Raw genomic sequence first — 115343 nt, 5'->3', positions numbered from 1 at the left:
TTCGGGCAAAGCTATCAGGCGCTGAACGGCGGTCCCCAATTCACCTTCGACGAGGCGATATCGCTCTCCGTCGGGTGCGCGGACCAGGCGGAACTGGATCGTTATTATGACGCGCTGACGGGCGATGGCGGCAAGCCGGGGCCGTGCGGCTGGGTGACGGACAAATATGGCCTGTCCTGGCAACTGGTCACCAACGCGATCATGGCCAATTATCATAGCGACGACAAGGCGGCGATCGCCCGGATGATGGCCGCGATGATGACGATGCAGAAGCTGGACACCGCCGCGATGCAGGCGGCCTTCGATGGAGAGGCGGCATGAGCGGCGCCGAGCATGAACTGACCGTCACCTGCCATATCGCCGCGCCGCGCGCGATCTGCTGGAAGGTGTGGACCGACCTGAAGGACGAATGGTTCTGCCCCAAGCCCTGGCGCGCCGAGGTGATCGAGGAGGATCTGCGTCCCGGCGGGCGCAGCGCGGTGCAGATGTTCGGGCCGGATGGCGAGGAGACCGGGCCGATGGAAGGCGTCTTCCTTGAGGTGGTGGCGGGCGAGCGGGTGGTGACGACCGATGCCTATGCCGCGGGCTGGGTGCCGCAGACGCCCTTCATGACGGCGCTATGGCAATTTGCCGACGAGGATGTGGACGGCGATGGCGGCACGCGCTTCACCGCGACCGCGCGCCATTGGGATGCCGAGGCGAAGGCGCGGCATGAGGAGATGGGCTTCCATCCCGGCTGGGACATGATGGTGGAGCAATTTAAAGCGCTGTGCGAGACGTCGGCGGCGAGCGCTTGATCCATTGAGGGCCTGAACGGTTCATCATCGAGCCTTCGCTACTTCCACCGCGTAGATGGCGGGCTTGCCCTCCACATTCGCGCGATAGACCAGCCATTTTCCGTCGGGGGTGAAATGCTGGTTGGGTTCCAGCGTATAATCCTGTTTCGACAGGTCGGCGAGGCGTTCGGTTTGCAGGTCGCCGGCCGCGATCAGCGTCTCCCCGTCCAGCGTGTCGCGGGCGCGCGGGTTGGTGTCAGGACGGGGATGGAACAGGCTGATATATTTGCCCTCATCATTGCCGTCGCCCGCGAAGGTCCGGCTGTCAGGCGATGAACTGTAGTGATAGCTGCCCTGGCCCGGTCGTAGCGCATACCAGCGCCGCGCGCCGCTCACTACGTCGAAGCTGGCCAGCCAGCGCACGCCCATCGGCTGGATCAGGTCGTACCAGATGGTGCGGCCGTCGGGCGCCCAATATTCATGGCCGGCGATCTCACCCTGGAATGTGCGCTGGTGGACTTTCGTTTTCCGGCTGCCGTCGGTGCGGATGGTCCAGATGCGGTCGACCTTCTGCCACGGCCCTTCATGGCAATAGGAGAGCAGGGTTGGGTCGGCGGGCGAGAAGAGGACATGGTTGAGCCAGTCGTTCGACCGGGTGACGGTTTTCCGGGCGCCGGTGCGGAGGTCGATGGTGAAGATTTCCATCGGCACCCCGGCGGCGAGGCGCTTGGCCATCCATTGCTCCTTGGCGACGGCGAAGGGCAGCGGCTTTCCGTCCGGGCCGTTGGCGGCATAGGTGGGGGAGCCGGTCTTGGGATCGCGATTGCCCTGCGCGGCGATGGCGGCAGGCGGCGGGGCAAGTTCGCGATGGCCGGCGAGCAGCGTGTCGTCGGCATTGATCGAGGCGATGCGGCCGCCGGGCAGGTCGGCGATGCGGCGGCGCTCGCCGCTGTCCAGATCGACCGACCAGACAGTCGAGGCGGCTTCGTTGCCGATCGGGCTGGTGCTGTAATAGGCGATCGGAGCGCGATTGCCGACGAAGAGCAGGCGGTCGATCTTTTCCTTCAGGACCAGCTTGGTCGTCCAGTTGCTTGTGTCGGCGACGCGGATGCCCTCGGGCGTCAGATAGATCATCCGCTTCCCGTCCGGGGTGAACGGGTTGTAGTTGAAATAGAGGCCATAATTGCCGGGGCGGTCATCGACGCGGACGATGCGGTGGCCGGTGGTGGGGTCAGTCCATGACGCGGGTTCGGGAGCCGGTGCGGCTGCGATCAGCAGCGGCAGCGCCCATGTCATTAGCAGCCCTTTTCCACGCATCCTCGTCTCCAGATGTCCATTTGGTGGAACATGGTAACGCATGGAGGGATTTGATGCAAATCAGGGCGCCTTTTTCCAGTCGGCGACCCTGGCCTTCGTATCGGCCAGCATCGCGTCGAGCGCGGCGCGGTCGTAGCTTTTGCCGCGCATGACGACGGTGGCGATGGCGCGGGTGGCGTTGATATCCTGCAACGGATTGCGGTCGAGCAGGACGAGGTCGGCGGCCTTGCCGGCCTCCACGCTGCCATAGCGGTCGAGCTGGCCGAACCAGGCGGGGCCGGCGCGGGTCGCGGCGGACAGGGCCTGGGTTGGCGTGAGGCCCTCTTTCACGAACAGGGACAGTTCGTCATGCAGGCCGATGCCGGGATAGTTGAAGCTGTTGAGGAAGCCCGCATCGGTGCCGGCGATGATCGCGACGCCGGCCTTTTGCAGCAGCGGCAAGATGGCGGCCATGCGTTCGAAATGATCGTGGCGGGCGGCGGTGGCGGCAGGGTCTGCCCCTGCCGCGCGCTGGATGCGCCAGTCATAGGTCTTGCGCAGTTTCGGCCCGATATAGGCGAGATAGGGATCGGTCGCGTGGCTATCGCGGTCGAGATAGGCGAGGATGCGGCTGCCGTTGAGGGTCGGGGTGACGAACACGCCCTTCGCGGCGAAATGGCGATAGGCGGCCATGGCGGTGTCGGTGTCGAAACCGGCGTCGAGGCGGCGATTGGCTTCCGCCCGGTCGATGCGGCCGGCGGCGAAATCGGCGGCGATGGCGGCTTCGTCCTTCACGCCCGCCTTATAGGCATAGTCGAGATGCTCGATCGAACTGATGCCGGCGTCCACCGCCTGTCCGACGGTCAGCGCCATCGGGATATGGCCCGAACTGCGCAGGCCGTGGGCCTTCGCCTGCGCTACGGCGTAGAGGAACAGGTCGGGCTTCAGCGTGCTGTCGGTGATCTTCACGAAATCGACGTGGTCGCGTTGCTGGAGTCGGGTGATGGCGGCGTCGACATCGGCTCTGCTGCCGACTTCGATCGTGCCCTTCCAGACCGGCGCGATCCCCTCGATCTTCGCGCCGGAAGTGAGGAGGCGCGGGCCGAACAGGCTGCCGCTCGCGATATCGTGGCGCCATGTCAGCACGCTGTCGGGCAGGTCACCGGAACAGTCGCGGATGGTGGTGATGCCATGGGCCACATAAAGGGGAAGGAGCGCCTTATTCTCTTCGATCAGGTCCGGGCCGCCGCCGAAATGGACATGCATGTCCCAGAGCGCGGGAATGAGGAAGCGGCCCTTGCCTTCGATCGCGCTGGGCGTGCGCCATGCCTTGCTGATCGCGCGGTCCGGGCCGACGGCGACGATGTCCGCGCCGCGCAGGACGACGGCCTGATCGGCATTGGCGCGACCATGCTCGACGTCGATCACGGAAACGTGGCGGATCATCATGTCGCCCCGTTGCGGGGCGGCCAGTGCAGGCGATGCGAACAGCGCGATCAGGGGCAGGGCGGTGGCCAGCAGGGTCTTCATCGTCGGTCTGCGCTCCGGTGGGGGAGGGGCGATTTTAGCGGCGTCGCCATCATGCGCAAATTAGATGTTGGAATGGATAGTATGCATAGTGATAATGACCTCTATGTTCGATCCCCGCCTGCTGCGCAGCCTTGTCGCCATTGCCGATAGCGGCAATTTCACCCATGCGGCCGAGCGGCTGAACATGACCCAGTCGACCATCAGCCAGCAGATCGGCCGGCTGGAGGCGATGGCGGGGCACCGGCTGGTCGACCGGTCGGCGCGGCCGGTATGCCTGACCGCGATGGGCGAGCGGCTGATCGGTCATGCCCGGCGGATATTGCTGCTGAATGAGGATGCCGCGTTGCTGCTGCGCGATCCGGCGGGGACGGCGGCGATCTCCATAGGCCTGCCGGAGGATCTGGCGACGGGGGCGATGGCGCAAGCCTTTGCCGGCTTTGCGCGGGCGCACCGGCATATCCGGCTGGACGCGACGACTGGGCTGAGCCGCGATCTGGCGCAGCGATACCGGCAGGGAGAGTTCGATATCGTCATCGTCAAGGAAGCGGTGGCCGGGCCGGATTGCCGCGCGAGTTTTGCGGAGCCTTTGGGCTGGTTCACGGCGGCGGAGGGTGGCGCGATGGAGGAGGAGGCGTTGCCGCTGGTCTGCTTTCCGGCGGGTGGCCTGTATCGCGAGGCGATGTTCGCGCAGCTGGAGCGGGAGGGGCGACGCTGGTTCGTCGCCTTTTCGGGAAGCAGCCTGCAAAGCGTCGTGGCGGCGGTGGCGGCCGGGGTGGGCGTGTCGCTGCTGCCGCTGGCCGGCGTGGGCGGAGCGGCGGTGGCGCGGCGGCACGATCTGGGCGGGGTCGAGCCGATGCTCGTGTCGCTCTACGCGCGCGAGGGCGACGGGCCGCTGGCGAACCTCGGGCGGGAGATGATCGCGGTGCTGGCGGCGCGGGCGGGATGAGGGTGAACATGCGCAGGTTCCCCCTCCCGGTTACGGGAGGGGCATACATCATTCTCACCTTCATTCACCATCACCAAAAAAGGCGCCCGGTTGCCCGGACGCCTTTCTGCGTGCCGATGGGAGGCTCAGCCCTTTAGGCCTTGTAGACCTTGTCCACGGCGGCGCGGAACTTGGCCATGTCGTCGGCGGAACCGACGGTCACGCGCGAGACGTTGGGCCAGATCGGCCAGCTGCGGCCGATCTGCACCTTTTCAGGGGAGGCGATCAGCGCGGCCTGCATCTCCTTGGCGGGCTTCTTCCAATCGACCATGAACATGTTCGCCTGACTGCCGGGCTGTACCTCGATGCCCTTCTTGGTCAGCCATGCGATCGTCTCGTCGCGGTTGGCGATCATTTCGTTGCGGCGCGCCTTGATGAGGGCGGCTTCCTTGTAGACCGCATTGCCGCAGTGCATGGCGGTGATCGCCAGGCCGCCGGCCGAGGGACCGAACAGCGAAATGCGCTTCTGCACTTCGGGATCGGCGAAGGTCAGGCCAAGGCGCACGCCGGCCATGCCGAACAGCTTCGAGAAGGTCCGCATGACGATGATGTCCTTGCGGGTACCGATCAGCGAAGCGGCGCTGGGGGCTTCGGAGAAGTGGATATAAGCTTCGTCGACCAGCAGCATGGCATCGGCCGGCTTGTTGTCCAGCAGCCACTTGATGTCGGCCAGCGGGGTGATGGTGCCGGTCGGGTTGTTGGGCGTGCAGATATAATAGAGGCCCGCGTTCGGATTGGCGGCCAGCATCGCCTTGACGTCATGACCCTTGCCGATCGCTTGGGGTGCCTTGGCGATGGGCGCCTTCATGTAATCGGCGGTGCGCCAGGCGGATTCGAAGGTCGGGTCGGCGGTGACCAGGCCCTTGGTCGGCGAGCAATAGGCCGCGACGATGCTGACCAGCGGACCGCCCGAACCGGGCCAGGGCATGACCTGCGCTTCGGGAATACCTTCGACGCCGGCGACGGTCTTGATGAGGTCGCCCTTATAATTGTCGGGGTCGTACCAGTTGCCGAACGAGGCGGCTTCGGCGGCGGCCTGAACGCCCGAGGGGAAGGGCCCGGTCCAGCATTCGTTGGAGCCGATGCGTACTGCGCCCTTGACGCCGCGCGCGGCCTGCTGCTGCGCCATGGCGCTGCCGCCCAGCAGCGAACTGGCGGCGACGCCGGCACCGAGCAGCGCGGCAACCTCACCCAACTGGCGGCGCGAATAGCCGCGCTCGATCATGTCATCCTTGGCGTCTTTGGTCAGCATCATGGTCATGTCGTCCGTCCCCGTGTGATTTCGGTTTCAAATCTCATGGGGGGAAACGAAAGGGCGGCGCATTTCCACAATGCGCCGCCCTGAGATTTCGTAATTTTTATGCGTTTTTCGGGTCTGCTGCGACTATGCCTTCCAGACCTTGTCGACCGCGGCGTTGAACGCTTCCATTTCCTCCATCGAGCCGACCGACACGCGCGACACGGTGGGCCAGATCGGCCAGTTGCGACCAATCTGCACATTGGCGGCGAGCAGGGCGGCCTGCATCTCCTTGGCGGTCTTCTTGCCCCAGTCGATCATGAACATGTTCGCCTGGCTGCCGGGGATGACCTTGATCCCCTTGGCCTTCAAATGGCTGACCGACTTTTCGCGGGCGGCGACCATTTCGGCGCGGCGAGCCTTGATGAGGGCGGCCTCACCGACCGAGGCGGTACCGCAGGCGACGGCGGTCATCGGCAACATGCCGGTCACCTGGCCGCCATCATAGCGCATCATCTTTTCCATCAGCGCGGGGCTGGCGAAGGTGAGGCCGAGGCGCATCCCCGCCATGCCGAACAGCTTCGAGAAGGTCCGCAGGATCAGCACGTCGTCGCGCGTGGCGGCGAGCTTGGCGGCATTGGGGCCATCGACCCAGTGGATATAGGCTTCGTCGACGACGAGGATCGCATCCTTGGGCTTGTTGTTCGCCAGCCATTCGATGTCGGCGATCGGCGTGATGGTGCCGGTCGGGTTGTTAGGCGAGCAGATATAATAGACGCCCGCATTGGGATCGGCCGCCAGCATTGCCTTCACGTCATGGGCGTAATCCTTGGTCAGCGGCACTTTCGTCACCTTGGCGCCGAGCCAGTCGCCGGTGCGCCAGATCGCTTCATAGGTGGGGTCGGCGGTGACGATGCCGCGCGTGGGCGAGGCATAGGCGACGGCGACGCGGCTCAGCGGGTCGGACGAGCCGGGCCAGGCGGTGACGCGGTCGGCGGGAATGCCCTCCACCGCGGCGACGGCGTCGAACAATTTCTGATGTTCATTGTCCGGCTCGTAGCGATTGCCTTCCTGCACCAGCTTGAAGGCGGCCTGCGCGGCCACCGGGAAAGGGCCGGTCCAGCATTCATTGGCGCCGATGCGCACGGCTCCGGCCACCGCCTTGGCCGCCTGCTGCGCGCCCGCGCCGGTCACGCGGATCGCGGCGGCCCCCGCGCCGAGCAGGGCGGCGACCTTCGCCAACTGGCGGCGCGAATAGCCGCGATCGATCAGATCCTGTTCCATTGCCGGTTCGAGTTGCGTCGCCATGATCCCTGTTCCTCCCTGCACGCCCGTAACGGGCTTCCAGCTTGCTGGACGATTGTACAGAATGTTTCCGCCATGCAAATAAGGTCTGCTCAACAATATTGGCGCGGCGATCATAGGAAACGCCTTGGAAAGCGGGGCTTCAATCTGTTAGCGCTGCTATCATGCCCAGCACACCCGCCGCCGCCGCCCGACAGATTCTCGTCCGCCTGCAGGAGGTGATGGCTGCGCGCAACAGCGCGCAGACCAAGCTGAACAAGGTCGTGGAGATTATCGGCGAGTCGCTGTCGAGCGAGGTCTGCTCCATCTATCTGGTGCGCGAGGGCGTGCTGGAGCTGTTCGCGACCCGCGGCCTGAAGCAGGAGGCGGTCCATGTCACCCGCATGGCGATGGGCGAGGGCCTGGTCGGCCTGATCGCCACCAATGTCGAGACGCTGAACCTGGACGAGGCGGCGTCGCATCCCGATTTCTCCTATCGTCCCGAAACCGGCGAAGAACTGTTCCATAGTTTCGCAGGCGTGCCGATCGTACGGCGCGAGCGCGCGATCGGCGTCCTGTGCGTGCAACATGCCGATCCGCGCAAATATGAAGAGGTGGAGATCGAGGCGCTCCAGACCGTGGCCATGGTGATGTCGGAGCTGATCGCGAACGCCGAACTGGCCGATGACGGCCCGGCCGACCAGCGGGTGACAGACACCGGCACGACCATGTTGCACGGGTTGCAACTGGTGATGGGCATGGCGCGCGGCCATGTCGTCTTTCACCAGCCGCGCGTCCATATCGAACATACCGTCGCGGAGGATACCGAGGCGGAGCGGCAGCGCGTGATTTCCGCCTTCACCAAGATGCGCGAGCAGATCGACCGGATGACCGGCGCGGCCGAGTTCGGCATGGAGGGCGAGCATCAGGAGGTGCTCGAAACCTACAAGATGTTCGCCTATGACGAGGGCTGGACGCGGCGCATCAACGAGGCGATCGACAGCGGCCTGACCGCCGAGGCGGCGATCGAGCGGGTGCAGCAGCGCACCCGGATGCGGATGCGGCAGATCGACGATCCGCTGCTGTCCGACCGGATGCACGATCTGGAGGATCTGGCCAACCGCCTGCTGCGGATCGTTTCGGGGCAGTTGGGTACGGCGGCGCAGATGGGGCTGCGGCAGGACGCGATCCTGATCGCGCGCAATCTGGGGCCGGCGGAGCTGCTGGAATATGACCGCCGGCGGCTGAAGGGCGTGATCCTGGAGGAAGGGTCGCTGACCGCGCATGTCACCATCGTCGCGCGCGCCATGGGCGTGCCGGTGCTGGGCCGGGTGCGCGACATCCGCCATCTGGTGAATGAAGGCGACCTGATCCTGATGGACGTCGGGGCCAACACGCTGCTGATTCGCCCGACCGCCGACATGGAGGAGGCGTTCGAAAGCAAGCTGCACGTCACGCAGAAGCGCCGCGCCGAGTTCGTCGCCATGCGCGACCTGCCGTCGGTGACGGCGGACGGGCAGCGGGTCGAGCTGATGGTCAATGCCGGGTTGCGCGAGGATGCGCAGGCGCTGGACATGGTGGGCGCGGACGGGATCGGCCTGTTCCGCACCGAATTCCAGTTCCTGGTGTCGGCCACGCTACCGCAGCGCGAGAAGCAGCAGCGGCTCTACAAGGACGTGCTGGACGCGGCGGGAGACAGGCCCGTCATCTTCCGCACCGTCGATATCGGCGGGGACAAGGCGCTGCCCTATATGCAGCGCGACGATGACGAGCATGAGGATAATCCGGCGATGGGCTGGCGCGCGCTGCGGCTGGCGCTGGATCGAGACGCCCTGATGAAGGCGCAGGCGCGCGCGTTGCTGGAGGCGAGTGCGGGCAAGGTGCTGCACGTCATGTTCCCGATGGTGTCGGAACCATGGGAATATGAAGAGGCGCGCGCGCTGGTCGAGCATCAGCGTGAATGGCTGCAGGGGCAGAAGAAGAAGCTGCCGATCGCGGTGCGCTATGGCGCGATGCTGGAGGTGCCGGCGCTGGCCGAGGTGCTGGATATCCTGCTGCCCAAGCTGGATTTCCTGTCGATCGGCACCAACGACCTGACCCAGTTCCTGTTCGCGGCCGACCGGGCGCACCCCAAGCTGGCCGAGCGCTACGACTGGCTGAGCATCGCGATCCTGCGCTTCCTGGACCGGGTGGTGCGGACATGCCACGACTATCAGGTGCCGGTCGGCGTGTGCGGCGAAATGGGCGGGCGCACGCTGGAGGCGCTGGCGCTGATCGGGCTGGGGGTGCGACGGCTGTCGATCACCCCTGCGTCGGTCGGGCCGGTGAAGGCGATGATCCGCGCGATCGATGCGGAGGAATTGCGCGTGCTGATGCGCGAGTTGCTGGACGCCGGGGTCATCGACATTCGCGGGCGACTGACGCAATGGGCGGTCGAACGGAACATCGAACTGAACTGAATGGGCGGACGCGGCGTTGACAACGCCCGTCCCGCAATGAGACAAGGCCGGCCATCACAGGTCGCGGAGCAGCATGGTAGACGAACCAGAACTCGAAACCGGGGCGGAAAGCGCACCGGAAGCGCAGCCTTCGACCCCCGGCGCCAAGCTACGTGCTGCGCGGGAGGCGCAGGGTCTTTCGATCCAGGACGTCGCGACCCGCACGCGCATCGCCCAGCGCCAGCTTGAAGCGGTCGAGCGCGACGATTATGCGGCCCTGCCGGGCATCCCCTATGCCGTCGGTTTCGCTCGCGCCTATGCTCGCGCGGTCGATCTGGACGAGGTGGCGATCGCGGCCGAGGTGCGCCATGGCGTGCATAATAGCGACATGGGCGCGCGGTACGAGGCGTTCGAGCCGGTCGATCCCGCACGGGTTCCGCCGCGGCGGCTGGCATGGGTGGTGCTGGCGATCGTGATCGTGCTGATCGCGGGCTATACCATCTGGCGGACCCAGTTGATGACGCCGCCGACCGGCGAGGAAATCGCGCAGGAGCAGGCCCAGCCCGCGGCTGAACGTACCCCCGGCGTCGCGCCGGTCGCGCCCGCCGCCCAGCCGGTGGTGTTCACCGCCGTCGACGACGTGTGGCTGCGCATCTATGACGAGGCGGGCGAGCGGTTGAAGGACGGCTTGCTCAAGAAGGGCGAGAGCTTCACGCTGCCGCCGGCCGCCAAGGGACCGATGATCCTGACCGGACGCCCCCAGGCGCTGAGCGTGACCGTAGGGGGCAAGCCGATCGCGCCGCTCGGCGCGGCCGATCGCACCATCGCGGACGTGCCGGTCAGCGCCGAAGCGCTGCTGGCGCGCGGCGCTGCGCCCGTGGCCGGCCCGGCCGTGGCGCCGGCCCGTCCGGCGCCACGCCGGACAGGCGCGGGGCAGGGCGGAACCGGGCGGAGCGAGGCGAGCAGCCCAGCCGTTCCGACGCCCGCGCCGGTTGCACCCGTCGGCGACGGGACCGCTGCACCGCAACCCTGACGGGGGTGGTCGGGCGGACAGGCGACGTCGCGCTTTACCGCGCGAAATATCGCCTTATGGTTAAGCTAGGAATATCAGTCGGGGATCATCATGCGTAACGCCCTTCTTGCGACAACGGCGGCTTTGCTGGCCGTTGCCATGCCTGTCATGGTCCAGCCCGCCGCTGCGCAGAACGCGCCGGTGGAGGTGCGGGTCGACCGGCTGGAAAAGGAAATGCGCGCGGTGCAGCGCAAGGTGTTTCCGGCCGGTACCCCGATCGAGGCGGAGATCAGCCGCCCGGCCACGCCCACGATCGCGCCCGGATCGCCCGCGTCCACCCCGATCGCCGACCTGACCGCGCGGGTCGGCGCGCTGGAATCGCAGCTCGCCTCTATCACGGGCCAGGTGGAGGAGAATAGCTACAAGCTCCGCCAGCTGGAGGAGGCGTTCAACAAATATAAGGCGGAGAATGACGCGCGCATGGCCGAGCCGGCGCCCGTCGCCGTGTCCACGCCCCGGCCGTCCGCGTCCGTACCGGCAGAGGCCGCGCCGATCGCGGCCCAGCCACGGCCCGCCGCCGCCAAGCCGGCCCCTGCTGTTGCGCCGCCGGTCGCGAGCGACGCACGCAAGGCCGCCGTCGCGGCGGTGGAGCGGCCCGACACCGGCGATGCCGCCAGCGACGCCTATAATTATGGCTATCGTCTGTGGGACGCCAAATTCTATCCCGAGGCGCAGGGCCAGCTAAAGGCGACGGTCGAGAAATATGGCGCCAGCCCGGTCGCCAGCAAGGCGCAGAACCTGCTTGGCCGCGCCTATCTGGACGATGGCAAGCCGGCGCTCGCGTCGGTCGCCTTCTATGAAAATTACCAGAAGCGCCCGCGCGGCGACCGTGCGGCGGACAGCCTCGCCTATCTGGGCGATGCGCTGATCCAGCTCAAGAAGCCGGCCGATGCGTGCAAGGTCTATCAGGAGCTGGAGCAGGTCTATGGCGGCAGCCTCTCTTCCACCCTGCGCGGCATGATGACTGCAGGCCGCGCCAAGGCGAAGTGCAGCTAAGCAGCGATGCGACCGCGCTGGTAGCGCGGCTGGACGCGGCGACGCGTGCGCTGGTCGGGGACGACCGGGCGGCGCGTTTCGGCGTGGCGGTGTCGGGCGGGCCGGACAGCATGGCTTTGCTGTGGCTGGCCGTGCGCGCCTTTCCGGATCGCGTGGCGGCGGTAACGGTCGATCATCAACTGCGCGCAGAATCGGCAGATGAAGCGGCGATGGTCGCGCGCTGGTGCGCGGATCGGGGTATCGCCCATGCGACGTTGACGCCCGACCGGCCGGTGGCGGGCAATGTTCAGGCCTGGGCGCGGGCGCTGCGCTATCGGTTGATCGAGGCATGGCGGGCCGGGCAAGGGATCGACTGGGTCATGACCGCCCATCATGCCGACGACCAACTGGAAACGATGCTGATGCGCCTTAACCGCGGGTCGGGCGTCGGCGGACTGGCCGGGGTGCGCGCGCGATCGGCATCGGGTGCGGGCCGGGTGATCCGCCCGCTGCTGGGGGTGCGCAAGGCGACGTTGCAGGCGCTGGCCGACGGGGAGGGCCTGCCCCATGTCCATGATCCGTCCAATGCCGATCCGCGCTTCGACCGGGCGGCGCTGCGGACGGCGCTGAGCCAGGCGCCCTGGCTGGATGTCGAGGCGGCGGCGCGCAGCGCGGCGGCGCTGGCGGAGGCGGACATGGCGATCGGGTGGAGCGTGGCGGCATTGGCCGCAGAGCATGTGCGCGCCGACGGGGCGGGGTGGCAGCTGGAACGCACCGACCTGCCGCGCGAATATTTGCGGCGGCTCTTGCTGCTCATGCTGGAGCGGGGCGAGGCGCAGCCGCCGCGCGGCGACAGCCTGGATCGCGCCATGGCGGCCGCAATGGCCGGCGGGCAGGCGAGTATGGGCGACTGGCTATTAAAGGGTGGGACGCAATGGACGCTGCATCCTGCGCCGCCGCGGCGCACGCCGCAATAATCGTTACGGAAAGGTTCCACGGATTGTCGCGCAAGCCCCACGCTTCGCCGATTTGATGCGGTGCAATGACCTTTCTTTAACGGCCGCCATGGCTATCCTGCGGCCTTTATAGCGGGGAATCTGGCGCATGGTGGAATTTGCGGCACTGACCTATGGCCTGTTGGCCAGTGTCATTCTTTCGGCGGCGCAGCGTAATCGCAAGCGCGGGCGGCCGCATTCGCCGTTGCTGCTCTATGTCGGCTATCTGTTGTGCGGGCTGTCGGGCGGGGTGGCGCTGGCGCTGGCCTATGTCGCGCTGACGCTGCTGGGCGTCGCCTGAACCCTGGCGCGCGGCGCGTGAAATAGCGGTCGGGACGGGACTGCGTGCGCTTGCGCTTTTGCCGGCGCGCCCTATCTTGGCCGGTGAAAGCGAGTGATGATGAACGACGAGAAAGACCCGCAGGGCAACCCCTGGATCAAGAGCGCCATGATTTGGGCGGGCGTGATCGTCGCCCTGCTGATGTTCGTGTCGCTGTTCGACAGCCGGACCGCGTCCAGCGCGGGGACCGGCATCGCCTATTCGGAATTCCGGTCCAAGGTGCAGGAAGGCCAGGTCAAGGACGTCGCCATCGCACCGGACAAGATCAGCGGTACATTGTCGGGCGGACAGAAGTTCACCACCATTCCCGTCGCCGATCCGGGCCTGACCAGCCTGCTGGACGATAATGGCGTCAAATATTCGGGCCAGGCGCAGGACCAGCCCAGCTTCTGGCAGATCCTCATCTACCAGTCGCTGCCGTTCCTGCTGATCCTGGGCATCGCCTTCTTCGTGCTGCGCCAGATGCAGAAGGGCGGCGGCGCGGGCGGCGCGATGGGCTTTGGCAAGTCCAAGGCCAAACTGCTGACCGAAAAGCATGGCAAGGTGACGTTTGACGACGTCGCCGGCATCGATGAGGCGCGCGAAGAGCTTCAGGAAATCGTCGAGTTCCTGAAAGACCCGACCAAGTTCGCGCGTCTGGGTGGCAAGATTCCCAAGGGCGCGCTGCTGGTCGGTTCGCCCGGCACTGGCAAGACGCTGCTGGCCCGCGCGATCGCGGGGGAGGCGGGTGTGCCCTTCTTCACCATTTCGGGCTCCGACTTTGTCGAGATGTTCGTGGGCGTCGGCGCGAGCCGTGTGCGCGACATGTTCGAACAGGCCAAGAAGAATGCGCCCTGCATCGTCTTCATCGATGAAATCGACGCGGTCGGCCGTCATCGTGGCGCGGGCCTGGGCAATGGCAATGACGAGCGCGAGCAGACGCTGAACCAGTTGCTGGTCGAGATGGACGGCTTCGAAGCCAATGAGGGCATCATCATCGTCGCGGCGACCAACCGCCCCGACGTGCTGGACCCTGCGCTGCTGCGGCCCGGCCGTTTCGATCGGCAGGTCGTGGTGCCTCGTCCCGACATCGACGGGCGCGAGAAGATTCTGGCGGTCCATATGAAGAAGGTTCCGCTGGCGCCCGACGTCGATCCCCGCGTCATTGCGCGCGGCACGCCGGGCTTCTCCGGCGCGGACCTCGCCAATCTCGTCAACGAAGCGGCGCTGACCGCGGCGCGGCGGGGCAAGCGGCTGGTCGCGATGGACGAATTCGAATCCGCCAAGGACAAGGTCATGATGGGTGCGGAGCGCCGTTCCATGGTCATGACCGACGATGAGAAGAAGATGACCGCCTATCATGAGGCCGGCCATGCCATCGTGTCGGTCCACGAAGCCGCGTCCGACCCGATCCACAAGGCGACGATCATCCCGCGCGGCCGCGCGCTGGGCATGGTGATGCGCCTGCCGGAGCGGGACAGCTACAGCTATCATCGCGACAAGATGCACGCGAACATGGCCGTCGCCATGGGCGGACGCGTCGCCGAGGAGATCATCTTCGGTTACGACAAGGTGTCGAGCGGGGCGTCGGGCGACATCCAGTACGCCACCAAGCTGGCGCGCGACATGGTCACCCAATGGGGCATGTCCGACAAGCTGGGGCCGCTGCAATATGAAGAGCAGCAGGGCGAGACCTTCCTGGGCTATTCGCAGAGCCAGCGCGTCCATATGTCCGACGAGACCGCCAAGCTGATCGACGCGGAAATCCGCGGGCTGGTGGAACAGGGCTATGCCCGCGCGCAGGAACTGCTCAAGGGCCATGAGGACCAGTTGCACCTGCTCGCCAACGCGATGCTGGAATATGAGACGCTGAGCGGCGAGGAAATCCGGGCGCTGCTGGAAAAGGGCGAGATCACCCGCGACGACGGCACGACGATCAAGCCGTCGGTGATCCCGGCGGCGGGCTCCTCCATCCCGCGCATCCGCAAGCGCAAGGGCCCGTTCGGCGAGGCGAGTCCTGCAGGGGCGTAAGGGCTGATCGCAGCGATGTTATAATGAGGGCGCAGTCGGTGGTTGCGCCCTTTTTTGTTGGGCGGTTCAGTGTCCGCAGGCGACAAGAAGCCGATTGTTCCTCCTCCCGCCTAGCGGGCGGGGCATAAGACGCCGCCAGTCCACTATCCACCCACAGCTGACATCTTGCGAGGCTCATCACGGTTCGCCCTTTTCCCCGCAATAAAATCCCCCAAGGGGTCTGGCCGTCCGCGCCCATAGTGGTTACATGGGCCGCCACAAATCCCCCGGAAGCGCTGCCTTTTTCGGCGTCGGTTCCGCAGCAGAAAGTGGCTTTTTCCATGGATATCCGCCTCGGTCTCACCTTTGACGACGTGCTGTTGCAGCCCGGCGAATCCGATGTGCTGCCCAGCCAGGCGGACACGTCGACCTATGTCACGCGCGAGATCAAGCTGAACATCCCGATCCTGTCGTCGGCGATGGACACGGTGACCGAGGCGGACATGGCGATCGTCATGGCGCAACTGGGCGGCATCGGCGTGCTGCACCGGAACATGACCGTCGAGGAACAGGCCGACGCGGTGCGTGCGGTCAAGCGGTTCGAAAGCGGCATGGTCGTCAACCCGATCACCATCCTGCCGACCGCGACCTTGGCCGATGCGCAGATGCTGATGCAACGGCACAGGATCAGCGGCATTCCGGTCGTAGAACAGAGCGGCAAGCTGGTCGGCATCCTGACGCATCGCGACACGCGCTTCGCGGAAAATCCCAAGCAGCCGGTCAGCGAACTGATGACCAAGGATAATTTGGCCACGGTAAAGGTCGGCGTGGGGCAGGAAGAGGCGCAGCGCCTGTTGCACCAGCGCCGGATCGAAAAGCTGCTGGTGGTGGACGAGGGCTATCATTGCGTCGGCCTCATCACCGTCAAGGATATCGAGAAGGCGGTCACCTATCCGCAGGCGACCAAGGACGGCACTGGCCGCCTGCGCGTCGCCGCCGCGACGACGGTGGGCGACAAGGGGCTGGAGCGCAGCCGTGCGCTGATCGACGCGGAATGCGACCTGATCGTCATCGACACCGCCCATGGCCATAGCAAGCAGGTGTCCGCTGCCGTCGAAGCGGTAAAAAAGCTGTCCAACCATGTGCAGGTGGTCGCGGGTAACGTCGCCACCGCCGAAGCGACCAAGGCGCTGATCGGCGCGGGCGCGGATTGCGTGAAGGTCGGCATCGGGCCGGGATCGATTTGCACCACGCGCGTGGTCGCGGGCGTGGGCGTGCCGCAACTGACGGCCGTGATGGATTCGGCCGAGGAAGCCGCCAAGCAGGGCGTGCCGGTGATCGCCGATGGCGGGCTGCGCACGTCGGGCGATCTGGCCAAGGCGCTGGCGGCGGGCGCGGGGTGCGTCATGGTCGGGTCGCTGCTGGCGGGCACCGCCGAGGCGCCGGGCGAAACGTTCCTCTATCAGGGCCGCGCCTACAAGAGCTATCGCGGCATGGGCAGCGTCGGCGCGATGGCGCGCGGGTCCGCTGATCGTTATTTCCAGGCGGATATCAAGGACCAGATGAAACTGGTGCCCGAAGGCATTGAGGGCCAGGTGCCGTTCAAGGGCCCGGCCAAGGATGTCATCCACCAGCTGGTCGGCGGCGTGAAGGCGGCGATGGGCTATACCGGCAGCGCCACGATCAAGGATTTGCAGGAACGCGCGCGTTTCGTGCAGATCACCAATGCGGGCCTGTCGGAAAGCCATGTCCATGACGTGACGATTACGCGGGAAGCGCCCAATTATCCGACGCGGTAGGTACTTTCTTAATCCCCCTCCCTTTTAAGGGAGGGGCTAGGGGTGGGTGGCGAGCGTAGCGAGCTTCAACCGCCTCAAGGTTGCAAGCGCCGCTTGCGCGGCGCACCCACCCACGTCCCCTCCCTTGAAAGGGAGGGGGGAAGAATGGCATGACCCCCTCCGCCAGAATTCAGGCCGCGATTGATCTGCTCGACGCCATCATCGCATCCGCGCGCGATGGCGGGCCGGCGGCCGATACGCTGATCGCGCGCTATTTCAAGGAACGGCGCTATGCCGGGTCGCGGGATCGGCGGGCGGTGCGCGACCATGTCTATGATGCCATCCGCCGGGCGGCCGAGCGGCCGGAGACGGGACGCGAGGCGATGATCGGGCTGGCGCTGGAGCGGCCGGAGGTCGCTGCGCTGTTCGACGGATCGACCCATGCGCCGCTGCCGATAGAGCCGGGCGAGATGGGCGCGGAAGCCGGTGCGGTGCCGCGCTGGCTGCAACCGTTGCTGGCGGACAAGGTGGAACAGGACGCGCTGCTAGGCCGTGCGCCGGTGGATGTGCGCGTGAACCGGCTGAAAGCGACGCCGCCGGATGTCGCGCCTTTGCTGCCCGACGCGACGCCGATCGCTGGCCTGCCCGACGGACTGCGCCTGCCCGAAGGCTTTCCGGTCGAGCAGCAGGCGGCATGGAAGGATGGGCTGGTCGAGGTGCAGGACGCCGGCAGTCAGTGGATCGCGGCAGCGTGTGCCGTGCAACCGGGCATGACGGTGATCGATCTATGTGCGGGGGCCGGCGGCAAGACGCTGGCGCTGGCGGCAGCGATGGGCGGGCGGGGTAATTTGATCGCCGCCGATACGATCCGGTCACGGCTGGCGCGGCTGGAACCGCGCGCGGCGCGGGCGGGGGCGACCTTCATCGAGACGCTGCTGCTGGACCAGAGCCATGAGGCGCGCGGGCTGGAGAGCCTGAACGGACAGGTGGACGTCGTACTGGTCGATGCGCCCTGTTCGGGTACCGGCACCTGGCGGCGCAACCCGGAGGCGCGCTGGCGGCTGACGCAGCCACGGCTGGACCGGCTGGTCGCGGAACAGGCCCGCATCCTCGATTTCGCAGCGTCGTTGCTGGCGCCGGGCGGGGCGCTGGTCTATGCCACCTGCGCACTGACCGAGCGGGAAGGGCGCGGCCAGGTCGATGCCTTTCTGGCGCGCCATGCCGGATGGACGGCGGAACCGATCGCCCTGCCCGTCGGCCGGGCGCATGGCGCCGGGTTGCTGCTGACGCCGGGGCATGACGGCAGCGACGGCTTCTTCTTTGCGCGGCTGCGCCGGGAGGCGTGAAACAGGCCATGGACAAGCGCCCGCAAAATCGCGACACTTGGGGCGTGGGCTATGGGCCGAAATCAACGCCTGAAACATGGCTGGAGACATTAATGCGTTTTACCCCCGCCTCGATCGCGCTCGCCGTCGTCCTGACCACCGTGTCGAGCGTCGGGCTGAGCCAGAAGCCGGACAGCCAGATCAGCCCGCAGTCGATCGAATGGCAGAAGGCGGGCGAGGCCGCGCACAAGGCCGGCAATCTGGAAGGCGCGACCGATGCGCTGGAAAGCGCGCTGGCGATCGATCCGCGCAACCGCGCCGCCTTCATCGAACTGGCGGAGGTCGCGCGCGCGCAGGGGCTGCAGGGCAAGGCGATCCGCCTCTACAAGGAAGCGCTGCTGCTCGATCCCACCGACGTCGCCGCACTGGCCGGGCAGGGCGAAGCGATGGTGGAAAAAGGGGCGATCGCCAAGGCGAAGGATGTGCTCGCGCAGGCGCAGGCCCTGTGCAAGGGCGACTGCGCGCCGGTCGGCAAGCTGGCCGCGGCGATCCAGAAAGGGCCGCCCGCCGTCGCGATGACGACCAAGGAAGCGGTGACCGTGCCCAAGGAAGCGCCGACCGAAACGCCGTGAATATGATAGCTATTCGCCGCGTGCTTTGACTTCGTCGGCATCGCACGGCAAGGCCGGTGGGCGGGCGCATGAGGCGGATCGCTGAAAAGCGGGCAGCCCATGCACTTCACAGATTTCGACGCCGACCTGTTCCTGCGCGACTATTGGCAGAAGCAGCCGCTGCTGATCCGCAATCCGTGGGCGGGATGGGCCAATCCGCTCGATCCGGACGAGCTGGCGGGTTTGGCCTGCGAGGAAGGCGTCGAGTCGCGGCTGATCGGCCAGGGCGACGGGCGCTGGATGGTCGAACATGGGCCGCTGCCCGAAGACCGGTTCGGCGCGATGGGCCGCAGCCCCTGGACGTTGCTGGTGCAGGCGGTGGACATGCATGTGCCGGCAGTCGCCGCGCTGGTGGCGCCGTTCCGCTTCATCCCCAACTGGCGGATCGACGACGTGATGGTCAGCTACGCCACCGATGGCGGCGGCGTGGGCGCGCATTACGACCAATATGACGTGTTCCTGATCCAGGGGCTGGGCCGGCGGCGCTGGCAGGTGGGCGGGCGGTGCGACGCCGATACGCCGCTGATGCTGCATGAGGATCTGCGCCTGCTGGCCGATTTCCAGCCCGAAGCCGAATGGGTGCTGGAGCCGGGCGATATCCTCTATGTGCCGCCGGGCGTCGCGCATAATGGCGTGGCCGTGGGCGACGATTGCATGACCTATTCGGTCGGCTTCCGCGCGCCGTCGCGCAGCGAGCTGGTCGAGCAATTTTGCGCCCATGTCGTCGGCGGCATGGAGGATGACGACCGCTATGCTGACCCGGACCTGACGATGCAGAGCAATCCGGGCGAGATCGGCGCGGCGGCGCTGGCGCGGTTGCAGGCGATGGTGGCGGAGGCTTTGAACGACCGCGCCGCCTTTGCGCGGTGGTTCGGGGAGTATAATAGCGAGCGTAAATATCCCGAACTGGACTTCCGGCCCGACGAGCCGATCGCGGTCGAGGATGTGCGCGAACTGGTGGAGGAGGGCGTCGCGCTGTGCCGCAATCCGGCGAGCCGCTTCGCCTTCGTGGCGCAGGAGGAGGGTTCGATGACACTGTTCGTGGATGGCGAGAGCCATGATTGCAGCGGCGATGTTGCGGCGCTGGCCCGGCAGATTTGCGCGACGGACAGCGTCGTGATCGATCCGGGGCTGATCGGGTCCGACGCAGCGATGGAACTGGTGGTGACGCTCTACAATGAGGGCAGCGTCAGCTTCCTGCCCGAGGACTGAGCGATCCGTACGCGCCTGAGCATCTGTGCGCGCAAGAGGCGGTTCGGCTCGCAGGAGGCGGCCCTGGCGGCGGCGTTGGAGGGGAGCGTGCCGCTGCGTTTCTATCGCTGCGACCGGTGCGGCCAATATCATCTGACCAGCCGGACCAAGGGCAAGCGGGTGTTGCTAACCCCCGGTGAGGACGATCAGCCGACCTGAACCTCGCGCCATTCGCCCGGTTGCAAGCCATCGAGCGTCCAGTCACCGACGCGCCAGCGGACGAGGCGCAGAGTGGGATGGCCGACCGCCGCGGTCATGCGGCGGACCTGGCGGTTGCGGCCTTCGCGGATGGTAAGGCTGATCCAGCAGTCGGGAATGGCCTTGCGCACCCGGATCGGCGGATTGCGGGACCATAGGCCCGGATCGTCGATCCGTTCGACATCGGCCGGACGGGTGAGGCCGTCCTTGAGGTCCACGCCGCGGCGAAGCGTGGCCAGCGCGGCATCTGTGACGTCGCCCTCGACCTGCGCCAGATAGGTTTTCGCGGTCTTATATTTGGGGTCGGCGATGCGCGATTGCAGCCGGCCGTCATCGGTCAGCAGCAAAAGCCCCTCGCTATCGCGGTCCAGCCGACCGGCGGGGTAGACGCCCGGCACGGCGATGCAATCGGACAGGGTTGCGCGCGCCGTATCTGTGCCGCGATCCGTGAACTGGGACAGCATGTCATAGGGCTTGTTGAACAGGATGAGGCGGGACATCGGGTTTCCAGACCAGAAGATAGCCGTTCGTTTCGAGCATAGTCGAGAAACGCTGGCACGGCGCTATCGGCTTCTCGACTATGTTCGAAGCGAACGAATGAGGGCTATTATTTAACGGCTCAATATCCGGGCGATTGCCACGAATTCCTCTACGCCAACGGTTTCGGCGCGACGTTGCGGATCGATGCCGAGGCTGCCCAGCGCTTCGAGCGCACCGGGCAGACCTTTCAGGCTCTGGCGCAGCATCTTGCGGCGCTGGCCGAAGGCGGCGGCGGTGAGGCGTTCGAGATATTTGAGCTGCACCCCTTCGGGCGCCGGCTTGGGGGTGATGTGGACCACCGCCGACATCACCTTGGGCGGGGGGGTGAAGGCGCTGCGATGCACTTTCATCGCGATCTTCGCGTCGCTGCGCCACTGGGACAGGACGGCAAGGCGGCCATAATGATCGGAGCCGGTCTTGGCGACGATGCGCTCGGCGACTTCCATCTGGAACATCAGCGTCAGGCTGGACCACCAGGGCAGTGGCGCCCATTGCGCCGACAGCCAGCCGACGAGCAAAGGCGTGCCGACATTATAGGGGAGATTGGCGATGATATGGGCGCCGTCACCCGCCTCGGCATGGGCGTCGGTCGCCATCGCGTCGCCGGAAATGACGCGGAGCTGGCCGGGAAAGGCCTCCTCCAGTTCGGCGAGCGCGGGCAGGCAGCGTCGGTCGCGCTCGACCGCGACCAGTTTTGCCCCCGCGCGCAGGATGGCGCGGGTGAGGCCGCCGGGACCGGGGCCGACTTCGAACGCGGGCGCGTCCCGGAGCGGGCCGGGGATGGCGGCGATCCGGTCGAGCAGTTGCTCGTCGAGCAGGAAATTCTGGCCCAGCGCCTTGCTGGCGGCGAGGCCATGGCGCGCGATCACGTCACGAAGAGGCGGCAATGCGGGGCGCGTGTCAGCCATGGGCGAGGCGGGCGCGGGCGGCTTCGGCCGCCATCTTGAGCGCGGCCATCATCGCGCCGGGATTGGCGCTGTCGGTGCCGGCGATGCCGAAGGCGGTGCCATGGTCGGGCGATGTGCGCACGATCGGCAGGCCCAGCGTGATGTTGACGCCTTCGTCGAAATAGAGCGTCTTGATCGGGATCAGCGCCTGGTCGTGATACATGCAGAGCGCGGCGTCATAGGCTTCGCGGGCGCGGGCGTGGAACATGCCATCGGCGGCGAGCGGGCCGACGATGTCTAGGCCGTCTTCGCGGAGCAGTTCGATCGCGGGACGGATCACGTCGATCTCTTCCCGGCCCAGCGCGCCATTTTCGCCGGCATGGGGGTTGAGCCCCGCCACGGCGAGGCGCGGGCGAGCGATGCCGAAATTGCGCTGCAATCCCTTGGCCGTGGTCAGCGCGCGGGCGCGGATCAGGTCGATGGTCAGCACCGACGGCACATCGGCCAGCGGAATATGGATGGTAATCGGCACGACCTTCAATGACGGCCCGGCCAGCATCATCACCGCGTTGTGGGGGGACACGCCGCAGCGTTCGGCGACGAATTCGGTCTGGCCCGGATGGGTGAAGCCGACGCCGTAGAGCTGTTCCTTGCCCACCGGCGCGGTCACGATTCCGGCGGCCGATCCCTGTCTGGCCAGCCCGACCGCCACTTCGAGCGCCTGGAAGGCGGTGCGGGCGCCGTCGATGCTGGGGCTGCCCGGCACGATTTCGCCCGCGTCGGCGACCTGAAGGCAGGGCAAGGCCGTGCCGAACGCGCCGGCAGCCTCTTCAGGCGCGCCGATGATCGCGATCGGTCCCAGCCATACTGCGCGGAGCGACGCGGCGTCGCCCACCGCGAAGAAGGGCGGCAGGCCGCGCGCTTCGCGCATCACCCAGCTTTTCGCGACGATCTCCGGCCCGATCCCGGCGGGATCGCCGAGCGACACCGCAAAGGGTGCGAGAGGCGCGGCGTCAATTATATTCGATGACCGCATCGCGACGAAGGTCACGCAGATAGATGCGCGCGCGCTTGTTGACCCGTTCTTCCTCAAGCTGGGCCTGGATCTGTTCGGCATTGGGGGTATTGGCCGACGCCGGATCGTCGCGGCCGCAGACCACCAGCACGCGGACGCCGTCGGTGATCGAACCGAAGGGCGGGGTCGATTCGCCCACTTGCAGGTTCATGAGGATGTCCTGCAACTGCGGCGGCAGGTCGCGCACCTTCACATTATCGTTATCGACGACGTCGGCGCCGATCTTTCCGCCGATCTCATTGGCTTGGCCGCAGCCCTTGATCTCCTTGACGGCGGCGGCGAATGTGGCGGCTTTGGCGCTGGCCTGATCCTTCGTCGTACCCTGGGGGAAGAGCACGGAGAGCTGTTTCAGGCTGAGCAGCGAATCGCGCGGATCGGCGGTCAGCACCTTGCGCTTGTCCATGACATAAACGAGCGACAGGCCGCCCGCGACGTCGATCGGGCCGGCGATCTGGCCGACCTGCATCTCCGCTGCGGCCTGCGCCAGTTCGGGCGGCAACTGGGCGGGGCGAACCCAGCCCAGATCGCCGCCGACCGCCGCGGTCGACGCTTCGGAAAATTGCCGGGCATAGGCCGGGAAGCTGCCGCCCTTTTGTATCTGTTCGATGATGTTGCGCGCGTTGGCGACGATCTGGGCGTGATTTTCCGGTGTCGCCGACAGATAGATTTCGCCGATGCGATATTCGTCGCTGCCCTTGGCGGCGTTGAGGCGATCGACCACCGACTTCACTTCGTCTTCCGACACGTTGACGAAGGGCTGGATGTTGCGGCGGAGCAGGCGGCTCCAGGCGAGTTCGCCCTCGATCTGGCGCTTGATGCTGGCCGGGGCGCTGCCTTTTTCGCGCAGATAGCCGTCGAACTGGGTCGGCGACTGGCGGAAATTGGCCGCGACGCGCTCATAGCTCTGCTGCACTTCGGCCGGATCGACCTTGATGTCGTTGGCGGCGGCTTCCTGGATCTGGAGCGTTTCGTCGATCAGGTTGCGCAGCACCTGTACGCGCAGACGCTCCTTTTCCGCCTCTTCCACCTTGCCGCCGTTGGCGGTGATGATGAGGGCGAGGCGCTGGTCGATGTCCGTCCCGGTGATGATCCGGCCGTTGACGATCGCCGTCGCCTTGCGGACATTGGGGTCGCTCTTGCCGAAGAGCGTGACGTCCTTGGGCAGGTTGAGCTGCTGCGTCGCGACGTCGCTGCCGTCATCGACCGTCTGGGCGAGAAGGGGCTGGACGCCGGTGCCGAGCAGCGCCGAAGACAGGAGCAGGGTGCGAAGACCCGAACGGACGCCATGCATCATGCGGTTGGGAAACATGCGGTTGGGCGAGGAAGCGACAGGCAGCATCGTCGGCAAAAATCTCCAATACGAACCGGCGCGTGATGCGCTGGTCCGCCTTAACCAGTCCTGACGGTAGGCGGGAGCCTGTTCCTTATATGCCAATATTGCGGAAAGCTAGCCGTAGCTGGAAGCCATTGCCCTTTCGCGCGTCGCCATTGGCCTGATAGTCGCGGCGCCAGGTGAGGCCGAGCGTCAGGCAGTCGTCCTCATAAGCGATGCCGAGGCGGTGACGGACCGGCTCATAGCCGTCCGAGACGCTGAGCGGATCTTCCTTCGCATCGGTCAGGTCGATGACGGTCGAGCCGAACACCGACCAGAAACGTGCGAACTGAACCCGGCCGCCCAGGCGCAGTTCCTCGCGATCCTGCAAATCCTCCAGCCCCGACGCCACGTCGCGGTTGAGCCGCAGATAGCCGACCATCGCATAGGTCTTCTTACTGCCAACGGTCGCGTCGATCTCGTTGCGGCGAACGGAAAGATTGTCCTTGTCCACGCGGAAGCGGTGGGTGAGGGCGACGAAATCCTTGTAGCGGACGGTGGTGCGGCCGACGATGTCCGACGTGCGGTCGGACAGGCCAGTGCCGTCGGGCAGGATCGCGGGGCGATTGTCGATCCGGTAGCTCTGGCCGACGATGCTTTCGAGCGAGAAGTCCGGCAGCGCCAGGCTATATTCCAGGCCATAGGTGATGCGAGTCGAATCCTCGAACCGATCATAGCCCGCGAAGCGATTGAGTGCGAAGAGGTTGCTATCCTCCAGATCGACGGCGCGTGCGTCTTCATTGGGCAGCGACAGGTTGGCCAGATGCGGCGCGGCGACGATCTGCACCCGCGGGGCGATGCGCTGGACGCCGCCAAAGGCTTCGCCGACGAAGGGCCAGCGCATGTCCACCGCAGCGGCGGCGATGCCGCGCGCCTGCCAGCCGGGATCGCCGGCATAGCTCACGACCGAGGTCAGGGCGTTGTCGCTGCTGTGATAGACGTCGCCGCGCAGATAGCCGGTGAAGGTGACTTCCTGCCCCAGCCCGGTCAGCGTGCGCAGGTTCCATTCCGCCGCGGCGAAGGCGCGCTGCGTGTCCTGGCCGCTGGTGCGGGTGATGGCGAGCGTGTTGGCCTGCAACTGGAGCACGCCGCCCAGCAGCGGGTCTTTCAGCCGCAGGCGATAGTCGATGACCGGCAGCGCGATCGGCGTCTGCCCTTGCGAATCGCCTTGGCGCAGGGTCTGCACCGCCCAGCCGCGAATCGAGAAATAGCTGTTTTCGCCGATCCGCTGCGCGCCGAGCGTCGAACGCAGACGGTCGTCGCGGCTGATATCGTAGCGACGCAGGAAGGTGCGATCGGTGGCGAAGCGGAGCGACCCGTCGAGGCTCCATTCGGGCGACAGCTGCATCTTGCCGCTGGCGTCGAGATAGCCGCGAATATCCTTTTCGGCTGTCGCCGGGGTCGTCCCCGTGCTGCTGTCGCTGGTCGCGACGCGGCTGCCATGGGTGATGTAGCCGGTGACCTGATAGGCGCCGCGATCGTAGAGGTGGCGGTAATTGGCCTCCAGCATCGGCAACGTATCGGTATAGACATGCGGCGTGATGGTAATGTCGCGATTGGGCGCCAGCTTGAAATAATAGGGCAGCGCCACTTCGAAGCCGTTATTGCGGTCATAGCGCAGATTGGGCATCAACAGGCCGCTGCTGCCGCCATCGCCGACCGGATGCGACAGGCCGGGCAACGGGATCAGCGGCAGGCCGAACAGCTCGATATTGGCGTTCTTGTAGGTGACGCGCTGGCGCGTCGGGTCGTAGATGACCCGGATGGCGTTGATCTGCCAGGTAGGTTCCTTGGGACAGCCATGGCTGTCCTCCACCGCGCAGCCGGTATAGGTGGCGCGATTGAGCGTGTAGACCCCGTTGGCGCGCGTGCCCTTCACCGACGCCAGGCGGCCGCCCGACTGGAGCACCAGCAGCATATTGTCGACCGCGCCGTCCTTGAGCGTATCGGTGACGTCGAAGCGGTCACCATAGGCGATATTGCCTTCGGGATCGATGACCGAGACATTGCCGATCGCCTCCACCTTGCCGCTGTTGCGGTCCCATATGACCTTGTCGGCGCGCAGGCGGTTGCCGTCGCGCAGCAACTGGACATTGCCGTTGGCGGTCACGACTTCGCTGTTGCTGTCATATTGCAGCGCGTCGGCGGCAAAGCCGATCTGGTCGTCATTCTCCGGCATCGGCGCGTCGGGCGCGCTGATGGGCGTAGCGGGCTCGTTGAGCTGCTGCGCCAGTGCCGCGGGCGCCAGCAGGAAAGCGGGCAGCGTCGCGCCAGCCAGCAGGGCATTGCGAACGGACGAAGGGAACAGGACGGTTTGCAAGCGGTGGGGCCTCATCAACGGGGCGCATCTTGCCGTCCCGCCTATCGCACTGATTGCCCGTCCGCAATCGCCCGTCGCGCATCTTTGCCCGGAAATCGGTCGAACGGCTTTGCCAGACGGAGAAAGCCGCACTATCTGGCAGATAAGAGAGCGGCCGGCTTGGCCCCCCCGCCCCGAACGAACAAGAGGACAAGAACCCCGATGGATATCCAGTTCAGCCCGACCCGTCCCGATGCCGACACGCTGGTGTTCGCCGTGCCCAAGGGCGGTTTCGACGCGCTGCCCCTGTCGGCCGCGCCCATTTTGGCGGCGGGCGCCGCCGCATCGCGCTTCACCGGCGAGACGGGGACGAGCTTCGAAAGCTTCGTGTCCGAAGGCGGCAAGACGCTGCGCGTGCTGTTGCTGGGCATCGGCGCAGGTAGCGAACAGGACGTGGAAAAGGCCGGCGCGGCGCTGACCGCAAAGCTGTCGACCAGCGGCGCGATCCATGCTGCGGTGGAATTTTTCGGCGGCGCGAGCGGCGAACTGGCGGCGCATCTGGCGTTCGGCGCATTGCTGCGCGGCTGGCGGATCGACACCTATCGCACCCGTCAGCCCGAAAAGGCCAAGCCGACGCTGAAGACGATCACGCTGGTTGCGGCTGGCGCGGACGCGGCGTGGGACCGGCTGGCTGCGGTCGCCGCAGGCGTCGCCTTCACCCGCGAACTGGTGTCGGAGCCGGCGAACATCCTCTATCCCGAAAGCTTCGTCGAGCGTTGCCAGCATATGGCCGAACTGGGCGTGAAGATCACCGTGCTCGACAAGGCGGCGATGGAAAAACTGGGCATGGGCGCGCTGCTGGGCGTGGCGCAGGGGTCCGTGCGCGAGGCGCGGCTGCTGGCGCTGGAATGGGACGGCACCAATGGCGCTGTCGAAAAGCCGGTCGTCTTCGTCGGCAAGGGCGTGACCTTCGACACCGGCGGCATCTCCATCAAGCCGGCGGCCGGCATGGAAGACATGAAGTGGGACATGGGCGGCGCGGGCGCGGTCGCCGGCGCGATCAAGGCGCTGGCCGGGCGCAAGGCAAAGGCGCGCGTGGTCGGCATTTGCGGTCTGGTCGAAAATATGCCGGACGCCAATGCGCAGCGCCCCGGCGACATCGTGACGTCGATGTCCGGACAGACGATCGAGGTGCTGAATACTGACGCCGAGGGGCGGCTAGTGCTATGTGATGCCATCACATGGGCGCAGAAGACTTACGCGCCCGAAGTCATGATCGACCTCGCCACACTGACCGGCGCGATGATTGTCGCGCTGGGCGATCAATATGGCGGCCTGTTCGCCAATGACGACGGACTGGCCAAAGACCTGGCCGCAGCGGGCAAGGCGAGCGGCGACCAGTTGTGGCGCTTCCCGCTGTCGGACGCCTATAACAAAATGATCGACAGCCCGATCGCCGACATGAAGAATATCGGCGGGCGTTACGCTGGATCGATCACCGCGGCGCAGTTCATCAAGCGCTTCGTGGACGATGGCGTGAAGTGGGCGCATCTCGACATCGCCGGCATGGTCTGGTCCGACAAGCCGGGCGCGACCTGGGACAAGGGCGCCACCGGCTATGGCGTGCGCCTGATCGACCGGCTCGTTGCGGACAAGTTCGAGCATTGACCCCAATTTGCTAGAGGAAAGCCGTGCAGGTTGATTTCTACCAGCTCAGCCGCGATCCGGTGGACCAGGTGTTGCCCGCGATTGCGGTGCGCATCCTGGACCTGGGCGCGCGGCTGCTGGTGGTGGCGCAGGAACCGGAGCGGCTGGAGCGGATTTCGGCGGGGCTTTGGGCCGGTCCGCCTGAAAGCTTCCTGGCGCATGGCCGGGCGGGCGATGGCGGCGAGGCGCAGCAGCCGATCCTGCTGAGCGAGGCTTGCGAGGCGCTGAACGGCGCGGCGCATATCGCGCTGGCGGACGGTATCTGGCGCGACGCGGCGCTGGGGTTCGAGCGGGCCTTCTACTTTTTCGACGAGGATACGGTCGACGGCGCGCGCGCCAGTTGGCGGGTGCTGTCGAAGCGCGAGGAGACGATTTCGCGCTACTTCAAGCAGGACGGGCGCAAATGGGTGCAAATGGCCTGATGTTCGGTCAGGGTTAAGCCCCTTGCGGCCCGGCCCGGCCGCGTCTAAAGGCGCGCCCAGCATTCCCAACAATCTGGAGTTTCGAGGGCCATGGCCGTCACGCGCACCTTTTCGATCATCAAGCCCGACGCGACCCGTCGCAACCTGACCGGCGCCGTCACCAAGCTGCTGGAAGAAGCCGGGCTGCGCGTCGTCGCATCCAAGCGCATCCGCATGAGCCGCGAGCAGGCCGAAGGCTTCTACGGCGTTCACAAGGAACGGCCTTTCTTCGCCGACCTGGTCGCCTTCATGATTTCCGGCCCGGTCGTCGTCCAGGTGCTGGAAGGCGAGAATGCCGTGCAGCGCAACCGCGACATCATGGGCGCCACCAACCCCGCCAATGCCGACGCCGGCACGATCCGCAAGGAACTGGCCGAATCGATCGAAGCCAATTCGGTCCATGGTTCGGACAGCGAAGAAAATGCCGCGATCGAGATCGCCTATTTCTTCAAGCCGGAAGAAATCGTCGGCTAAAGCCGCGATCCTTCGATCTGAAAAGCCCGGTCCTCGTCCGCGAGGGCCGGGCTTTTTGATGTCAGTGCGATTTGGCCAGAGCGGGCGCCTCGACCTTCACCGGGTCGGGCGTGCGGGCCTTGACGAACAATTGCCAGGAGGACAGCGCCAGCACCGCGGCGAGCAGGGGTTGCAGCACCTTGTCGGGGGCATGGGACGACAGATAGCTGCCAACGATCACGCCGGGTATCGACCCGATCAACAGGTTCATCAGCAGTACGCCGTTGACGTCGCCCATCAGCCAGTGGCCCGTCCCGGCGATCAGCGCCAGCGGCACGGCATGGGCGATGTCCGACCCCACGATGCGGGCAACCGGCAGGCGGGGATAGAGGATGAGCAGCACCGTCACGCCGATCGCGCCCGCGCCGACCGAGGAGAGCGTAACCGCCGCCCCGATCAGCGCCCCGAGCGCCGTGGTGCCATAGAAGGTGGCGTCGGCCGAGTGGCCCGATCCCAGCTCGTCCCGATGGCGAAACAGCCATTTGCGGCCGATGACCGCGATCGACGTCAGCGCCAGCAGCGAGGCGAGCGACAGCAGGATGATATGTTCGGTCGTTTTGCCGACGTCGCCGATCCAGCCGAGCACCAGCAGCGTGACGAGCGCGGACGGCACGCTGCCCGCCGCCATGCGCCGCACGATCGGCCATTCGATCGTGTCGCGTTTGCCATGGACCGCCGATCCGACGATCTTGGTCAGGGCGGCGAAGAGCAGGTCGGTGCCCACCGCGGTCTTGGCGCTGACGCCGAACATCAGCACCAGCAGCGGCGTCATCAGCGAACCGCCGCCAACGCCGGTCACACCCACCAGCACGCCGACCAGCAGGCCGGCAATGGCGTGGAAGAGGTCGATCGATCCCATCAGGCTCATGGCGCCCGTCTTGTCCTTATCGTCATATTGCGCAACCCTGCGCGCGCCTTGCACCCGTTTCATCGCCGCAAGACAAGCGGCTTTCCTGTTTCAGGCGGAAAAGCAGGGCTTGGGCTATTTTTGACTGAGGCGCGCCCACCGGGCGTCGACCCTCATCTGGGCGCTGTCGGCCTTGACCGTTTCGACCCGCGACAGGCCGCGTAGCGCCAGACTGTGCCCGGCGATCCAGCGGCCCGCAATGCCATAGCCTATGTCGTAGAGCGCTACATTCTCATGCGCATCGCCACCCACCATAAAACGAGTGGTGATGACCACCGGCAACCGCTCGTCGCCCACGCTGTCGTCGGGCAGCTTCGCCCTGGCCCGCGCCTTCTTGAGCGCGCTGTCGAACCAGCCGGCCTCGATCCGCGGATCGCCGGTGGTATTGACCGCCGCGATGCCGAGCGCGCGGGGGAAGAGGATGGTCTGGCTCTGGATGATCTGGTCGGGATCGGCGGTCCTGAGCGCGATCCGGTCGTCCTTCACCGAATCGGCATTGAGCACCAGTACGGCGGCGCGGCTGGACGCCTTGCGGCTTTCCGCCGCCTTTTCGGCGCGTTCGTCCTTCTTGTCGGCCCAGTTGAGATAGAGGGTGAGCGCGGAGATACCCACCGCCAGCACCGCCAGCACTTCGCCCAGGGTGATCCAGCGACGACGAATCGCGGCGGCTTCCGCTGCCCGCTCTTCTTTGGCTGCCTCTCTGGGCGTTTCGGGCGTGTCGCTCATGGCCTCACACCGACTGTGGCGGAACTTCGAATCGGTCGATTACCCAGTCCTCCGCCTGCGCGCCGCCGATCCATTCCTGCATCCAGGGATGGGCGATGATGGCTTGCATATAGGCTTGCGCAAAGCGGGCGACCGGCAGTTGATAGGTGATGAAGCGAGTGACGACGGGCGCGAACATGACATCCACCGCCCCGAAGGCACCGAACAGGAAGTCGCCTTCGCCGCCATGGCGGGCGCGGGCCTGCGCCCAGAGCTGCATGATTCGGGCGATATCCTGCGCCACTGGCTCGGATGGCGGCACGGCGGGATAGATCTGCCGGATGTTCATGCTGTGCTCGCGGCGGAGCGCGGCGAAGCTGCTGTGCATTTCCGCCGCCATCGACCGGGCCATGGCGCGCGCGGCGGGATCGACCGGCCAGAACAGGTCGCCACTGGTCTTTTCGTTCAGATATTCGACGATGGCCAGGCTGTCCCACACGACGACGTCGTCACCGTCCCACAGGATCGGCACCTTGCCGGAGGAGGGAGCGAACTCGTCGCCCTCACGCCGTTTCTCCCAGGCTTCGTCATAGAGGGGGACGACCACCTCCTCGAACGGGAGGGCGGACAATTTGCACGCCAGCCAGCCGCGCAGCGACCAGCTCGAATAGGCCTTGTTGCCCATGAACAGCTTCATCATAGCGTCTTCTTAGACGGGAGCGACGGAACAAGTCGAGCGGGAAGACGTGTCGGAATCCCATTAAAGATGATCCCTTCCTCCTTCGGAATACTGTACTTTTTGCCGTTCGGATCATTTCCGCTTTTCCCCTGAAAACGGATGCAAATTCGAACATGGCGGTTGAGTTCATCGCCGGGCGGCCCGGCGCCCGGGACGCTTTGGCCGCAGGCTGCGATAGTTCATCTCCCGGCATGGCGCGGTCGGTGCTCTTGGCGGGCAGATCCTCGCTCTGCTGGCGCGGCATGACATGGACCGATTGCGCCATGTCGACCAGGGGAAGGTCAGCGCGCCAGACGCACCTCAACGCCAAAGCCGGGCGCGGGCAGGATCGACGCCGATCCGCCGTGTATCCTTGCGACAGCCGCGACGAGGGCGAGCCCCAGGCCGTGGCCGTCGGTGGACCGGCTGGCTTCGGAGCGGCTGAACCGGTCGAACAGGCGGGGGATATCCGCTTCGGGGACGCCCGGACCATCGTCGCGCACGCATAGCAGGAGGCAAGCGTCCTGCGAGGAAAGCGTCACCGAAACGCGAGTGCCGGGCGGAGTATGACGCAGGACGTTGTCGAGCAGATTGGCGACCAGTTGGCGCAACAGGCGGCGGTCGCCATGAAGATGTGGCCGGGCGCGACAGCGGATGAAAGCCGATGCCCCGAAATCTCGAAATCGGGGTCGTAGGAATCGATCAGATCTTCGACGAGGTCGGTCATGGACAGGTCGCGAAAATCGCGACGCAGCGTTCCGGCCTCGACCTCGGAAATGCGCAGGATCGCCCCGAACAGTTCCAGCAGTTCCTGCGATTCCATCGTCGCCGCTTCGATGGCGACCTTTCTCTCGTCCCCCTCGCGCGTCAGCGCCTCATGCAGTTGGTTGTGCAGGCGGGTCAGTGGCGTGCGCAGGTCGTGGGCGACATCGCTCGACACCTGACGCAGATTTTCGACCAGCGCGGCATTGCGGTCGAGCATGTGATTGAGGGTTTGCGCGACCCGGTCGAACTCGCTGCCCGACCCGTCCAGCGGCATACGCTGGCGCGGGTCGCCCGCGATGATCGCCTGGGCGGCGTCGTCGAACCGGCGCAGCCGGCGCTGCGTGACGACGCCCACCGTCCAGGCGCCGCCGATTGCGAGCAACAACATGGTGGCGAACGCCGCCAGGAACAGCTTCAGGATCGTGATGTCCATCTCGTCGATCACCTGGCGGTCGACGGCGACCAGCAAGCGGCCACCATCGGGCAGGCGTGTCGTCAGCGACTGGGCGATGCCGCCTTCCCGGCCATAGGGGAGCAGTTCGACATAGCCCGACATTGCAGGCACCTGCGCATCGAAAGCACCCGCCAGTCGCCGTCCCTGCGGATCGAGCAGGATATAGCCCAGGCTGGCGGTGCTATGGGCGGCGTCGCGTTGATGGATCAGCGCTGCGAGCCGCGCCGTGCCGCCATCGCCCGTTCGGGCCAGCAACGAGCGGGTTTCGGTCGCAATACGCTGATCGAGCTGCACCTCCATCGCCTCATGCACCACGACATAGGCCAGCACGCCGATCACCAGCGTCGCCAGCGCGAAGACCAGGCTGACGAGCGCGGTGAGGCCGAATGTGGTGCGCCAGGGACGGCGCATCATTCGCTGCGGATCATATAGCCCGCGCCGCGCACGGTTTCGATTGCGTCGACATCGAACCCGGCGTTGAGCTTCGACCGCAGGCGGCTGAGATGGGTTTCGACGATGTTGGTCTTCGGCTCGAAATCAAAGTCCCAGACGCGTTCCAGCAGCATCGTGCGGGTCATGACGCGATGGCGGTTGCGCATCAGTTCGGCCAGCAGCGCAAATTCGCGCGGCTGGAGCGCCACTTTCCTGCCCGCGCGATGGACGGTGCGGCGATGCAGGTCGATCTCTATGTCGCCGACCGCCAGTTTCGCCGTCTCCATTTGCGGCGCCGGGCGGCGGCCGAGCGCGTTCACGCGCGCCACCAGCTCGGAAAAGGCGAAGGGCTTGACCAGATAGTCGTCGGCGCCCGCTTCCAGTCCCTCGACCCGGTCGGCGATCCGGCCGATCGCGGTCAGCATCAATATGGGGCTGCTGTTGCCCGCGGCGCGCAGCATCTTGACCAGCGACAGGCCGTCCAGTCCCGGCAGCATCCGGTCGACCACGACCGCGTCGAATCCGCCATCGGTCGCCTGGAACAGGCCATCGCGCCCGTCGGCGGCCACACTTACGGCATGGCCGATCTCCCGTAGACCCCGTGCGACGAAGTCGCGGGTTTCGCTGTCGTCTTCGATGATGAGGATGCGCATGATGCGTCCTAACCGATCGGGCGGGCGGGATCGAGTGGCTGCGGCGCGTTCTGCCAGCCGCCGCCCAACGCCCGGAAGAGCGCGACATAGGATTGGCCAAGCAGCAGGTCGGATTGCGCACGGGCCAGTGCGGCGGTCGCCCGCGTGCGCTCTGCGTCGATGACGAGCAGCGGCGACACGTCGCCCAGCCGCGCGCGTGACGCCGTGCGGCGGGCATAGAGCGCGGCTTCCTCGGTCGCCCCGGTCAGGGCGGCATTGCGCTGCGCTTCGGCCTGCGTGGCGGCCAGCGCGCTTTCCACGTCGCGCAGCGCCCGCAAGATGGCGCTGTCCCAACCGGCCAGTGCGCCGCGCTCCTTGGCCTGGGCCTGGGCGATCCTGGCGCGCGCTGGCCCCTGATTGGGGAAAGCCCAGGACAGGAGTGGCGATGCGGTCGCGGCGAAGCCGCCGGACAGCAGGCCGATCGCGCCGCCCAGATTGACCTTGGGATAGAGCTCCGCGCGGGCGACGCCGATTCCGGCGGTGGCGGATGCCAGCTTGCGTTCCGCCTCGCGAATGTCGGGGCGGCGCAGCAACAGCGCCGCGCCATCGCCGACCGGGGCGGCGTCCTTCAGCCGGGGCGGCGCCGCGCAGGTGATAGCGGCGATGTGCGGATCGGTCGGCGGCAGTCCCTGAAGCGTGGCGAGGCGATAGCGCGCGCCGTCGCGCGCGGCGTCGAAGGACGGCAGCGTCGCGCGGGAAGAGGCGAGCAGGCTGGCCGCTTGCGAGACTTCCAGCGCAGAGAGTTCTCCGGCGCGATATTGGTCCTGCACGCCCTGGAGGGCGCGCGCCTGCGCCGCTACGATCTCGCGCGCGATCCGGCCGTTTTGGATGGCGCCGCACAGGTCGACATAGGCCAGCACCGTGTCGGCCGCGACGGCGACGCGAACACCGTCCAGCGCGGCGGCCTGTGCGTCCGCATCGGCGCGCGCCGCGAGCGCGCCGGACCGCAGCCGTCCGAACAGATCGACGTCCCAGCTGATCGTCGCGGCGGCGTCATAATCGCTGGCGGAGACATTGGCCGCGCTTGGCTGGCCGGATGGATTGTCGAGGCCCAGGCTGCTTTCGATGATCGGCTGGGGCAGCCGTGCGGCGTCGGCCTGCCGGATGGCGGCGCGGGCCGCGTCGAGATTGGCGTAGGCGACGCGCAGATCGGCATTGGCGGCAAGGCTCGCCTGCACCAGCGCATCGAGCTGGGCATCGTCGAACAGGCGCCACCATTGGTCGGGCACCGGCGCGATCGACGTGGCGGCCCGGCTGGTGAACGGGGCGTTCGCCGTTGGCGGCGCGACGAGGGCGGGCGGGGGCGATGCGGCCATGCAGCCGCCAGCGAGCAGCGCGGCCAATGCGCTGAAACGGCGGATCATGCCGCGTCTCCCGTCGCTGCCGTGCCCGGTTCGTTCGGTCCCTGCGCATCCTCGCCGAAACGGGCATAAAGGGCGGGCATCAGAAACAGGTTGAGCAGGGTGGAGGACACCAGCCCGCCCAGGATCACGATCGCCATCGGATGTTCGATCTCATGCCCCGGTGCATTGCCCGCCACGATCAGCGGCACCAGCGCGAGGCCCGCGCAGGCGGCCGTCATCAGGATCGGCACCAGCCGCTCCTCCGCCCCGCGCAGGATCAGGGCGGGGCCGAACGGTTCGCCTTCATGCACCCGCAGATGATGATAATGGGACAGCAGCATGATGCCGTTGCGCGCGGCGATGCCGATAACGGTCACGAAACCCACCAGCGAGCCGAGCGACAACAGGCCGCCGGTGAGCGCCACTGCGATCACGCCGCCCACCAGCGCAAAGGGCAGGCTCACCGCGACGAGCGCGGTGAGCCGGCCGGACCGGAACTCCAGCGAGACCAGGATCAATATGCCGATCAGGCACAGCAGGCCGGTCGTCCAGAGCCGCTGGCGCGATTCCTTCAATGCGGCATATTCGCCCAGTACCTTGGCATGATAGCCCTGCGCGAACGGCGTCTGCGCGACGGCCTGCTCCACGGCGCGCGCCACGGTGCCCAGGTCCGAACCGCTGACATTGAGCGTCACGTCCAGCCGGCGCTGGCCGTTCTCGCGCTTGACCTCATTAGGCGCGGGCTGGATGCGCACGTCGGCGACATCGCGCAGCCGCACCGGCGCGCCCGTCGGCGTCTGGATCATCAGCTCTTGCAGGGCATGGAGGTCGCCCCGGATTGCCGGTTCGCCCCAGATCGCGACGTCGAAGGCTTTCTGATCGCGATAGATTTCGCCCAGCTTCTGCCCTGCGATCAGGCTTTGCGCCTGACGACGGACCTCGCCGGGGGTCAGGCCCAGCGTCGCCATGTCGGCGGGGCGGGGACGGATCTGGATTTGCGGCACCAGCACCTGGGATTCGACCTTGAGGTCGGCCACGCCGTCTATGCCCGCGACCTTGGCCTTCAACCGGTCGGCCGCAGCGCGCAACTCGGTCTGGTCTGGGCCGAAGATGCGTATGACGACCGTCGCGCCCGCGCCCGACAGCACTTCCTTGATCCGTTCGCGCAGATAGGTGAGGACGTCGCGGAACAGGCCGGGATAGCCCTCGATGACTTCCTTGATCTTGGCCACGCTGCCGTCATAGTCGGCGCTTTCGTCCAGACTGATCCACAATTCGGTGAAGTTCGGCCCGACCACTTCGTCGGCGGCTTCGGCGCGGCCGATATGCGCGCCGAAATTGCGCACGCCCGGAATCGCCCGCAATTCTTTCGACACCTTGATGGTGATCCGGTCCATCGCCTCGATCGAGGCGCCGGGCTTTTCCAGCCAGTGCATCAGGAAATCGGTTTCGCGGAAATCGGGCAGGAACTGGTCCTTGAAGTTCGCATAGCCGATCCCCGCCAGCAGCAGCCCCCCGGCCACCACCGCCATCACCGCGCGCGGCGCGGCGATCAGGCGGGGCAGGGCGGTCGCATAGCGGCGCTTGAGGGCGGCCACGAAGCGCGTATCCCGCTCCGCCTTGCGCGGTGCGTTGGGCAGCAGGAGCAGGCACATGGCGGGCGTCACGACCAGCGCCACCAGCAGCGATGCACCGATTGCCAGCACATAGGCGATGGCCAGCGGCTGGAAGAAGGTGCCGGCCACGCCGCCGAGGAAGAAGATCGGCAGGAACACCAGCATCACGATCAGCGAGGCGAAGACGACCGCCGACCGCACCTCCAGCGAAGCCCCCAGCACCACGTCGAAGGCGGAGCGGGGATGGTCCGCCTCCCGGTTCAGCCGCAGGCGGCGGGCGATATTCTCGACGTCGATGATCGCATCGTCCACCACTTCGCCCAGCGCGATGACGAGGCCGGCGATGACCATCGTGTTGATCGTCGCCCCGCTCCACAACAGGACGAGGCCCGCGCCGAGCAAGGACAAGGGGATCGCGACCAGGCTGATCGTCGCCTGCCGCCAGTCGCGGGTGAAGAGGAACAGCACGACCGCGACGAGGAAGCAGCCGATCGCCAGCGCACGGGTGAGATTGTCGATCGACCGTTCGATGAAGGTGGCGGGGCGGAAGATCGTGCTGTCGATCCTCACGTCCTTCAGGCCCGGCTTGATTTCTTCCAGCGCCGCCTCGACCGCGCGAGTCAGGTCCAGCGTGTTGCCGGTCGGCTGTTTTTCCACGATCAGCATGATGCCGGGGCCGTCGTCGATGATGGCGTTGCCGATCGGCGCGGCGAATCCTTCGGTCACGCGCGCGACATCGCCGATCCGCACCGGCGCGTCGCCCGCCAGCTTGATGACGGTGCGGGCCAGATCGTCGGGGGTCTGGATCGCGCCGGGCTGTTGCACCGCCATGCGCTGGTTGGCGGTGTCGACGAAGCCGCCGCCGCCGACCAGCACGGCGTCACCCGCCGCCGCGCGCAGTTCGTTCAGCGTCACGCCTGCGGCGCGGAGCTTGTCGGGATCGACCAGTATCTGCAACTGCCGGTCCCGCATCCCCCACATGGCCACATTGGCGACGCCCGGCACCGCCATCAGGCGCGGCCGGATGGTCCAGCGCACCAGTTCGGAGAGCTGCATCTGGTCCAGCTTTCTGGACGAAATGCCGATCTTCATCGCCCGGCTGGTGGAGGATAGCGGCGGCAGCATCACCGGCGGCCGGGCGGCGGTGGGCAGCCGTCCCTGCACCTGCGCAACCCGCTCCTGCACCATTTGTCGCGCGCGCATGACGTCGGCGCCGCGATCGAGCAGGATCACGACAGACGACAGGCCCAGCACCGACTTGGACCGCAGCGTGGCGAGGTGCGGGATGCCGTTCACCTGCGTCTCGATCGGCACGGTGATCAGGCTTTCCACCTCCTCGGTGGACAGGCCGGGCGCTTCGGTCTGGATCTCCACCATCGGTGGCGCGAATTCGGGAAAGACGTCGAGCGGGACGCTGGTCGAGGCGCGCAGCCCCAGCACGACCAGCAGGGCCGCCAGCGCCAGCACCAGCACACGCTGGGTCAGCGCGGCGCGAACGAGCCATGCCAGCATCAGTGTGCGACCCCGAATTCGGTGCCGAACAATTCCATCGCGCCTGTGGTGACGACACGCATACCGGGTTCAAGCCCGCGCGCCAGGATCACGCCATCCGTTCCGGTCGATGCGATCTCCACCCGCTGGCGCACATAATGGTTGGGCGCGGTCTGGGCATAGACCCATTCCCCGCCATAAATGTCGCGCACGACCGCGGAAGCGGGCACCGTCAACCCTTGCTGCATCCGCCCCATTGGCAATTGCACGGCCGCCCGCTGGCCCACGCGCCACCTGTGGTCGCGATTGTCGATGGCATAATAGAGGTCGATCGTACCGGCGGCGGCATTGGCCGAAGGCGGAGCTTGGACTGGTCGCGCTGGTTGGCCGGCGTCGGTCCCGCCCAAGGCGCGGACCGACGCCGGGGCAAACCGGCTGATCGCCGTCACGTCCGTGCCCGATACCGATGCCCGCACCCATAGCGTCGATTGGCGACCAAGCGTGGCGACAGAGGGGCCGAGCAATCGCCGTTGTTCAAGGGCGACATGCGCCTGCGCCTGCGCGGTGGCGAGCGCCGCGGTCGCCTCGTCGCGCGCGCGGACGCTGCCCGCTTCCTCCGCGACCAGTTGGCTCGCCCGGTCCAGCGCAATGCGCGCGAGGCGGGCCTGCGCGCGGGTTCGCGCGACCTCGCCATCGGCGGTCGCCTGCGCTGCGCCGATCTGGGCGAGGTTGCTGAGCGATCCGGTCGGCACGCCGCCCGCGCCATTGGGCACGACGATCTCGCCGCTCGTCTCGCGGATCATGCCGGTCCGGCCAGTGCCGACGGTTATCGTGGCGATGCCCAGACGCTGGACGGCTTGCGGCGTCAGCGTAAGTCCGAGCAGTTCGGTTTCATGGGCGATCACCTCTGTTTTGGCCGGAGCCGCAGCAGGCGTCTTACCCTTTTCACCGCACGCCGGGAGCAGCAGCAGGACGCAGAGAAAGGAAATGCGGTGCATGGAGACTCGCCATCAGGGAAACTGGCTATGTCTTTATCGGAGCGTGGTGGAACCCTGATCTCCGCAACTATACCAATTGTCCATCTTGCCAAAAAAGATGCAAATGATTTGCATTAGTTAAAGCTCCTGCTTATTGGCGCGGCCGATTGATGATGGGGAGAGGAAGATGGCGTTTGATGGGCATATTGCAGGATCGTGCAAGGCGATGAAACGGGCGGCAAGTCTCGCCGTCATGGCGACGATGATGGCGGTCCAGGCGCAGGCGCAAACCCCCGAGCCTGTGCAGGGCGCGAATGATATCGTTGTTACCGCGGACCGGAACGACAGCTTCAGCGCCGATTATGTCCAGGCGGGCACGTTCCGCGATTCCAGGATCATGGATACGCCGCTCACTGTGGCGATCATGACCAAGGAGCTGCTCGAAGCCCAGCAGGCGCGCTCCATTCTCGACGCGGTGCGCAATACGCCCGGCGTCACGCAAGCGCAGATCAATTCCACCATCTATAGCAACCTGGCCGTTCGCGGCATCATCCTCAACAATTTCACCAATGTCCGGTGGAACGGCATCCTGCCGGTGGTGAACCTGATCGAGCAGCCGATCGAGAGCAAGGATCGTATCGAGGTGCTGAAGGGCGCAGCTGGTCTCTATTATGGGTTCGCGACGCCTTCAGGGATCATCAACCTCGTTACCGAACGACCCGGTGCAGCGCCCATCACGCGCGTCGATGTGCAGGGCGACAGCAACGGCTCGATCGGCGCAAGCGTCGATGTCAGCCGCAGGTTCGGCACCGTTGGCATGCGGGTGAATGCAGGCACTTCGCTCATCGAAACAGGCGTAAAGCGCACGCGTGGCGAGCGCAGTTTCGTCACCGGCGCGCTGGACTGGAACCCGGCCGACAATGTCGAAATCCTGCTGGACGCGGAATATATTTACAAGAGCATCACCGAACCCACCGAGTTCAGCCTGCCGGCTGCGGTCAATGGCGTCATCGCCTTGCCGCCGCTGCAATCCTCGTCCAAGAATCTGGGCGGCGAATGGATGCAGGGCAAGGGATGGGAAACCAATCTGCTCGCGCGGCTCAACTATGATTTCGCCTCGAACTGGCGTCTGGCCCTGGCGGCAGGCCAGTCTTATCTGACCCGCGATCGCGCTTATTCCTCTTTCGGCGGCTATGATCTGGCGACCGGCAATGGCACCGTCACGGTCGCTATGACGCATGGCAATGACTATAAGACGCGCATCTATCGTGGCGATCTGTCGGGAACCTTCCGTACAGGACCCATCGAACATAATGTCCTGATCGGCGTCGCCTACAACACGCGTGACGGCAATGTGCCGACGGCGGTGCGCTATGCGTTCGCGCAAAATCTCTACAATCCCGTCGCGATCCCCCAGCGCCCGAACCCGCCCCGTATCATTCCCAACCCCTCGAAGGTCGAGGATCTGGGCTTTTACATCTTTGATCGAGCATCGCTCGGCGAATGGTTGCAGGCCACGATCGGCTATCGCAAAACCGACTATAGCGATGTCAGCCGGACGACATCCTACAAGATCAAACCCGATACCCTGTCCTATGGCGTCATGGTGAAGCCCGCGCGCTGGGCCAGCGTCTACGCCAACTATATCGAGGGGCTGGAACCGGGACCGATCGCGCAGCAGATCGCCAACAATGCCGGCGAAATCCTGCCTGCGGCGATTAGCAAGCAGAAGGAAGCGGGCGTCAAGATCGAACCGATGGACGGCCTGCTGCTCACGGCCGCCTATTTCCACATCAAGCGGCCCTCGGCCTATCTCAACAGCGCTAACTTCTTCGTTCAGGACGCAGAGGCCGTCTATGAGGGCGTCGAATTCAGCCTGGTTGGCGAATTGACGCGGAACCTGTCAATCGCCGCCAGCGCGATGTCGCTCGAAGCAGCGCAGAAGTCGGGCAACGCTACGGTGGTCGGCAAGCGGATCGAGAATGTGTCCAAATTCTCCGGCTCGCTGTTCCTGGAATATCGGGTGCCAATGATCGACGGGCTGCGGCTTTCGGCCGGTGTCTTCCATGTCGGTCGCCGTGCCGTCAACGCCCTGAACCAGGCTTTCGTCCCCGGATATGAGACGTTCGACGTCGGCGCGAGCTACAATTTCGACCTGCTGGGCAGCCAGACGACGGTGCGCGTCTATGGTGAGAATATCACCGGCAAACGCTACTGGGCATCGTCCGGGTCGAGCCTGCTGGCGCAGGGCCTGCCCATGGCGGTCAAGATCGGGCTGTCCACGCGGCTATAGGCAGCCACCCTGCCTAGAACCGGATCGCCATGGCGACGCCGCCACCCTTGCTGTCGCCCCAGGGCAGGATGCGGACATCGGTGTCGCGCCGCGTCGTGATGAGGAAACCCGACGCTTCGCCGATGGCCGCGCCGGCGACGACATCATACCAATGATGCTTGTCGGCCTTCACCCGGGCCAGGCCAACAAACGCCGCGACGAGTTGCGCGGGAACGCCGACCTTCCAGCCATAGCGGTTATGCAGGCTGGCCGCCGCGGCGAAGGACGTCGCGCTATGGGACGAGGGAAAGCTTTTCCGGTCGCTGCCGTCGGGGCGCATTTCCGGGAAGCGTTCCTTCAGGCCCAGCGACAGCAGGGTGGCGGCGCCGATGCTGCCGCCGGCTTGCAGCGTGCCGGTCCAGTCTTCCTGCACTGTCGGCAGGGCCAGCGCGCCGGCGACCAGCAGGTCGCGACCGATGTTGCTGGCGTTACGCCAGTCTTTGTCGGATGCATGAGCCGTTCCCGCCATCAGCGATGTGCATGTCATGGCGATCAAAGAAATGCAGTGCTTCACACATTGTCCCCCCGCGCGAGCGGGAGGCTCGCGGCAGGACGACGATGTTATTTCCGCCGCACCTCAGTCGGGTCGTGTCGCCTCCGGGAAAATCAGGAGATCAGACTTTGCCACGCGATGGCCAGCAGAGCAGGATTGCAGGCAGGAACAGCAGCACCAGCGGCACGGTGGCGACCAGTCCGAATATGATTGCGGTGGCCAGCGGTTGCTGGAGGCCAGCGCCCCGGCTGAGGCCCAGCGCCAGCGGACTGAGCGTCAGGATCGCGATCAATGCCGACATCAGGATCGGGCGCAGCCGCTTGGACCCTGCTTCACGCAGCGCGGCCAGCGTCACGCTTGCGCCACTTTCGATCTCCGCGAGGTAGAAGATGACCAGTTCGGTCACCATGCCGACGACCATGGTCAGGCCCATCAGCGCGGAGATGTTGAGTTCCGTGCCGGTGACCCACAATCCCAGCAGCGCAGCGCCCGCCACCAGCAGCACCGTCGCCATCGCCGACAGGGTCCAGGCCAGATTTTCGAACAAATAAGTCAGAAGCAGCGCGCTGAGCAGCAAGGCGGCCGCGAACACCATCGCCATGTCGGCAAAGCTCTTCTGCTGTTCGGCATAAAGGCCGCCATAATCGACGCGCACCGAACCGGGGAGGTGAAGCCCCGCGACCTTCGCCTGCACCGCCTGCATGGCCGATCCGAGGTCACGGCCCTCCAGCCGCGCGGTGACGGCGATGAAGGGGGCGAGATCCTCGCGCGTCAGTTGCTTCTGCCCGCCATCGATGCCGACCTGCGCGATCGATCCCAGCCGCACGCCATGCCCATCGGGTGCGGTCAATGGCAGGTCGGCGATCTGGTTCGCGCGGCTGCGCAGATCCTGCGCGCTACGAACCCGGACCGCGACCAGTTGTTCGCCGAAGCGGATGTTGGTGGCGATGCTGCCGCCGACCAGCGACTCGATCTGGCTGGCGACCTGGTCGGGGTCCAGCCCCTGTTGCGCGGCCAGGCCATTATCGATCTTGACCGAGATGGCGTCGCCGGTGACCCGCAGCCCGTCGACGATTTCGACAACGCCGGGGATGGTCGCCAGCGCTTTGCCCACACGCCCGGCGGACGCCTCCAGTGCGGTGGCATCGTCGCCGAACAGCTTGACCTCGATCGGCTGGGGCACCGCGGTCAGGTCGCCGATCAGGTCTTCCATCAGTTGCACCAGTTCGACCTGCAATCCGGGCACCTTCGCCTCGACCTGCCGGCGGATGTCGGCCATCACCGCGTCGATCGGGCGGCGCGAACCATCCTTGAGCCGTACGAAGAAATCGCCTTCATCGGCTTCGGTCAGTCCGCCGCCCAGTTGCACGCCCAGCCGGCGCGAATAGCTGGCGACCTCGGGCGTTGCAGACACGATCGCTTCCACCTGCTTCACCAGCCGGTCGGTATCGGCGAGGGATGAGCCGGGCTTGGCGGTATAGTCGAGGACGAAACCGCCTTCGTCCATCACCGGCATGAAGCCGGAGGGCAGGCGATACCAGGACAGGGCGCCGGCGATCAGGAAGACGCCGCCCATGATGGCGGCGGCCAGACGGGGGCGCGCAAACAGGCGGTCGCCTGCGCGGGTATAGACGCGGTCGAGCCGGTGCATGACGCGATCGGCCTTTTCCGCCGCCTCCGCATCGCTCTGCCGCAGCCAGCGTGCGGCGATCAGGGGAATGACGAAGCGGGAGAAGAGCAGCGAGAGGGTGAGCGCAGTGACGATGGTGATCGCCAGCGCCTTGAAGAAACCGCCGCTGACCCCGCTGATGAAGCTCAATGGCAGGAATACGACGATGGTCGCCAGGGTGGAGCCGACCAGCGGCCGGCCCATCTCGGCAGCGGCCGCGAGCCGGCTTTGCACGTCGGGCGCTGCCCCTTCCTGCATACGCCGCATGATATGTTCCAGCGTGACGACCGCATCGTCCACCACCAGCCCTACCGCGGCGGCCATGCCGCCCAGCGTCATCATGTTGAAGCTGAGACCGAGCGGATAGAGCAGAAGGCAGGTGCCGGCGAGGACGGCGGGCAGCATCAGTCCGGTGATGAGCATCAGCCGCCCCGATCGCAGGAACAGGAACAGCACCAGGCCAGCGAGGATCGCGCCCAGCAGGATGGCGTCGCGCACGGCATTGGCTGCGCCCGTCACCAGTTCGGACTGGTCGTAGAAGGGCGTTACCGTGACCGTCGCGGGCAGCCCCAGGGCGTGCAGTCGCGCGTCGACGGCCTTGACGATCGCCACCGTATCGCCGGTCAGCGCCTGCCGGACGTTGATGAGGACGGCGCTGCGCCCGTCGGAAGCGATCCGGACATAGGCGGGTTCCGCCGCTGGATGCACGGTCGCCACCTGCCGCAGCGTGACGACCGCCGCGCCGTTTCCGGTCGCGGCGCGGATCGGCGTGGCGAGCAGGTCGGCGGCCGACGTCGCCGTGCTTTGCACCAGGACCAGATACAGGCGATGCCTGTCCTCGATCCGCCCCGCGCCGCGGATCGTGTTGGATTTGGTGAGCGCGTCGGTGACGTCGGTGATGCCGAGGCCGAAGGTGCGCAGCCGGGCCGGATCGATATCGACCGCCAGTTCGCGCGGCGTGCCGCCCAGCACATCGACCGCCGCGACGCCCTGGACGGCGGTCAGGGCAGGGCGGACCTTGAGTTCGGCCAGTTGCCGCAGGGCCTGCTGGTCGAGCGAGGGGGAGGTCAGCGCGATGCCCAGAACCGGGAAGATGGTGGGATCGGATCGGCGCACATCGAATCGCGTGCCGGCGGGCAGGTCGGGCAGCAAGGTCGCCAGCGCCCCCTGTGTCGCCAGCGTCGCCGACACCATATCTTCGCCCCAGGCGAAATTGAGCGCGACATCGGCCGTACCCCGGCTGGTGGTCGACCGGACGCGGGTGACGCCGGGGACGCTGCGCAGCGCGATTTCGACCGGACGGCTGATTTCCGCCGCCATTTGCGCCGCATCGCGGTCGCCCGCGTCGATGGTGACGACCACGCGCGGATAGTCGATATGGGGGAACAGGCTGACCGGCATGGCCCGCGCGGCCAGCACGCCGCCCAGCGCCAGCAACAGGACAGCCAGCCAGATCGATCGGCTGTGCCGTTCCAGCAGGGCGGTCATCGCAGACGAACCTTCATCCCGTCGTCCAGCGCCGTCCCGCCCTCGATCACGACCTTGTCGCCGGGAGACAGGCCCTTCGTCACGACAATCGCCGCACCGTCGCTTGGCCCCGTCACGATGTCGCGGCGATGGGCCGTTCCCTTCACCACCACGAAGACGAAAGGCTGGCCGGCATCGTCGAGCAGCGCGGTATAAGGAATGGCCAGCGCGTCCCCGGCGCCTTGCATCGTCGCCTCGCCGGTCAGTGCCTCACCCGGCCGAAGCGCTGCGCCTGCGGGCAGGTCGGCATAGGCGGCGGCGAGCTTCGTTTGCGGGTCGACCATGGGATCGACGGCGGACAGACGGGCAGGGATGGTGTGACCGCTGCCCGCCGTCGAAATGGCTATTGCGGTGCCTGCGCGCAGATTGCGGACCAGCGCCGGATCGATTCCGAAGTGCGCCCTGATCGCGCCCGTGCCGCCGACCGCGACGATGGATGTGCCTGCCGGGATCAGATCGCCCGGCGTCCCGGTGATGGATTCGACATAGCCCGCGCGGGGCGCGCGCAGGATCAGGCTGCGGCCGGTCAGGCTGTCCAGGGTCGCGTCGGCGCTGGCCTTTGCGGCGCGTGCGGTTTCGACATCGGCGTCGCTCATCAGCCCGTCGCCGCGCATACGGACGGCGCGGGCATAGGCCGCATCGGCGGCCCGCGCATCGCTGCGCGCCTTGGCCATGTCGAGCATCGCGGTCGGGCCGGGGGCGAGGCGGATGATCGCCTGGCCCTGTCGCACGGCGGACCCGACCGGCGCATCGATGGCGACGAAACGCGCTTCGATCGGCGCGAACAGGTCGGCCCGCCCGCCGGGGCCGCTGTCGGCCACGCCATAGAGGCGGATGGTTTCGCCGACCGCCTGTCGCCCGACTGTGGCCAGCTTGACCAGAGCCTGCGGCTCCGGGCTGTCCTCCTGCGGGGCGGAGGAGCAGGCCGCCAGCAGCGCCAGCGCCATGACCGTCACGATCGTCTTCACTGCCATTGCTCCCGCGTTGCGCCTGTCAGTAATTCCAGGGCGATGGCCTGTTCCGCCATGTCCTGCGCGCTGTGCAGGCGCAACAGTTGGCGATCCCGCAATATCTGCTCCGCCGCGCGCGCGGTGGCATCGGGCAGATCGCCGCGTGTCGCCGCACGACGGCTCGCCTCGGCCTGCCGCGTCGCTTCGGCAAGGCCGCCATCGAGATCGGTATATTGCCTACGGGCAATCGCCAGTGCGGCGACGGCCGCTGCGATTTCCGCCCGCGTCTGGAACAGGCGCGCCTCATATTCCGCTTTCAGGGCGGCGCGCGTCGCCTTTTCTATGGCGATTCCGCCCCGATTGCGGTTCCACAGCGGCAGGGTGAAGCCGATCGCCGGTCCCAGCGTGACGTTCCGGCCTGTGTCGCGCCCGCCATTGATGGTCAGGTCCAGCGTCGGAAACTGATCGAGGATCGCCTTGCGGAGCGCCGCTTCCTGGGCGTCATACCCCTCGCGCAAGGCGCGCAGGTCCGAGCGCTCCTGCCGCGCCAGCGCGAACAATTGATCGGCGTCGGGTCGCGGCGCAAAGGCGGCGACGGGCGCGATACGTAGCGGGTAGGTCGGCGGCAGGCCAAGCAGCCGATTGAGTTCGAGCCGTGCGACGGCCAGGTCTTTTTCCGCCTGACGCGCGACCTGTTGCGCATCGAGGGCCGCGATCCGGGCGCCTTGCAGCGGATCGGCCGACACGTCGCCCCGGCTGGCGGCGGCGCCATAGCGGGCAAGAAGATGCTGCGCCGACGCAAGGCTGTCCCGCGCCACCACGCTCTGGGCTTCCAGCGCGGCGATGCGCACGGCCTGAAGCCGGGCCTGTCCCGCCGTCTGCCATTCGGCCCAGACGAGATCCATGCGCGCCTGCCGCTGCTGCGCCAGCGCCTGTTGCCGGGCGACGGCGCGAGTTCGCAGGGCATTGAGATCGAGGCCCAGCGCAGATGCAAGTCCAGCGACCGGATCGGCGCCTGACAGGATCGGATCGATGCCCAGCGAAAAAGTCGGATCGGGCATCAATCCCGCGCTGAAGACCTGAGCGTCGTTGACGCCATTGCGCGCACGCAGCGCCTTGAGGTCGGGATTGGCCGTCACCGCCAAAGCGGCAATGGCATCTTCGTCGAGCGGCGCAGACAGATTGATGGCCTGTGTGGGGGGGCTGGATGCACGTCCATAGGGACGGACCAGCGATACGGCGGCAGGCGCGGCCAATATGTCTGGCGTATCGATCAGCGGCTCGGGCGCATAATGCGCGCAACCTGTCATCATCAACATTGTCGGCAGCAGCCTGAATCGACCGAGGGAGGGACGCGACACGAAACCGCCGTTCTGCAAGAGGAATGCCGCGACGATAAAGCCGATGGAGGCGATTGCCCAAGAAATTTCCTGGATGGCGGCGGTCAAGGACGCTTCATGAACGCCGATCGCTCAGCGCCCACCAGATGATCCGCACCATCAGCGGCCAGCAACGGCAACTGCATTGACGGGTATAGCCTGCGCTGTTGTCGCGGCGGCGGCCCGCCTCCGCTATGCGCACGCGCCGTTGCATCCGCTTTTGTGCCCAGGTGCCGGGCCGGATATGGGGCGGATCGATCGACAAGGTCGCGTCAGGCGGCATGACGACGCCTCCCGACGAGCCCGGCATAGGTGGCGAACAGACGATCGAAATGACGGTCCATCGTGCCGACCTGTGCGGCTGCATCGCTCGCCCGTCGCCGCCATAGCATCGGATCGGTCACGGCCAGATGATCGATCGCCTGCGCGAGGCTGGCGGGTTGCCCGGCATGATAGCGCAAACCGAGGCCGGGGGCGGCATGATCCGCGGCGCCGCCTTCGTCGGGGACGATGACGGGCAGACCGCTTGCCCGCGCTTCCGCTGCGACCATGCAGAAGGTTTCCGCCTCGCATCCATGGACGAGGGCATCGGCGCTGGCCAGGAGCGTCGCCAGCGTCGCGCGATCGCTCGTCGGCGCCAGCAGGTGGATGTGGGGATTATGCGCCGCGGCCCGCCGCACGCGCGCGCTGTCCCGCCCGTCGCCGATCAGGACCAGTCCCACCGACTGGCGACAGCCCGCCATCGTGACGGCCTGGATCACCTGCGGCCAGCGTTTCTCCGGCGCATGGCGGCCGGCGCCGATCAGCAACAGGCTGTCGGGACCAAGACCGCAGCATTGCAGCAGATGGCGTCTCAGGGCTTCGTTGCGAAGGGTGGGAGAGAATATGCCCGGTTCTACGCCCATGGCTATGGTTCGTGCGCCGACGACGCCACCGTCGCGCAGTCTTGCCGACAGGCTGTCATTGGCGCTGACGATCAGGTCGAATGCGGCGTCGAGCCTGCGCAGGTGCCGCCAATACCAGTCGAAGCCGCGATCGATTGTCGCCCGTCGCGCGACCGGGCCGAACCAGCGATAGGCATAGGCCGACAGGGGATCGGCATGCATGATCAGCGCGCGGGGCGCATCGCCCCGCCAGCGACCGACCATCGCCGCGCTCGACCATGGGGAAGACGCCTCGACCAGATCAGGCTGCAAATCGTCCAGCATGGCGTGGAGCGAGGCTTCGTCATCGAAATAATGATAGCGGCGGTCCAGCGGGAAGCGCCGCGCGGGCAGCAGGACGATCCGTCCGTCGCCACCCGTCGGCAGGACCGCGCTGCGTTCGCCGGGCGCCAGGATGATGACCTCATGCCCGGCCTTTGCGCCAGCCTTCAGCTTGCGTTCGACATAGGTTTTCACCCCGCCGCCCTGCGGTGCGTAGAAGGCGCAGACATCGACTATACGCATGGCATCAACGCTCCAGGGGGCCGAAGGAAAACAGACTGCGGCGATAGTTGAGGGTGATGGCGATCGGCGTCGGCCCGGTGAGCGCGCGGGCGCTTGCGGCGCTGGCCGACGGCTTGCTCATGCCCAGCTTCGGATTGCCGGCAAAACCGATGCCGTCAACCGACAGCGCGAATTTGCGATTGGCGTCCCGGTCGTGCAGCAGGCTGAGCGCATAGACGCCCGGTCCCGGCGCACGGATGCAGAGCTGGATTGGCCCCGACGCCGGGACGGCTGTTTCGACGCGCCGGAATGGCTTGCCAGCGGCCACCAACATATTGTCGTCGGCCAGGAAATCGGCGTCGTTCGCCGGATACAGCTCCAGCTTGAGCCGGCCCTTGCGATCCTTGATGCCATCGACGGTGACAAGGAAGGACGGGCCATGCTCGTCCGCGCGGCACTGGCCTTCCGCCTTGCCCAGATCGGGCGAGGAAGGCAGCGACGTCGCCGCCGCCCAGAGGAGCAACGGCGCGATCATGCCCGGTTCCCGCGCCACAGGCCGCTGGCGCCCAGCGCGATGCCCACCACCAGATGGGCAGCCATGATGAGTGTTGCCATCAGCGCCATGGCCGACACGATCTCGCTGTCGCGCCCGATCAGGAAGGCGGCCATGCCGGCAAAGACGACATCCTTGTTGGGCAATAGCGGCAGGCGGGAAATCAACTGACGCAAGGTGCCCAGCAATATCCAGGTGCCGACATCCACTGACGGCAGCAGGATATGCCACATGCCGGCCGCCAGCAGGGTCGTCGCGACGATGCGCAGCAGATGGACGGCCGACACGAACCAAAGGTCGGCGCGCGGCAGGGCAAAAAGCTTGTGGCGCAGCAACATCGCCGCCAGCGAGGTGGCCAGCACGAACAGGATGGACCCCGTGATTTCCCAGTGGGTGGCGCCGATGGGCAGGGCATCGAACAGGGGGATGGCGATCACCAGCATCGCCAGCGTGACGAGATTGCCGACCAGCGCGGACAGGATCGTCACATCCTTGAGCGCGCCGAAAGGGGCCGCCTTGATGGCGGCGCTGCGCCGCGCCCAGGCATAGAAATAGACCTCGCCCAGATAGCCGAGCAATATCTCGTTACTGACCAGCTTGCGCAGCAATGCGCCGAACCCGCTGATGGGGATGGCCCATAAACGGCGGAAGATCGCCCATTCCGATACCGGCCCGGCGGTGTAATAAGCGACGAAGGCCAGCCAGAAGAGGGGCGATGTGGGCATGAGCGCCCAAAGGCTGGCCCGGTCGAGGTCGCGGAACTGATGGAGGGCGACCGCCAGGATCAGGATCGACACCAACGGCCCCGCCCATAGCGTCCAGTTGCGGCCTGAGCGGATCAGCGGCTGGGGATCGATGACGGTGGCGAGGGGAGCGGCAACCTCTTGATAGAGGGGATGGGATCGAAGGACTGAACCGGCGGATGTCTGGTCCGTCATAAATATCTCGTCATTGTTGCTTCGGACGCTCAGACGGCGCGTGGCGCTGGGCACCTCAGTCGGAGGGGGCGAAATTATTCCGGCAGGCGGGGGCATGTCGTCGGATGGATTGGAAACGGGCGAGATAGGCGTGTGATGCCTGTTCGACGGTGAAACGTTGGGCCTGCGCCAGGCTGGCCGCGCGATCCTGACGCAGGCGGCCTGCATCGCGGATGGCCGCGCTGAATGCGTCCAGATCACCCGTGTCGACGAGATGGGCCAGAGCGCCGTGGCCGGTCAGGGCGGTCATGCTGACGCTGCACCGGGTGGCGATGATCGGCAGCCCGGCGGCCAGGGCTTCCACGACGACGGCGGGCACGCCTTCATAGTCCGACGACAGCAGGAACACGTCGAATTCCGGGAGGCGGCTTGCGGGGTCGGGCACATGTCCCGGCCATGCCACGCGATCCGCGATGCCCAGATCCTTGCACAAAGCCGTGAGCATGGCGCGTTCCGGGCCTTCGCCATATATGGTCAGGCTGTCCAGCGCCGCAGCGCCGCGCGCAAAGCCGCGGAGCATCAGGGCGACATTCTTCTGGGTCGCCAGCCGTCCGACGCCGACGAAGCGCAGCCCCCCTGTCCGGGCCTTGCGCGCCGGCCGGGGGGCATGATGCAGCCGCATCACCTGCGCTTCGTCCAGCGCCGGGTCGGGAATGATCGATATGCGCCGGATTGCGGCCGGAATGGCGGCCTCAATTTCGCCTGCCATCGGCTCTTCCATCCCGATGAAATGATCGATGAAAATACCGTGCAGGCGCAGCCATCGGTGATAGAGCCAGCGTATCGGCGCGACCATGTCCCGGCGCTCCAGATCATTGCTGATCTTCGCCAGGATGGGCGGACAGCGACGCCCCAGCAGCAGCTTCATCGCCAGCGCGACGATCGTATAGCTGTTCCCCGCGCAGAAGAGCGCATCGGGCCGGAGCCGGACGATGGCGCGCGGCAGCATCGCGATCATCCACAGCGTCTCGATCCAGCCGGTCGCAAAGGGTTGCCGCGGCACGTCATAGGCAAGGTGGGTGGCTATTTCCTCGCGCATCGCGCCGTCTGTCCGTCCCATGAAGAGCGGCGCATCGACGCCTTGCGCCCGCCACGCCCGCACGAGCCGCAACGCGACGCGCTCGACGCCGCCCGGTTCGAAACTGTGAAGGAAGGTCAATATGCGCATGGCGTGGGCGGCGCGGTCAGCAGGTCGCCATAGCGTGCCGGCGCATGGCTGCGCCGCACCCGTCGCAGCGCATCGTCGATGCTGCGCATCAGGGACGGAACATGGGCGTCGCCCGGATGCACCGCGATCCGAACCACTGGCGCAAAATGCAGCAGCGGCGGCAACAGGTGCGCGACGGCCAGCGAGGAGGCGATGCGCGCCCGGCTGCGGCTGGCCCAGGTAATCACCGGCCCGCGCGCCAGCGTGGCGCCGCTCTGGGGCGACCAGACCTTCATATGATCCTCCGCCAGCGCGAAGCCGGCCTGCCCCAGCGCCGCAAGCGCCGGCGCACCATAGAGCCATGCAGGCGCGACGAAGCCTGCAACGGGCTTGCCGCTGATATCCTCGATCAGCGCCCGGCCATCGGTCATGCGTTGCAGCGCGGTCCTATGGTCGAGACCCAGAAACTCGCCTTCGCCCGCCGTCATGTGGCGGGCCTTGAACCGTGAGGCTGCTCCGGCGTGGCGGCTGTCGTCGCGATGATACCAGCCATGGGCGAAGAGGCTGACGCCCCGGTCGGACCAGTCGCGCAGGCGCGATGCGAAGGGCGACCCTGCGATCAGGGGATGGGCGCCCCAATGATTGGGCACCACCAGCATGGCCAGATGATCAGGAGCGACGTGGCGCGACACATGATCCACCAGCCGATCGACTTCGGTTTCGAAGCGGGGACCGACATCGTGAAGGGACAGCAGCAGGCGGCGCTTGGTCATAGGTGGAAGCGCAGGCTGGCCATGGCGCGCCGGTCGGTGTGGAGCGCCGTCTGGTCGACAAGGCCAAGATCGGCGGCGGGCCGCTGCATCGCGCCCAGTGAAAGGCGCCAGTCGATTCCCCCCGTCGCAGCGGAGGCGGCGGTTGCGAAAGCGAGTTCCAGGCCATGGCCCGTCAGCGGCGCGCCGCCGATCATTTCCGCCAGACGCGTCAGATCGTCCTGCCGCGCCGAGCGCGCGACCGAGAGATAGTCGAGCGACAGACGGCCTTCGTCGCCAAAGGCCAGGGCCATGCCGACCCGCGCCATCCGGGTCGCCAGCCGACGCGGATTGACGTCGACAATCTGCAACCGCCGGCTCATGCGGGCATAGTCGGCTCCGATAATCAGACCGAGGTCCGAAACGAGCGGGATGGCCGCCGAGAGGCCGATGCCCTTCGTCGACCAGCGATCGCTGTCGAGTCCGCGACTGCCTTGATAGGCGCCATTTGTGGCGCGGGTGGCTGACAGCGATAGCTCCAGCGCACCGACCGACAGACGGGAGACGCGGGACCGGACCTGGGCGAGATCGAAACGATCGGCGAGGCTGAGCATCGTTGCATAGGGGGGCTGCGGGCGCGCTTCAGGCGCCGGCGGGGCAGCCGTGCGCGCCAGTCGGGCGGCGCTTGCGACCAGCAGGTCGGTCATCCGCATCGGCGGTCCGGCTGCCTGCACCATTGCCGTCACCGGATAGCAAGCGGCCGTCGCCAGGAATATCGCTGCAATCTGTCGGTGATTTTGCATCATGCCCGCTTTCCTGTTTTCGCAGAGACGACGCCGCCCGCTGCAACCGCAGTCGGGACGATCCCGGAAAATTCCTGTGCGGGTGGACTGTGGTCGCCGCATCGCGATGCCGTCCAACGGCGGACAAGCGGGAGACGGATCTTGCGAATGAAGAGACACATTGCCCTGGCGATGATCCTCGCCACCTCGATCGGTGCGGCCGCTCCCGATCTGCCGGTCAGCTATCGCGGCCCGCGCCCCTCGCCTGGGTTCGATGGGCGATTGTCGGTCATGACCTATAATATTCATGGTCTGCCCTGGCCGGTGGCATGGGGGCGTTCCAGCGCGTTTGCGCAGATGACCCGGCAGCTTGGGGCATTGCGGGCGCAGGGGCTGCAACCGCATGTCGTACTGCTCCAGGAAGCCTTTACGCAGCAGGCGCAGGCCATCGGCCATGCTGCGGGCTATCCCTATGTCGTCGAAGGGCCATCGGCTGACATGGGCAGTACGGAACCCGCCGATGCGACGGACGCGCGCTATATGGCGGCCGGCTCCTGGGCGCGCGGGGAGGGGCTGGGCAAATATGTCGGCAGCGGGCTTCAACTGCTGTCCGACTTTCCCATCGTCGGCGTGCGCAGAATGGCCTTTCCGGCTTTCGCCTGTGCAGGCTATGATTGCCTCGCCAACAAGGGCGCATTGATGGTGAGCCTTCGCTTGCCGGGCCGGGCCGATCGCGTCGATATCGTTACGACGCACCTCAACAGCAGACATGCGTCGGGGGTAGCCGACGACCGGTCGCTGCAGGCTTATCGCCTGCAGGTGCGCTATCTTTCCGACTTCATCCGCAAGGCGCACGATCCGGCCCGTCCCCTGATCGTGGCGGGCGACTTCAATGTCGGGAGCGTGGCGCCCCGGCGCGCAGCCTTGCTATCGCATGTGCGCACCGACTGGAGCCAGAATGGCGACATTGACGACGCATTCGGGGATGCGGTTAGGCGTCATATGCCTCTGTCGGACGACGCTCGCTATGCCCATTGGCGGGCGCGGGACTGGCAATTCTACACGCCGGGCCATTCGACGGATATCGAACTGGAGCGGCTGGACGTTCCGTTCGGCCATGCTCCTGATGGCAGCATGTTGTCCGATCATGTCGGCTATACCGCGACGTTCGACCTGAATCCGCGCCGGGCCATTACCAGGATCGCGCAACCGAGAGCATGAGCGTGCGGGGGCGCAGCGGCGTATATTGGGGCGCGGCGCGGATGGAGAAGGGGTTTCCGAATGCAAAGCTGTCGCCGCGCACGTCCATCAGATTGTCCATGCGAACACCCAGCGTCCATGCATCGCGCGACAATTCGGCATTGGCTGACGCCACGGAGTAATGACCCATGTTCCGGTCCAGGTCCTCATCGAAGGACAGTCGCGCCTTGCCGATATAGTTGACCTGGACCGCCGCCTGTCCGCGCCATTCGTTCGGCAGGATGAAGCGCTTCGCCAAAGTGATGCGTCCGGCCAATGCGGGCGCGACCGGCAGGCGACGATCGTCCAGTTCCCCGCCGTCCGACGCCCGCGTTAGCCGTGCCGACTGGGCGTTTCCGCCAGCCGACAGGGTAAAGCCCTTGCCGATGCTCCATTCGGTCGTGATCTCTCCGCCGATGATCGCGCCGCGTCCGGCATTGCGTGTCGACACCAGGCCGCTGGCCAGCAGATAGTCGGACTGAATTTCGTCCCACCTTGTATGATAGAGGCTGGCGGACAGCGAAAAGCGCCCGTCGTGCGAAGACCTGCGCATCCCAAGGTCGATGGTGCTCAGTTCGTCGGCGTCGAACTGACGCGACGCAGCCATATCGGCCGGGGCCAGTCCGCCTGGCCGCATCGCCCGCGCATAGCGCAGATAGACGAGGCCGCGCCCGCCCAGGTCCAGCGAAAGCGCCGCGCTGGGTGACAGGATGGTCTTGCTGATCCGCACCGGGGTGACCATCGGGTCGTCGCCCGTTCCATCCTGTGCGATGCTGTGGAACAGGCGCGCGCCCAATGTCAGCTTCAGTCGATCCGCGATCCGCAGCGTGCCTTCGCCGAAAGCCGCATATTCGATCACCCGACGATCATAGGTCTCGACCGTCTGCACGGCGCCGGCGTCGTTCATGACCTGCGCGGTGCCCCGGGTCGTCGCCTGAAGATAGGACAGGCCCACCAGCCAATGATCCGGGCCGCCCGATGCGAGCCGGAGTTCCTGGTTGAAAACGGCATAATGTCGCTGATCCTCGAACCGGACCGGGCCGGTGAAACCGAAGGCGTCGGCCGCTTCGCTGGCATCCAGGACATAGTCGAAGCCATGATCGACATAGCTGGTGGCCGATGTCAGCGTCAGCGCGCCGATCGCGCCCGTGACGGTGCCGTGCCACAGCTTGAAATCATTGTCGGTGGGCTCCGCAAAGCTGTTCCCCCGGCGCAGCGTGTCGTCGGACGCAGTCACATATTGGCTGTCGCGGGAATTGATATCCTGCAAGGCGAATCCCGCGTCCACCGTCCAGTTATCGGTCGGACGCCAGCGAATGCCGAGGCGCAGCCCCACCGTTTCAGCCGAATTGCTACCGCGCTTCGCGTTGCTGTTGCTGATCCACCCGCCATTGGCGAAACGATAGCCCACGGCGCGGACCGCCAGCCGGTCATCCACCAGCGGCAGGTTGAGAACCGCTTCGGCGCCTGTCCCCGGCCGGCCATGCTGCACCGCTTCGGCTGACAGTCGGGCCGATCCGGATACGCCTTCGAAGTCAGGCTTGCGGGTCACGATATGATAGATGCCCCCCAGCGCGCCCGAGCCGTAGAGTGGCCCTTGCGGTCCCTTCAACAACTCGATCCGGTCCACGTCGATGAGGCGCAGGTCGGGGTCTGGCGCGTTGAAGGTTACGCGCGCGTCGTCCACCTGGACCGCGACGGTCGGCTGGCTGAGACCGTTGAACGGGCTGTCGGCGACGCCGCGGATGAACTGGCGATTGCGCCCCGGACCCATATTGGTCATCGCCAGTCCCTCCAGATCGAGGCTGATGTCCCGGCTCGACGGCGTGCGCGACCGGGCGAGCGGCGCGAAGGAAAGGACCGAAACGGACAGCGGTACGTCGCGCAGCATCTGCGGCCGTTTCTGGGCGGTGACGATGATGGTGCCCGGCGGCGGCGCGACCGGCGGCGGTGGGGGCGAAGGCGCGGGGCGGGGCGTGCGGGCCTTGGGCGCGCGTTCGATGCGATAGAGCGTCGCGCTGATCTGCACGGCGCGCAGGCCGGTTCCGGCCAGCAGTTCTTGCAGGATCAGGCCGGGGGCCATGTTGCCGGCCACCCGTCGCGTCATCACATGCGGCATATCCCCCGGCAGTCCGACCGAGATCCCGGTAGCGGCTGAAAATCGATCGAGCGCGTTGCTGAGCGACCCGGCCGGTATGTCGACCGATCGGGCCGGTTCGCGCGCCTGCGCCGTCGAAGTCAGTAAGGCAGGTTCAGCGCACAGCGCCAAGGCGCACAGCATCCCCCGCCGATTGCGCTTCGATCCCCATGACGCCGACCAGATCGCCGACCAGTTTCGATCCGTCGCCGATGACCAGACTGCCCGAAAAATGTTTCTTCTCCACGGACGGATCGACGATGATCGCCTTGCCGGAATAGCGGCTTATGTCCGCCGCGACGAGGGCCAATGGCGCATCCGTATAGGATAGGCGACCACTGCGCCAACTGCCGATCTGCGCGACATCGACCGGCGCGAGCGTGAGCGCGCCGCTGCCTCCGACAAGCTGATGCCCGGCGTCAAGGCGCACCGGCTTGGCGATGCCCGGCGTCTCGACCGACACCACGCCCTCGGCGACGCCGACACGGAACGCCCCGCCTGCCAGATTGACGGAGAAGCGCGTGCCGATGTCGCTGATCCGATAGGTGCCTGCCGATACCGTCAGCGTGCGGCCGGGGTCGTGGCGTACGTCGAAATAGGCTTCGCCGCGCGCCAGCTCGATCGCGTCGGCCGCCTTGCCCGTTACGACGATCCGGCTGGATGGGGCGAGTATGACGCTGGTTCCGTTCGCCAGAGCCAGGCTGCGATTCGCCGTTCCGCTATTTTCGTAGACGACGGGATCTGCCTTGGATCGAAGGATCGGGCCGGCAACCAGAATCGCCAGACTGGCGGCGATGGCGCCGCCCCATAGCAACCGGGGGCGCCATCGGTTGGGAAGGGGAGCGGCCGGAACGCGCAGGTCGGGCGCCAGCAAAGGCCTGATCTGCTTCCTGTTGTCCGCGATGGCGGCATCCAGCAGGGCAACGGAATCGAACGCGTCGCGGTGGCGCGGGTCGGCTTCCAGCCATGCCAGATAGGCGTCCCAGTCGGCATCGTCCTGCTCAAGCGCAGCCTGCCAGGCAATCGCCTGGTCCAGAATCCGTTCATCCATTTCCGGTCGCGCCGTCATGGCGTGTGTCTCTCTTCCCTTTTGGTCCTTCTGTGACGATAGCGTGACAGCATAACCTCAGTCCTGCAGCGCGCGGCGCAGATATTTCATCGCCACGGCCATATGTTTCTCGACGCCGCTCTTGCTGATGCCAAGCCGTGTGGCGACGTCCGCGTGACTCAGCCCCTCGATCTTGTGCAATTCGAATGCCTTGCGCGCGCCGTCGGGAAGGTTGCCAATGGCCGACACCAACGTCGCGACTTCCTCACGCGCTAAAATCGCCTCTTCAGCGTTCTGGCTTCGATCGGATGGTTCGACACCCGCAACGGCAAAGTCGGTCGCCTGATCGCTCCAGCGCCGCTCCCGCTCCATGCGCCGCTGCTTTTCCCGCAGCCTGTCAACGACGAGATTTTGCGCCATGCGGTAAAGATAGGCGCGACCATTCTCGATCGGCCCGGCCTGAAGGTTTCGCGCCTTCAGCCAAAGTTCCTGAAGCACATCGTCCGCATCGGCCGCATCGCCGGTGCGTGCGATCAGAAAGCGCCGAAGGTCGGCCCGGTGAATGCCATACAGGGTTTCCAGGCCGCTGTGATCGTCCAGGCTCATGCGATATGGTTTGCCGACAAGCCGGCTTGACGGGAAGCGGTTTTTTGCGGCCGCATATCGTTGCCCGACAACTCCGGGGCGTCCATAATAATTCGCATCGCCAGCAATTCGATTTTCGTTGGGCCGCGTATGAATGGACCAGTTGTGCGTCGATTGCTAGTGATCCGACTCCGAAGTGCATGGCGCTGTTGAAAGAGGCGCGGTCAAGCCGCCGCCATATGGACTATTCAAATCCACGACATGGAGACTGGTCGATTGTAGTCGGCAATGACGGTCGGCGTGCAGGTGATGGTGGAAGAGGGCCATCGGACAGGTGCGGCGCGACGCCTGAACGAATCTCGGTGCGGTTTCTGCATTTTTAGCGGCGTTGCCGGTTCGGGCCATATGCCCATGGGATGACACTGCCCATGGGTTGCACAGGGAGCAGATGGCTGCCTGACAATGTCGCCAACAATTGAATTTTAATTTTGAAAATCAATTGTTTGGCGATGGCCGAGCCGGAATCCAATTCACAATAGCTATGTGTTTATTTTCAGATATCTAATGAAAATGGGATGACCGATAAGGCCCCCAGAAAAGCCCCAGTTCGTTCTTGCTGGAATCGGGAATCGCATTGGATTCCCAATTACTTACAACAAGGCCAAGCATAAGGGAACGGGACAATGAGCGCCGTTGTGTGGGCGGATCAAACAGGGTGGCCGTCCCCTTCCACGGCGGGCTTGCTCACCGTCTGACTATCCAGCCGCTGTCTTTTCGTTGGGCTTCCCAAATGGCCGATTGCGGAATGTTTGGTTCGGAGCGCTTACGCGAAGATAGCTGCCGTCCGGTGGCTGCGACAAACACATGGCGGGCGACGGGAATGGCCCCTTTGTCAGGCCTCCCCACTTCCCATGCGACATCACGGTAAAATTAACCGGTTCTTCGTGGCGTCCGGCTCAATGCCAGCAAGCGTATGGATGGCGGGCAGCGGAAGCGGCATGAAGCGGAAACCCGCGAACGCGTCGCGCGATCGCGGTATGGTTTCGCTGGCCTGCGGATTACTCGGCATAGCGGGGTTCGACTGATCGGCCCTTCATCACATGGATGCCCCAAGCTTTATGTCGGCGAGAGCGTAAGGTCCACGGCCCCGCGCGCCGCCTTCGTCTGGAAGTAGCTCTGCCGAAGCTGCTCACGCTCCGCGATGGCCAGGCACCAAGCCGGGTGTCGGTCCGGCGCAGCGTCAAAGCCGTTTCTCGAGGCGGAGCAGCACGGCCCCGGGACGGGCTCCCAATGCCACCATTTCCTCGGCGCTGGAAATCGCGCTGTTTCCCAGCCCCAGGCGCGGGCGCTTTAGATAAAGGCCGGACAGCGACAGTGACAGCTTGGTGTTCTGCGCGAGATTCGATCGTGGGAACAATGCCGCCAAGCCCGTGAAGATCTCAGCCGTCATCATCAGCGAGGCCGGCCGGCGGTCCGTCTGCTTGCCAATCTCGCTCGGACTGCTGGCGCGGCCAGCCCACGACACGTTCAAGTCGACTCCCGAGCTCGCCTTCGCCGCACTGCCGCTGAAGACGACGCTGGTGCCGCTCTCGTCGGCTGGTCCGAGGCCGGCTGAGGGACCGGCGATCGTGATGCCGCGCGCCAACGCAATCCGGCTTTCCAATCGCCGCTTGAACGTTAACGCGACAGTGTAGATCGTTACCGCGGACGCCTCGCCTATTGCACCACTGGCGAGCAGCGACAGCTCAAGATCGCGATAATTCGAATAGCGAACGGTGGCGGGGCGTGCGTCGAGCACCAGCAGGCGCCCAACGGCGTCGCGCACAAAACGCTCTGGATAGGCTTGCTCCAGCAGGGAAGAGGACGCCGAAATAGCGACGCGGCCATTGTCTTCGCGAAACTCCGTGACCTGCGCGCTGACATTGACTGGCAGCTTCTGGGACGGGCGCCAGGACAGCCGCGCCGCCATCCGCAGTGTCTGCGTCTTTTCCCTGAGTAAGGAATTACCGCCGTTAATGAGGGTGACAGTCGCAAGCTCGTCGCGGCGATCGTCGAAGACGGTCGTGGCAGGCTGGATCGTAATGGCTCCCTTGCGCTGGCTGCGAGGCGCGCCATGCCGCTCCATCGCCAGCGACAGATTGGCTAGCACGCCACGCACAGGGCTCCAGCTCGTATCGCTTGTACCGCTCCAGAGGATTTGAGACTCAGCGGCGCCTTCTATGGTAAGAGAGGCAGTCTGGCTCAATGCGCCGGTTCCGCTCTCGTCGCCCTGCCGCAGCGGCAGGTTCAGGCCGAGCCGGCCGGACCAGCGGTGGTCGTCGTGCGCTGCTGATCCGGCGACATTCGCGGACGAGCTACTGTCGAACCGGCCTAGGCCGGCATTCAACGCCACGGATGCGGTAGTGCCGTCGCCTAGTAGGCGGCCGAGGGGACCTACGCCCAAGAAAGCGACGCTGAAAGAAGAGGTGCTGGCGTTGTTCCAGGCCGCGCCCGTGCCGACTCCGACCTGCCGGGCAGTTGAAATGGTGCGGTCGAACCCTGTCGTCAGTGACAGACGCCATCGCCCCACGTGATTGGCGGCGGTCGCACCAAGGTGCAGGCGACGTTCGACGCTGACCTGGTGCGCGCGGCGGTTTGACTGGCCGCGCACCGGTTCGACTTCGCGCTTGATATCGAAAGTTGCGCCGAAGGTAGTGAAGGCCAAGCCGTAGATATCCGTCGCAGCGGTCATTTGGACGCTGGCGGTCTCGATTTTCGGCGCAAGGATTGTCCAATCGCTGATCCCGTTGATCACTTCGTGGGGACCATAGACGATCGCGGAGCCGCCGACCGCCACAGCCACGTTGACGCGGCGATCGCCGGCCAGCCGGAAGGTCCCGAGACCGGCTCCGTGCGAACGCCCGCCGCCGGACATCGCCGTGCCCGACGATCCGCTGCCGGTGTTGGTCCGATACCGTTCCTTCAAGACGAAATTCATCACCGGTCGATTTGGCGACTCGCCGTATCGAACTGCAACGCTCGCCGCGAGAACCTCAATGCGCGCGATCGCCTCCGCCGGAATTGCGCCAATCTCGGCTTCGTCAGCGATCCGCCGGCCATTTAGCAGCAGCAAGGGGCCGGCGTTCGCCGCAACGCCAGCGGCGGCAGCCGCGCCCGGCCCTAGCCGACGCACCAGATCGCTGACTGAGCCGATCCCATAACTTCCGATCTCGGCTGCACTCCACTGCGCCAACGGAACAGGGGCACCGATTGCGGTCCCTCGCGAGGGCGCGACGACTACAATCTCGTCACTGTGGGTGGGGGAATCACATGGCACCACGGCTTCCAGGAATTGCCCTTCGCTAAGTCTGGATAGTTAGCCACTGACGAGAACGGTATGGATCGCTCAACGCCATCGCTGAAATGGAGCATGCGAAATGACCATCTAGATACTGCAACATCCCTCGCTCCTTTCTGCGACGCTCTAGAAATTGTCAAAAGGGTAAAGTTTCGCTTGCTCAAGTTCAAGAAAAATTCCCAGATAATGTGATCGATATTATTTCATATGTAATAAAATATATAATCTCCCCTTAAATTGTAATCAGTTTAACGATATAACTCTTATCGTGCTTCACCAAAATCCGAAGAAAGCACACGGAAAATTGCTTATTGACTCGCAAAAGTCATATATTATATTCTGAAGTTCACTAGTTTTTTGTAGATAAAGTCTGTCTTAGGAGCTTTTATGAACCGCAATAAAATAACCGCCAAATCGTTGATTTTTATTTCTGCTTTCTGCGCAACCTTTACCGCGACGGCAGCTTTCGCAAATCAATCGGGCACAGTTCAGATAGGGGGGTATTTGGCTTACCCGGATATTCGATTGACTCAGCTTCGCCAGGATGCGGAGAGCAGGTGCATTTCATATGGTGGCTTGAAGACATTCCAAGTTACGCATCATGACGTTAACTATTCATCTGCTAATTACACTTGTAATAGGTAGATGTAATCATGAGGTTTTTGCGCTGGCTTATATTTCGTTGTAAACCGGATACCACTCCGGCCTGATTTTCCAATGCATCTTATTATCATGGATGGTGCAGCTTTTCTGTCATTCAGACGAAGTCATAGTCGATTCTGTGCTGAAAGGTAGGAAAGTTGCACCCGTATGCCCGGCGTGGGCCAGCAGCGCTGCGTGCCGGGATGGTCGCTGACTTGGCCCGCCGTCATGAAGAAGCTCAAGGGGCGGCCGTTCGCATCGGCGACGGCATGCAGCTTGGTGTTCATGCCTCCTCTTGTGCGGCCGATTAGGCGTCCGAGACCCCATTTTTTAACCGCAGTCTCGATGCCGGGCGGTGCACCTTGAGGTAGGTTGCATCGATTGTGGCGGTCTTCGGTTCGGCACTTACCGCCGCCCCATGACTTCAGTGGCCGACAATCAGGCGATAGCCGCCGCGATCATGTGGTTGCCGACACCCATCGTACGGTAGGGCGAACATTAATGCCTGTTCTGCCTTAGCCTGCTATCCTGATCGGACGCTAAGCTGCTGCCTCGGCGAGAGGCCTCACCTAAGGCGCCTTCGGCCCGTTCAGAGGCCGAAGCACATCGATGATCCAGTCGATGAACACCCGAAGGCGGGATGCCAGGTGCCGGTTCTGTGGGTAGAGGATGAACACCGGCAGAGGCGGCGGAGGCGTAGTGGTGATGACCGGAACGAAAGCACCGGCTGCGATCTCATGGTCGACCCAACTGTGTGGGATCTGGATAAGACCCAAACCGGCGAGACCAGCGGCCGTATAGGTTTCGGCCCCCCGGGCCTTGATCTGAAAGGGCAGGAGGATCTCGCGGGAATGATAGTCTTCTCCGAATTTCAGCGGATAGGGTTTGCCGGTCGCTGACGCAGTGTAACCAACCATGAGATGGCCCTCGAGATCATCAGGCGTTCGCGGCTCGCCGTGGCGCGCGATATAGGCGGGGGTCGCCAGGGTCACCTGGTTCAAGCTTGCGACCTTTCGTCCGACAAGGCCGGAATCGGGAAGGTCGCCCACGCGAAGGACGCAATCCACGCCCTCGGGGATGAGGTCCACAATTCTGTCTCCCTCGCTGAGATTCAGGGCGATGTCCGGGTATCGCGCAACAAAGTCCGGGAGGGCAGGCATGATGAACCGGTGAGCGAGCGTGCTTTGGAGATCGATCCGCAGCGGCCCTCGTGGTTCGGTTGCGCGAAAGATGGTTTCGGTCTCGTCCAAATCCGCCAGCAGCCGAACGCACCGCTCCTGGTAGAGGACACCGTCAAGCGTGGCCCGGACGCTGCGGGTGGTCCGATCCAGCAACCGCACCCCCAGATCGCGTTCAAGATGCTGGATCGCGGTCGTCGCGGTCGCCCGGGGCAGGCCGAGATCCACCGCCGCTCCAGTAAAGCTGCCCCGCTCCACGATGCGAACGAAGAGACGCATGACTGCAATACGATCCATGCCTAATGATAGCCGATTGTTTGTCCCTACGGAATAGTGATGTCCAAACTCTCCGACTAGTCGGGAAATACAAAAAGGATACCGTCTCATATCCTGTTTTATCTCACCGGAGGCTTCATGTCCGAGCACGTATACACCCAGACAATCAACGGCGTTGCTGCGCCGATCACCGGCACTTTCGACGTGATCAATCCAGCGACCGGCGCCGTATTCGCGCAGGCGCCAGAGTGCACGCCCGAGCAGGTCGAGGAGGTCATGACCGCCGCGCACGAGGCCTTCAAGACCTGGCGCAGTGCCAAGGATGCGCGTCGCGTCGCGCTGCACGCTGCAGCCGACATCATCGAAGCGAACACCGAGCGGCTTGTCGAAATCCTGGTGAAGGAGCAAGGCAAGCCCAAGGCTGACGCCGGGATCGAGATCTTTGCCGCAACGATGGTGTTCCGCTACTACGCCGATCTCGAGATCGCCCCGGACGTGATCCAGGACGACGAGGTTGCTTACTCCGCCGTCATCCGTCAGCCCATCGGCCCCGCCGTCGCCATCACCGCCTGGAACATCCCGATCATCCTGGCCACCTGCAAGATCGCGCCACTGTTGGCTGCCGGCAATACCGTAATCCTCAAGCCCTCGCCCTACACCCCGCTGACCACCTTGCTCCTGGGCGAGTTGCTGCGTGGAGTCTTTCCTCCCGGTGTGCTCAACGTCGTCAGCGGTGGCATGAGCTTCGGCCCCGAGCTGACCCAGCACCCGCTCACCCGCAAGATCACGATGACGGGCTCGACGGCCACCGGCAAGAAGGTGGCAGCGGCCGCCGCAGCCGGCGTCAAGCGCGTCACGCTGGAGCTCGGCGGCAACGACGCGGCGATCGTGCTCGGGGATGCCGATCCGAAGGTCATCGCGCAGCGCATCTTCTGGGGCAGTTTCCGCAATTCCGGTCAGCTCTGCATCGCTGCCAAGCGCATTTACGTCCACGAAAGCATCGTCGACGAAGTCACCGACGAACTCGTTGCGATCGCCGGCACCGTCACGCTCGGTGACGGCATGGACGACGACACCCAGCTCGGCCCCTTGCAGAATCTGGCCCAGTTCGAGAAGGTCAGCGACATCGTCGAAGACGCGCTGGCCAAGGGCGCGAAGGCCGTCGCCGGCGGCTATAAGCTGGATCGCGAGGGCTATTTCTACGCACCGACGATCCTGGCCAACGCACGCCACGGTATGCGGGTCGTGGACGAGGAGCAGTTCGGACCGGTCATGCCGATCATCGCGTTCTCCGATGTCGAGGAGGTGCTGAAACTCGCCAACGACACAGAGTTTGGTCTTGGTGGTTCGGTCTGGACGAAGGACTCCGCCCGTGGAGCCGAGCTCGCGCGGCGCCTCGAGGCCGGCATGGTATGGGTCAATACGCACAGCGACAACGTGTTCCCGACCCAGCCGTTCGGCGGCGTCAAGCAGAGCGGAATCGGCCTGGAGATGGGCCCGTGGGGCTACATCGCCTCGACCGATGCCCAGACGATCTACGAATCCCGCCAGACCGACACGATGTCGAAGCAGATTCACGTCGCTTAAGGCTCGCCGGTTCGCCTCGCCGAGGCAGCCAACCGTCTAGAACGCGACCGCGAGTTAGCGACCTGCCGATTACCCCGGAGGAAATCGTGTAGCGGGCAAAGCTGCCGGGAAAACCATTCGGATACGATCGTCCAGGGCACCGCGCTCCCGCTGCGGCCCTGGACGATCATTTGAATCCACACCACCTGGAGAATCAAGATCATGCGTATAGTTGCTTTGGAAGAACATGTGTTGCTCCCCGAACTGGCCGACAGAATTCCTGCATCGGAGGTAGCCGCATCCGGATGGGTGCCGGCGGGGTGGGCGCCAACCGGTGATGGCGAGGAGCTAAGTGCGCTGGACCGGGCGTTGAGCGATACGCAGGGGGAACGCATCGACTCGATGAACGAAACCGGGATCACGTTGCAAGTGCTCTCCGTCGTCGGCCCGGGTGCTGAGATGCTGGCTGGTGAGGAAGGCGTGCGCTTTGCGCGCGAGTATAACGATCGACTAGCGCAGGCGGTCGAACGGCATCCGGATCGTTTTGCGGCGTTCGCCCACCTTCCCATGAAGGAACCCGAAGCAGCCGCCGACGAACTAGAACGGTGCGTGAAACAGCTCGGCTTCCGCGGTGCCTCGATCAATGGGACCACCGATGGGCTGTTCCTAGACGACCCGCGCTTTGCGCCGATCCTGTCGCGTGCCGCGACGCTGGGCTGCCCCCTGTACATCCATCCCGGCCCTGCGCCACGTGCCGTTCGGGATGCCTATTTTCAGGGGCTGCCGGACTTTACCTCTTTCATCCTGTCAAACGCAGGATTCGGCTGGCACGCCGAAACAGGCCTTCATATCCTGCGCCTCGTCCTGTCCGGTGCGCTCGATCGAAATCCAAGTCTGAAGCTGATCATCGGCCATATGGGCGAGATGCTGCCAATGATGTTGAAACGTGTCGATGCCATGTTCGGGACAGGTGCGGCGTTGGGACTGGACCGGGACGTCTCGCAAACGATCCTGGATCAGGTCTGGATCACGACCAGCGGGTTCTTCGACACATCCGCATTTCTTGCCGCTCTGACCGCTTTCGGTGCGGATCGCATCCTGTTCTCGGTCGATTATCCCTACAGCCCCAATGACGAAGCGACGGCGTTCCTCAACAACCTGCCGGTCTCTCCTGCAGATCGGGCGCGCATCGCTCACGGCAACGCCGACGCGCTCCTCGGCTTATCATAGCCTGAACGCAACGCACTATTGATGGGCTGCCGGCGAGCCTCTCAGACAGTGGTGGTCCCGGAACGCCCGCCGTAGGGCGGACAAGTGTTAGCAACAGTCTAATTACGGTACGCTAACTCCCGTATCAAAGTCAGTCCGTATGACCCTGAATGAGACTCGGAAATCGAAATGTCATTCAGGGCATACGCGCATTAGGCATCGACTGATCCAGCGATGGTGGATCCGATGCAGGCCCAACGACCACATTCCGAGATCATGGTCGACCGACACTTTGCTTGACTCGCACAGGCGAACTGCTTCGAGCGCTGGTGAACAGCTATTGTCCAACGCAAGTTGTCCACCGCAAGTCAAAGCAAGCTAGTCGGCTTGACCGACAAATAGGCAGTCCGTCCGAAAACTCCGTAGCGGATTCCCGAATGGTTGCGGGTCCGCTACGATTAGGCTTGGGCTATATCTAAGGACATTCGCGCGACCAGATGATGCGTAGCCCTTTTTTAGAACTGAACCGCCAAACTCGCGCCATAGGTGGCAGGCCTTGCCGCATAGCGGTAGCTTGTGTCGCTGCCATATATGGTAGTGGACCAATAATAGGTATTGGTCACATTGCGGCCGAATAGCGAAATTTTCCACCTATCATCGTTAGTACCGATGCCTGCTCGTAGGTCTAGAGTGGTGAACCCCTTGATAAAGAAGGCATCGGCAGGCAGTGCGGTCGTCGAAAAGGTGGCGTTGGTCCCGCTCTGATGGTTGAGCGTTCCTCCAAGAGATGCTTTCAGACGGTCGCTGACATCCCATTCATATTGGGCATCGGCGACAGCCATGAACTCGGGCGTATAGGGAAGACGCGACCCGTCGAACGTGCCGGAAAAGCCATTGGAATTATAAAAGCCGGTCCCGCCTCCTTCGACGGTGGATTTGAGGTAAGTTGCGCCCAATGACAAGTTAAGACCGCGGAAGGGCCGCGCCACGATCTCGCCCTCGAACCCCCACACTGTCGATTTAGGAACGTTGATAAGCTTCTCCAGCAAGCCAAAGATGGGATCGATGGCTTTGGCGCGGACTTGCTTGTCTTTATAGTCGTAATAAAATGCCGCTCCGTTTAACTGGACGTGACGGCCGAAAAGGGCAGTCTTGAATCCGGCCTCATATGCCTGGACGCGCTCCTGGACGGCGGGCGTCTCCTGGCTCACCGATGTTCCGGCGATCGGGGAGAATATCCCGGATTTAAAGCCGCGGCTGACATTGGCGTACAACAATGGTCCTGAATCGATCTTATAGTTGACGCCGAATCGGTACGAGACATTTTCCTCGTTGAGCCGTTGCTGGTCGGGCGTGATGCTCGCAGAAAGATCAGGGGCGAGTGTCAGCTGGTAGCATTGCCCAAGTCCTACCGGCCGGACGGGTGTCGACTTGAGACCAAGCTGGGAAAATGCCGACTGCAATATGGTGAAAGTCGTCGACAGATTCTGATTCACACTGTTGTCTGCTGCGCAATAAGCAGCGCGGCGGCGCGTGTTTGTGTAGCGGACGCCGCCTTGGACGGTCAGGCCTGGCGATACCTCCAGATCGACGTTGGCGAATGCGGCATAAGTCTTTGCCTTCTGTTTGAGGTTTGCGTCAAATTCGCTAAATGGCAGGCTTGGTATGGCTTCATTCAAAGATAGCAAGGGGATTGTCGGTGACGAATTTTCATCATGGTCCACATGGTCATAATTGCCGCCCACGATCCAATTGAGTTTGTTCAGAGAGCCTACGAGGCGCAGTTCCTGCGAAAAAGTCTCGACCGTTCCATATTGATGATAATCAAGCGCCGAAACAGGCGTCGCGTCCAGGTCCTGGAACAGATCGCTTTTGAGTTTGGCGTAGGATGAGATGGAAACGAGTTTGACATCGTCGCTCAGGTCCAGATTGGCGCGCAGCGACACTTGGTGGAAATCGCGCGCGAGGCGCTCGGGATACGCGCTTTGCGGCGTCCAGTCGGCAGCGCGTGCGTTGTTTGCTGCGATGGGCGCGCCCAGGAAGGCGCGCGTTCCAGCGGCGACAGCGGCCCCTGCCGACCCTGCCAGACGCGCGAAAACCAGATGCTGTCGACTGGCAAAGCCAGGGTCATAGCCTGCGCTCGCGGGATTGGTGAGTTGGGCGTAGCGAACCGGATCGACGATGCCGAACGGGTTGGCTGGCGTTGCGGAAGGTATGACATTGAGCAGGTTGCTAAGCAGTTGAGGTGCCTGTGGTTCGGAACGGTTGCGGAAGCCGTTGATATTGAGATTGAACGTAATGCTGTCAGTGGCATCCCAGTCCACCAGAAGGCGGCCAAACCATTGATTAGACTCGCCCAAAGTATCGTTTCGCGTCGTACTGCGCTGCCAGTCGCCGCTCTGCACGGTCCGCAAGGCGACGCGTGCGCGAAGTCGATCGGTAATCGGCCCGGATATGAATGCCGTACCCTCAAAGCGATTGAAGCGCTCGTAGGAAATGGAGCCGCCCGCAGCGAACGCTGAGGTCGGCTTGGCTGCGATATAGTTGATCGCGCCGCCCGTGGCATTCTGGCCGAATAGGGTTCCTTGAGGCCCCTTGAGGACCTCCACTCGCTCCACGTCCAACGCGGCGCCGTCGGTCATCGCTGGAAAGGACAGCGGGACTTCATCGACATAGATGGACACGGCGGGCGACGATGCCAAACCATTGTCATACAGTCCGATGCCTCGAATGGTGTAGACCGGGGTGCCATAGGGCGATGGCTGATAGGTCAGGCCCGGTACGATTTTGACCAGATCCTGTACATCCCGGACCTGGCGCAGGGAAAGATCCTGCGCGGTCGCTGCGGTGATCGACATGCCGACGGAGTTGATAGATTCGCTGCGCTTCTGGGCCGTTACCACGATGTCCATCAGCGCACCGTCGTCCGCTGACGCGGACGTTTGCGGCACTGTCGTCGTCTCGGCACTGCTTTCGGCACGCATCGGAAGGACCTGGGCTTGCGCGAAAACTGGACAGGACCAGGCGACAACTGCCGTGCCACTGGCCAACAGGATCTTCAAAGTTTGCATCTTAAACCTCCCCTTTTTCTTATGATGTCCATGTTGGTTTTGCTTCAGTAATGGCTAAGAATGCGCACCGCTGATTGGCTAGGTGGAACTTCCATTCACGCCTCTTCCCGCCGTCTTCGCGATGGAGATCACTTTAGGATTTGTGTATTCCAAGAGTCCGTGAAGTCCGTTTTCGGACCCTATTCCGGATTGTTTGTGACCGCCGAATGGCGCGCTCGGGCTGACCGTCTGAACCTCGTTGACCCAGACAGTTCCGGCCTCCAGTCGCTCGGCGATCAGTGCTGCCTGTTCGGATGGCCCCCAAACCGAGGCGCCAAGTCCATAGTCGGTGTCGTTTGCCAGCGCGATGGCGGTGTCGACATCGTCAAAGCGCAACAGCGGCAAGACCGGTCCGAATTGCTCCTCCTGAACAATGCGAGCATTGCTCGGCGGATTGTCGATGATGGTGAGCGGTATGAACCATCCTCGTTCGGGAACGGCTTGGTCAAGGCCAGTGAGGAAGCGGTGTCCCTGCTCGCGGCTGTCGGCGATCAGGTCCTGGACGCGGTCGAACTGGGCCCGGTTCTGGATGGGACCGAAGCGTGTGCCCTGCTCTGCGCCATCACCGATCTTGGCGGTGTCCGCCAATGCGACCATCGCATCTGCAAAGGCATCATAGATCGCGTCGTGAACGTATAGACGCTTGGTCGCAATGCAGATCTGGCCTGAATTGCCAAATGCAGCCTGGAACAGTTTTTCCGCCACCTCCGCCACGTTTACGCCCGGCAGGACGATGGCGGCATCGTTGCCACCTAGTTCCAGCGTCACACGTTTCAAAGTTGCCGCAGCGCTTTCCATTACCTTGCGCCCCGTGGCCGTCGAGCCGGTGAAGCTGATCTTGTCGAGTCCGGGATGACTGGTCATCCAGGGGCCGAGACGGTCACCGCCTGAGAGGACGTTCAGCACACCGGGCGGCAGCATCTCGCGCAGAAGTTCCGCAATGCGCAGCGTGGTAAGGGGCGTGAAGGGGGAAGGTTTGAGCACGACGGTGTTACCGGCGACCAGCGCTGGAGCCACCTTCCAGAACGCCAACCCGATCGGCACGTTCCAGGGAGCTATGGCTCCGACGACTCCCAGCGGTACGTGGCGCGTCACGCTCAGCCGCTCTGCCGAATCCTCGTTAACCTCGACCGGTGGGGTCAACATAGACGACAGCTGGCAGAAATAGGATCCCGTCATGATATCGACCTGCGCATCATCCAGCGGCTTGCCCTGTTCCGCAGTGAGCAACCTTTTCAATTCGTCGATATTGGCGGCGAAAACGCCGGCGAGGGCCGCCACTTTGGCCTGCCGTTCCGTCAAGTCTAGGTCACGCCAGGCGGGAAACGCGGCGCGCGCCGATGCCACGGCCAAGTTGAGTTGCGCGACCGTGGCATCGGGTGCGAGCCCGACGATCTCTTCCGTCGCGGGATTGATCACTTCGAAAGTGCTTGCGCCTCTAACGCAATGACCGCCGATCAGATGGCTGAATTCAGGGATGGTCATGTCGATCTCCAGAAAAGTATCGGCCCGCTTCGGGCAAGTTGGTCATCATCGTAACTGTCGTGCCAGAATGACTGGATCACTTCAGGGTGAATGTGACGGGCAAGCAGCGAATGCCGCTAATGAACCATGATTTCGTTTTCGACGCCTCGCCGTCCAGCGAGACCGATGCGATGCGCGCGATCAATTCCTCGAACAGAATCTTCATCTCCAGCTTGGCGAGATGCTGACCGATGCACAGGTGCGCGCCATAGCCGAATGAGAGATGGGGGTTGGGACTACGCTCAATGTCGAACCGCTCGGGCGCGTCGAATACCGTCTCGTCTCTGTTGCCCGACGCATAACAAAGCATGAGCCATTCGTTCGCCTTCAACTGCTCGCCAGCGAATTCGGTGTCCACGGCTGCCGAGCGCATGAAGTGCTTGATAGGCGTGGCCCAGCGGATCGCCTCGTCAACAAGGCAAGGGATCAGCGAGGGGTTCGCCTGCACCTTAGCGAACTGGTCCGGGTTCAGAGCCAGTTGTTCCATGGCCGTCGCCGTCGATATGGACGTGGTGTCGTGGCCAGCCGTCGCCACTGCGATATAGTAGCCGGTCTCCGCACTTTTGCCGATCGGCTCGCCTCTGATTTGCCCATGCGCGATGACCGTCGCCAGATCGTCCCGCGGATTCGCCCGTCGGTCTGCGCTCAGGGCCGCGAAATAGTCGCTGAAGCCCGCGACTGTCTTATGGAGGTTAGCGGCATAGGCCTCCGCATCCAGCGCATGGAAAGCGCCCGTTACCTCAGGGTCCTGCCCCCCGAAAAGGTCCTGCGTGAGCCTGTGCATGATCGGCTCATCGTGCGCCGGGACGCCGAAGATGCTCATGATGACGTGTAGCGGATAAGCGAAGGCAACATCCTTGGCGAAATCGCAGCGTCCGTCCATTGCCGCCATCCTGTCAATCGCATCGCGCGCAATGACACGGATGCGATCCTCCAGCTTGCGCAGGTTCGACGGCATGAACCAGTTCTGCGTCAGGAGCCGGTGTGGCATGTGTCTGGGCGAGTCCATGAAAACGATGGAATCGACCAGATGAGGACTGCCGTCGTTGATCGAGAGAATGAAATCCGCGCCAGCCTTGTCGATCAGCGGATTGAATCGGGCGCCAGCATGGAACTGGTCGTTCCGGCGGCTGATTTCCCGAATGTCAGCGTAGCGCGTCACCACCCGGAAAGGATCAAAGCCTTCTCGTTCGATCACCGCCAAAGGCGCATTTTCCCGCAACCATGCATAAGCCTGTAATACCCGGTCATTGGCATAGGCGGTCGGGTCGAGCAGCAGGTCCACGATCTGCTCGGGAACAGCTATGTTCCGGCACTTTGCTATGATCGCCATCTCGTGCCCTTCGCCGTCAGTCATGGTGAACCGGGTCGATACCGGCGATGAATGCCGCCGCCCGTTCGGCGATCATCATGGTAGGCGCATTGGTGTTGCCGCTGGTGATGGTCGGCATGATTGACGCATCAACAACGCGCAGGCCCTCGACGCCATGCACGCGGAGGCGATCATCAACGACCGCCAGCGGGCCCTGGCCCATGCTGCACGTTCCGACGGGATGGTAGACGCTGACGGCCGTGCGCTTGATAAAAGCATTCAGGGCCGTATCGTCGCGAACATCCTTGCCGGGCTCCAACTCCGGCCCACGGAAACCATCGAGAGCCGGCTGGGCAATCAGCGCGCGCGCCATATGAATGGCGTCGCGCGTGACCCGCAGGTCATCGGGATCAGAAAAATAATTTGGGTCGATACGCGGCGCAGCGGCAGGATCGGCGGACGCGATCGTCACCCGACCCCTGCTGTTGGGCCGCAAGCCATTCGCATAGGCGGAAAACCCCTCGCGCTGGATGATTTCACGGCCATGGTCGGTGTAGAGCAGCATCGGGAAATGATACTGGACATCGGGATAATCGATGCCGGGACGGCTCTTGAGGAAGGCGAGCACTTCCATGCCATTGGACGTCGCTGGGCCGGTTCCCGAAAGCAGATATTGCGACAAAGCCATCAGCGCCTTTAGCGGCTGCGTATATGCAAGCGCGGAGTATGGCTGGGTTATCTCCTGCTTCACCATCACGCCGACATGATCCTGCAAATTCTCGCCGACCCCCGGAAGATCGTGGACCATCGGCACGCCATGGTCGCGCAGCAGCGCGGCCGGACCGATCCCGGACAATTGGAGAAGTTGAGGCGAGTTTATGGCGCCGCCTGCCAGGATTACCTCTCCAGATGTTTCCAACTGAACCGTGCGACCCTTATGCCGATACTCCACGCCATATGCGCGCCCGCCCCGGAGCAATATTCTAGTCGTCATCGCGTTCGTGACGATCCGTAAGTTGCGACGACCTCGCGCGGCGGCGAGATAGGTGGACGCACTGCTCTGACGACGGCCCCGCGACACGTTCGCATTCGCCCGGGCGAACCCTTCCTGTTGCGCACCGTTATAGTCGGGGGTTGCCGGGAAGCCGGCTTCGGCCGCCGCCGCCATCAAAGCCTGTCCGATGGGAGACATGTCATCTGGCTTGGCGGCGATGGAAACGCCGATGGGTCCATCGCCGCCCCGATAGTCGTCCTCGCCACCTTCGAAACACTCGATTGCCCGGAAGAATGGCAGGCAGTCGGAGTAGGACCAGCCGCGATTACCAAGCCTGGCCCAGTGATCGAAATCACCGGGATTTCCCCTCACATAAACAAGCCCGTTCAGCGCACCTGATCCACCAAGAACGCGGCCCCGCGGGAAATACATGGCGCGCCCGCCCAGTCCGGCCTGAGGCACGGAATGAAAGCCCCAGTTCCCATTGCCCGACTTCATGAGCTGAAGATATCCCGCCGGCATCCGATAGAGCAGCCCGTCACCGCTGCCGCCGGCCTCCACAAGAGTGACGCGCGCGGTAACATCTTCGCTCAGCCGACTTGCCAAAATGCAGCCTGCGGTGCCGCCACCTATGATGATATAGTCTTTCAAGCCTCGCCCACATAATTACACGAACTTTAAGTTCGCGCCAAAAATCATTATCTTCAGCATTGGTATGGCATGATTTTAGGCATGTCCGAACCAAAGCGCCAAAAGGTGTCTTCATTTTTATTGTGCTATATTTCTCATACAGTATTTAAGCGTACGAAACTGCATAAATTACTTGAAGCGCGGCAGTAAATGTTCAGTTATTACAATAGGAATATCACTTGTTTGCGCGGCAAATAGCGGCGGACACGAAATCACCAATCCGTGCAATCGCTTTCTTGGCCTCGGGATAATGTTCGTAGAACATCGGCCAGACATGGATCATATCGGGCCAGATCTCGAACGCCCCGGTATTGCCATGGGCTTTCAGCTTCGCGGCAACCCGGGTCGAATCATCGTGAAGCACCTCCTCAGACCCGACCAAGAGCAGGATCGGTGGCAAGCCCGCGAAATTGCCGAACAAAGGTGAGGCCAGCGGGTCGTGCGGATCGCCGGACGATCCGAGATACCGGTGGGCGTAGGCGCGGCTGCCACTTTCGCTGACGAACGGGTCGCGGCTTGCGCGGGACGTGACGGATTCGCCGCTGTGGGTCAGGTCGGTCAGGGGCGAAAGGCAAACGGCGCCAGCGGGAAGCGGCAGCGCCCGGTCCCTTGCTGCCATGAGCAGGGACAACGCCATGCCACCGCCCGCCGAATCCCCCGCCACCACGATCCGGTCTGAGGCAAAGCCTTTGGCAAGCAGCGCCGAATAGGCTGATATCGCGTCATCGATCGCAGCGGGATACGTATGTTCCGGGGCAAGCCGATACTCGATGACCAATCCGGCGACACCCGCACTGACGGCTATATTGCCGGCAATCCCGCGATGCGTGTCGATAGAGCCGATGCCGTACCCTCCGCCGTGAAGAAACAGGACAACACTGGTCCTGTCGCAACCCTGCGGGTAGATCCATTCCGCAACAAGGCCAGCGATCTGGGTAGGAACGTGTTCGGCTCCGTTCGCGGGCTTGAAGAAATTTGCTGCCAGCATTTCGAACCGCGTCCGTAGTTCTGAAATCGTCAACTCCGGTCCGAAAGTTCCTTTTCCCCGGAAAGGCGCAATGAAGTCTTCATATTCATGGCTCGGCATAGGGGCGGTCCTCGACTGTATGGATATGGGCCGCGACTGCGGAAGCAGTATCGGCGGCGGCAAGGTTTTTCAGAAAGCAGGTCCTGCTGGCAAAGAAGCAGAGGAAGGACCCTGACCCGGCTATAACGGCGGTGATGGCCAGGCCATATGCCAAGCTTAGCGGATTTCCCGGAAACTGCTCCCCCAACCACGCGACAATGACGGGTCCCAAGGCAAGACCGATCAGATTGTACGCAAGCAGTTCCAACGCAGCGAGCCGTCCTCGCAACCAATTTGGCGCGACCATTTGGATCACCAGCAGCGGCAGTGTCGTGTTCGCTGATAGGGCAAGAATTAGGACGCCCAGAATCACGGCAGCCGCCAGCGAGGCGTGCGCGACAAGCAGCAACAATCCCAAAGGCAAAGTCAGGAGGCTGCAGGCGACGAGCAAGAGAACCATCGCGTCCCCATGGCCCCGCGCTTCTAAGCGACCGGCAACCCATGGCCACAGGAACGAACCCACGATGGAGCAGGGTACGCCCACAATCGTCATGACGTATCCGGCTTCTGCCGTGGCAAGTCCGTAACCGCGCGCCAGCAGCGCCGGAAACCAGGCCACCAGGCCCATGGTCAAGATGTTGAGGATGCCCGACCCGATGAAGAAGGGCAAAAAGAAGCGCCAGTTGCGCTGCACGTACGCGCGCGTCTCGGAACGAACGTCCACCGACGTGGCAGGCTCGCCCTGCCGCTGCGGCTCTCGCAGCGTAAATACTATGAGGAACGCGATCAGAATGCCCGGACTGCCGACAATCATCAGCGTCACGCGCCACGGCGCCAGTCCCGTCACAGGTTGCAGACTCTGCGCAAATTGCAGGGCCAGTCCGCCCAACGCAAAAGCGCCGGTCCCCATGACGCCCGCCACTGCCATGTAGATGCTGGTCGGCAACGCCCGTTCCCGACGATCGAACATGTCAGCGATCAGTGAGACAGCCGCCGGCGTCAGGACCGCTTCGCCGATCGCTACGCCGCTTCGCAGGATGAAGAGGTGCGTATAGTTGTAGGCCAGAGCGGACAGGATCGTCGCTCCGCTCCATAGCATCACGCCTCCGAACAGGATGAGCTTGCGGCTGTGACGGTCGATCAGATGGGCCAGCGGGAATCCGATTACCGAATAAAGGACCGCGAAAGCCACACCCATCAACAGGCCCAACTGAGTGTCGCTTACACTAAGATCGGCTTTTAGCGGGTCTATCAGAAGCGCGAGTATGAAGCGGTCGACCATCGACACCGCGAACAGCAGGCACAAGATGGCGACGACGTACCAGCGTCGCTGCGCGCACCTATACGGAGGGGGAAGGTCGCCGTCGATCATGACGACGGAACCATCAACCGGCTGCGACAAGCGAATATCCTCCCGACACGCGGATACATTCACCCGTGACATATAGGGACATGTCCGTAACGAGATATTCCAGTGTTCCGGTGCAGTCGGCTGCGGTGCCCAAGCGACGCAGTGGAATGACTTGGGCTTGCTTGTCCGTCCCCAGATCGCGCTGATTCGACTGGGCCATCACCCGCGCAGTTTCGATGATGCCCGGTGCGATGGCATTTACCCTGATGGCATGCGGGCCGACTTCGACGGCAAGGTGGCGGGTATAGCGAAGCACTGCCGCCTTCGCGGCGGCATAACCGGCGATCGCACCGCTGGCGGGCGCAAGGTCAACGCCAATCGTCGATACGTTGACGATCGCGCCACCCTGTCGCTTCAGGATGGGCAGGGCCGCCTGACAGCAATAAACCATGCTGTAGAAGTTCACCCCGAAAATACTGGCGAGTTCCGCATCGTTTGATTGTGACGCGAAGCTCGTCTCGATGGGCGTGATCGCGCCCCCCGCGTTATTGACCAGTATGTCGATGCGACCAAATGTGCGGCCAATTTCGTCGATCGCTGCGGTTGCGGCTAACCGATTGGAGAGGTCCGCCTGTATGGCGAGCGCGGATACGCCATATGCACGTAGCTCTTCGTCGATGGTATCGGCCGAGAGTTTTTCGCCCCAGCGCGCGGCGACATGTAAATCAACGTCGATAATGGCAACATTTGCCCCCAGTTGGGCCAGCCGCAAGCCGTAAGCGCGGCCGATGCCTCCGGCGCCTCCGGTCACGATCGCGCACTTGCCCGCCAGGATGCCGGACGTCGCCTCGGCATTGGCGTCGTACATCACTCGACGCTCCGAGGTGAGACAGTCGCCGAAGCGCGTGCCTGTATGCGTGCCGCCTGCGCCAAAACGTCTTGGGCTATTTCGAGATGCAGCCGCTCTACCATCTTCCCGTTCAGCCGTATGACGCCTGCCGCGACATTCTCGGGAGAAGCGAATGCGTCGCAGATTGCCCTGGCTTCGATGACCACCGCGTCCGATGGGCTGAATATGTTATGACATGGCTGGATCTGGCTTGGGTGGATCAACGTCTTGCCGTCGAACCCTATTGCCCGGCCCTGTCGGCATTCGGCCGTGAACCCGGCGGCATCGTCGATAGCGTTGAATACGCCGTCCACCACGGACAGGCCTCCTGCGCGAGCCGCGGCCACCGTGGCCGACAGCATGCCGATCAGATTGGCCCGGTCAGGCATCTGCAGGCCGCGCATTTCCTTGAGAAGATCGTTGGTGCCAAGCACGAAACAGGCCAGCCTTGGGTCTTGAGCGCCTATGATCTCCCGCAGGGCGATCACAGCCTGACAGGTTTCGATCATCGCCCAGAGCGCCAACGCATCCTCTGCATCGCTCAGTGCGTACTGAACTGCACTCAGGTCGCTAGCGTCACGAATTTTGGGCACCAGTACGCCATCGGCTTTGGAACGCGCGACCGCACGCAGGTCGTCTTCTCCCCAGGGCGTGTCCAGCCCATTGACTCGAATGATGACTTGGCGGTCGCCAAAGCCTCCAGTGTCAGCCGCAAGGATCGCGTTTGCCCGTGCAGTCTCCTTGGCGTCAGGTGCGACCGCATCTTCAAGATCAAGTATGACAGCATCGCAGTCGAGGCCACGCGCCTTCTCGATCGCCCGGCTGTTGGAAGCCGGGACATACAGCACACTGCGCAGCAGCGGTTGTGACCGCATAATATTCTCCGATAACTGAGTCAGGCGAACGAGGGTCCGTTCAGCCCGGTGATTAATATTTTACACTGAACTGGATCATGACGGTGCGCGGCAGGTCCGAAGAACCCACGGCCGCACCGGCTTGGAAAGTCGCCGGAATGGCGTAACCCAGAACTCGCCGGTTGTTCAGGTTGCGGCCCAGCACAGCGACCTCCCATTTGTCGCTAAGCGGACCAAAGCCGATCCGCGCGTTCAGTTTTGCGTTCGCTTTACCGGGAGGCACCACAGCCACTCGCGGGTTAGTGCCATAACCAGCAGAGCTGGCCTCTGGGACGAAGATGACTTCTGAGCGGAATTCCACATCGCCATTGGCTGTGAGGCGAAAATCATTTCCCACAGGTTGGTCGTAGGCCAGTCCGACGCTACCGCTCCACAAAGGGGCGTTTACCACCCGGCTGTTGTCGTCGGGATGAGCGGCGTCCGCGACCTGGCGAGCATGGGCGTAGGTGATCGATGCCGTACTCCGCAAGCTGTCGGTCAGACGGTATGACGCCTCAAGCTCCGCACCATAGCTGCGGACTTTCCGAGGATCGGTGATGAATATCGATCCGTTGAAATTGGCCTGCTGCAAATTGTCAATCGTGGTGTGAAAGACCGAGAGGTTGAATATGCCCTGGTCAAGAGTCCACTTAGCCCCCGCCTCATAGGTAGTCGCGCGCTCCGAGGGTATGACTGCGGTCGCCGGCGTGGACGGCGCGCTCAGGAACGTGCCGCTCTTGGTCCCTCGCGATGCCGATGCATAATAGAGCGAACCGCCAGATGTCTTGTATTGAAGACCGACGGACCCGTCGACGTTCGTCTCGCTGATCCTGCGTGTTGCGGCCGGGAATGCGGGGAAAAGTGCCACGATGGACCCGGGCACGGAATAAATCCGGTCGGTATAGGCGCCCCGCCGGGGCTCATGCGTTACCCGCACGCCGAGGTTGGCGCTCAGGCCATTAGTTATCTCATAGTTGGCGGACCCAAATGCGGAATAGGTGTCAGTCGAAATCGTCAAGCCGTCTGAAAAGGTCCCGTTTGGAACGATCACCTGCGTCTGCGAAAAGCGCCGATATTGGAATTCTTCGTTCTGATAATAAACGCCCAAGATATAGTTGAGCGGCTGGCCGGCTGGAGACGCAAAGCGCAGCTCCTGTGAAAACAGCTTGTTTCCTAAGTAGGTGATCTGGTTTGCATACAGGCCGGTATTGAAATCCTTGTCGCCTGTAACATCCTGATCGAAACGGGAGTAAGATGAAACCGATGTGAGAGTCGAGCCTCCAATGTCATAGGTCAAAGTGCCGATGAGGCGATCACCGGTGGTTTTCGCATGCTCTCCAAAAGCCCCGTTAGTGGGCGAAGAATGGCCGTCGAGATTTGCTTCGAAGTTCGGGTTTCCTGCTAGCAAAGCAAATCGCTGGCCGTTGCCCAGCACGTCCGCCACGAATTCAACCGCGTTACCTTTCGTTCGCGTGTTGAAATGCTGATAAAGCAACGTGACCGATAGATCGTCGGTCGGCTTCAACTGAGCGATTATGCGCCCAGCCCAGGCATTGGTTCGCGGATCGTCATTGCCTGTTATGTCGTTGCGGACCCAGCCTCCCTGGTGTCGGGCCATCCCGGAAACCCGGACGCTAAGGTTTTGCGTCAATGGTATGGTCGCGCCGCCTTCGAAATTATAGGACTCAAGGGCGAGTTCATAACCCCCGCTCAGATTATACTCAAAGTCGTTCCCTGGCTTGCGCGTCACATAACTGATTGCGCCGAGACTGGTATTCTTGGCGAGCAGGGCTGCCTGCGTTCCCTTGAGAATCTCCACGCGCTGAAGGTCGAAGATGCCGCCTTCATACTCTGGAGCGCGCCCGATATAGGTGCCATCAAGAAACTCGGCAATCGACTGCTCGAAGGTCTCGGAACTCGTTCCCGTGCCGAGTCCGCGCAGCGTTGGCACGGTTACCTGATTGGCGCTGCGGCGCATCGTCAGCCCGCTGGTGATTGCGGTCAGCCCTTCGATACTGCTGATGCCGACGCGCCGCAGTGTCTCGCCCGATGCCACCGCTATAGAGATCGGGACTTCCTGCACGGACTCGTTTCGCTTGCGGGCAGTGACGACGATCTCGCCTTCGGATCGGCTGGTAGCGGACTCAGCTGGGGACGGGGTAGCTGCCCCTGCATCGGAATGCGCCGTTGCACCCCGCGCGACCGGGCGAGGAAGCCCAGCCTCTGGCGGGATCTTCGGGGAGTGTATCTGATCCGTCTGCGCGTTAACTTCTGACGACAAAATTGTGCCGCCGAGCAGTGCAGCGACATAGAACATCCGCGACGGTTTCATGTACCTCTCCCTCCAGCCTCGTAGGCCGTCTTTCATTGATCTGAGCGGTGTGCGTGCAGATCGTCCGGATCGTTGCCCGGCGATTTGAATGTGACGCTTTCACCTGGGATTGGGCAACCGAAGATGGCAAGGTTGCGTCATTCATTCCTTATGGAATATGTCTTGTCGCGTCCGATGTCGGCTAGTTCGATGCAGGAGCAAACCCCATCTTCAAAAGGTCGTGCTCGTTCAACAGAGTTACTCAATTCAGCAATGCCATCTGCTAGGAAAAAGATGTCCAATCTGAGGCTAAACAAATCAGCGCAACGCGCGATGCAGGTTTTTGAACTGTTTTCGGATCGGATGCAGCCTCTATCCGTGGGTGAAATCACGCTCGGTCTCAACATTCCGCAGCCAAGTGTTAGTGTGCTGCTGCGAAATCTGGCCGATATGGGTTATCTCCATTACGACCAGAACGCGCGAAAATTCGTTCCGACGTTGCGGATCATGTTGCTGGGAAGCTGGATTCAAAACCGGCTCGATACGTCGGGCGATATGGCCAAACAGCTCAAGCTGCTTCAGCCTACACTCGGTGAAACGCTCATGATCGGGGTCCAGAACGCATCGCGAGCGCAGTATATTCTGGTGAACGAAGCGGACCGGCCCGATCGCCTGCTCGTCGCCTCGGGGCTGATGCGGCCCCTTCTGCGCTCAGCTGTGGGGCGGATATTGCTTAGTCTCAAATCCGATGCCGAAATCGCCGGCTGGGTTCGCCGGTGTAACGCCGAAGAGCCGGATGCCTCCCGACAGATCCCGTTGCTCGCGTTCATGGATATCATGCACATGACACGCCAGCGAGGTTATGGTGAGACGGCTGGCGACGTAACGGAAGGTTTTGGGACGATCGCATTCGCGCTCTCGTCGCCGATGGATGGATCGCCGATGGCCGTGGCTTGCGGAATGCCATTGGAACGGCTTGCAGATAAGAAGGCGCTGTGCATAGCGACCCTGCAGCAGTTCGCTTCCTTGTATCCGCGCGACGCCCAGGCATCACAGCGGTAGAATTGCACGTTGGACAGCAATGGGCAATGTTGCTGGCGCATGCAGCTCAATCATAATATTCCTATCGTAATAAAGCCCCTAATGAAGCCGCATAAGCTTCTGTATTCCCTTTGCGGCATTGACTTATAGCGCGCGAACTCTGTTCTATTACGGGGTGATCCGGATGCCCGAAAGCGCAATGCATTTACACACCGGAGCAAACTGTAAATTGTCCTAGCCGTAATGGCAGGCCGAGATAACGGATTGCCGGCGTGGATCGGCAGTCACCGAGAGGAAGCTGATGACGGATGCAGCCATGATGCAAATAGATAAGATGATGGACGTCGATTTCGACGTCGCCATCTTGCGTGCCCGGTATCGCGCAGAACGCGATCGTCGGGTGAAGCCGGAAGGCAATGGGCAGTATTTCGAAGCCGCCGAAGGGCTTTCGCATTTCGCCGCCGATCCTTGGGCCGACGCGGATTTCGCGCGCGCCCCTGTTTCCGATCACACCGAAGTGATCGTCGTCGGCGGGGGCTTTGGCGGACTTCTGATGGGCGCGAGGCTCCGCGAGGCGGGCATCACGGATGTGAGGCTGATCGAAGAAGCGGGAGACTTTGGCGGCACCTGGTATTGGAACCGCTATCCCGGTGCGATGTGCGATATAGAATCGCTGCTATATCTCCCTCTTCTTGAAGAAATGGAATATGTTCCAAAGCACAAATATGCTGTTCAGCCAGAAATACTTGAGCATTGCCGTAATATAGGATCGAAATACGGCCTCTATGACAAGGCGCTATTCAAGACGACGATCGCCGACTTGAGGTGGAGCAAAGGCGAAAAACAATGGCACGTCGCGACCAATCGGGGCGATAAGCTGACTGCTTCCTACGTCGTCCTGGCGTGCGGCCGCCAAAGCCTTCCAAAATTGCCAGGTATCCGTGGCATATCGACCTTCAAGGGGCATATGTTCCATTCGAGCCGCTGGGACTATGATTATACGCAGGGTGACTCAACGGGGCACCTCACCGGCCTGAAGGATAAGCGCGTCGCCATTGTTGGAACCGGGGCGACCGCTATTCAGATCGTGCCGCATCTGGGTGAGTGGTCCAAGGAACTCTATGTCTTTCAGCGTACGCCTTCGTCGGTCGGGGTAAGGGCCAACGCGGACATCGACTCGGACTGGGCCAAATCGCAGAAACCGGGTTGGCAGCGTGACCGGATGTCCAACTTCACCAGTCTGATGGCAGGCGCAGCACCTGATGTGGACTTGGTGAAAGATGGCTGGACAAAGTTCGCACAAATGATCGTTCCGCCTAAGCCCTCTGACCTTGCCGGTCATCTCGGCCGAGAACCCTCGTCGGAGGAAATCGCCTACGCGGCCGAACTGGCTGACTTCAAGGTGATGAATGAACTGCGCGATCGCATTAGCGAGGTTGTCGAGGATCCTGACACGGCGGAAAAACTCAAGCCCTGGTACCGCTGGGCCTGCAAGCGCCCCTGCTTCCACGATGATTATCTGGCGACGTTCAACAGACCGAACGTGCATCTGATCGACACGTTCGGCCAGGGCGTCGAGGCGTTCACGGAAACGGGCATCGTCGTCAACGGCGAAGCGTTCGACGTCGATTGCGTCGTGTTCGCAACAGGTTTTGAAGCAGGGATATCGTACACGCATCTTACCGGGTTCGAGATTTTCGGCCGCGGCGGCTTGCCACTCAGCCAACATTGGAAGGACGGCGTCCGGACGCTGCACGGTTTGTCCACCGACAACTTTCCGAACCTGTTTTTTATGGGCGGCAATCCGCAAACCACAGCGGCGGTCAACGCCGTCCACCTTCTCGACGAACAATCGCGTCACATCGGCTATATCCTCAAAACAGCGCGGGATCGCAATGCCGCGACGGTTGAGTCGGAGCGCGAAGCGGCCGCTGCATGGGCTGAAGGCATTCGCACGTCACCCAAAAATCAAGCGCAGTTCCAGTTCTATGCGGAATGCACGCCGGGATATTATAATAATGAAGGCAAGGCGAAAACCAGCGCTGACCTTTTCCAAGGCGGCCGGTATGGCGACGGTCCCGCAGCTTATTTCGCATTGCTGAACGATTGGCGTGAGAAAGGCGATCTTTCGGGCCTCTCAATATCGCCTGAACACGAAGTGGCAGAACCATATGTCCATGTGCAACCTGCTGATGCGCGATCGCAATAATACCTATGTAATGGAGGATATAACGGCGAGAACTCTTCTATCATGACGTAGATTGCTCCTGTATAAGACATGTACGATAAGGAGAGGTAGTTTTAATGGAAGAGGATTTCCGAGAGCGGGCTGTATTCAGGGATCGAGGACATTTGTTCGAGGACTTTGAGGTAGGGCAGGCATGGAATCATCATTGGGGAAAAACAGTTTCTGCGGCTGAAAACTCTTTGTTTTGTAGCCTGTTGTTGATATTCAATCCTTTGTACTTGAACGCCGAGTACGCCAAGGCGCACGGCCATCCGGATATCGTGATCAATCCGCATTTGCTGTTCAATGTCGTCCTCGGGCTGAGCGTTGAGGATCTCAGCGAGATCGGGGGGCCTTTTTTGGGCGTTTTCGATCTCACCTATGTACGCCCCGCGTACGCGGGCACGACTATCGTAGCGCGGAGCAAGACGCTCGATGCGCGTGTTTCATCGAGCAATCCCGCGAACGGAATCGTTACGTGGCAAACCACGGGATATGATGAAGCCGGGTTGGAACTGGTCAGTTTCAGGCGATCGAATCTCGTGCGCCGGCGCAATATTGGAGAAGCGGCATGAAGCTTTCTTCGCTAACCTCGGCGGACAACTACTTTGAGGATTTCCGCGTAGGTGATGTGCTGAAGCATGCGCGCGGCAAGACCATCACGCCGCTGGACAATGTTCTCATCACCAATCTGGTGCTCAATTCAGCCGAAGGCCATTTTAATGATCACAAGATGGCGGCGACGCCATTTGGCAGCATCCTTTCATATGGCGGGGTAAACTTCTCTCTCGTTCTGGGATTATCGACGCAAGACTGCTGCGAAAACGCGCTGGAGGAAATCGGTCTCGACAAGGTCAAGCTGACGCGCCCGGTTACGCATGGCGACACATTATACGCCTATTCCGAGGTACTGTCGGTCGAGAACGCAGACCGCGATGATGCAGGCATTATCCGCTTTAAACATTGGGGGGTGAATCAGCGCGATGAAGTGTGCGTGGAGATCGAACGGATAGCGGTGATCAAACGCAGAAGTCATTGGGGTTGGCGATGAGCCAGGAACGTCCGCCTGCATTCGGCGCCCTGTCCGACATCCGCGTGCTGGATCTGACGCAGATGCTCGCCGGGCCCTTTGGCACCATGATTCTCGCTGATCACGGCGCAGATGTGATCAAGGTCGAATCCGTCAATGGCGGGGACATGACCCGGGTCGCCGGTCCGTATCATGCAGACGACCAGGAAAAGCTGCTGAACGGTTATTTTCAGAGCGTCAACCGCAACAAGCGGAGCATCAGTCTGAATCTGAAAACGGAGCAAGGGCGGCAGGCTCTTCTTGCCCTCGTTAAGGACGCCGATGCCTTAGTGGAGAATTTTCGGGCGGGCGTCATGGATCGACTGGGCCTGAGTTATGAGACGTTGCGTGCGGTTAACCCCAAGCTGGTATATGGCGCGCTGCGTGGCTTTGGTGATCCACGCACCGGCGCTTCGCCCTATGGCGAATGGCCTGCTTTTGATGTGGTCGCACAGGCAATGGGCGGGATCATGGCCATCACGGGTCCTCTTGGCGGGCCGCCCACCAAAGTCGGACCCGGCGTTGGCGACCTGATACCTGGCATGATGTTGGCATTCGGTGTCTTGTCCGCAGTCCATAATGCCCGGCGAACCGGGGAGGGGCAGTTCGTCGATGTGTCGATGGTGGATGCCGTGCTTGCCATTTGCGAACGTACGATTTGGCAGAACTCCGTTGAGAAAATCATTCCGGCACCGGACGGCAACCATCACCCGTTCTTGTGCCCGTTCGGCGTCTTCCCAGCATCTGATGGACATATCACCGTAGCGGCGCATGATGATGTTTTCTTCGGCATATTCTGCAAGCTTCTCGACATCATCGACCTTCCGGCCGACGGCCGTTTCTTGAATAGGCTGGACCGTACGGCTCATCGCGCTGCGTTGGTGCCCCTTATTTCCGCATATACGTCCCAGTTCACACGTAGCGAACTCATGACAAGGCTCGGCGGCAAGATACCGTTCGCGCCCGTCTTGGACGTTGCCGAGATCATGGCGGATCCCCACGCCGCGGCGCGCGAGATGATCGTGGAAGTCGCCGGCGCCGGGATGGCAAGATCTACGAAGGTGGCGGGCATCCCTATCAAGATGACCGGGACGCCAGGCGGTATCCACCGCAGGGCGCCCCTGCTCGGTGAACACACAATTGAGGAACTCGTGGCTGCCGGATTCAGTCGGGAAGATATCGACCTACTGATCGCGTCCGGGGCTGCTGCATCCACCATAGAAGCGGAGCTCTAATGACTATATCCTCACGTCCCAAACGTCTTCGCCGAAGCCAGTTGTCCGTGCCGGGCAGTTCCGAAAAAATGCTGGCCAAGGCAGCCGGTTCTGCGGCGGACCATGTATTCTGCGATCTGGAGGACGCAGTTGCACCGAGCGCGAAGGTTGCTGCGCGTGCCAAGATCGTCAATGCGCTCAACACTCTCGACTGGGGCAAGAAGACCCGCTGTGTGCGGATCAACGACGTCACGACCGAATGGTGCCACGGCGACATCATCGAACTTGTCGAGGGGGCGGGCGCGAACATTGATACGATCATGTTGACCAAGCCCTACACCGCGGCCGACGTGGTGTTCCTAGACAGGTTGCTGGGCCAGCTGGAGAAAAAGCTGAAACTGCAAAAGACGATCGGCATCGAAGTGTTGATCGAAGAGGTCCAGGCACTCCAGAATGTGGAAGCGATTTCTCGCGCATCCGATCGGCTCGAAGCGTTGATTTTCGGGATGGGCGACTATTCGGGATCGCAGGGCATTGACACGAAGGACATCGGCGACACTGGCACCTACCCGGGTGACATCTTCCACTATCCCCGGTTCCAGATCACCATGGCGGCGCGGGCTGCGGGCCTAGATGCGATCGATGGTCCCTACGGCAATTTCGCCAATGAGGAAGGCTATCGGCGCGAAGCGACCAAGGCGCGTTCGCTCGGCATGGTCGGCAAGTGGGCAATCCATCCTTCCCAGATCGCTCCGGCGCTGGACATCTTCTCCCCGGACGCGGAAGAAGTCATCCGTGCCCGCAAGATGGAAGCGGCGTATCGCGAAGCCGAAGCGCAGGGCCTAGGCGCGGTGCAGGTCGATGGTGTCATGATCGATGTCGCCGTGTTGCGGCTGGTGCGCAACACGCTCGACAAAGCCGATCTGATAGGCATGTGATATGAACATGCTTTCCGGGGCATATGCATCCGACGAACGGCTCATGATCCAAGAGGTGGCACGGCGTTTCAGCGACGAGGTCGTGCTGCCAGCCGCAAATCGGCTGGATCCAGAACGTGGGAACATTCCCGCAGATCTCGTCGAAACGATGGGCGACCTCGGCTTCTTCGGGATCGTTATTCCTGCCGATCTGGGCGGGCTTGGCCTTGGCGCGTTCGAATATTGTCTGGTGGCGGAAGAATTGGCGCGCGGGTGGCTCAGCGTATCCAGCCTGATGGCGCGCGGAAACAGCTTCTACCGGTCGATTCCGGCGATGGACGCCGAGGACCGGCGGCACAAAACGGAACTGATGGCTGCCGGAAAATATCTCGGCGCACTCGCGATGTCGGAACCCGGTGTTGGCTCCGACGTGTCGGGCATTACCTGTCGGGCTGTCCGGGACGGCGACGACTGGGCCATCAGCGGGGCCAAATACTGGTGCACCTTCGCCGACGGCGCCGACTTCCTCTCCGTGGTTTGCCGAACGTCGGATGGCTTCGGCAAGCCGCAACACGGTTTGTCGCAGATCGTCATTGAAAAGCCTAGGGGCCAGCTTCCGGCAGATACCGCGGGAACCCCGATCCCCAAGATCGGATATTTCGGTTGGAAGACGTGGGAACTTGCCTTCGATAATGCTCGCACACCAGCCGCCGTGCAGCCGTATGAAGAGGGGCGGGCTTTCTACGAAATCGCCAGCGGATTGGAGATGGCGCGCGCGCACACCGCCGCGCGGTCGATCGGATGTGCCCAGGGGGCATTTGATCATGCGACCGCCTATGCGCAAGAGCGTGTGCAATTTGGCCAACCGATCGCCGACTTCCAGTCCGTGCGTTTCAAGATTGCGACGATGGCGACGGAAATCGAGGCGGCGCGGCAGTTGATGTATTATGTCGCGGACGCGATCGACAGTGGCCGACGGTGCGACCGCGAAGCCGCGATGGTCAAGCTGTTCGCGGCTGAAATGGCGGAACGCGTAACGACGGAGGCGCTCCAGATTTTGGGCGGGGCTGGATATACTACTCTTCATCCCGTCGAACGCTACTGGCGCGATGCGCGGCTCACCAAAATTTTCGAGGGAAGTTCTGAAATCCAGCAGCGGATCATCGCAGATAATATTCTTGGCAAACCCCGCAGGGCGGCTGCCTAAAACGCGCCTCGCCCACTTGGCGCTACCTTCAACGGAAAGAAGCGGAACATGGAAGACATCAGGTTCGACGGACAGGTTGCGATCGTTACCGGCGCGGGCGGAGGATTGGGGCGCGAATATGCCCTGGGTCTGGCGGCGCGCGGTGCCAAGGTCGTCGTCAACGACCTTGGCGGTTCTGTCGATGGCACGGGCGGCTCATCCATAGCTGCCGAAGCGGTGGTGGCGGAAATCCGCGCGGCAGGTGGGGAGGCTATGGTCAACGGGGCCTCGGTCACGGACGATGCCGGTGTCGCAGGGATGGTGGACCAGACGATGGCCGCCTGGGGCCGCATCGACGTCCTCATCGCCAATGCGGGCATCCTGCGCGACAGCAGCCTGACCAAGATGAGCATCGCGGATTTTACGTCCGTGCTCGACGTTCATCTGATGGGGACGGTGAAACCCGTCAAGGCGGTCTGGGACATCATGCGCGCGCAAAATTATGGCCGCATCGTGTTCGCAACGTCGGGTTCGGGGCTTTATGGCAACTTTGGCCAAGCGAACTACGGTGCCGCGAAACTTGCGGTAATCGGTTTGATGAACACCCTCAAGATCGAGGGTGCAAAGAACGATGTCCGGGTCAATGCCATCGCGCCTGTCGCCGCGACCCGCATGACGGAAGGATTGGCGACCCCGGAAATTATGGCGCGGATTGCTCCTGGCTTCGTCACTCCCGGCGTCCTCTATCTTGCATCCCGCGACGCGCCCACCGGCAGCATATTGAGCGCCGGGGCGGGGGTCATGTCGCTCGCGCGCATCTATGAAACCGAAGGCGTCTATTTCGGCGAAACGCCGCCGTCGGTGGAGAAGGTGCGTGAACAGTGGGACGCGATCTCGGATGGGGAGGGCCAGCAGGCCTATTCGAATGTTGATGGGCAAAGCGGGAAATTCTTCCGCCGTGCCGGCATCTTGTGCTAAGATTGGAGATCATGCCATGTCGCTGATCCTATCCCGGCGCGATCTCGACTTCATCCTGTATGAATGGTTGAAGGTCGAGACGCTGACCGAGCGGCCGTTTTTCGAGCATCATGACCGGCAGACGTTCGACCAGGTGCTCGACACCTGCGAAGCGATGGCGACTGACCTGTTCGCCCCCTGCTATCAGGCGGGCGACCGTATCGAACCGCATTTCGATGGCGAAACCGTTCATTGTCTGCCTGAGATCGGCAAGGCACTGAACGCCTTTGCCGAAACAGGACTGATGTCAGCGGGGCAATCGATCGAGCGCGGCGGGATGCAGTTGCCTGCGACCATCGAACGGGCCGCATTCGCCTGGTTCACGGCAGCCAACGGACCGGCGACGGGATATGCGTTTCTTACAATGGCTGCCGCCAATCTGCTCGTTCATCACGGGACGGAAGAACAGATCGCCCTTTACGCAACGCCGATGCTCGCTGGCCGCTTTTACGGCACGATGTGCTTGTCAGAGCCCCAAGCGGGATCGTCGCTGTCGGATGTCGCCACCCGTGCGGAGCCACAGCCGGATGGCACCTATCGCCTGTCTGGCAACAAGATGTGGACGTCCGGTGGCGAGCAAAACTTCTCCGAAAACATCATACACCTGCTACTCGCACGCATTCCTGGCGGCCCCCCCGGCGTAAAGGGCATATCGCTTTTCATCGTCCCCAAATTCATACTTGACGAGAATGGCGACCCCGGCGCGCGTAACGATGTCGCGCTGGCGGGCTTGAACCACAAGATGGGATATCGGGCGACGACCAACACGCTGCTGAACTTCGGCGAGGGGCGCTTCACACCGGCAGATCGTCCCGGCGCGATCGGCTATCTCGTCGGCGAGCCGCACCAGGGTCTGGCATGCATGTTCTTCATGATGAATGAGGCCCGCATCGCGGTCGGCACAGGCGCCGCGTCACTCGGCTACACCGGCTATCTGCATGCGCTGGATTATGCCCGCAACCGGTTGCAAGGCCGTTCGCCCGACGACAAGAATCCCACCACGCCGCAGTTGCCGCTCACCCACCATGCCGATGTGCGGCGGATGCTGCTGGCGCAAAAGGCAATTGTAGAGGGCGCGCTGGCATTCAACCTGTGGTGCGCCCGACTGGTGGACGAAGCCGCGTCGGCTTCCGAAGACGCCGCACGCGCTGAAGCCAACCTTCTGCTCGACCTGCTTACGCCGGTTGCGAAGAGCTGGCCCTCCCAATTCTGCCTAGTCGCGAACGACCTCGCAATTCAGGTCCACGGTGGCTATGGCTACACCCGCGACTTCAAGGTAGAGCAGTTCTACCGCGACCAGCGCCTCAATCCGATCCATGAAGGCACGCACGGCATTCAGGCGATCGACCTGCTGGGTCGCAAGGTGGTGATGGCGCACGGCAAGGCGCTTGCGCTGTTTACGGCGCGGGTGGAGCATACGATCGACCGGGCTGTCGCTGTCGGAGGGGATGGCGCAATCTATGCCGAGGCGCTTTCGGTGATCCTTGGGCGCATCATCGCGGTTACGAAAACGCTTCATGCGGCAGGATCGGCGGAAGCGACACTGGCGAACGCCAGCCTGTATCTGGAGGCTTTCGGCCATCTCGTGATCGCCTGGGTGTGGCTGGAACAATTTTTGGTCGCAAAGGGCCTGTCCGGCGACTTCTATGAAGGCAAACTGCAGGCTGCTCGCTACTTTTACAGTTATGAACTGCCCCGTGTCGGGCCGATACTCGACTTGCTAGCGCACAACGACCGTACCCCGCTGGACACCGCGCCAGCTTGGCTCTGACATGTGTTCTGAGAAGGGCGTGCTGTTCTGCGGTCGGCGCGGCCCGACGACATTCCTGTAGATGAAGAGAGACGGTGACGATGATTAGCATTCAGGAACGCGCAGCGCAGGTCGGACAGGCCGTCACTTCGGATTGGGTTGAAGTTACGCAGCAGATGATCGACCGCTTCGCAGACGCCACCGGTGACCACCAGTTCATTCACGTTGATCCGGTGCGGGCAGCACAGACGCCGTTCGGTGGAACGATCGCCCATGGATTTCTGACGCTGTCGCTCATGCCCTTGTTGATGGAAAGGGCACCCATTCCGGCCATAGAGGGGGTGCGGATGGGCGTTAACTATGGCGGAAACAAGGTGCGGTTTCTGGCGCCGGTGCACTCAGGCAAGCGCGTGCGGGGACATTTCACGCTTCTGGCACTGATCGAAAAGCGCCCTGGCCAGTGGCAAGAAGTTACCGCTCTTACTGTCGAGATCGAGGGTAGCGATAAGCCAGCCATGACGGCCGAGTGGATCGGCCATATCTTCTTTTAGCGTAAATGCGATAGTTTTTTGGTTTCTAGATAGTAGTCATCTTTCTTGATTCCTTTCTAGACGAAGTTTACCGCGGCCGTTGGCTGCCGGGAGAATTTTTTAAATAATTTAACAGGTCCATTACTATAGTAATAAAGGATTCAAGGGCTTGTAGATTGTCCATTATGCGGGTTTAAGACTTGGATGAAGAAGTCTCCATCAAGTGAGCAGTAGCGATAACAGGATGAGGACATGAAGCCCTGGAATTCCTTATTGGATATTCGGCACATTGGCCGTCGCATTTCCGTTCCGATCCGTGACGGCATCTGGTTCGGGCGGGGCAACTGTGATGCTGACGGGCAGCGCTTGGTTTCCTGTCAAAAGCGGATGTTGATCAATGGCTGCTGATCATAGAAAAGATTGGGGGGCGGGCGCAGAAGCAGCGCAGCCACAACTGCGCATTGATAGACCCCAGGCAGGGCTGGCCATAGTGACGTTGAACCGGCCGGCGGTAATGAACGCCTTGTCCTGGGATCTGCGCATCTTGCTGATTGATGCGTTTGGCACCTTGCAGAGGGACGGTGTGCGGGTGGTCGTACTCACGGGCGCAGGCCGGGCCTTCTGCGCCGGACTTGATCTAGGCGAAGCAGCCACCGACAGCCGTGCGTTGAGTAGCGTATCCAGTCACAGCCCCGTTGCCGCCATTGAGCGCTTTGAAGGCGTCGTGATTGGCGCCGTCAACGGCGCGGCCGTGACCGGTGGTTTCGAACTTGCTTTGGCGTGCGACATTCTGATCGCCAGCGATTATGCTCGGTTCGCTGATACGCACGTCAAGGTCGGTGCCATGCCTGGATGGGGTCTGTCACAGAAGCTGAGCCGGGCCATCGGGCCTTACCGCGCGAAGCAGATGTCGTTGACCGGCCGCTATGTGTCCGCCGCGCAGGCCGCGGACTGGGGACTTGTTGCAGAGGTCGTTGCACCAGGCCAACTGCTCGCCGTCGCGACCGGGCTGGCGCAACACCTTCTCGCTCAGCCTGCGGATGTGCTCCGGTCCTACACGCGCCTTATCGATGATGGTTACGCGGTCACCCTGTCCGACGGCCTGGCCATGGAGGCGGAGCGGGCGACGACGCACAATGAAGCTGTCGATCCAGTGTCGATCGATGCGCGCCGAGCGTCGGTGCAGGCCCACGGCAAAGCGGGCTTGCAGGATAGTCCGTGACGAAATCCCCGTCAAACGCACCACGCCGGTGCAATGAGCAATTTTGAAGGAGCCTATGATGACTGCAGCCTATATTGTTGAAGCGGTGCGTACTGCGGGTGGACGACGGAATGGCCGACTGGCCGACTGGCATTCGGCGGAACTGGCAGCCGAAGCTCTCAATGCCATTGTCGATCGCTCGGGCATCGACCCTGCTGCGATCGAAGATGTCATTATGGGGTGCGTCACGCAAGGCGGCGAGCAGTCGACGGCGCTGGGACGCTATGCGGTGCTGGCGTCGAAGCTCCCGAAAACAGTGCCCGCTGTGACGATTGATCGCCAGTGCGGCTCGTCGCAACAGGCAGTTCAGTTCGCGGCACAAGCCGTCATGTCCGGCACCCAGGACATCGTGCTTGCTGCGGGAGTGGAGAGCATGAGCCGGACACCCATGGGTACTAATATCATGCTGTACCATCAGGCGGGCATGGCCGCAACGCCTTGGTCGGATCGCGTCCTCAGCAAATTCGGCGTTGCTGAATTTTCTCAGTTCATCGGCGCGCAGATGATTGCCGAAAAATATCGTTTTACGCGGGAGCAGCTCGACGCTTTTGCGCTCGAAAGCCATCGTCGCGCAGCAGAAGCCACGCAATCGGGTGCTTTTGAATCCGAGATCGTGCCGATCGAGATCACCCTTCCAGATGGCTCCCGCGAACTGCATGTGAACGACGAAGGCATCCGATACGACGCATCGATGGAGTCGATCGGGGCAGTCAAAACGATCCAGCCGGACGGCATCATCACAGCGGCGAACGCAAGCCAAGTATGCGATGGTTCATCGGCCGTATTGGTGGTCAATGAGGCCGCGCTCAAGGCGCACAACCTTACGCCCATGGCCCGCATCGTGAACCTCACGGTCACCGCGGGCGATCCCGTCATCATGCTGGAAGAGCCGATCGAGGCTACGCGCCGTGCCTTGAAGCGTGCCGGCATGACCATCGACGAGATCGACCTGTACGAAGTCAACGAAGCCTTTGCTCCAGTGCCTCTTGCATGGCTCAAGGAGATCGGTGGCGACCCGGCCAAGCTCAATGTGAATGGCGGCGCCATTTCCCTGGGACATCCGCTTGGCGCATCGGGTACGAAGCTGATGGCCACGCTGACCCATGCGCTCAAGGCGCGGGGCAAGCGCTACGGGTTGCAGACCATGTGTGAGGGCGGCGGCATCGCCAATGTCACGATTATAGAGCGGATGTAATATAAGCATCCGGATCACAATGCCGCGCCTTTGAGAAAGGGCCAGCCCTACCAAGGTAGAGAGCTGGCCCTCATGGGCAGTCATGACGGTCTGCTCGCTAAAGATCGCCGCAATCCACGATCAGTTGACGCGGTGGCGATGTCCGGAACAAGATCGGCTGATCCAGTCGTCTCGCGAACGACGCTGATACGCACCCGTGACACCGGATCGGGCTCTCTCCTGCCATTACCGCAGGACACCGTGTCAGTTGACCGTGGCTTCTCCGCCTGCAACCGGCAATGTCACGCCTGTAAGATAGCTTCCCGACCGCGCCGCCAGATAGAGGACGGCGGCGACAATATCCTCATCGGCGCCTGGCCGGTCGCCCAGCGCTATCGTGGGCGGCGGAACGTGATGGGGATGCGCCTCATCAAACCAGAAGGATGTCATCCGCGAGGCGAAGATGCCCGGCGCGATCGCATTGACGGTGATCGAATCTGCCGCCAGCGCCCGCGCCATATGCTTGGTCAGCATGATCATGCCGGCCTTGCTCGCGGAATATGCGAAGCTGTCCAGTGCCGGCGGTCTCATGCCGTCGATCGAAGCTATATTGATGACCCGTGCGGGATGATCTGGCCTTGCAGCCTTGCGCAGCAGGGGCAGCAATCGTTGCACCAGCATAAACGGCGCAACCAGATTGATATTCAGTACCTTTTCGAAGCCCAAGCGGGGAAAGTCGCTTATGGGCGCCGCCCAGCTCGCCCCGGCATTGTTCACCAAAATGTCCAGCGTATCGATCGCTTCGCCCATGGCCGCGCCGACCGCTACCAGCCCCTCATCGCGAGACAGGTCTGCGGTGATGGCGTGACATTCCCCCCAGGCACTAAGGCGGTCACGGGTCGCCTGTATATCTGCCTCTTTGCGCGAGCATATCCAGACCTTCGCCCCGGCACGCACGAGGCCTTCGGCGATCATCGCGCCGATGCCGAGGGAAGCGCCTGTTACCAGGGCCGTTCGGTCGCGCACGTCGAACAATGTGGTAAGGTCCATCATGTGTCCTACAGCGTTCTGGCGATCAGGACCTTCATGATTTCGTTCGTCCCACCATAGATGCGCGTGACTCGGGCATCCTTCCACGCCTGCGCGATGGGATATTCGTTCATGAAGCCATAGCCGCCAAACAACTGGAGGCATTCGTCGCAGATCTTGTTTAGCACGTCCGACACCCAGTATTTCGCCATCGACGCGGTTGCACTGTCCAGCTTTCTCTCAAGGTGCAGTTCGACACATCTGTCGACGAACACCCGCGCCACTGTCGCCTCTGTCTTCATCTCCGCCAGCTTGAATTGGGTGTTCTGGAAGTCGATGACCGCTTGTCCGAAGGCCTTGCGCTCCTTGACGTAATCAATCGTCAGACCAAGGACATATTCGATCGAAGCCGCGCACTGCACGGCCAGGATCAACCGCTCCTGGGGCAGCGCTTCCATGAGTTGGAAGAAGCCACGCCCTTCTTCGTGCCCAAGCAGGTTGGCGGTCGGCACGCGTACGTCGTTGAAGAATAGTTCGGATGTATCCGATGCAGAACGTCCGATCTTGTCAAGATTGCGGCCCCGTTCGAAACCCTCGGCATCATTGGTATCGATGATGATCAACGAAATGCCTTTCGCACCTTCGGCGGCGGTTCTCGCTACCACGAGGATCAGGTCGGCATTCTGTCCATTGGTGATGAAGGTCTTGGAGCCGTTGACAACATAATGGTTGCCATCCCGGCGGGCGGTGGTCCGGACGGCCTGGAGATCGGACCCGGTTCCTGGTTCGGTCATCGCTATTGCGCCGATCGATGCACCCGATGCGAGCCGAGGAAGCCAGTACAGCTTCTGCTCCTCCGATCCGTAGATTTCAATATAGGGCGCGACGATGGCGTTGTGCAGCGTCACATCCCATCCCTCGAAACCCCGCTTTCCGATCGCGTCCATGAGAACGACCTCATGGCGAAAATCGCCGCCCATACCGCCATAACGTTCGGGGGTCGAAAGGCCGAGCAAGCCCGCTTCCGCAGCGGCTGTCCAGAAGCTGCGCGGAACGATGCCATCCTCGCGAAAGCGCGCGATTGCCTCGGGCGGCGCATGCTTGTCCAGGAAGCCATCGACGCTTTTGCCAAACAGCGCCAGCTCGTCATCGACCAAGCCTACCGTTCTTGGAATTTGAAGAACGCCCAAAAATAAATCCTCTCTCTGATCACGGCTTTGCCTGCGGTCGTTAAAATCACTACAGTGCATAATCTAAATAATAGCAAAAATGTCCAGAGCAAAATATCGGCGTTCATTATTACCAAGTATATCAATAAGTTATCATTTTTTTTAGAACTTAAAAAGTATGACACGTTGTCATATAAAGAGTTGATGCTACAACGTTCTCAGCAAGGCGCGCTCCGATTCGCGCCGTTATCCGGGGGAGCGGAATGGACCTGAAAGACCTGATGTACCGAGCTGATCTGATGGCGGGGCAGAAGATACTCATCACAGGTGGCGGCACGGGCCTTGGCCGCGTCATGGCGGAGGCGGCCTTGCTTCTCGGCGCGCAGGTGGTCATTGCGGGGCGACGGATCGCTACTCTCGAAGCGACGGCGGCCGAACTGGAAGCGGCGCATGGCGGTTGCGTGATTCCGCTGGCCTGCGACATCCGGGATCCGGACTCGATCGAAGCCATGCTGGACGGTGCGTGGCAAGGCCGTGCGCCAACAGGGCTTATCAACAATGCGGCTGGCAACTTCATCAGCCGCACGGAGGATCTTTCCCCTAAGGGGTTCGATGCGGTCGCCAATATCGTGTTCCGCGGTTCGTTTTTGACGACGCTGGCCTGTGGGAAGCGCTGGTTGGCCGCGGGCGATCGCGCATCGGTGGTTTCGATCGTTACCACATGGGTATGGAACGGATCGCCCTTCGTCGTACCTTCGGCGATGTCGAAGGCGGGGGTCGCTGCCATGACGCAAAGCCTAAGCGTGGAATGGGGCGGGCGCGGCATCCGCTTCAATGCCATCGCGCCTGGCCCCTTCCCGACTGAAGGCATGACGGCGCGGCTCAAGCCCGGCGAAGGAAGCGACGCCTATGCCGACATGAGCGCAAACCCCATCGGACGTGTGGGCCGGATGCCAGAACTTGCCAATCTCGCCGTTTATCTCCTCCACCCCGGTTCGGAATATGTGAACGGGCAGGTCATCGCGATCGACGGCGGTGACTTCCAGGCGACCGGCGGCAATTTCTCCGGCTTGCGCAGCTGGACGGACGATCAATGGCGGGAAGCGCGGACATCGATCCGAAAGACGGACGCAAAACAAAACAGCGCCACGCCGGACAATTAAGGAGAGACAGATGCGTATCGAAGGCAATGCGGCAATCGTGACCGGTGGTGCATCGGGGCTGGGCGAGGCCACTGCGCGGATGCTGGCAGGGCTTGGCGCGAAAGTGACTCTGTTCGACCTGAACTGCGAACGCGGTGAGCAGCTCGCCCGCGAGATCGGCGGGGGGTTCGTTCCGGTCGATGTCGCAGACGAACCGAGCGTCACGCATGGGCTGGACGCCGCTGAAGCACTCCATGGTGCTACGCGCATCCTCGTCAACTGCGCCGGGATCGGGCCGCCCGCGCGCGCCGTTGGCCGGAACGGGCAGCCCCAGCCGCTCGCGGACTTTCGGCGGATCGTCGAGATCAACCTAGTCGGTACGTTCAACGTCGCCTCCAAGTTCGCGGCACGGGCCATGACACTGGAGCCGGAGAACGAAGAGCGCGGGGTAATCGTCAACACATCATCGGTCGCGGCTTATGACGGCCAGATCGGCCAGAGCGCCTATGGCGCTTCCAAAAGCGGCATCGTGGGGCTCACGCTCCCGCTGGCACGCGAGTTCGCCCAGTCCGGCATCCGCGTTATGACCATCGCGCCAGGGCTGTTCCTGACCCCGCTGCTCGCCAGCCTGCCGGAGGAGGCGCAACGCTCGCTTGGCCAGCAGGTGCCTTTCCCGAGCCGGCTGGGCCACCCTGATGAATATGCCGATCTGGTGCGGGCGATCATCGCAAATCCTATGCTCAACGGGGAATCGATCCGTCTCGATGGGGCGATCCGCATGGCGCCGCGGTGACAGCGCGGCCACTCGTGAGCGAGGCGCGCCATGGCGACGTGGCGGTGCTGTGTCTCAATGATCCCACGAGCATGAACGCGGCCTCAGCCGCCATGGTCGAAGCGCTGATGATCGCCCTCGACAAGGCGGAGGCGGACTGCCGTGCGATCGTCATCACCGGTGCGGGCCGTGCATTCTGCTCGGGCGCCAATCTGAACAGTGACGTCGACTTTTCGGCGCCCCATTATGATGCCGGCGCGTTGCTGGCGACGCACTATAATCCTTTGATGGCGCGATTGAAGTCGCTCCCCGTGCCGTTCCTTACCGCGGTGAATGGCCCGGCGGCCGGGGGCGGCGCGGCGATCGCCCTGGCCGGCGATCTCGTGATCGCATCGCGGGCGGCCTTTTTTTTGCAGCCCTTCGTCCAAATCGGCCTTGTGCCGGACAGCGGATCGGCGTTTCTGCTGGTCCACAGCGCCGGTCGGGCCAGAGCGATGGAGATGATGCTGCTGGGAGAGCGGGTGGCTGCGGACACGGCGTATGCGTGGGGAATGGTCAACCGTGTCGTCGATCCCGACGACCTGCTTTCTACCGCCCTGGACCTGGCAGATCGACTTGCCGCCGGTCCTACAGCGGTCCTCGGCATGATCCGTGCGCTTGGCTGGCGCGCGATGGAAACGACCCATGCCGATATGGCGTCGCTGGAACGCGATATGCAGCGTACGGCCGGGCGCGGCGCCGATCACCGCGAAGGCGTGGCCGCGTTTCTCGAAAAGCGCCCAGCCGCTTTCCCCCGCCCCGACGCGAAACAAGCAGAACGATAGGATGAGCCGTGCCTCGACGCAGAGTCTCGCTGCGCCGTCGCCTCGTTGGGCGACGCGCTGACCGTCTCAAAGATCCCAAGATCAAGGAATGTGACAATGTCCGAATATGACTACAAGCATCTTCTGGTCGTCGAGGATGGCCCGATCCTGCGAGTGACGCTCAATCGTCCGGAAATCCATAATGCGCTCAACGACAGACTCGTCGATGAGCTCAATCATATGTTTACGCTGCTGCATAGCCGGGCGGACCTGCGCGTCGTGGTGTTGGCAGCGAACGGCCGCAATTTTTGCGCCGGGCTTGATTTGACGGAGCGCACCGGCGCGCTGGCCGATACCGGGACCGCGATCGTCGAGCAACGGCGGATAAGCCGGATCGTCCTTTCCATGCGCAGCTGCCCGCAGCCGATCGTGGCGTTGGTGCAGGGCGCGGCAAGCGGCGGCGGCATGGCGCTTGCCCTCGCAGCGGACGTTCGCGTCGCAACGTCGGCGGCACGAATGAACGCCGCTTTCATACGTGTGGGACTCAGCGCATGCGACATCGGTGTCAGCTACTTCCTGCCGCGGATGGTGGGTGCGTCAGTGGCCTCCGAATATATGCTCACCGGGCGGTTCATCGACGCGGAACGCGGCCGTCATCTTGGCCTGTTTGCGCGCGTGGTCGAGCCGGATCAACTGTCGGCAGAAGGCGAATCATTCGTGCGCGATATGCTGCACGCCACACCATTGGGGCTTCGGCTGACCAAAGAGGCGCTTAAACACGCAATCGATGCGCCGGGCTTGGAAGCCGTAATCGCGCTGGAGGACCGCAACCAAGTGCTTTGCGCGCAAAGCTCCGACTTTGCCGAAGGGATTGCAGCGTTCCGCGAGAAGCGCGTGCCGCGCTACGACACGGTGCCCGGCGTCGCGCATCGTGGCTGAGACTATGCTCTTTCGGGCCAGGGTCTCGCTCAGCGTTGAGGGTGCCGTGGCCGACGTGCGCTTGACGTCGCCAGATCGCAGGAATGCGCTTGATCGCGACATGTTTTGTGCGCTTGCAGACTGCATCGCGGCTGTACGGGCGTCCAAGGCGCGCGTCGCTGTCATTTCGGGCGAGGGGCCAGCATTCTGCGCGGGGTTGGACCGTGCCATGTTCGGCCAGATGCTCTCGGGCGATGCGCCCGACGGGATACCGGCCGATCTCGTTGAGCGCACCCATGACGACTGCAATCTGCCGCAGCATGTCGTGCTGGGATGGCAGAATATGCCCATTCCGGTGATCGCTGCGATCCATGGCGCCGCGCTTGGCGGTGGCCTTCAGCTGGCGCTCGGAGCCGACATCCGTTTCGTGGCTCCCGACGCCCGTCTCGCGCTCCTTGAAATCCGATGGGGCCTGGTGCCCGACATGGCAGCCATCGCGATCCTGCCATCGTGTGTTCGTGACGATGTTCTGCGGGATCTCCTCTACAGCGGTCGGATCGTGCGCGGCGACGAAGCTGTCAGGATCGGCCTTGCGACCTATCTTGCGGCCGATCCCCTCGAGGCTGCCTTGATCTACGCGCGCGACGTGGCGACGCGCAGTCCGTCGGCGATTCATGCCGCCAAACGCCTCGCCAATACCCGCTCTCTTGACCGGTCAGCGGTGCTCCTGCGTGAATCCATTGAACAACAGCAGCTTATCGGAGGGGATGATCAACGGTCCGCGGCTGCAGCGGCGATGAACGCCGACGCGAAATCGAAGGGAATATCATGATGACCATTGCTCACCGTTCGAACCCGGACCGGACGCAGGCGCTCGCGCAACAAGTGGAAAAATTTGTTCGCGAAGTGATTGTGCCTTTCGAGGGTGATCCGCGTCTCGGCGCGCACGGGCCGGAGGAAAGCCTGGTCACAGAATTGCGCGCCCTTGCATCCGCGGCGGGATTGATGACCCCTCATGTTCCGCGCGACGGCACGCACATGACCCAACGTGAGACGGCGGCCATCCTCAAGCCGTCGGGACTTTCTCCGCTGGGGCCCGTCGCGTTGAATACGGCCGCCCCGGACGAGGGTAATATGTATCTGCTCGAACGGGCCGGGAACGAGGAGATCAAGCGTCGCTTTCTCGCCCCGCTCGTAGCGGGAGACGCTCGCTCCGCTTTCTTCATGACGGAGCCGGCGGATGAGAATGGCGCCGGGTCCGATCCATCGATGATGCGTACGACGGCGCGCCGGGCGGGCAATCATTGGCTGATCGAGGGGCGCAAGACCCTGATTACCGGAGCGAGCAGCGCCAAGGTCGGCATCATCATGGCCAAAGCCGACGAAGGCGCATGCATGTTCCTGGTCGATCTTCCAGACCCTGCGATCCGGATCGATCGGGTTCTCGATACGCTCGACAGTGCGATGCCGGGCGGACATGCGGTCATTGCTATCGAAGGCTTGCTCGTGCCCGACGAACAAATGCTAGGAGCGCCGGGCGAGGGTTTCAAACTGGCGCAGATGCGCTTGTCTCCCGCGCGTCTTTCGCACTGCATGCGCTGGCACGGTGCTGCGACCCGCGCGCAGGAAATCGCCACCGATTACGCTTGCCGCCGGATGGCGTTCGGCAAGCTGTTGATCGATCATGAGGGCGTAGGCTTTCAACTCGCCGAAAATCTCATAGACCTGAAATCGGCCGAACTGATGATTGATTGGTGCGCTGGCATTCTCGACGCCGGCGCGCTGGGAACCGCTGAAAGCTCGATGGCGAAAGTGTCTGTTTCGGAATCATTGTACCTCGTGGCGGATCGTTGCGTGCAGGTAATGGGCGGCCTGGGCATCACGCGCGATACGATAGTGGAACAGGTGTTTCGGGAGATACGGGCGTTCCGGATCTATGACGGTCCGACCGAAGTACATAAGTGGAGCCTCGCCAAAAAGATCAAGCGCGATCATCTGGGAAGCGCACGATGAACCTGGCTGACCAGAATAGCGGCACGGCGCCGGTGCGCGAACAGCACAGGTTCGACGAAGTTGGGCTCGAAGCATGGCTCGTGTCGAACGTCCCCGGCTATTGTGGGCCGCTCACCGTCCAGCAGTTCAAGGGCGGGCAGTCCAACCCGACCTACCGGCTGTCGACGCCCACCCGCGCCTATGTGATGCGACGCAAGCCACCTGGCGCGTTGCTGAAAGGTGCCCATGCGATCGATCGGGAGGCCCGTGTCCTGTCGGCGCTGGGGAAGAACTGGTTTCCTGTGCCACATGTTCATGCTCTGTGCACGGACGAGACTGTCATCGGCACATGGTTTTACATCATGGACATGGTAGAGGGGCGGATCTTTTGGGACGCGACACTGCCTGATCTTTCCCGTGCGGATCGCGCCGCCTGCTTCGATGCGATGAACGAGACGATCGCCAGGCTTCACGCGCTCGACCCCGTGGCTGTAGGGCTTGAGGACTATGGCAGGTCCGGCAACTATTTCGCGCGCCAGATTTCTCGCTGGACCCGCCAATATCTCGACGAAACAGACGCAGGCCGAAACACCGACATGGATCAACTGATCGAGTGGCTGCCAGCCAATATACCCGCCGGCGACGAAATGTCGTTGGTCCATGGCGACTTTCGGATCGACAACATGATCTTTCATCCGACCGAGCCGCGGGTAATCGCTGTGCTGGATTGGGAATTGTCGACGCTCGGTCATCCACTGGCCGATTTCGCCTACCATGCGATGATGTACCAGATGCCGCCCGAGATCGTTGCGGGGTTATGCGGTGCGGACCTACAAGAGCTCGGCATTCCGGGGCAGGATGAATATGTCGCGATGTATTGCCGCCGGACTGGGCGATCGGCAATCGCGAACTTCGACTATTATGTCGCTTTCAATCTGTTTCGGCTCGCCGCGATCTTTCACGGTATCAAGGCCCGGGTGATGCGCGGCACCGCCGCCAATGCGCACGCCCGTGAACGCGCCCGGCATTTTCCGACATTGGCGAAGCTCGCGCGCGATCATGCACGCACGGCTGGCGCCGCTTAAGAATAGGAGCTTGGAAGCCATGACCTATGACTATATCCGCGTAGACCGCGAAGGCGCGCTGACGATCGTCACGCTCGATCGGCCGGAAGCTCATAACGCCCTGAACCAGCCTGCCAATCTTGAGCTGGCGGACGCATTCGATGCGTTCGCTGCCGATGACGACCAGTGGATTGCCATCATCACCGGATCAGGCTCAAAGGCGTTTTGTGCCGGGCATGATCTAAAGCAGCAGGCGTCCGGCGGTGGAATGGACAGTTCACCGAGAGGCTTTGCAGGGCTGACCCACCGTTTCGATATGTTCAAGCCCGTGATAGCCGCAGTGAACGGCGTTGCACTGGGGGGGGGGTTCGAGCTGGCCCTGGCATGCGACTTGATCGTCGCGAGCGAGACTGCCGCCTTTGCGCTTCCCGAAACGCGCGTCGGCCTTGCTGCGCTCGGCGGCGGCTTGCAGCGACTGCCTCGCGAAATTGGTCTCAAGCGGGCGATGGGGCTGATGATGACGGGACGACGCGTCAGCGCGCAGGAAGGTTTTGAACTGGGTTTCGTCAACGAAGTCGCTGAGGATGCGCTGGCCGGTGCGCGGCGTTTGGCAGAGGAACTGCTCCTGTGTAGCCCGATGTCCTTGCGCGCGACGAAAGAGGCTGTACTGCGCGGTCTGGCTGCCGACATGGCTAATGCGCTGGTCGAGCAATGGGCCTATCCCACAATGGCGGCGATGCTTGCCTCGCAGGACGCTTTCGAAGGGCCGCTAGCTTTCGTCGAAAAGCGCAAGCCGGTCTGGTTGGGACGGTAAGGATGAAGGTAGATAAGGTCCGGGAGCGCGAAATGCGCCTGCGTGCTTCGGCGGGCGGAATTTACGAGGCGGCTGTCCGGCGCATGGTCGCCTGACGAACACCGGAACGTTGCGCACAGTTCGATTCGTTCGTATGGCGCTTGCTATGACAAAAGAATATCTGACGAGGTTCAACGGTTTTTCCTCTTATGGCCCGATGTGCCGGGAGACGGTGGCCATCGGCCTTTGCGTGAACGGCTTGGCAAATATTTTTTCCTTCCCGCGGCTTGGCTCCGTTCTGCATGGCGGTCGTCCGCATGACCTGGAAAACCATGTAGAGGGAAGGCAATATAAGGCGTCGAGGATCACCGGTATGTTCCGACCGAACAATCGTTAGAGCGCGATGGACGATTCCGAACTTTTCGCGCTGGGCACCATGACGAACTCCAGCCCCGCCATGTTCGACCGGCGTCGCCGCATACTTTCTGAAACGCGTCACATGATCGAGGAAGGCGGGCTCGAAGGTTTCAGCATTCGCGATCTTTGCCGCCGCGCCGACGTGTCGTCGCGCACGATCTACAACGCTTTCGGCAGCAAGGAAGCCGTCGTCGCCCTTGCTATAAAGGCATATTTCGATGCCTTCTACAGACGCATGGGGTTCGACCTGGACAGTGTGACGTTCGAGGGCGCGCTTCAGAGGCAGTTGACCACGACCCTGCGCAATCTGGAACTTCCTAACTATCTGCATGCTGTGGCGGCGCTGTATTTCTCGCCTACGCTAGATGCCGGTATTCGTACAGTCTTGCTCGACATGGGTACGCGATCCTGGTTGCCTTGGTTGGCTAACATCCGCTTTGCCCGTCAGGTCGAACGATGGGTCGAAATCGAACGTCTTGCAGCAGATCTTTCTGACATTCAGTTTGCCAAAGTGCATCAATGGGGCTTGGGGGCGTTGTCGGATGACGCCTTTGTCGAGGAGACCGTGCGCAGCGTGCTGTCGCACCTTGCCGGTTCCCTGCGGGGAGAAGCGCGAGCATCGGTCCGCAACACTCTGATCGATTTGGGACAACGCAATGGCAGTTGGACAGCTACCCGCAACTATGCTGTTACCCAGCTCACTAAGTGTTTAGTCTCAGATTGCGATGGTAAGGTTTGAGATTAAAGATTTCGGGTTTTGATTACCAGAGTTGGTCGATTGTCTATTGTGGTGTTTTGAACCGCAGAGCTTTGAGTTGCATGGCGAAGTTGTAGGCTGTCAGCTAGTCGCAGACATGGCGTCGCAACTCCTGAACCGAGATGTAGTGTAAAAGTTTTACGGTCGCCTCTTTGGTGGTGCTAACCATGCGTTCGGCCTGACAGTTGGTCCAAGGGGATAGAGCAGAATCCGATTGACGTGACCCCCGTCTTTCATCCAACGGCAAACAGAGATCGAGCGTTGTTGTCGCACTTCAGCGCAGGCGAAGCAACGATTGGGGTTAACCCCGCTCATTGCTGTTCGAGTTCGGCGGCGAACGCCGTCGGTGTGGCATAGCCGAGCGAGGAGGTCGGCCGCTCGGTGTTGTAGTCTTCGGCTGATGAAGATCAACGGGATCAAGCCTGCCCGCACGCGCAGGGACAAGGTGACAACGGACAGCCATCACCGTCTGGGTGTCGCAGCGAACTGGCTGGACGGCGACTTCGCCGCCGATGCACCCAACCGTAAATGGGCGTGCGACATCACTTATATCGGGACGTCATAATGCTGGCTCCACCTTGCCGTAATTCTCGACCTGCATAGTCGGCGTGTCGCTGGTTGGGCGGTAAGTTACAGGATAGAGAAGGACCTAGCGATCAGGGCGTTGGAGATGGCAGTGCGCCTGCGCCGGCTGGGAGCGATCCATCGCCTCGTCAACAGCTTGGGCCCTCATCGCCTCAATCCATGCTCACACGCAGAAGCGCAAGGTACTGTCAGGATTGAGAAACTTCCGAATCCGGCTCTCAGCCATGGGTTGGTCTCCTAATCAGGGGTTGGTCTCAGCAACCAAACCTTCTCATCACGAGGCCATTCCAGCCAATAACTACCAAGCTCCCGCGTCAGCGGGTTTGTTCAATCCCCAAATGAGTCAGCATCACAGGAAATTGGTATAAGTTTTGTCGACCGACATATTGACTATGGCTGCAACATGATCTTCAGTAGGCCAGCTTCTCGCCGGATTGCGAGGTCATACGCCTCCACGCCCTTGGAAAGCGGAAAGCGGTGTGTAATAAACTGTTCCGGACGAATACGGCCTGATTGAACTAACGGCACGAGTTGAGGCCAGAACCGGGCGATTTCGGTAAGCATGTTTGCGCGGACCGTCACGCCGTTGAGCATGGCAGAGAATGGCACCTTCACCTCCAGATGTCGCCCCGCGCCCAGGACGCTCACTGTTCGTCCTTTGCCAACGATCGCCATGGCGAAATCGATCGTTTCCTGTCTGCCGACGGCCTCAATGACGCTGTCGATCATACGACCCTTCGTCTGTTCCGCCAAAATTTCGGAAGCACCTTCCGGGGTTAGGGCAACGCATCCGAGCCGCGTTGCAATTTCCCGTCGTTCAGCAATCGGGTCTATCGCGAAGACGGTGCTGGCACCCATCGCAATCGCGATTTCGACCACCATCAGGCCAATCGGTCCAAGGCCGATCACTGCCGCACTGCGTCCGGCACCAATATCGGCGTCTAGGCACGCCGAATAGGCTGTCACGAGGTTGTCGGTCAGCAGGATTGCCTGATCGTCTGAAATTCCTTCCGGAATTCTCGTCGCGTTGAAATCGGCATGCGGTACGCGCACCGCCTCTGCCTGGCAGCCTTCCAGCCCTTGCCCGATTCCGTAAACGTCGCTCGCCTTGTTGTCGCAGCGCTTGATTTCGCCCGACAGGCAGGGTCGGCACAGACCGCAACCTACGGAACCTGCCAGCATCACCTTATCGCCAACCTTCAAGTCCGATACGCCTTTCCCGACGTCAACGACCTCGCCAACGGCTTCGTGACCCACCCCATAGACGGGGCGGAAAGGCGTCCAGTCGGTGTGAACCAGATGGAGATCGCTACCGCAGATCCCACATTGCTTTACTCTCACGATCGCGTCGCGATCCGCCATTATTACGGGGTCAGGCACCTGTTCGTACTGCAAATCCGTGCCGCGTATGATCAACGCTCGCATATGTACCTCTTGAAGGGATCACCGGCCCACTGTCGTGTAAGGCAGCAATCAAATCTATTCTGGAGTTGTCTGTGCGCACTCGGAAATACGACTATTAGTCTACGGAGCAGGCCGTTTAGCCCTGCTGAACCAGAGCCGAGTTTTACCCGCAAGGACGTATGGGTGCCGAGAGGGAGGCCATACGTCTGGGGAATCGCCGCGCCCGTTCGGGCTGGGCTAGCCGGATCATCCCTTGCCGCCACTGCCAGGCGCCTGCTGATGTCCCAGGAACTCGCGTTTGATCTTTTTAGCGAGACTCCATTTGTGCACCTCGGTTGGGCCATCGTAAACGCGAAAGGCGCGAATATCGCGGTAGATGCCAGCGACTACAGTATCGTCGGTCACGCCCATCCCGCCCATGACCTGCACGCAGCGATCGACAACGCGGCACAGCCCTTCCGATACCGCAACCTTCGCCATCGAGCTTTCGGCGGTGCCGGACGCTCCGCTGTCCAGCAGGTCGGCGCACCATTCAATCAGCAACTCGGCCTGCTTGAGATCTATAAGGTTATCGGCAAGCTGGAAGCCTACTCCCTCATGATCGATGAGCAACTTGCCGAAGGCCGTGCGGCGGCAGGCATAATCGATCGCGATTTCATTCGCGCGGGTCGCCGCTCCATACCACCGCATGCAATGCGACAGCCGTGCCGGACTGAGCCTGACCTGGGCAAGCTTGAAGCCTTCACCGACGGCACCGAGGATCTGGTCATCCGGCACGCGCAGATCGTCGATAGTGACCACTGCATGGCCGCCTGGACTCGACCAGTCGAGTGTGTCTAGCAAACGTTCAATACGGACCGCTGGATCGGGCAGATCTACCATGAACATGGTCGCCCCTTCTTCGGTCTTGGCCATGATGATGCCTACGGTCGCGCCGACCAGGCCACTGATCAAAGTCTTACGGCCGTCGATCCGCCACCCGTTGCCCTCGCGACGCGCCGTCGTCCGCAGCAGCGAGGGGTCCGATCCCGCGCCGTTGGGTTCGGTCATGAAAAACGCCGATCGTGTATGTCCGTCGATCAGCGGACGCAGGTATTTTTCCTTCATCATCGGCGTGCCGGCGCGGCCGAGCAGAAAGATGTTGCCCTCGTCCGGTGCCGCGGTGTTCACCGCGATCGCACCGAGTGGCGACAGGCCTGACGGTTTCAGTACCATCGCGGTCTCGCGCTGCGAGAGGTGTTTGCCGTCCGGTCGAATGTGTGGCGTGAGCACTCCCGCCGCGCGTGCCTTCTGGCGCAGTTCCGTCACCAAGTCGTCGCTTGGACCATGGACGCCCTTGCGGGGGTCGGTCTCATAGGGGATGACGACATCCCGCACGAAGCGTTCGACCCTGGCGGCCAGATCGCTTGCATCGTGTTCGTTGGCCAGATGTCGGGCGTTCGCGTCGGACATGTCCGTTCCTTTGAATGTTCGCGGGGGGGCGGGGCAGAATCTGTCAGCCGATTCGATGAAGGGCGCGCTGCATGAGTTTCGTGGCTGTGTCGTGGAGGCTGATGCCGGTCTCCATCGATATCAGTCCTGCGCAGGCGCGCGCGTAGCTGCCCTCAAGGATGATACCCAGCTTGTAGCAAGCGAGAACGACGTACCAGTCAATGGCGACGACATCGCGGCCGCTTCGTTGTGCGTATCGTTCCACGAGTTCGTCTGCCGTCGGAAAGCCGTCAAACGGCTCGACGATCAGCACCGGCAGGTCGGGGCCACCCGATCCGCGCCAGGTCGCGACGATCCAGCCCAGATCGATGAGCGGGTCGCCGATCGTCGAAAGTTCCCAGTCCACGATCGCGGCCAGTTCGGGACCATCGTTGCGGAACATGACGTTGGCAACGGAATAGTCGCCGTGAATGATGCCCGGTCTGAATGATCCGGGGCAGCGTTCCGAAATATAGCGGCCGATGTCCCGCACGCCGGGCAATGCGTCCGGCCCCGGCCAGCCTGCCATTGCTTCATAGCCGTCGAGCTGACGTTGCCAGCGATCGACCTGCCGTCGCAGGAAGTTGTCCGGCTTGCCGAAGTCCTCAAGGCCGACCGCGAGATAGTCCAGCTGACCGAGCGCGGCGGCACTCTCTACCAATGCGAAGCCCATCGCGCGACGGATAGCGGGGTCGCCGGCATGCAGCGCCGGCAGGCCGACCACCGGGTTGAAGCCATCGACCGGCTCCATCAGATAAAAGGCGGCGCCGAGCACGCTTTCATCACCACATGCAGCGATCAAACGAGGATGTGGCACGTCGCTGTCCGACAGCGCGGCAAGGATCCGCGCCTCCCGACGCATCGTCTCGTTATTGCCTTCGCGGGGACGAGCCGGCGGGCGACGCAATACGAAGCAACGGCTGCCGCGGGTGAACATCATCAAGATGTTCTGCGTACCGCCGGCAAGCATGCGCACGTCGCCGATCGGTCCGCTACCCAACGCCTGCTCATCCATCCATCGGGTAAGGACGTCGAGATTGACAGGGTCATCGATAACCGCTGCCCTCACAGGAGCATGCCGCCATCGGCGAGGATTGTCTGGCCGACGACGTAACTTGACATCGGGGACGCGAGAAACAACGCCACGCCCACCATTTCGGCCGGCTCGGCGATCCGACCCAGAGGGATGCGCTCCTCTGCGGTCTTGCGGCGGTCGGCGTTGTCCGTGGTGACTGCGGTCATTTTGGTGGCGACGAATCCGGGCGCGATGCCGTTGACGCGAATGCCCTCTGCTGCCCAGGCGCGACCAAGCGTTCGGGTTAGGCCCATCGCGCCGGACTTCGAGGCGTTGTAGGCCGGATTTCCGGTCGTCGCATGGAACGCCGCGGACGAACTGATGATGATCAGCGAGCCTTTCGTTGCGGCAAGACGATCGTGAAACAGCGTCGCGCACTGCATCACACTCGTCAAATTGACCTGAAGGACCCTTTGAAAGCCTTCGGCGTCGAATTCCGTACGCTTGTAGAGCACCAGCCCCTGACTAAGCACCACCGTATCGACCGACGCGATGCCTGGATCCCAAAACGCGATCGCGCCCGGGTCCGAAAGGTCGAGCTGGCTGTACTGGAGCCCCGTGAGATCGCTACCGTCGCTGGCCGCATAGTCGGCATTCGACGCGCGCGTTCCTGTTACGTGGACCGAGGCTCCGCGCTCCCGGAACGCCTGCGCGATTGCATTGCCGATGCCGCTGGAACCGCCGACGACGAGTACTACTTTCCCACTGAAGTTCAGAAAATCGCTCATCGAAGTAGTTCCTTGGCATGGTGGTAGGGGAGGGCGTTCCCGGCTGTATGATCGGGCGGAAGGCCGAACTTCACGCGCGCGGCTTCGGTGCGGGCCGCGATCGAATAGATTGGAAACACGTCCGGTGTCGGCACCGTATGTTTCAGTACCTGCCGTGCGATCGTGACCTTGTGCACTTCGGTCGGACCATCGGCGAGTGCGACATGGAACGAGTTAACCAGCCATTCCGCAAAAGGCATGTCGTGGCTCAGGCCCAGCGACCCGTGCAGTTGCAGCGCGCGTGCCGAGATGTCGTGGAGCAGGCGTGGCATTGCCGCCTTGACCGCAGACACGTTGGTCCGGACGGATTTCCAATCCTGCGTCTGGTCCGCCAGCCAAGCGGTTTCCAGGACAAGAAGGCGGAACTGCCGCAGCTCGATCCAGCTGTCAGCGATCATCTGCTGTACCATCTGCTTGTCGGCCAGCCGTTCGCCCTTCGTCACGCGCGAGACTACACGCTCGCACATCATCTCGAAAGCACGGGTCGCTTGCGCCAAGGTGCGCATCGCGTGATGCAAGCGCCCGCCGCTCAGCCTGACCTGGGCGACGACGAAGGCATCGCCCCGTTCTCCCAACATATTTTCAGCGGGCACGCGGACGCCGCTAAGTCGGACATGGCCATGGCTGTCCTCGGGTTCGCCATAGAAGCCGTAGTTTCGGACGATTTCGACCCCCGGTGTTTTCGCGGGGACGATGAACAACGACATTCTGCGATGTTCAGCCGCGTCGGGATCGGTCACCGCCATTACAATCAAGAATTCGGCGAAGCGGGCGCTCGACGCGAACCATTTCTCGCCGTCGATGACCCATTCGTCGCCCTCGCGCCGGGCGCTCGTCGTGAAGACCGCTGGATCGGCACCGCCCTGAGGCTCGGTGATGGCGAAACACGAGACGATGTGGTTGGCAAGCAGGGGTTCGAGGAACCGAGCCTTTTGAGCGGGACTGCCGTAGTGGGCCAGGATCTCGCTGTTGCCGGTATCCGGGGCCTGCGCACCGAAGACGATAGGGCCGAAGCGCGATCTGCCGAATTTCTCGTTCATCAGCGCGAGCCTCAACTGACCATAGCCCTTGCCGCCGAGATCAGGCCCCAGATGGCAGGCCCAAAGTCCACGCTCCTGGACGATCTGCTGAAGTGGCCGCACCAGACGACCGAATTCGGGATCGTGAATATTCCACTGGCTGCCGAGTACGTAGTCGAGCGGTTCGACCTCGTCGCGGACGAAAATGTCAATCCAATCCAGTTCCAGCTGAAAATCAGGTTCGGTGGCGAACGACCACATGGGTTTCCTCCCTCTTGCGCAGGAGCCAGATCAACGAACTATCGGGAGCAGTCTAGACGCAAATAGTGTTGAACAAGATAGGATTTCGTTATGAATCGTGGTAGAGGCTCGCATGGATCTCACCGCCAAGCCCCATCGCTGCCTGCTCGCAATAGTCGATCATGGCACTTACGCGGCTGCCGCGCAGGCCATGGCGGTGTCGCAGCCGGCATTATCCGCCATGATAAAGGAACTAGAGCGTCAAATTGGATTCGCTCTCTTCGACAGAAGCGGCCGTCGTGCCATCCTGACGGCGTCGGGACACCGCTATCTCGATTATGCGCGTCGGCTGGTTGTCGAAACGGAATGGATATCGCGCGCCGCCCGTGACATCCGGCTTGATGCGGTTCATCTTGGCACAGCTCACCACAGCCAGCTGATTCCGAAGCGCAATGCGTTGATCGATCGCTTCGTCAGCGAAAATCCTGACCAAGCGCTTGTCATCACAAACCATTATCAAACGCGGCTTGTGGAGGAACTTGCTGCCCAGCGTATTGATATAGCCATCGGACTGGAGCCCGACGTCCGCGGTGAAGTCTCACATTTGGATGGCGAGCGGACCGACCACCTCGTTCGACATGTGCTCGGATACCGGTCGGTCGGTCTGCTGGTTCCAGCGGAAGATTCTTTGGCCATCCATGAGATAGTTCCGGAGGCGTTGCTCGCGCACCGTACCGTGCTCTCCATCGGTCGGCAGAACGGGATCTTCGTATCGGAGGTGATTGCGCGATGGATGAATAGCATCGGCGCGGAGCGGCGCAGGGCTCCCGAAGGCGATGCCGCAGGAGTTCTCCGGCATGCAGCGGTCATCCGGTCGCCTGCGATCGAACTGGGATGGTTTCGTCCTGCGCCAGCAGCAAACTCCGGCGAAATGCACTACCGCGCCGTTGCAGGATCCCCCCCGACGATCGCGCTTGTAGCGATGCGCGATCGCCGGGCACTTCGCGGTGCGGCGCAACGTTTCTGGGATTATATTGTCGAACAGCCCTGCGACGCGTTCTTAAGGAAGTAGTGTGCCGGGCACCCACTTGCCGGCGACCGCCCGAAAGCGCAGGACGATGGTGCCAGGCGTCTTACCAAGTGTTAGCCTTCAATGGACTTTTCCTTACAGACAGATCTGGCCGATTCATTCGGCGCTCGTCGCTGGCTTCGCCCCGCCTTCGATCTCCTAGGGTACGTCGGTCGTTTACCTCCCGGCCATACCCGGTGGTGGCAATCTGTTCTTCCAGCTGGTCAATGCGCGCTACGAAAAAGGGGCGATGATCCTCACCTCAAACCGAGGCTTTGCCGAATGGGGTGAAATCTTCGGCAGTCCCGTCGTCGCCACCGCGCTGCTCGACCGCCTGTTGCATCCCGCCATCGTTATCCAGATCGAAGGCTCGAGTTATCGCCTCACGCGCCATGCAGACCTGCTACCCGAGCATGTTCGCTCGACCGCCGGGATCACCCCGTCGGCGCCGACAGAAGCTCGTCGCCGCGGGCGACCGCCAAAAGACGGAGGAGTACCGATGCCCGGCTCCTGAACCTCAAACCGCAAAGTGTGGATTTTTACTTTGTCCGTTCCGTTCCGGGGAAAATTACAGTGCCGTTGACACTCGGTGCTCTCGACGGTGGCACGACGCACGGTGCAGGTCCGCGCCTATGCCGATCGCATCGTCGTTCGCTGTGGCGAAGAGGTTGTCGCTGAACATCCTCGCTACTTTGGGCGCAACCGCACGATCTATGACCCCTGGCGACAAGCTCAACATCGGCAACAGCTATTGTAAAGGGAGGACCCTGGCCACGGCCATCGGGCTGGACTGGAGTTTTGCCGATGGCTGGTCCGCGCGCCTGACCTACGCCTACACCAGTAAATTTCATCGCTCGAACAAGATGTTCGTTTACATGCGGACCCAGGCCGGGGACTATGATGGCTATGCCTATAATTTCGCCGAACTGGATAAGAATCATTTTCTCCAGGCAATAGTGCAGGGTGACGTCATAACCGGACCGATCCGGCATCGGATCGTGGCGGGCGCGTCGTTCCAAATCACGGACAGCGCCTTTGGGAATAACGACGGAAATTATTATTGGTGCAATGATTTCAACGGCAATATCTACAGGGATCAGCCGTTTCGGGTGACGCGCGAAATAAGCTTTGGGACCGATGGCTGGCCAACACACGAGCGGCAGAAAGCCCTGTTCCTGAGTGACACTTTGCACCTTGGCGAACATCTGCAGGCCATGCTCGGCGCGCGCTATACGCAATACCGGCTGTCTGATCTCGATGGCGATGCCTTGGTCGATTCCGGTTATCGCACCTCAGCGGTAACGCCCACGCTCGCGCTGATTTACAAGCCTGTGCCCCATGTCTCGATCTATGGAAGCTATGTCGAGGCAATGGAGCCGGGCAGCCGCGTGGGCGGCGAATATGCCAATGTCGGCGAAGTGCTCAAAGCGACGCTCAACCGCCAATATGAAGTCGGTGCCAAATATGAGAATGAGCGGCTGAGCCTCACGCTCGCTGGCTTTCGCATCGAGCGCGCCAGTATGATCGACCGACTCGTCGAGGGTGAGCGCCGCCTCACACAGGACGGACTGACACTGTACGAAGGCATGGAGGTGATCGGGAGCTATCGGCTGAGCGACGACCTGAAGCTGGGGGCGGGTCTCCTCTATCTCGATCCGAGCATGCAGAACGTCTCACCCGGCAATGAGGATCTGCGCGGCAATGTGCCGGCGGGAGCATCGAAATGGCAACTCACCGGCCATGCCGAATATCATGTGGCCGCGATTCCGGGCCTGAGCCTGCTCGGCAATGTTCGCCATACCGGCAAGGCGCCGACCAGCGATAGCAACAGCCTGTACATTCCTGCCTACACCACCGCCAATGCGGGCATCCAGTTTGACATGCGGGTCGGCGCGCGCAAGGTGACCTTCACCGGCAACGTGAATAATCTGTTCAATGCCAAATATTGAACCCAGACCAACATTGGCGAAGGCATCAACGCCACCATGAGCGTCCGCCTGTCATGGTGACGAAGCATGATGGACTAATGGCGGGGCGTTCCATCCATCGGCTGTCCCGGGAAATATAAACCAACAGCTTCCGGGAAGAGCGAACGCAGGTTCAACAACCACTATATCGGCGGCAAATGAGATCCTCTCGCTAAGCGCGGAAGGCCTGCTATCTTACTATCATCGCCCGAAGCTGACCGTCGCGAAGGTCCAAGGCCTCGTCATTCCTGGTAATTCGCGATTGAAAAAGTCAGTTTGCGTGAATGGCGGCAAATTTTCGCAAATCCGGATTGAAAAAGTGAGTTTCGCGGAATGAGCGCTTGAAACACCGCAATCCCGACTGATTTTGTCAGCATCCCGATTCGTTCGCGCGGTTTTCCTCAAATCTTCTCTTGCGCCCGAACGAACGCCCGTAGAAGTCGAGGCGCGAAACGCTCGCGCATGATGATCCTATTGTTGGACATAGGGCGGTCGAGCGCTGGTAAGGAAGCGAGGAATTATTACAGGCGGGATCGTGGTCGATCTCCCCCTCTCCATATATGCGCGCCTTGCAAATTGCCCCATCGGTATTGCTTCTCCGAATCAGGATGTTAGTCTCGTTCCGCGTCGCGAAGGCGGCGCCGAGGCTTGAGAACCTCGCTTGGGAAGAAATGAACCCGCCATCGACGCGGCCGGGTGGCCGACGCGCATGTCCAAGCCGCTTGCGGCCAAAGGCGTCGGCGCATGTCTCAAGTCGATTTCCACACCTGGGCGCTGCTCAAGGGCGTCGCGATATCGACATTGCTCGGCGTCGGGGCGAACGTCACCTTCTCCGGTGAAAGCGATCTTGTCCAAGCGATCCGTCAATCCACGCAGCAGAATGTGTCCCGCGCCGGAGACCAGATCACATCCCGCAATCTTCAGATCCAACCGACCATCACCATTCGGCCCGGTGCCCCGGTCCGACTCATAGTGCATCGCGATCTCATTTTGGCACCGTGGACAGAATAGGAGCACGATATGACGGATATAAAACTTGGTCGTCTGCCCGACAGAACGCCGGTCAAAC

The 115343-nt window shown here is 62.9% G+C and carries 94 protein-coding genes and 6 pseudogenes (1 of these 100 running past the window's edge); 48 read left to right on the top strand and 52 right to left on the bottom strand.

Going from position 1 to position 115343, the window contains the following annotated elements; translation table 11 throughout:
* Window positions 1-321, top strand: partial view of a VOC family protein gene (locus K9B33_RS05335; RefSeq protein WP_315975810.1) — the 3' portion only. It extends 171 nt beyond the left edge of the window; 321 of the gene's 492 nt are visible here — the last part of the coding sequence; its start codon lies off the left edge, out of view; its stop codon occupies window positions 319-321.
* On the top strand, window positions 318-797 hold the full coding sequence (locus K9B33_RS05330; protein ID WP_224547217.1) for an SRPBCC domain-containing protein: 480 nt from the start codon (window positions 318-320) through the stop codon (window positions 795-797). The genes K9B33_RS05335 and K9B33_RS05330 overlap by 4 nt, the downstream gene beginning before the upstream one ends.
* A gap of 24 nt (window positions 798-821) precedes the next feature.
* Here K9B33_RS05330 and K9B33_RS05325 read toward each other — a convergent pair whose 3' ends face one another.
* The gene (locus K9B33_RS05325) at window positions 822-2072 is read right to left on the bottom strand and encodes an oligogalacturonate lyase family protein (RefSeq protein WP_224547216.1); all 1251 of its coding nucleotides are present in this window, start codon (window positions 2070-2072) and stop codon (window positions 822-824) included.
* A gap of 81 nt (window positions 2073-2153) precedes the next feature.
* On the bottom strand, window positions 2154-3602 hold the full coding sequence (locus K9B33_RS05320) for an amidohydrolase family protein (protein WP_224547215.1): 1449 nt from the start codon (window positions 3600-3602) through the stop codon (window positions 2154-2156).
* Window positions 3603-3696: 94 nt separating this feature from the next.
* Between K9B33_RS05320 and K9B33_RS05315 the strand changes: the two genes are divergently transcribed.
* Complete coding sequence (locus K9B33_RS05315; protein WP_224547214.1) at window positions 3697-4548, top strand: LysR family transcriptional regulator; 852 nt, start codon at window positions 3697-3699, stop codon at window positions 4546-4548.
* A gap of 133 nt (window positions 4549-4681) precedes the next feature.
* On the opposite strand, the gene K9B33_RS05310 is transcribed toward K9B33_RS05315, so the two are convergent.
* Window positions 4682-5848, bottom strand: coding sequence for a pyridoxal phosphate-dependent aminotransferase (locus K9B33_RS05310; protein ID WP_224547213.1), 1167 nt, complete (start codon window positions 5846-5848; stop codon window positions 4682-4684).
* A 123-nt stretch (window positions 5849-5971) separates the two neighbouring features.
* Window positions 5972-7132: a pyridoxal phosphate-dependent aminotransferase gene (locus K9B33_RS05305; RefSeq protein ID WP_224547212.1), complete on the bottom strand. Its 1161-nt coding sequence runs from the start codon at window positions 7130-7132 to the stop codon at window positions 5972-5974.
* A 161-nt stretch (window positions 7133-7293) separates the two neighbouring features.
* Here K9B33_RS05305 and ptsP point away from each other — a divergent pair, with 161 nt between their 5' ends.
* From ptsP to K9B33_RS05255, 10 genes are all read left to right on the top strand, one after another.
* The gene (ptsP, locus tag K9B33_RS05300) at window positions 7294-9567 is read left to right on the top strand and encodes a phosphoenolpyruvate--protein phosphotransferase (RefSeq protein WP_224547211.1); all 2274 of its coding nucleotides are present in this window, start codon (window positions 7294-7296) and stop codon (window positions 9565-9567) included.
* A 73-nt stretch (window positions 9568-9640) separates the two neighbouring features.
* The gene (locus K9B33_RS05295) at window positions 9641-10579 is read left to right on the top strand and encodes a helix-turn-helix domain-containing protein (RefSeq protein WP_224547209.1); all 939 of its coding nucleotides are present in this window, start codon (window positions 9641-9643) and stop codon (window positions 10577-10579) included.
* Window positions 10580-10669: 90 nt separating this feature from the next.
* Entirely contained in the window at window positions 10670-11614 is a 945-nt protein-coding gene (locus K9B33_RS05290) for a hypothetical protein (RefSeq protein ID WP_224547208.1), read from the top strand.
* On the top strand, window positions 11605-12570 hold the full coding sequence (gene tilS, locus K9B33_RS05285) for a tRNA lysidine(34) synthetase TilS (RefSeq protein ID WP_224547207.1): 966 nt from the start codon (window positions 11605-11607) through the stop codon (window positions 12568-12570). Before K9B33_RS05290 ends, tilS begins: the two co-directional genes overlap by 10 nt.
* 127 nt (window positions 12571-12697) lie before the next feature.
* Window positions 12698-12889, top strand: a complete 192-nt coding sequence (locus K9B33_RS05280) for a hypothetical protein (RefSeq protein WP_224547206.1) — start codon at window positions 12698-12700, stop codon at window positions 12887-12889.
* Window positions 12890-12988: 99 nt separating this feature from the next.
* The gene (gene ftsH, locus K9B33_RS05275) at window positions 12989-14938 is read left to right on the top strand and encodes an ATP-dependent zinc metalloprotease FtsH (RefSeq protein ID WP_224547417.1); all 1950 of its coding nucleotides are present in this window, start codon (window positions 12989-12991) and stop codon (window positions 14936-14938) included.
* A 320-nt stretch (window positions 14939-15258) separates the two neighbouring features.
* Window positions 15259-16716 (top strand): IMP dehydrogenase, encoded by a 1458-nt coding sequence (gene guaB / locus K9B33_RS05270; protein WP_224547205.1) that lies wholly within the window; start codon window positions 15259-15261, stop codon window positions 16714-16716.
* A gap of 149 nt (window positions 16717-16865) precedes the next feature.
* Window positions 16866-18041, top strand: a complete 1176-nt coding sequence (locus tag K9B33_RS05265) for an RsmB/NOP family class I SAM-dependent RNA methyltransferase (protein ID WP_224547204.1) — start codon at window positions 16866-16868, stop codon at window positions 18039-18041.
* A gap of 92 nt (window positions 18042-18133) precedes the next feature.
* A complete protein-coding gene (locus K9B33_RS05260) occupies window positions 18134-18652 on the top strand; it encodes a tetratricopeptide repeat protein (protein WP_224547203.1) in 519 nt (172 codons plus the stop codon).
* 99 nt (window positions 18653-18751) lie between these two features.
* On the top strand, window positions 18752-19903 hold the full coding sequence (locus K9B33_RS05255) for a cupin domain-containing protein (RefSeq protein WP_224547202.1): 1152 nt from the start codon (window positions 18752-18754) through the stop codon (window positions 19901-19903).
* A gap of 185 nt (window positions 19904-20088) precedes the next feature.
* Here the strand turns inward: K9B33_RS05255 and K9B33_RS05245 are convergent, their stop codons facing one another.
* The 5 genes from K9B33_RS05245 to K9B33_RS05225 all read right to left on the bottom strand — a co-directional run bounded on the left by K9B33_RS05245 (window position 20089) and on the right by K9B33_RS05225 (window position 26349).
* A complete protein-coding gene (locus K9B33_RS05245; protein WP_224547201.1) occupies window positions 20089-20640 on the bottom strand; it encodes a pseudouridine synthase in 552 nt (183 codons plus the stop codon).
* A gap of 111 nt (window positions 20641-20751) precedes the next feature.
* Complete coding sequence (gene rsmA / locus K9B33_RS05240; RefSeq protein ID WP_224547200.1) at window positions 20752-21588, bottom strand: 16S rRNA (adenine(1518)-N(6)/adenine(1519)-N(6))-dimethyltransferase RsmA; 837 nt, start codon at window positions 21586-21588, stop codon at window positions 20752-20754.
* Window positions 21581-22603 carry a 4-hydroxythreonine-4-phosphate dehydrogenase PdxA gene (pdxA, locus tag K9B33_RS05235; protein ID WP_224547198.1) on the bottom strand — a complete coding sequence of 341 codons (1023 nt, stop codon included), beginning with the start codon at window positions 22601-22603 and terminating at the stop codon, window positions 21581-21583. Before pdxA ends, rsmA begins: the two co-directional genes overlap by 8 nt.
* Complete coding sequence (locus tag K9B33_RS05230) at window positions 22581-23981, bottom strand: peptidylprolyl isomerase (RefSeq protein ID WP_224547196.1); 1401 nt, start codon at window positions 23979-23981, stop codon at window positions 22581-22583. Before K9B33_RS05230 ends, pdxA begins: the two co-directional genes overlap by 23 nt.
* A gap of 85 nt (window positions 23982-24066) precedes the next feature.
* Window positions 24067-26349 carry an LPS-assembly protein LptD gene (locus K9B33_RS05225; protein ID WP_411973987.1) on the bottom strand — a complete coding sequence of 761 codons (2283 nt, stop codon included), beginning with the start codon at window positions 26347-26349 and terminating at the stop codon, window positions 24067-24069.
* 186 nt (window positions 26350-26535) lie between these two features.
* On the opposite strand from K9B33_RS05225, the gene K9B33_RS05220 reads away from it, so the two are divergent.
* From K9B33_RS05220 to ndk, 3 genes are all read left to right on the top strand, one after another.
* Window positions 26536-27981, top strand: coding sequence for a leucyl aminopeptidase (locus K9B33_RS05220; RefSeq protein WP_224547193.1), 1446 nt, complete (start codon window positions 26536-26538; stop codon window positions 27979-27981).
* Window positions 27982-28004: 23 nt separating this feature from the next.
* Entirely contained in the window at window positions 28005-28442 is a 438-nt protein-coding gene (locus K9B33_RS05215) for a DNA polymerase III subunit chi (protein ID WP_224547191.1), read from the top strand.
* A gap of 90 nt (window positions 28443-28532) precedes the next feature.
* Window positions 28533-28955: a nucleoside-diphosphate kinase gene (ndk, locus tag K9B33_RS05210; RefSeq protein ID WP_224547189.1), complete on the top strand. Its 423-nt coding sequence runs from the start codon at window positions 28533-28535 to the stop codon at window positions 28953-28955.
* A gap of 61 nt (window positions 28956-29016) precedes the next feature.
* Here the strand turns inward: ndk and K9B33_RS05205 are convergent, their stop codons facing one another.
* From K9B33_RS05205 to K9B33_RS05165, 9 genes are all read right to left on the bottom strand, one after another.
* The gene (locus tag K9B33_RS05205; protein WP_224547414.1) at window positions 29017-29862 is read right to left on the bottom strand and encodes a sulfite exporter TauE/SafE family protein; all 846 of its coding nucleotides are present in this window, start codon (window positions 29860-29862) and stop codon (window positions 29017-29019) included.
* Between the two features lie 114 nt (window positions 29863-29976).
* Complete coding sequence (locus tag K9B33_RS05200; RefSeq protein ID WP_224547188.1) at window positions 29977-30627, bottom strand: hypothetical protein; 651 nt, start codon at window positions 30625-30627, stop codon at window positions 29977-29979.
* Between the two features lie 4 nt (window positions 30628-30631).
* Complete coding sequence (locus tag K9B33_RS05195; RefSeq protein WP_224547187.1) at window positions 30632-31306, bottom strand: glutathione S-transferase family protein; 675 nt, start codon at window positions 31304-31306, stop codon at window positions 30632-30634.
* Window positions 31307-31626: 320 nt separating this feature from the next.
* Entirely contained in the window at window positions 31627-31935 is a 309-nt protein-coding gene (locus K9B33_RS05190; protein WP_224547186.1) for a sensor histidine kinase, read from the bottom strand.
* Window positions 31863-32957 carry a histidine kinase dimerization/phospho-acceptor domain-containing protein gene (locus K9B33_RS05185; protein WP_224547185.1) on the bottom strand — a complete coding sequence of 365 codons (1095 nt, stop codon included), beginning with the start codon at window positions 32955-32957 and terminating at the stop codon, window positions 31863-31865. The genes K9B33_RS05190 and K9B33_RS05185 overlap by 73 nt, the downstream gene beginning before the upstream one ends.
* Window positions 32954-33628 (bottom strand): response regulator transcription factor, encoded by a 675-nt coding sequence (locus tag K9B33_RS05180; RefSeq protein WP_224547184.1) that lies wholly within the window; start codon window positions 33626-33628, stop codon window positions 32954-32956. The genes K9B33_RS05185 and K9B33_RS05180 overlap by 4 nt, the downstream gene beginning before the upstream one ends.
* An 8-nt stretch (window positions 33629-33636) precedes the next feature.
* The gene (locus tag K9B33_RS05175) at window positions 33637-35031 is read right to left on the bottom strand and encodes an efflux transporter outer membrane subunit (protein ID WP_224547183.1); all 1395 of its coding nucleotides are present in this window, start codon (window positions 35029-35031) and stop codon (window positions 33637-33639) included.
* A complete protein-coding gene (locus tag K9B33_RS05170) occupies window positions 35028-38138 on the bottom strand; it encodes an efflux RND transporter permease subunit (RefSeq protein ID WP_224547182.1) in 3111 nt (1036 codons plus the stop codon). The genes K9B33_RS05175 and K9B33_RS05170 overlap by 4 nt, the downstream gene beginning before the upstream one ends.
* Window positions 38138-39115: an efflux RND transporter periplasmic adaptor subunit gene (locus tag K9B33_RS05165; protein ID WP_224547181.1), complete on the bottom strand. Its 978-nt coding sequence runs from the start codon at window positions 39113-39115 to the stop codon at window positions 38138-38140. Before K9B33_RS05165 ends, K9B33_RS05170 begins: the two co-directional genes overlap by 1 nt.
* Window positions 39116-39320: 205 nt before the next feature.
* On the opposite strand from K9B33_RS05165, the gene K9B33_RS05160 reads away from it, so the two are divergent.
* On the top strand, window positions 39321-41387 hold the full coding sequence (locus K9B33_RS05160; RefSeq protein WP_224547180.1) for a TonB-dependent siderophore receptor: 2067 nt from the start codon (window positions 39321-39323) through the stop codon (window positions 41385-41387).
* A gap of 13 nt (window positions 41388-41400) precedes the next feature.
* On the opposite strand, the gene K9B33_RS05155 is transcribed toward K9B33_RS05160, so the two are convergent.
* From K9B33_RS05155 to K9B33_RS05105, 11 genes are all read right to left on the bottom strand, one after another.
* The gene (locus K9B33_RS05155; protein ID WP_224547179.1) at window positions 41401-41913 is read right to left on the bottom strand and encodes a phosphatase PAP2 family protein; all 513 of its coding nucleotides are present in this window, start codon (window positions 41911-41913) and stop codon (window positions 41401-41403) included.
* A 127-nt stretch (window positions 41914-42040) separates the two neighbouring features.
* Window positions 42041-45076: an efflux RND transporter permease subunit gene (locus K9B33_RS05150; RefSeq protein ID WP_224547178.1), complete on the bottom strand. Its 3036-nt coding sequence runs from the start codon at window positions 45074-45076 to the stop codon at window positions 42041-42043.
* Window positions 45073-46089 carry an efflux RND transporter periplasmic adaptor subunit gene (locus tag K9B33_RS05145; RefSeq protein ID WP_224547177.1) on the bottom strand — a complete coding sequence of 339 codons (1017 nt, stop codon included), beginning with the start codon at window positions 46087-46089 and terminating at the stop codon, window positions 45073-45075. The genes K9B33_RS05150 and K9B33_RS05145 overlap by 4 nt, the downstream gene beginning before the upstream one ends.
* On the bottom strand, window positions 46080-47384 hold the full coding sequence (locus tag K9B33_RS05140; RefSeq protein ID WP_224547176.1) for a TolC family protein: 1305 nt from the start codon (window positions 47382-47384) through the stop codon (window positions 46080-46082). Before K9B33_RS05140 ends, K9B33_RS05145 begins: the two co-directional genes overlap by 10 nt.
* A 136-nt stretch (window positions 47385-47520) precedes the next feature.
* A complete protein-coding gene (locus K9B33_RS05135; RefSeq protein WP_224547175.1) occupies window positions 47521-47727 on the bottom strand; it encodes a hypothetical protein in 207 nt (68 codons plus the stop codon).
* The gene (locus tag K9B33_RS05130; protein ID WP_224547174.1) at window positions 47717-48892 is read right to left on the bottom strand and encodes a glycosyltransferase; all 1176 of its coding nucleotides are present in this window, start codon (window positions 48890-48892) and stop codon (window positions 47717-47719) included. The genes K9B33_RS05135 and K9B33_RS05130 overlap by 11 nt, the downstream gene beginning before the upstream one ends.
* Before the next feature lie 4 nt (window positions 48893-48896).
* Window positions 48897-49406: a DUF2141 domain-containing protein gene (locus K9B33_RS05125; RefSeq protein ID WP_224547173.1), complete on the bottom strand. Its 510-nt coding sequence runs from the start codon at window positions 49404-49406 to the stop codon at window positions 48897-48899.
* Window positions 49403-50362: a hypothetical protein gene (locus K9B33_RS05120; RefSeq protein ID WP_224547172.1), complete on the bottom strand. Its 960-nt coding sequence runs from the start codon at window positions 50360-50362 to the stop codon at window positions 49403-49405. The genes K9B33_RS05125 and K9B33_RS05120 overlap by 4 nt, the downstream gene beginning before the upstream one ends.
* Window positions 50363-50417: 55 nt before the next feature.
* On the bottom strand, window positions 50418-51569 hold the full coding sequence (locus K9B33_RS05115; protein WP_224547170.1) for a glycosyltransferase: 1152 nt from the start codon (window positions 51567-51569) through the stop codon (window positions 50418-50420).
* Entirely contained in the window at window positions 51557-52321 is a 765-nt protein-coding gene (locus K9B33_RS05110) for a DUF2334 domain-containing protein (protein WP_224547168.1), read from the bottom strand. Before K9B33_RS05110 ends, K9B33_RS05115 begins: the two co-directional genes overlap by 13 nt.
* On the bottom strand, window positions 52318-53103 hold the full coding sequence (locus tag K9B33_RS05105; RefSeq protein WP_224547167.1) for a hypothetical protein: 786 nt from the start codon (window positions 53101-53103) through the stop codon (window positions 52318-52320). The genes K9B33_RS05110 and K9B33_RS05105 overlap by 4 nt, the downstream gene beginning before the upstream one ends.
* A gap of 144 nt (window positions 53104-53247) precedes the next feature.
* Here K9B33_RS05105 and K9B33_RS05100 point away from each other — a divergent pair, with 144 nt between their 5' ends.
* Complete coding sequence (locus K9B33_RS05100) at window positions 53248-54300, top strand: endonuclease/exonuclease/phosphatase family protein (protein WP_224547164.1); 1053 nt, start codon at window positions 53248-53250, stop codon at window positions 54298-54300.
* On the opposite strand, the gene K9B33_RS05095 is transcribed toward K9B33_RS05100, so the two are convergent.
* The 6 genes and pseudogenes from K9B33_RS05095 to K9B33_RS05070 form a co-directional block, all read right to left on the bottom strand.
* Complete coding sequence (locus tag K9B33_RS05095; protein WP_224547162.1) at window positions 54272-56587, bottom strand: TonB-dependent receptor; 2316 nt, start codon at window positions 56585-56587, stop codon at window positions 54272-54274. The two genes, K9B33_RS05100 and K9B33_RS05095, sit on opposite strands and share 29 nt — an antisense overlap.
* Window positions 56571-57524, bottom strand: coding sequence for a FecR family protein (locus K9B33_RS05090; RefSeq protein ID WP_224547161.1), 954 nt, complete (start codon window positions 57522-57524; stop codon window positions 56571-56573). Before K9B33_RS05090 ends, K9B33_RS05095 begins: the two co-directional genes overlap by 17 nt.
* A 57-nt stretch (window positions 57525-57581) precedes the next feature.
* Window positions 57582-58109 (bottom strand): RNA polymerase sigma factor, encoded by a 528-nt coding sequence (locus tag K9B33_RS05085; RefSeq protein ID WP_224547159.1) that lies wholly within the window; start codon window positions 58107-58109, stop codon window positions 57582-57584.
* Between the two features lie 1219 nt (window positions 58110-59328).
* Window positions 59329-61200 (bottom strand): hypothetical protein, encoded by a 1872-nt coding sequence (locus tag K9B33_RS05080; RefSeq protein WP_224547157.1) that lies wholly within the window; start codon window positions 61198-61200, stop codon window positions 59329-59331.
* A 1064-nt stretch (window positions 61201-62264) separates the two neighbouring features.
* Window positions 62265-62473, bottom strand: a pseudogene (locus tag K9B33_RS05075) (IS5/IS1182 family transposase); the annotation flags it as partial.
* Between the two features lie 163 nt (window positions 62474-62636).
* Complete coding sequence (locus tag K9B33_RS05070) at window positions 62637-63542, bottom strand: LysR family transcriptional regulator (protein WP_224547155.1); 906 nt, start codon at window positions 63540-63542, stop codon at window positions 62637-62639.
* A gap of 117 nt (window positions 63543-63659) precedes the next feature.
* Between K9B33_RS05070 and K9B33_RS05065 the strand changes: the two genes are divergently transcribed.
* Window positions 63660-65108, top strand: a complete 1449-nt coding sequence (locus K9B33_RS05065) for an aldehyde dehydrogenase family protein (RefSeq protein WP_224547153.1) — start codon at window positions 63660-63662, stop codon at window positions 65106-65108.
* Between the two features lie 201 nt (window positions 65109-65309).
* Window positions 65310-66317 (top strand): amidohydrolase family protein, encoded by a 1008-nt coding sequence (locus K9B33_RS05060; protein WP_224547152.1) that lies wholly within the window; start codon window positions 65310-65312, stop codon window positions 66315-66317.
* Window positions 66318-66811: 494 nt separating this feature from the next.
* On the opposite strand, the gene K9B33_RS05055 is transcribed toward K9B33_RS05060, so the two are convergent.
* The 9 genes from K9B33_RS05055 to K9B33_RS05015 form a co-directional block, all read right to left on the bottom strand.
* The gene (locus K9B33_RS05055; protein ID WP_224547151.1) at window positions 66812-69367 is read right to left on the bottom strand and encodes a TonB-dependent receptor; all 2556 of its coding nucleotides are present in this window, start codon (window positions 69365-69367) and stop codon (window positions 66812-66814) included.
* A 78-nt stretch (window positions 69368-69445) separates the two neighbouring features.
* Window positions 69446-70891, bottom strand: coding sequence for an aldehyde dehydrogenase family protein (locus tag K9B33_RS05050; protein ID WP_224547150.1), 1446 nt, complete (start codon window positions 70889-70891; stop codon window positions 69446-69448).
* A gap of 76 nt (window positions 70892-70967) precedes the next feature.
* A complete protein-coding gene (locus K9B33_RS05045; RefSeq protein WP_224547149.1) occupies window positions 70968-72287 on the bottom strand; it encodes a cytochrome P450 in 1320 nt (439 codons plus the stop codon).
* Complete coding sequence (locus tag K9B33_RS05040; RefSeq protein ID WP_224547148.1) at window positions 72280-73887, bottom strand: GMC family oxidoreductase; 1608 nt, start codon at window positions 73885-73887, stop codon at window positions 72280-72282. Before K9B33_RS05040 ends, K9B33_RS05045 begins: the two co-directional genes overlap by 8 nt.
* Window positions 73888-74101: 214 nt before the next feature.
* Window positions 74102-75013: an alpha/beta hydrolase gene (locus tag K9B33_RS05035; RefSeq protein ID WP_224547147.1), complete on the bottom strand. Its 912-nt coding sequence runs from the start codon at window positions 75011-75013 to the stop codon at window positions 74102-74104.
* On the bottom strand, window positions 75000-76394 hold the full coding sequence (locus tag K9B33_RS05030; protein ID WP_224547146.1) for an MFS transporter: 1395 nt from the start codon (window positions 76392-76394) through the stop codon (window positions 75000-75002). Before K9B33_RS05030 ends, K9B33_RS05035 begins: the two co-directional genes overlap by 14 nt.
* A complete protein-coding gene (locus K9B33_RS05025) occupies window positions 76378-77211 on the bottom strand; it encodes an SDR family NAD(P)-dependent oxidoreductase (protein WP_224547144.1) in 834 nt (277 codons plus the stop codon). Before K9B33_RS05025 ends, K9B33_RS05030 begins: the two co-directional genes overlap by 17 nt.
* Complete coding sequence (locus tag K9B33_RS05020; protein ID WP_224547143.1) at window positions 77211-78107, bottom strand: HpcH/HpaI aldolase/citrate lyase family protein; 897 nt, start codon at window positions 78105-78107, stop codon at window positions 77211-77213. The genes K9B33_RS05025 and K9B33_RS05020 overlap by 1 nt, the downstream gene beginning before the upstream one ends.
* 52 nt (window positions 78108-78159) lie before the next feature.
* Entirely contained in the window at window positions 78160-80457 is a 2298-nt protein-coding gene (locus tag K9B33_RS05015) for a TonB-dependent receptor (protein ID WP_224547141.1), read from the bottom strand.
* Between the two features lie 273 nt (window positions 80458-80730).
* Here K9B33_RS05015 and K9B33_RS05010 point away from each other — a divergent pair, with 273 nt between their 5' ends.
* The 12 genes from K9B33_RS05010 to K9B33_RS04955 all read left to right on the top strand — a co-directional run bounded on the left by K9B33_RS05010 (window position 80731) and on the right by K9B33_RS04955 (window position 93843).
* Window positions 80731-81498 (top strand): IclR family transcriptional regulator, encoded by a 768-nt coding sequence (locus tag K9B33_RS05010; protein ID WP_224547140.1) that lies wholly within the window; start codon window positions 80731-80733, stop codon window positions 81496-81498.
* A gap of 280 nt (window positions 81499-81778) precedes the next feature.
* Window positions 81779-83686, top strand: coding sequence for a flavin-containing monooxygenase (locus tag K9B33_RS05005; protein ID WP_224547139.1), 1908 nt, complete (start codon window positions 81779-81781; stop codon window positions 83684-83686).
* A 95-nt stretch (window positions 83687-83781) separates the two neighbouring features.
* Window positions 83782-84279: a MaoC family dehydratase gene (locus K9B33_RS05000; protein ID WP_224547138.1), complete on the top strand. Its 498-nt coding sequence runs from the start codon at window positions 83782-83784 to the stop codon at window positions 84277-84279.
* Entirely contained in the window at window positions 84276-84755 is a 480-nt protein-coding gene (locus tag K9B33_RS04995; RefSeq protein ID WP_224547137.1) for a MaoC family dehydratase, read from the top strand. Before K9B33_RS05000 ends, K9B33_RS04995 begins: the two co-directional genes overlap by 4 nt.
* The gene (locus K9B33_RS04990) at window positions 84752-86008 is read left to right on the top strand and encodes a CaiB/BaiF CoA transferase family protein (protein ID WP_224547136.1); all 1257 of its coding nucleotides are present in this window, start codon (window positions 84752-84754) and stop codon (window positions 86006-86008) included. Before K9B33_RS04995 ends, K9B33_RS04990 begins: the two co-directional genes overlap by 4 nt.
* Entirely contained in the window at window positions 86008-86925 is a 918-nt protein-coding gene (locus tag K9B33_RS04985; protein WP_224547135.1) for an HpcH/HpaI aldolase/citrate lyase family protein, read from the top strand. Before K9B33_RS04990 ends, K9B33_RS04985 begins: the two co-directional genes overlap by 1 nt.
* Before the next feature lies 1 nt (window position 86926).
* Window positions 86927-88111 carry an acyl-CoA dehydrogenase family protein gene (locus tag K9B33_RS04980; protein WP_224547134.1) on the top strand — a complete coding sequence of 395 codons (1185 nt, stop codon included), beginning with the start codon at window positions 86927-86929 and terminating at the stop codon, window positions 88109-88111.
* 48 nt (window positions 88112-88159) lie between these two features.
* Entirely contained in the window at window positions 88160-89068 is a 909-nt protein-coding gene (locus K9B33_RS04975; protein ID WP_224547133.1) for an SDR family NAD(P)-dependent oxidoreductase, read from the top strand.
* Between the two features lie 16 nt (window positions 89069-89084).
* Window positions 89085-90878: an acyl-CoA dehydrogenase gene (locus K9B33_RS04970; RefSeq protein ID WP_224547132.1), complete on the top strand. Its 1794-nt coding sequence runs from the start codon at window positions 89085-89087 to the stop codon at window positions 90876-90878.
* An 80-nt stretch (window positions 90879-90958) separates the two neighbouring features.
* Window positions 90959-91408 (top strand): MaoC family dehydratase, encoded by a 450-nt coding sequence (locus K9B33_RS04965; RefSeq protein ID WP_224547131.1) that lies wholly within the window; start codon window positions 90959-90961, stop codon window positions 91406-91408.
* 376 nt (window positions 91409-91784) lie between these two features.
* Window positions 91785-92609, top strand: coding sequence for an enoyl-CoA hydratase (locus tag K9B33_RS04960; protein ID WP_224547129.1), 825 nt, complete (start codon window positions 91785-91787; stop codon window positions 92607-92609).
* A gap of 58 nt (window positions 92610-92667) precedes the next feature.
* Window positions 92668-93843, top strand: coding sequence for an acetyl-CoA C-acetyltransferase (locus K9B33_RS04955; RefSeq protein ID WP_224547412.1), 1176 nt, complete (start codon window positions 92668-92670; stop codon window positions 93841-93843).
* A 243-nt stretch (window positions 93844-94086) separates the two neighbouring features.
* Here the strand turns inward: K9B33_RS04955 and K9B33_RS04950 are convergent, their stop codons facing one another.
* Both K9B33_RS04950 and K9B33_RS04945 read right to left on the bottom strand, forming a co-directional pair.
* Window positions 94087-94875, bottom strand: coding sequence for an SDR family NAD(P)-dependent oxidoreductase (locus tag K9B33_RS04950; RefSeq protein ID WP_224547127.1), 789 nt, complete (start codon window positions 94873-94875; stop codon window positions 94087-94089).
* A gap of 5 nt (window positions 94876-94880) precedes the next feature.
* Window positions 94881-96008 (bottom strand): acyl-CoA dehydrogenase family protein, encoded by a 1128-nt coding sequence (locus tag K9B33_RS04945; protein ID WP_318011081.1) that lies wholly within the window; start codon window positions 96006-96008, stop codon window positions 94881-94883.
* A 275-nt stretch (window positions 96009-96283) separates the two neighbouring features.
* Here K9B33_RS04945 and K9B33_RS04940 point away from each other — a divergent pair, with 275 nt between their 5' ends.
* The 10 genes from K9B33_RS04940 (at window position 96284) to K9B33_RS04895 (ending at window position 104660) form a co-directional block, all read left to right on the top strand.
* Window positions 96284-97183, top strand: a complete 900-nt coding sequence (locus tag K9B33_RS04940; protein WP_224547122.1) for an SDR family oxidoreductase — start codon at window positions 96284-96286, stop codon at window positions 97181-97183.
* Window positions 97184-97193: 10 nt separating this feature from the next.
* Entirely contained in the window at window positions 97194-97955 is a 762-nt protein-coding gene (locus K9B33_RS04935; protein ID WP_224547120.1) for an SDR family NAD(P)-dependent oxidoreductase, read from the top strand.
* Entirely contained in the window at window positions 97952-98758 is an 807-nt protein-coding gene (locus tag K9B33_RS04930; protein WP_224547118.1) for an enoyl-CoA hydratase-related protein, read from the top strand. The genes K9B33_RS04935 and K9B33_RS04930 overlap by 4 nt, the downstream gene beginning before the upstream one ends.
* Window positions 98759-98854: 96 nt before the next feature.
* Window positions 98855-99676: an enoyl-CoA hydratase/isomerase family protein gene (locus K9B33_RS04925; RefSeq protein WP_224547116.1), complete on the top strand. Its 822-nt coding sequence runs from the start codon at window positions 98855-98857 to the stop codon at window positions 99674-99676.
* Window positions 99677-99680: 4 nt separating this feature from the next.
* Window positions 99681-100487 carry a crotonase/enoyl-CoA hydratase family protein gene (locus K9B33_RS04920; protein WP_224547114.1) on the top strand — a complete coding sequence of 269 codons (807 nt, stop codon included), beginning with the start codon at window positions 99681-99683 and terminating at the stop codon, window positions 100485-100487.
* On the top strand, window positions 100484-101668 hold the full coding sequence (locus tag K9B33_RS04915) for an acyl-CoA dehydrogenase family protein (protein ID WP_224547112.1): 1185 nt from the start codon (window positions 100484-100486) through the stop codon (window positions 101666-101668). The genes K9B33_RS04920 and K9B33_RS04915 overlap by 4 nt, the downstream gene beginning before the upstream one ends.
* Window positions 101665-102732, top strand: coding sequence for a phosphotransferase (locus tag K9B33_RS04910; protein WP_224547109.1), 1068 nt, complete (start codon window positions 101665-101667; stop codon window positions 102730-102732). Before K9B33_RS04915 ends, K9B33_RS04910 begins: the two co-directional genes overlap by 4 nt.
* A 19-nt stretch (window positions 102733-102751) precedes the next feature.
* Window positions 102752-103525: an enoyl-CoA hydratase-related protein gene (locus tag K9B33_RS04905; RefSeq protein ID WP_224547107.1), complete on the top strand. Its 774-nt coding sequence runs from the start codon at window positions 102752-102754 to the stop codon at window positions 103523-103525.
* 145 nt (window positions 103526-103670) lie between these two features.
* Window positions 103671-103901, top strand: a complete 231-nt coding sequence (locus K9B33_RS04900; RefSeq protein ID WP_224547106.1) for a hypothetical protein — start codon at window positions 103671-103673, stop codon at window positions 103899-103901.
* A 6-nt stretch (window positions 103902-103907) separates the two neighbouring features.
* Window positions 103908-104660, top strand: a complete 753-nt coding sequence (locus K9B33_RS04895; protein ID WP_224547105.1) for a TetR/AcrR family transcriptional regulator — start codon at window positions 103908-103910, stop codon at window positions 104658-104660.
* A gap of 22 nt (window positions 104661-104682) precedes the next feature.
* On the opposite strand, the pseudogene K9B33_RS04890 reads toward K9B33_RS04895, so the two are convergent.
* Window positions 104683-104874, bottom strand: a pseudogene (locus K9B33_RS04890) (IS481 family transposase); the annotation flags it as partial.
* Between the two features lie 198 nt (window positions 104875-105072).
* Between K9B33_RS04890 and K9B33_RS04880 the strand changes: the two are divergent.
* Window positions 105073-105384, top strand: a pseudogene (locus K9B33_RS04880) (DDE-type integrase/transposase/recombinase); the annotation flags it as partial.
* Between the two features lie 269 nt (window positions 105385-105653).
* Here K9B33_RS04880 and K9B33_RS04875 read toward each other — a convergent pair.
* The 5 genes from K9B33_RS04875 to K9B33_RS04855 all read right to left on the bottom strand — a co-directional run bounded on the left by K9B33_RS04875 (window position 105654) and on the right by K9B33_RS04855 (window position 111259).
* On the bottom strand, window positions 105654-106688 hold the full coding sequence (locus K9B33_RS04875) for an alcohol dehydrogenase catalytic domain-containing protein (RefSeq protein ID WP_224547104.1): 1035 nt from the start codon (window positions 106686-106688) through the stop codon (window positions 105654-105656).
* A gap of 225 nt (window positions 106689-106913) precedes the next feature.
* Entirely contained in the window at window positions 106914-108119 is a 1206-nt protein-coding gene (locus tag K9B33_RS04870; protein ID WP_224547103.1) for an acyl-CoA dehydrogenase family protein, read from the bottom strand.
* A gap of 43 nt (window positions 108120-108162) precedes the next feature.
* Window positions 108163-109206 carry a phosphotransferase family protein gene (locus K9B33_RS04865; protein WP_224547102.1) on the bottom strand — a complete coding sequence of 348 codons (1044 nt, stop codon included), beginning with the start codon at window positions 109204-109206 and terminating at the stop codon, window positions 108163-108165.
* Window positions 109203-109940 carry an SDR family NAD(P)-dependent oxidoreductase gene (locus K9B33_RS04860; RefSeq protein WP_224547101.1) on the bottom strand — a complete coding sequence of 246 codons (738 nt, stop codon included), beginning with the start codon at window positions 109938-109940 and terminating at the stop codon, window positions 109203-109205. The genes K9B33_RS04865 and K9B33_RS04860 overlap by 4 nt, the downstream gene beginning before the upstream one ends.
* Window positions 109937-111259 (bottom strand): acyl-CoA dehydrogenase family protein, encoded by a 1323-nt coding sequence (locus K9B33_RS04855; RefSeq protein ID WP_224547100.1) that lies wholly within the window; start codon window positions 111257-111259, stop codon window positions 109937-109939. The genes K9B33_RS04860 and K9B33_RS04855 overlap by 4 nt, the downstream gene beginning before the upstream one ends.
* Before the next feature lie 112 nt (window positions 111260-111371).
* On the opposite strand from K9B33_RS04855, the gene K9B33_RS04850 reads away from it, so the two are divergent.
* The 5 genes and pseudogenes from K9B33_RS04850 to K9B33_RS04830 form a co-directional block, all read left to right on the top strand.
* Complete coding sequence (locus K9B33_RS04850; protein ID WP_224547099.1) at window positions 111372-112310, top strand: LysR family transcriptional regulator; 939 nt, start codon at window positions 111372-111374, stop codon at window positions 112308-112310.
* 175 nt (window positions 112311-112485) lie between these two features.
* Window positions 112486-112821: pseudogene (locus K9B33_RS04845) on the top strand (ATP-binding protein); the annotation flags it as partial.
* A gap of 96 nt (window positions 112822-112917) precedes the next feature.
* A pseudogene (locus K9B33_RS04840) lies at window positions 112918-113031 on the top strand (Mu transposase domain-containing protein); the annotation flags it as partial.
* Window positions 113021-114256: a TonB-dependent siderophore receptor gene (locus K9B33_RS04835; protein ID WP_224547098.1), complete on the top strand. Its 1236-nt coding sequence runs from the start codon at window positions 113021-113023 to the stop codon at window positions 114254-114256. The pseudogene K9B33_RS04840 and the gene K9B33_RS04835, both read left to right, overlap by 11 nt.
* Before the next feature lie 768 nt (window positions 114257-115024).
* Window positions 115025-115285, top strand: a pseudogene (locus K9B33_RS04830) (TrbI/VirB10 family protein); the annotation flags it as partial.
* Between the last annotated feature and the right edge of the window lie 58 nt (window positions 115286-115343).

The organism is Sphingobium sp. 3R8, assembly GCF_020166615.1.
Taxonomy (GTDB): domain Bacteria; phylum Pseudomonadota; class Alphaproteobacteria; order Sphingomonadales; family Sphingomonadaceae; genus Sphingobium; species Sphingobium bisphenolicum.
The sequence above is the reverse complement of the archived record's forward strand: the minus strand, read 5'-3'. Positions and strand labels throughout refer to the sequence as shown.

Coding starts and splice junctions, on each gene's coding strand:
- K9B33_RS05320 (WP_224547215.1), bottom strand. CDS start 3,602: ATGAAGACCCTGCTGGCCACCGCCCTGCCCCTGATCGCGCTGTTCGCA.
- K9B33_RS05160 (WP_224547180.1), top strand. CDS start 39,321: ATGAAACGGGCGGCAAGTCTCGCCGTCATGGCGACGATGATGGCGGTC.
- K9B33_RS04970 (WP_224547132.1), top strand. CDS start 89,085: ATGTCGCTGATCCTATCCCGGCGCGATCTCGACTTCATCCTGTATGAA.
- K9B33_RS04905 (WP_224547107.1), top strand. CDS start 102,752: ATGACCTATGACTATATCCGCGTAGACCGCGAAGGCGCGCTGACGATC.
- K9B33_RS05065 (WP_224547153.1), top strand. CDS start 63,660: ATGTCCGAGCACGTATACACCCAGACAATCAACGGCGTTGCTGCGCCG.
- K9B33_RS04985 (WP_224547135.1), top strand. CDS start 86,008: ATGACTATATCCTCACGTCCCAAACGTCTTCGCCGAAGCCAGTTGTCC.
- K9B33_RS05010 (WP_224547140.1), top strand. CDS start 80,731: ATGTCCAATCTGAGGCTAAACAAATCAGCGCAACGCGCGATGCAGGTT.
- K9B33_RS05060 (WP_224547152.1), top strand. CDS start 65,310: ATGCGTATAGTTGCTTTGGAAGAACATGTGTTGCTCCCCGAACTGGCC.
- K9B33_RS05055 (WP_224547151.1), bottom strand. CDS start 69,367: ATGCAAACTTTGAAGATCCTGTTGGCCAGTGGCACGGCAGTTGTCGCC.
- K9B33_RS05295 (WP_224547209.1), top strand. CDS start 9,641: ATGGTAGACGAACCAGAACTCGAAACCGGGGCGGAAAGCGCACCGGAA.
- K9B33_RS04870 (WP_224547103.1), bottom strand. CDS start 108,119: ATGTCCGACGCGAACGCCCGACATCTGGCCAACGAACACGATGCAAGC.
- K9B33_RS05005 (WP_224547139.1), top strand. CDS start 81,779: ATGACGGATGCAGCCATGATGCAAATAGATAAGATGATGGACGTCGAT.
- K9B33_RS05015 (WP_224547141.1), bottom strand. CDS start 80,457: ATGAAACCGTCGCGGATGTTCTATGTCGCTGCACTGCTCGGCGGCACA.
- pdxA (WP_224547198.1), bottom strand. CDS start 22,603: ATGCGGTCATCGAATATAATTGACGCCGCGCCTCTCGCACCCTTTGCG.
- K9B33_RS05205 (WP_224547414.1), bottom strand. CDS start 29,862: ATGAGCCTGATGGGATCGATCGACCTCTTCCACGCCATTGCCGGCCTG.
- K9B33_RS05290 (WP_224547208.1), top strand. CDS start 10,670: ATGCGTAACGCCCTTCTTGCGACAACGGCGGCTTTGCTGGCCGTTGCC.
- K9B33_RS05325 (WP_224547216.1), bottom strand. CDS start 2,072: ATGACATGGGCGCTGCCGCTGCTGATCGCAGCCGCACCGGCTCCCGAA.
- K9B33_RS05310 (WP_224547213.1), bottom strand. CDS start 5,848: ATGACCATGATGCTGACCAAAGACGCCAAGGATGACATGATCGAGCGC.
- K9B33_RS05120 (WP_224547172.1), bottom strand. CDS start 50,362: ATGACGGACCAGACATCCGCCGGTTCAGTCCTTCGATCCCATCCCCTC.
- K9B33_RS05035 (WP_224547147.1), bottom strand. CDS start 75,013: ATGCCGAGCCATGAATATGAAGACTTCATTGCGCCTTTCCGGGGAAAA.
- K9B33_RS04915 (WP_224547112.1), top strand. CDS start 100,484: ATGATGACCATTGCTCACCGTTCGAACCCGGACCGGACGCAGGCGCTC.
- K9B33_RS05255 (WP_224547202.1), top strand. CDS start 18,752: ATGCACTTCACAGATTTCGACGCCGACCTGTTCCTGCGCGACTATTGG.
- K9B33_RS05135 (WP_224547175.1), bottom strand. CDS start 47,727: ATGCCGCCTGACGCGACCTTGTCGATCGATCCGCCCCATATCCGGCCC.
- K9B33_RS05155 (WP_224547179.1), bottom strand. CDS start 41,913: ATGACATGCACATCGCTGATGGCGGGAACGGCTCATGCATCCGACAAA.
- K9B33_RS05165 (WP_224547181.1), bottom strand. CDS start 39,115: ATGCACCGCATTTCCTTTCTCTGCGTCCTGCTGCTGCTCCCGGCGTGC.
- K9B33_RS04850 (WP_224547099.1), top strand. CDS start 111,372: ATGGATCTCACCGCCAAGCCCCATCGCTGCCTGCTCGCAATAGTCGAT.
- K9B33_RS05315 (WP_224547214.1), top strand. CDS start 3,697: ATGACCTCTATGTTCGATCCCCGCCTGCTGCGCAGCCTTGTCGCCATT.
- K9B33_RS05145 (WP_224547177.1), bottom strand. CDS start 46,089: ATGGCAGTGAAGACGATCGTGACGGTCATGGCGCTGGCGCTGCTGGCG.
- K9B33_RS04900 (WP_224547106.1), top strand. CDS start 103,671: ATGACAAAAGAATATCTGACGAGGTTCAACGGTTTTTCCTCTTATGGC.
- guaB (WP_224547205.1), top strand. CDS start 15,259: ATGGATATCCGCCTCGGTCTCACCTTTGACGACGTGCTGTTGCAGCCC.
- K9B33_RS04975 (WP_224547133.1), top strand. CDS start 88,160: ATGGAAGACATCAGGTTCGACGGACAGGTTGCGATCGTTACCGGCGCG.
- K9B33_RS04910 (WP_224547109.1), top strand. CDS start 101,665: ATGAACCTGGCTGACCAGAATAGCGGCACGGCGCCGGTGCGCGAACAG.
- K9B33_RS04965 (WP_224547131.1), top strand. CDS start 90,959: ATGATTAGCATTCAGGAACGCGCAGCGCAGGTCGGACAGGCCGTCACT.
- K9B33_RS05125 (WP_224547173.1), bottom strand. CDS start 49,406: ATGATCGCGCCGTTGCTCCTCTGGGCGGCGGCGACGTCGCTGCCTTCC.
- K9B33_RS05085 (WP_224547159.1), bottom strand. CDS start 58,109: ATGAGCCTGGACGATCACAGCGGCCTGGAAACCCTGTATGGCATTCAC.
- K9B33_RS05175 (WP_224547183.1), bottom strand. CDS start 35,031: ATGATCCGCCGTTTCAGCGCATTGGCCGCGCTGCTCGCTGGCGGCTGC.
- K9B33_RS04960 (WP_224547129.1), top strand. CDS start 91,785: ATGGCTGCTGATCATAGAAAAGATTGGGGGGCGGGCGCAGAAGCAGCG.
- K9B33_RS05220 (WP_224547193.1), top strand. CDS start 26,536: ATGGATATCCAGTTCAGCCCGACCCGTCCCGATGCCGACACGCTGGTG.
- K9B33_RS04895 (WP_224547105.1), top strand. CDS start 103,908: ATGGACGATTCCGAACTTTTCGCGCTGGGCACCATGACGAACTCCAGC.
- K9B33_RS05225 (WP_411973987.1), bottom strand. CDS start 26,349: ATGAGGCCCCACCGCTTGCAAACCGTCCTGTTCCCTTCGTCCGTTCGC.
- K9B33_RS05150 (WP_224547178.1), bottom strand. CDS start 45,076: ATGACCGCCCTGCTGGAACGGCACAGCCGATCGATCTGGCTGGCTGTC.
- K9B33_RS04860 (WP_224547101.1), bottom strand. CDS start 109,940: ATGAGCGATTTTCTGAACTTCAGTGGGAAAGTAGTACTCGTCGTCGGC.
- K9B33_RS05105 (WP_224547167.1), bottom strand. CDS start 53,103: ATGATGCAAAATCACCGACAGATTGCAGCGATATTCCTGGCGACGGCC.
- rsmA (WP_224547200.1), bottom strand. CDS start 21,588: ATGGCTGACACGCGCCCCGCATTGCCGCCTCTTCGTGACGTGATCGCG.
- K9B33_RS04980 (WP_224547134.1), top strand. CDS start 86,927: ATGAACATGCTTTCCGGGGCATATGCATCCGACGAACGGCTCATGATC.
- K9B33_RS05045 (WP_224547149.1), bottom strand. CDS start 72,287: ATGACTGACGGCGAAGGGCACGAGATGGCGATCATAGCAAAGTGCCGG.
- K9B33_RS04875 (WP_224547104.1), bottom strand. CDS start 106,688: ATGCGAGCGTTGATCATACGCGGCACGGATTTGCAGTACGAACAGGTG.
- K9B33_RS05090 (WP_224547161.1), bottom strand. CDS start 57,524: ATGACGGCGCGACCGGAAATGGATGAACGGATTCTGGACCAGGCGATT.
- K9B33_RS05180 (WP_224547184.1), bottom strand. CDS start 33,628: ATGCGCATCCTCATCATCGAAGACGACAGCGAAACCCGCGACTTCGTC.
- K9B33_RS05280 (WP_224547206.1), top strand. CDS start 12,698: ATGGTGGAATTTGCGGCACTGACCTATGGCCTGTTGGCCAGTGTCATT.
- K9B33_RS05130 (WP_224547174.1), bottom strand. CDS start 48,892: ATGCGTATAGTCGATGTCTGCGCCTTCTACGCACCGCAGGGCGGCGGG.
- K9B33_RS05260 (WP_224547203.1), top strand. CDS start 18,134: ATGCGTTTTACCCCCGCCTCGATCGCGCTCGCCGTCGTCCTGACCACC.
- ptsP (WP_224547211.1), top strand. CDS start 7,294: ATGCCCAGCACACCCGCCGCCGCCGCCCGACAGATTCTCGTCCGCCTG.
- K9B33_RS04855 (WP_224547100.1), bottom strand. CDS start 111,259: ATGTGGTCGTTCGCCACCGAACCTGATTTTCAGCTGGAACTGGATTGG.
- K9B33_RS04920 (WP_224547114.1), top strand. CDS start 99,681: ATGCTCTTTCGGGCCAGGGTCTCGCTCAGCGTTGAGGGTGCCGTGGCC.
- K9B33_RS05020 (WP_224547143.1), bottom strand. CDS start 78,107: ATGCGGTCACAACCGCTGCTGCGCAGTGTGCTGTATGTCCCGGCTTCC.
- K9B33_RS05025 (WP_224547144.1), bottom strand. CDS start 77,211: ATGTACGACGCCAATGCCGAGGCGACGTCCGGCATCCTGGCGGGCAAG.
- K9B33_RS05100 (WP_224547164.1), top strand. CDS start 53,248: ATGAAGAGACACATTGCCCTGGCGATGATCCTCGCCACCTCGATCGGT.
- K9B33_RS04955 (WP_224547412.1), top strand. CDS start 92,668: ATGACTGCAGCCTATATTGTTGAAGCGGTGCGTACTGCGGGTGGACGA.
- K9B33_RS05305 (WP_224547212.1), bottom strand. CDS start 7,132: ATGGCGACGCAACTCGAACCGGCAATGGAACAGGATCTGATCGATCGC.
- K9B33_RS05115 (WP_224547170.1), bottom strand. CDS start 51,569: ATGCGCATATTGACCTTCCTTCACAGTTTCGAACCGGGCGGCGTCGAG.
- K9B33_RS05265 (WP_224547204.1), top strand. CDS start 16,866: ATGACCCCCTCCGCCAGAATTCAGGCCGCGATTGATCTGCTCGACGCC.
- K9B33_RS05185 (WP_224547185.1), bottom strand. CDS start 32,957: ATGATGCGCCGTCCCTGGCGCACCACATTCGGCCTCACCGCGCTCGTC.
- K9B33_RS05200 (WP_224547188.1), bottom strand. CDS start 30,627: ATGAGCGACACGCCCGAAACGCCCAGAGAGGCAGCCAAAGAAGAGCGG.
- K9B33_RS04990 (WP_224547136.1), top strand. CDS start 84,752: ATGAGCCAGGAACGTCCGCCTGCATTCGGCGCCCTGTCCGACATCCGC.
- K9B33_RS05000 (WP_224547138.1), top strand. CDS start 83,782: ATGGAAGAGGATTTCCGAGAGCGGGCTGTATTCAGGGATCGAGGACAT.
- K9B33_RS04995 (WP_224547137.1), top strand. CDS start 84,276: ATGAAGCTTTCTTCGCTAACCTCGGCGGACAACTACTTTGAGGATTTC.
- K9B33_RS04935 (WP_224547120.1), top strand. CDS start 97,194: ATGCGTATCGAAGGCAATGCGGCAATCGTGACCGGTGGTGCATCGGGG.
- K9B33_RS05230 (WP_224547196.1), bottom strand. CDS start 23,981: ATGCTGCCTGTCGCTTCCTCGCCCAACCGCATGTTTCCCAACCGCATG.
- K9B33_RS05170 (WP_224547182.1), bottom strand. CDS start 38,138: ATGCTGGCATGGCTCGTTCGCGCCGCGCTGACCCAGCGTGTGCTGGTG.
- K9B33_RS05195 (WP_224547187.1), bottom strand. CDS start 31,306: ATGATGAAGCTGTTCATGGGCAACAAGGCCTATTCGAGCTGGTCGCTG.
- ftsH (WP_224547417.1), top strand. CDS start 12,989: ATGAACGACGAGAAAGACCCGCAGGGCAACCCCTGGATCAAGAGCGCC.
- ndk (WP_224547189.1), top strand. CDS start 28,533: ATGGCCGTCACGCGCACCTTTTCGATCATCAAGCCCGACGCGACCCGT.
- K9B33_RS05330 (WP_224547217.1), top strand. CDS start 318: ATGAGCGGCGCCGAGCATGAACTGACCGTCACCTGCCATATCGCCGCG.
- K9B33_RS05140 (WP_224547176.1), bottom strand. CDS start 47,384: ATGTTGATGATGACAGGTTGCGCGCATTATGCGCCCGAGCCGCTGATC.
- K9B33_RS05050 (WP_224547150.1), bottom strand. CDS start 70,891: ATGACCATCCCTGAATTCAGCCATCTGATCGGCGGTCATTGCGTTAGA.
- K9B33_RS04925 (WP_224547116.1), top strand. CDS start 98,855: ATGTCCGAATATGACTACAAGCATCTTCTGGTCGTCGAGGATGGCCCG.
- K9B33_RS05245 (WP_224547201.1), bottom strand. CDS start 20,640: ATGTCCCGCCTCATCCTGTTCAACAAGCCCTATGACATGCTGTCCCAG.
- K9B33_RS05070 (WP_224547155.1), bottom strand. CDS start 63,542: ATGGATCGTATTGCAGTCATGCGTCTCTTCGTTCGCATCGTGGAGCGG.
- K9B33_RS04835 (WP_224547098.1), top strand. CDS start 113,021: ATGACCCCTGGCGACAAGCTCAACATCGGCAACAGCTATTGTAAAGGG.
- K9B33_RS05110 (WP_224547168.1), bottom strand. CDS start 52,321: ATGACCAAGCGCCGCCTGCTGCTGTCCCTTCACGATGTCGGTCCCCGC.
- K9B33_RS04940 (WP_224547122.1), top strand. CDS start 96,284: ATGGACCTGAAAGACCTGATGTACCGAGCTGATCTGATGGCGGGGCAG.
- K9B33_RS04950 (WP_224547127.1), bottom strand. CDS start 94,875: ATGATGGACCTTACCACATTGTTCGACGTGCGCGACCGAACGGCCCTG.